The 115,343-nt window shown below is 52.0% G+C and carries 103 protein-coding genes, 3 tRNA genes and 1 pseudogene (2 of these 107 running past the window's edge); 55 read left to right on the top strand and 52 right to left on the bottom strand.

From position 1 onward, the window contains the following. The 9 genes from ACFMKP_RS20405 to ACFMKP_RS20365 form a co-directional block, all read left to right on the top strand. Positions 1-4,922 carry the 3' portion of an RHS repeat-associated core domain-containing protein gene (locus ACFMKP_RS20405; RefSeq protein ID WP_382294570.1) on the top strand. Its footprint begins 904 nt before the window's first position, so only the last 4,922 of its 5,826 coding nucleotides appear in the window; its start codon lies off the left edge, out of view; it ends in the stop codon at positions 4,920-4,922. 134 nt (positions 4,923-5,056) lie between these two features. Continuing rightward, positions 5,057-6,736 carry a leucine-rich repeat domain-containing protein gene (locus tag ACFMKP_RS20400; RefSeq protein ID WP_382294568.1) on the top strand — a complete coding sequence of 560 codons (1,680 nt, stop codon included), beginning with the start codon at positions 5,057-5,059 and terminating at the stop codon, positions 6,734-6,736. A 296-nt stretch (positions 6,737-7,032) separates the two neighbouring features. Then, a complete protein-coding gene (locus tag ACFMKP_RS20395; RefSeq protein WP_382294566.1) occupies positions 7,033-7,467 on the top strand; it encodes a hypothetical protein in 435 nt (144 codons plus the stop codon). Between the two features lie 897 nt (positions 7,468-8,364). After that, a complete protein-coding gene (locus ACFMKP_RS20390) occupies positions 8,365-8,658 on the top strand; it encodes a hypothetical protein (protein WP_382294564.1) in 294 nt (97 codons plus the stop codon). Positions 8,659-8,770: 112 nt separating this feature from the next. Beyond that, a complete protein-coding gene (locus ACFMKP_RS20385) occupies positions 8,771-9,100 on the top strand; it encodes a hypothetical protein (RefSeq protein WP_382294562.1) in 330 nt (109 codons plus the stop codon). Between the two features lie 104 nt (positions 9,101-9,204). Next, complete coding sequence (locus tag ACFMKP_RS20380; RefSeq protein ID WP_382294560.1) at positions 9,205-10,242, top strand: phosphotransferase; 1,038 nt, start codon at positions 9,205-9,207, stop codon at positions 10,240-10,242. 51 nt (positions 10,243-10,293) lie between these two features. Continuing rightward, the gene (locus ACFMKP_RS20375) at positions 10,294-11,412 is read left to right on the top strand and encodes a hypothetical protein (RefSeq protein ID WP_382294558.1); all 1,119 of its coding nucleotides are present in this window, start codon (positions 10,294-10,296) and stop codon (positions 11,410-11,412) included. A gap of 663 nt (positions 11,413-12,075) precedes the next feature. Continuing rightward, positions 12,076-13,605, top strand: coding sequence for a ribonuclease Y (gene rny, locus ACFMKP_RS20370; protein WP_382294556.1), 1,530 nt, complete (start codon positions 12,076-12,078; stop codon positions 13,603-13,605). Positions 13,606-13,733: 128 nt separating this feature from the next. Further along, positions 13,734-14,084 carry a stage V sporulation protein S gene (locus tag ACFMKP_RS20365; RefSeq protein ID WP_012192314.1) on the top strand — a complete coding sequence of 117 codons (351 nt, stop codon included), beginning with the start codon at positions 13,734-13,736 and terminating at the stop codon, positions 14,082-14,084. Between the two features lie 94 nt (positions 14,085-14,178). Here the strand turns inward: ACFMKP_RS20365 and ACFMKP_RS20360 are convergent, their stop codons facing one another. Beyond that, complete coding sequence (locus ACFMKP_RS20360) at positions 14,179-14,475, bottom strand: hypothetical protein (protein ID WP_054535539.1); 297 nt, start codon at positions 14,473-14,475, stop codon at positions 14,179-14,181. A 184-nt stretch (positions 14,476-14,659) separates the two neighbouring features. Here ACFMKP_RS20360 and ACFMKP_RS20355 point away from each other — a divergent pair, with 184 nt between their 5' ends. The 8 genes from ACFMKP_RS20355 to ACFMKP_RS20320 all read left to right on the top strand — a co-directional run bounded on the left by ACFMKP_RS20355 (position 14,660) and on the right by ACFMKP_RS20320 (position 23,872). Next, positions 14,660-16,321 (top strand): protein kinase, encoded by a 1,662-nt coding sequence (locus ACFMKP_RS20355; RefSeq protein ID WP_382294553.1) that lies wholly within the window; start codon positions 14,660-14,662, stop codon positions 16,319-16,321. Positions 16,322-16,427: 106 nt separating this feature from the next. After that, positions 16,428-17,438 (top strand): LacI family DNA-binding transcriptional regulator, encoded by a 1,011-nt coding sequence (locus tag ACFMKP_RS20350; RefSeq protein ID WP_382294551.1) that lies wholly within the window; start codon positions 16,428-16,430, stop codon positions 17,436-17,438. A gap of 11 nt (positions 17,439-17,449) precedes the next feature. Next, positions 17,450-18,400, top strand: a complete 951-nt coding sequence (locus ACFMKP_RS20345; RefSeq protein ID WP_382294549.1) for a PfkB family carbohydrate kinase — start codon at positions 17,450-17,452, stop codon at positions 18,398-18,400. 76 nt (positions 18,401-18,476) lie between these two features. Beyond that, positions 18,477-20,120, top strand: a complete 1,644-nt coding sequence (locus ACFMKP_RS20340) for a DUF4268 domain-containing protein (protein ID WP_382294547.1) — start codon at positions 18,477-18,479, stop codon at positions 20,118-20,120. A 216-nt stretch (positions 20,121-20,336) separates the two neighbouring features. Continuing rightward, entirely contained in the window at positions 20,337-21,110 is a 774-nt protein-coding gene (locus tag ACFMKP_RS20335; protein ID WP_382294545.1) for a ParA family protein, read from the top strand. Beyond that, positions 21,107-22,075, top strand: a complete 969-nt coding sequence (locus ACFMKP_RS20330) for a ParB/RepB/Spo0J family partition protein (RefSeq protein ID WP_382294543.1) — start codon at positions 21,107-21,109, stop codon at positions 22,073-22,075. Before ACFMKP_RS20335 ends, ACFMKP_RS20330 begins: the two co-directional genes overlap by 4 nt. A 10-nt stretch (positions 22,076-22,085) precedes the next feature. Further along, entirely contained in the window at positions 22,086-23,204 is a 1,119-nt protein-coding gene (locus ACFMKP_RS20325; RefSeq protein ID WP_382294541.1) for a glycosyltransferase family 4 protein, read from the top strand. Between the two features lie 17 nt (positions 23,205-23,221). Next, complete coding sequence (locus ACFMKP_RS20320) at positions 23,222-23,872, top strand: CDP-alcohol phosphatidyltransferase family protein (RefSeq protein ID WP_382294539.1); 651 nt, start codon at positions 23,222-23,224, stop codon at positions 23,870-23,872. A gap of 50 nt (positions 23,873-23,922) precedes the next feature. Here the strand turns inward: ACFMKP_RS20320 and ACFMKP_RS20315 are convergent. Continuing rightward, positions 23,923-23,998: transfer RNA gene (locus ACFMKP_RS20315), tRNA-Arg, on the bottom strand. A gap of 279 nt (positions 23,999-24,277) precedes the next feature. Here ACFMKP_RS20315 and ACFMKP_RS20310 point away from each other — a divergent pair. Next, positions 24,278-25,171, top strand: a complete 894-nt coding sequence (locus ACFMKP_RS20310) for an alpha/beta hydrolase (protein ID WP_382294537.1) — start codon at positions 24,278-24,280, stop codon at positions 25,169-25,171. Between the two features lie 572 nt (positions 25,172-25,743). Here the strand turns inward: ACFMKP_RS20310 and ACFMKP_RS20305 are convergent. Together ACFMKP_RS20305 and ACFMKP_RS20300 are read right to left on the bottom strand one after the other, a co-directional pair. Next, a complete protein-coding gene (locus ACFMKP_RS20305; RefSeq protein WP_382294535.1) occupies positions 25,744-26,967 on the bottom strand; it encodes a glucose-1-phosphate adenylyltransferase family protein in 1,224 nt (407 codons plus the stop codon). A gap of 16 nt (positions 26,968-26,983) precedes the next feature. Further along, positions 26,984-28,231: a glucose-1-phosphate adenylyltransferase gene (locus tag ACFMKP_RS20300; protein WP_382294533.1), complete on the bottom strand. Its 1,248-nt coding sequence runs from the start codon at positions 28,229-28,231 to the stop codon at positions 26,984-26,986. A 159-nt stretch (positions 28,232-28,390) separates the two neighbouring features. Between ACFMKP_RS20300 and ACFMKP_RS20295 the strand changes: the two genes are divergently transcribed. Both ACFMKP_RS20295 and ACFMKP_RS20290 read left to right on the top strand, forming a co-directional pair. Beyond that, positions 28,391-28,888 carry a DinB family protein gene (locus ACFMKP_RS20295; RefSeq protein ID WP_382294531.1) on the top strand — a complete coding sequence of 166 codons (498 nt, stop codon included), beginning with the start codon at positions 28,391-28,393 and terminating at the stop codon, positions 28,886-28,888. Positions 28,889-28,890: 2 nt separating this feature from the next. Continuing rightward, positions 28,891-29,382, top strand: a complete 492-nt coding sequence (locus ACFMKP_RS20290) for a DinB family protein (protein WP_382294530.1) — start codon at positions 28,891-28,893, stop codon at positions 29,380-29,382. A 319-nt stretch (positions 29,383-29,701) separates the two neighbouring features. Here the strand turns inward: ACFMKP_RS20290 and ACFMKP_RS20285 are convergent, their stop codons facing one another. From ACFMKP_RS20285 to murJ, 3 genes are all read right to left on the bottom strand, one after another. Beyond that, positions 29,702-30,877 carry an ArsA family ATPase gene (locus tag ACFMKP_RS20285; RefSeq protein WP_204757210.1) on the bottom strand — a complete coding sequence of 392 codons (1,176 nt, stop codon included), beginning with the start codon at positions 30,875-30,877 and terminating at the stop codon, positions 29,702-29,704. Between the two features lie 144 nt (positions 30,878-31,021). Continuing rightward, positions 31,022-31,444 (bottom strand): YqaA family protein, encoded by a 423-nt coding sequence (locus ACFMKP_RS20280; RefSeq protein ID WP_382294528.1) that lies wholly within the window; start codon positions 31,442-31,444, stop codon positions 31,022-31,024. Continuing rightward, a complete protein-coding gene (gene murJ, locus ACFMKP_RS20275; protein WP_382294526.1) occupies positions 31,441-32,940 on the bottom strand; it encodes a murein biosynthesis integral membrane protein MurJ in 1,500 nt (499 codons plus the stop codon). The genes ACFMKP_RS20280 and murJ overlap by 4 nt, the downstream gene beginning before the upstream one ends. Before the next feature lie 39 nt (positions 32,941-32,979). On the opposite strand from murJ, the gene ACFMKP_RS20270 reads away from it, so the two are divergent. From ACFMKP_RS20270 to ACFMKP_RS20245, 6 genes are all read left to right on the top strand, one after another. Further along, a complete protein-coding gene (locus tag ACFMKP_RS20270; protein ID WP_382294524.1) occupies positions 32,980-33,477 on the top strand; it encodes a pyridoxamine 5'-phosphate oxidase family protein in 498 nt (165 codons plus the stop codon). Beyond that, on the top strand, positions 33,474-33,881 hold the full coding sequence (locus tag ACFMKP_RS20265; RefSeq protein WP_382294522.1) for a pyridoxamine 5'-phosphate oxidase family protein: 408 nt from the start codon (positions 33,474-33,476) through the stop codon (positions 33,879-33,881). Before ACFMKP_RS20270 ends, ACFMKP_RS20265 begins: the two co-directional genes overlap by 4 nt. 9 nt (positions 33,882-33,890) lie before the next feature. Then, the gene (locus ACFMKP_RS20260; RefSeq protein ID WP_382294520.1) at positions 33,891-34,331 is read left to right on the top strand and encodes an SRPBCC family protein; all 441 of its coding nucleotides are present in this window, start codon (positions 33,891-33,893) and stop codon (positions 34,329-34,331) included. Between the two features lie 9 nt (positions 34,332-34,340). Continuing rightward, positions 34,341-34,958 (top strand): sugar transferase, encoded by a 618-nt coding sequence (locus tag ACFMKP_RS20255; RefSeq protein ID WP_382294518.1) that lies wholly within the window; start codon positions 34,341-34,343, stop codon positions 34,956-34,958. After that, positions 34,958-35,590, top strand: coding sequence for an acetyltransferase (locus ACFMKP_RS20250; protein ID WP_382294516.1), 633 nt, complete (start codon positions 34,958-34,960; stop codon positions 35,588-35,590). The genes ACFMKP_RS20255 and ACFMKP_RS20250 overlap by 1 nt, the downstream gene beginning before the upstream one ends. A gap of 744 nt (positions 35,591-36,334) precedes the next feature. Then, positions 36,335-37,468 (top strand): hypothetical protein, encoded by a 1,134-nt coding sequence (locus ACFMKP_RS20245; RefSeq protein WP_382294514.1) that lies wholly within the window; start codon positions 36,335-36,337, stop codon positions 37,466-37,468. 12 nt (positions 37,469-37,480) lie between these two features. On the opposite strand, the gene ACFMKP_RS20240 is transcribed toward ACFMKP_RS20245, so the two are convergent. The 3 genes from ACFMKP_RS20240 to ACFMKP_RS20230 form a co-directional block, all read right to left on the bottom strand. Then, positions 37,481-38,932 carry a PepSY-associated TM helix domain-containing protein gene (locus ACFMKP_RS20240; protein WP_382294512.1) on the bottom strand — a complete coding sequence of 484 codons (1,452 nt, stop codon included), beginning with the start codon at positions 38,930-38,932 and terminating at the stop codon, positions 37,481-37,483. Between the two features lie 111 nt (positions 38,933-39,043). After that, positions 39,044-39,511 carry a c-type cytochrome gene (locus ACFMKP_RS20235; protein ID WP_382294510.1) on the bottom strand — a complete coding sequence of 156 codons (468 nt, stop codon included), beginning with the start codon at positions 39,509-39,511 and terminating at the stop codon, positions 39,044-39,046. A gap of 82 nt (positions 39,512-39,593) precedes the next feature. Then, positions 39,594-39,983, bottom strand: coding sequence for a hypothetical protein (locus ACFMKP_RS20230; RefSeq protein WP_382294508.1), 390 nt, complete (start codon positions 39,981-39,983; stop codon positions 39,594-39,596). Between the two features lie 163 nt (positions 39,984-40,146). On the opposite strand from ACFMKP_RS20230, the gene ACFMKP_RS20225 reads away from it, so the two are divergent. Together ACFMKP_RS20225 and fmt are read left to right on the top strand one after the other, a co-directional pair. Then, positions 40,147-40,605 (top strand): GNAT family N-acetyltransferase, encoded by a 459-nt coding sequence (locus ACFMKP_RS20225; protein WP_382294506.1) that lies wholly within the window; start codon positions 40,147-40,149, stop codon positions 40,603-40,605. A gap of 71 nt (positions 40,606-40,676) precedes the next feature. Then, a complete protein-coding gene (gene fmt / locus ACFMKP_RS20220; protein ID WP_382294504.1) occupies positions 40,677-41,597 on the top strand; it encodes a methionyl-tRNA formyltransferase in 921 nt (306 codons plus the stop codon). 332 nt (positions 41,598-41,929) lie between these two features. Here the strand turns inward: fmt and hutH are convergent, their stop codons facing one another. The 5 genes from hutH to gyrA all read right to left on the bottom strand — a co-directional run bounded on the left by hutH (position 41,930) and on the right by gyrA (position 48,609). Next, complete coding sequence (gene hutH, locus ACFMKP_RS20215; RefSeq protein ID WP_382294502.1) at positions 41,930-43,516, bottom strand: histidine ammonia-lyase; 1,587 nt, start codon at positions 43,514-43,516, stop codon at positions 41,930-41,932. A gap of 128 nt (positions 43,517-43,644) precedes the next feature. Continuing rightward, entirely contained in the window at positions 43,645-44,181 is a 537-nt protein-coding gene (locus ACFMKP_RS20210; RefSeq protein ID WP_382294500.1) for a hypothetical protein, read from the bottom strand. 59 nt (positions 44,182-44,240) lie between these two features. Beyond that, a complete protein-coding gene (locus tag ACFMKP_RS20205) occupies positions 44,241-44,858 on the bottom strand; it encodes a PepSY domain-containing protein (RefSeq protein WP_382294498.1) in 618 nt (205 codons plus the stop codon). Positions 44,859-45,397: 539 nt separating this feature from the next. Beyond that, the gene (locus ACFMKP_RS20200) at positions 45,398-45,775 is read right to left on the bottom strand and encodes a hypothetical protein (RefSeq protein ID WP_204757227.1); all 378 of its coding nucleotides are present in this window, start codon (positions 45,773-45,775) and stop codon (positions 45,398-45,400) included. 350 nt (positions 45,776-46,125) lie between these two features. Beyond that, the gene (gene gyrA / locus ACFMKP_RS20195) at positions 46,126-48,609 is read right to left on the bottom strand and encodes a DNA gyrase subunit A (RefSeq protein WP_382294496.1); all 2,484 of its coding nucleotides are present in this window, start codon (positions 48,607-48,609) and stop codon (positions 46,126-46,128) included. A 191-nt stretch (positions 48,610-48,800) separates the two neighbouring features. Here gyrA and ACFMKP_RS20190 point away from each other — a divergent pair, with 191 nt between their 5' ends. Next, positions 48,801-49,625: a hypothetical protein gene (locus ACFMKP_RS20190; protein ID WP_382294494.1), complete on the top strand. Its 825-nt coding sequence runs from the start codon at positions 48,801-48,803 to the stop codon at positions 49,623-49,625. Beyond that, entirely contained in the window at positions 49,615-50,502 is an 888-nt protein-coding gene (locus ACFMKP_RS20185) for a hypothetical protein (RefSeq protein ID WP_382294492.1), read from the top strand. The genes ACFMKP_RS20190 and ACFMKP_RS20185 overlap by 11 nt, the downstream gene beginning before the upstream one ends. Position 50,503: 1 nt before the next feature. Here ACFMKP_RS20185 and ACFMKP_RS20180 read toward each other — a convergent pair whose 3' ends face one another. Together ACFMKP_RS20180 and ACFMKP_RS20175 are read right to left on the bottom strand one after the other, a co-directional pair. After that, positions 50,504-51,079 carry a metal-binding protein gene (locus tag ACFMKP_RS20180; protein ID WP_382294490.1) on the bottom strand — a complete coding sequence of 192 codons (576 nt, stop codon included), beginning with the start codon at positions 51,077-51,079 and terminating at the stop codon, positions 50,504-50,506. 80 nt (positions 51,080-51,159) lie between these two features. Further along, on the bottom strand, positions 51,160-51,579 hold the full coding sequence (locus ACFMKP_RS20175) for a DoxX family protein (RefSeq protein ID WP_382294488.1): 420 nt from the start codon (positions 51,577-51,579) through the stop codon (positions 51,160-51,162). Positions 51,580-51,802: 223 nt separating this feature from the next. On the opposite strand from ACFMKP_RS20175, the gene ffh reads away from it, so the two are divergent. From ffh to ACFMKP_RS20145, 6 genes and pseudogenes are all read left to right on the top strand, one after another. Then, entirely contained in the window at positions 51,803-53,152 is a 1,350-nt protein-coding gene (gene ffh, locus ACFMKP_RS20170) for a signal recognition particle protein (protein ID WP_382294579.1), read from the top strand. A 93-nt stretch (positions 53,153-53,245) separates the two neighbouring features. Next, positions 53,246-53,512: pseudogene (rpsP, locus tag ACFMKP_RS20165) on the top strand (30S ribosomal protein S16); the annotation flags it as partial. 376 nt (positions 53,513-53,888) lie between these two features. Next, positions 53,889-54,116, top strand: a complete 228-nt coding sequence (locus tag ACFMKP_RS20160) for a KH domain-containing protein (protein WP_054535575.1) — start codon at positions 53,889-53,891, stop codon at positions 54,114-54,116. After that, a complete protein-coding gene (rimM, locus tag ACFMKP_RS20155; RefSeq protein ID WP_382294486.1) occupies positions 54,113-54,637 on the top strand; it encodes a ribosome maturation factor RimM in 525 nt (174 codons plus the stop codon). The genes ACFMKP_RS20160 and rimM overlap by 4 nt, the downstream gene beginning before the upstream one ends. A gap of 106 nt (positions 54,638-54,743) precedes the next feature. Continuing rightward, complete coding sequence (locus ACFMKP_RS20150) at positions 54,744-55,856, top strand: L,D-transpeptidase family protein (protein WP_382294484.1); 1,113 nt, start codon at positions 54,744-54,746, stop codon at positions 55,854-55,856. A gap of 48 nt (positions 55,857-55,904) precedes the next feature. After that, positions 55,905-57,413: a Ppx/GppA family phosphatase gene (locus tag ACFMKP_RS20145; protein WP_382294482.1), complete on the top strand. Its 1,509-nt coding sequence runs from the start codon at positions 55,905-55,907 to the stop codon at positions 57,411-57,413. Between the two features lie 29 nt (positions 57,414-57,442). Here the strand turns inward: ACFMKP_RS20145 and ACFMKP_RS20140 are convergent, their stop codons facing one another. The 13 genes from ACFMKP_RS20140 to ACFMKP_RS20080 form a co-directional block, all read right to left on the bottom strand. Next, the gene (locus ACFMKP_RS20140) at positions 57,443-57,805 is read right to left on the bottom strand and encodes a DUF192 domain-containing protein (protein WP_054535579.1); all 363 of its coding nucleotides are present in this window, start codon (positions 57,803-57,805) and stop codon (positions 57,443-57,445) included. Then, entirely contained in the window at positions 57,805-58,710 is a 906-nt protein-coding gene (locus ACFMKP_RS20135; protein WP_382294480.1) for a type II secretion system F family protein, read from the bottom strand. The genes ACFMKP_RS20140 and ACFMKP_RS20135 overlap by 1 nt, the downstream gene beginning before the upstream one ends. Before the next feature lie 14 nt (positions 58,711-58,724). Next, entirely contained in the window at positions 58,725-59,714 is a 990-nt protein-coding gene (locus ACFMKP_RS20130; RefSeq protein ID WP_382294478.1) for a type II secretion system F family protein, read from the bottom strand. Positions 59,715-59,746: 32 nt separating this feature from the next. After that, on the bottom strand, positions 59,747-61,150 hold the full coding sequence (locus tag ACFMKP_RS20125; protein WP_382294476.1) for a CpaF family protein: 1,404 nt from the start codon (positions 61,148-61,150) through the stop codon (positions 59,747-59,749). An 18-nt stretch (positions 61,151-61,168) separates the two neighbouring features. Then, entirely contained in the window at positions 61,169-62,422 is a 1,254-nt protein-coding gene (locus tag ACFMKP_RS20120; protein WP_054535583.1) for a CpaE family protein, read from the bottom strand. A gap of 19 nt (positions 62,423-62,441) precedes the next feature. Continuing rightward, a complete protein-coding gene (locus ACFMKP_RS20115) occupies positions 62,442-63,524 on the bottom strand; it encodes a hypothetical protein (protein ID WP_382294474.1) in 1,083 nt (360 codons plus the stop codon). A 194-nt stretch (positions 63,525-63,718) separates the two neighbouring features. Next, entirely contained in the window at positions 63,719-64,858 is a 1,140-nt protein-coding gene (locus ACFMKP_RS20110; RefSeq protein ID WP_382294472.1) for an acyl-CoA dehydrogenase, read from the bottom strand. A gap of 35 nt (positions 64,859-64,893) precedes the next feature. Then, positions 64,894-66,288: an acyl-CoA reductase gene (locus tag ACFMKP_RS20105; RefSeq protein ID WP_382294470.1), complete on the bottom strand. Its 1,395-nt coding sequence runs from the start codon at positions 66,286-66,288 to the stop codon at positions 64,894-64,896. Further along, complete coding sequence (locus ACFMKP_RS20100; protein WP_382294468.1) at positions 66,278-66,844, bottom strand: hypothetical protein; 567 nt, start codon at positions 66,842-66,844, stop codon at positions 66,278-66,280. The genes ACFMKP_RS20105 and ACFMKP_RS20100 overlap by 11 nt, the downstream gene beginning before the upstream one ends. Beyond that, positions 66,841-67,377, bottom strand: a complete 537-nt coding sequence (locus tag ACFMKP_RS20095) for a methylated-DNA--[protein]-cysteine S-methyltransferase (protein WP_382294467.1) — start codon at positions 67,375-67,377, stop codon at positions 66,841-66,843. The genes ACFMKP_RS20100 and ACFMKP_RS20095 overlap by 4 nt, the downstream gene beginning before the upstream one ends. Before the next feature lie 5 nt (positions 67,378-67,382). Beyond that, positions 67,383-69,155 carry a hypothetical protein gene (locus ACFMKP_RS20090; RefSeq protein WP_382294465.1) on the bottom strand — a complete coding sequence of 591 codons (1,773 nt, stop codon included), beginning with the start codon at positions 69,153-69,155 and terminating at the stop codon, positions 67,383-67,385. Between the two features lie 41 nt (positions 69,156-69,196). After that, positions 69,197-69,282: transfer RNA gene (locus tag ACFMKP_RS20085), tRNA-Leu, on the bottom strand. 17 nt (positions 69,283-69,299) lie between these two features. After that, positions 69,300-69,376: transfer RNA gene (locus tag ACFMKP_RS20080), tRNA-Pro, on the bottom strand. Between the two features lie 1,069 nt (positions 69,377-70,445). Here ACFMKP_RS20080 and queD point away from each other — a divergent pair. Genes queD through ACFMKP_RS20065 form a run of 3 tightly spaced genes read left to right on the top strand, consistent with a single transcriptional unit; the run spans position 70,446 to position 73,186 of the window. Beyond that, entirely contained in the window at positions 70,446-70,847 is a 402-nt protein-coding gene (gene queD, locus ACFMKP_RS20075; RefSeq protein WP_382294463.1) for a 6-carboxytetrahydropterin synthase QueD, read from the top strand. Continuing rightward, positions 70,844-71,536 carry a 7-carboxy-7-deazaguanine synthase QueE gene (locus tag ACFMKP_RS20070; RefSeq protein ID WP_382294461.1) on the top strand — a complete coding sequence of 231 codons (693 nt, stop codon included), beginning with the start codon at positions 70,844-70,846 and terminating at the stop codon, positions 71,534-71,536. The genes queD and ACFMKP_RS20070 overlap by 4 nt, the downstream gene beginning before the upstream one ends. A gap of 21 nt (positions 71,537-71,557) precedes the next feature. Next, complete coding sequence (locus ACFMKP_RS20065) at positions 71,558-73,186, top strand: flippase (protein ID WP_382294459.1); 1,629 nt, start codon at positions 71,558-71,560, stop codon at positions 73,184-73,186. 456 nt (positions 73,187-73,642) lie between these two features. On the opposite strand, the gene ACFMKP_RS20060 is transcribed toward ACFMKP_RS20065, so the two are convergent. From ACFMKP_RS20060 to ACFMKP_RS20015, 10 genes are all read right to left on the bottom strand, one after another. Continuing rightward, positions 73,643-75,013 (bottom strand): peptidase MA family metallohydrolase, encoded by a 1,371-nt coding sequence (locus tag ACFMKP_RS20060; protein WP_382294457.1) that lies wholly within the window; start codon positions 75,011-75,013, stop codon positions 73,643-73,645. 49 nt (positions 75,014-75,062) lie between these two features. Then, positions 75,063-75,470 carry a hypothetical protein gene (locus tag ACFMKP_RS20055; RefSeq protein WP_382294455.1) on the bottom strand — a complete coding sequence of 136 codons (408 nt, stop codon included), beginning with the start codon at positions 75,468-75,470 and terminating at the stop codon, positions 75,063-75,065. A 14-nt stretch (positions 75,471-75,484) separates the two neighbouring features. Next, on the bottom strand, positions 75,485-75,934 hold the full coding sequence (locus ACFMKP_RS20050; protein ID WP_382294453.1) for a hypothetical protein: 450 nt from the start codon (positions 75,932-75,934) through the stop codon (positions 75,485-75,487). Between the two features lie 52 nt (positions 75,935-75,986). Continuing rightward, on the bottom strand, positions 75,987-76,313 hold the full coding sequence (locus ACFMKP_RS20045; protein ID WP_382294451.1) for a hypothetical protein: 327 nt from the start codon (positions 76,311-76,313) through the stop codon (positions 75,987-75,989). Positions 76,314-76,356: 43 nt separating this feature from the next. Beyond that, positions 76,357-76,644 carry a hypothetical protein gene (locus tag ACFMKP_RS20040; RefSeq protein ID WP_382294449.1) on the bottom strand — a complete coding sequence of 96 codons (288 nt, stop codon included), beginning with the start codon at positions 76,642-76,644 and terminating at the stop codon, positions 76,357-76,359. A 152-nt stretch (positions 76,645-76,796) separates the two neighbouring features. After that, positions 76,797-78,527: an arginine--tRNA ligase gene (gene argS / locus ACFMKP_RS20035; protein ID WP_382294447.1), complete on the bottom strand. Its 1,731-nt coding sequence runs from the start codon at positions 78,525-78,527 to the stop codon at positions 76,797-76,799. 316 nt (positions 78,528-78,843) lie between these two features. Beyond that, positions 78,844-79,635 (bottom strand): class I SAM-dependent methyltransferase, encoded by a 792-nt coding sequence (locus tag ACFMKP_RS20030; RefSeq protein WP_382294445.1) that lies wholly within the window; start codon positions 79,633-79,635, stop codon positions 78,844-78,846. A gap of 249 nt (positions 79,636-79,884) precedes the next feature. After that, entirely contained in the window at positions 79,885-81,660 is a 1,776-nt protein-coding gene (gene argS, locus ACFMKP_RS20025) for an arginine--tRNA ligase (protein ID WP_382294444.1), read from the bottom strand. A 122-nt stretch (positions 81,661-81,782) separates the two neighbouring features. Beyond that, positions 81,783-82,757: a dienelactone hydrolase family protein gene (locus ACFMKP_RS20020; protein WP_382294442.1), complete on the bottom strand. Its 975-nt coding sequence runs from the start codon at positions 82,755-82,757 to the stop codon at positions 81,783-81,785. Positions 82,758-83,080: 323 nt separating this feature from the next. Beyond that, positions 83,081-83,560: a hypothetical protein gene (locus ACFMKP_RS20015; RefSeq protein WP_382294440.1), complete on the bottom strand. Its 480-nt coding sequence runs from the start codon at positions 83,558-83,560 to the stop codon at positions 83,081-83,083. 94 nt (positions 83,561-83,654) lie between these two features. On the opposite strand from ACFMKP_RS20015, the gene ACFMKP_RS20010 reads away from it, so the two are divergent. From ACFMKP_RS20010 to ACFMKP_RS19965, 10 genes are all read left to right on the top strand, one after another. Further along, entirely contained in the window at positions 83,655-85,001 is a 1,347-nt protein-coding gene (locus ACFMKP_RS20010; protein WP_382294438.1) for a nickel/cobalt transporter, read from the top strand. Positions 85,002-85,021: 20 nt separating this feature from the next. After that, positions 85,022-85,876 carry a low molecular weight phosphatase family protein gene (locus tag ACFMKP_RS20005; protein WP_382294436.1) on the top strand — a complete coding sequence of 285 codons (855 nt, stop codon included), beginning with the start codon at positions 85,022-85,024 and terminating at the stop codon, positions 85,874-85,876. Next, positions 85,864-87,411 carry a DUF2357 domain-containing protein gene (locus ACFMKP_RS20000; protein ID WP_382294434.1) on the top strand — a complete coding sequence of 516 codons (1,548 nt, stop codon included), beginning with the start codon at positions 85,864-85,866 and terminating at the stop codon, positions 87,409-87,411. Before ACFMKP_RS20005 ends, ACFMKP_RS20000 begins: the two co-directional genes overlap by 13 nt. Positions 87,412-87,422: 11 nt before the next feature. Then, positions 87,423-87,800: a zinc ribbon domain-containing protein gene (locus ACFMKP_RS19995; RefSeq protein WP_382294432.1), complete on the top strand. Its 378-nt coding sequence runs from the start codon at positions 87,423-87,425 to the stop codon at positions 87,798-87,800. Between the two features lie 446 nt (positions 87,801-88,246). Continuing rightward, the gene (gene ftsY / locus ACFMKP_RS19990; protein ID WP_382294430.1) at positions 88,247-89,212 is read left to right on the top strand and encodes a signal recognition particle-docking protein FtsY; all 966 of its coding nucleotides are present in this window, start codon (positions 88,247-88,249) and stop codon (positions 89,210-89,212) included. 1 nt (position 89,213) lies between these two features. Then, positions 89,214-89,405 carry a hypothetical protein gene (locus ACFMKP_RS19985; protein WP_382294428.1) on the top strand — a complete coding sequence of 64 codons (192 nt, stop codon included), beginning with the start codon at positions 89,214-89,216 and terminating at the stop codon, positions 89,403-89,405. Beyond that, positions 89,398-89,922, top strand: a complete 525-nt coding sequence (locus ACFMKP_RS19980) for a hypothetical protein (RefSeq protein ID WP_382294426.1) — start codon at positions 89,398-89,400, stop codon at positions 89,920-89,922. Before ACFMKP_RS19985 ends, ACFMKP_RS19980 begins: the two co-directional genes overlap by 8 nt. Continuing rightward, positions 89,919-90,323, top strand: coding sequence for a hypothetical protein (locus ACFMKP_RS19975; protein ID WP_382294424.1), 405 nt, complete (start codon positions 89,919-89,921; stop codon positions 90,321-90,323). The genes ACFMKP_RS19980 and ACFMKP_RS19975 overlap by 4 nt, the downstream gene beginning before the upstream one ends. 24 nt (positions 90,324-90,347) lie before the next feature. Next, on the top strand, positions 90,348-91,415 hold the full coding sequence (locus ACFMKP_RS19970) for a glucose-1-phosphate thymidylyltransferase (protein WP_382294422.1): 1,068 nt from the start codon (positions 90,348-90,350) through the stop codon (positions 91,413-91,415). Positions 91,416-91,598: 183 nt separating this feature from the next. Next, positions 91,599-92,777, top strand: coding sequence for a tetratricopeptide repeat protein (locus ACFMKP_RS19965; RefSeq protein ID WP_382294421.1), 1,179 nt, complete (start codon positions 91,599-91,601; stop codon positions 92,775-92,777). Here ACFMKP_RS19965 and ACFMKP_RS19960 read toward each other — a convergent pair. Continuing rightward, a complete protein-coding gene (locus ACFMKP_RS19960) occupies positions 92,761-94,470 on the bottom strand; it encodes a SpoIIE family protein phosphatase (protein ID WP_382294419.1) in 1,710 nt (569 codons plus the stop codon). The two genes, ACFMKP_RS19965 and ACFMKP_RS19960, sit on opposite strands and share 17 nt — an antisense overlap. A gap of 421 nt (positions 94,471-94,891) precedes the next feature. After that, on the bottom strand, positions 94,892-96,283 hold the full coding sequence (locus tag ACFMKP_RS19955; protein WP_382294417.1) for a TolB family protein: 1,392 nt from the start codon (positions 96,281-96,283) through the stop codon (positions 94,892-94,894). Between the two features lie 140 nt (positions 96,284-96,423). Here ACFMKP_RS19955 and ACFMKP_RS19950 point away from each other — a divergent pair, with 140 nt between their 5' ends. Beyond that, the gene (locus ACFMKP_RS19950) at positions 96,424-97,221 is read left to right on the top strand and encodes an alpha/beta fold hydrolase (RefSeq protein ID WP_382294415.1); all 798 of its coding nucleotides are present in this window, start codon (positions 96,424-96,426) and stop codon (positions 97,219-97,221) included. 51 nt (positions 97,222-97,272) lie between these two features. On the opposite strand, the gene ACFMKP_RS19945 is transcribed toward ACFMKP_RS19950, so the two are convergent. Together ACFMKP_RS19945 and ACFMKP_RS19940 are read right to left on the bottom strand one after the other, a co-directional pair. After that, positions 97,273-97,788, bottom strand: coding sequence for a DinB family protein (locus ACFMKP_RS19945; RefSeq protein WP_382294413.1), 516 nt, complete (start codon positions 97,786-97,788; stop codon positions 97,273-97,275). Positions 97,789-97,914: 126 nt separating this feature from the next. Beyond that, entirely contained in the window at positions 97,915-98,430 is a 516-nt protein-coding gene (locus ACFMKP_RS19940; RefSeq protein ID WP_382294411.1) for a ClbS/DfsB family four-helix bundle protein, read from the bottom strand. Between the two features lie 521 nt (positions 98,431-98,951). Here ACFMKP_RS19940 and ACFMKP_RS19935 point away from each other — a divergent pair. Genes ACFMKP_RS19935 through ACFMKP_RS19925 form a run of 3 tightly spaced genes read left to right on the top strand, consistent with a single transcriptional unit; the run spans position 98,952 to position 102,498 of the window. Further along, complete coding sequence (locus ACFMKP_RS19935) at positions 98,952-99,467, top strand: DedA family protein (protein ID WP_382294409.1); 516 nt, start codon at positions 98,952-98,954, stop codon at positions 99,465-99,467. Positions 99,468-99,508: 41 nt separating this feature from the next. Further along, complete coding sequence (locus ACFMKP_RS19930) at positions 99,509-101,170, top strand: peptide ABC transporter substrate-binding protein (RefSeq protein WP_382294407.1); 1,662 nt, start codon at positions 99,509-99,511, stop codon at positions 101,168-101,170. Positions 101,171-101,172: 2 nt separating this feature from the next. Continuing rightward, on the top strand, positions 101,173-102,498 hold the full coding sequence (locus tag ACFMKP_RS19925) for a glycerate kinase (protein WP_382294405.1): 1,326 nt from the start codon (positions 101,173-101,175) through the stop codon (positions 102,496-102,498). Here the strand turns inward: ACFMKP_RS19925 and ACFMKP_RS19920 are convergent, their stop codons facing one another. The 4 genes from ACFMKP_RS19920 to polX are packed head-to-tail and all read right to left on the bottom strand — an operon-like array spanning position 102,499 to position 106,729. Next, on the bottom strand, positions 102,499-103,617 hold the full coding sequence (locus ACFMKP_RS19920; RefSeq protein ID WP_382294403.1) for a trans-sulfuration enzyme family protein: 1,119 nt from the start codon (positions 103,615-103,617) through the stop codon (positions 102,499-102,501). 7 nt (positions 103,618-103,624) lie between these two features. Beyond that, positions 103,625-104,551 (bottom strand): hypothetical protein, encoded by a 927-nt coding sequence (locus ACFMKP_RS19915; RefSeq protein WP_382294401.1) that lies wholly within the window; start codon positions 104,549-104,551, stop codon positions 103,625-103,627. 10 nt (positions 104,552-104,561) lie between these two features. Beyond that, positions 104,562-104,975, bottom strand: coding sequence for an HIT family protein (locus ACFMKP_RS19910; protein ID WP_382294399.1), 414 nt, complete (start codon positions 104,973-104,975; stop codon positions 104,562-104,564). A 17-nt stretch (positions 104,976-104,992) separates the two neighbouring features. Continuing rightward, a complete protein-coding gene (gene polX / locus ACFMKP_RS19905) occupies positions 104,993-106,729 on the bottom strand; it encodes a DNA polymerase/3'-5' exonuclease PolX (protein WP_382294397.1) in 1,737 nt (578 codons plus the stop codon). A gap of 521 nt (positions 106,730-107,250) precedes the next feature. On the opposite strand from polX, the gene ACFMKP_RS19900 reads away from it, so the two are divergent. Further along, positions 107,251-108,585, top strand: coding sequence for a glutamine synthetase family protein (locus ACFMKP_RS19900; RefSeq protein ID WP_054535624.1), 1,335 nt, complete (start codon positions 107,251-107,253; stop codon positions 108,583-108,585). A 492-nt stretch (positions 108,586-109,077) separates the two neighbouring features. Here ACFMKP_RS19900 and ACFMKP_RS19895 read toward each other — a convergent pair whose 3' ends face one another. The 3 genes from ACFMKP_RS19895 to pfkA all read right to left on the bottom strand — a co-directional run bounded on the left by ACFMKP_RS19895 (position 109,078) and on the right by pfkA (position 112,443). Continuing rightward, the gene (locus ACFMKP_RS19895) at positions 109,078-110,499 is read right to left on the bottom strand and encodes a dihydroorotase (protein WP_382294395.1); all 1,422 of its coding nucleotides are present in this window, start codon (positions 110,497-110,499) and stop codon (positions 109,078-109,080) included. 23 nt (positions 110,500-110,522) lie between these two features. Then, positions 110,523-111,317: a DUF2270 domain-containing protein gene (locus ACFMKP_RS19890; RefSeq protein WP_382294393.1), complete on the bottom strand. Its 795-nt coding sequence runs from the start codon at positions 111,315-111,317 to the stop codon at positions 110,523-110,525. A gap of 130 nt (positions 111,318-111,447) precedes the next feature. Beyond that, positions 111,448-112,443, bottom strand: a complete 996-nt coding sequence (pfkA, locus tag ACFMKP_RS19885; protein WP_054535627.1) for a 6-phosphofructokinase — start codon at positions 112,441-112,443, stop codon at positions 111,448-111,450. Between the two features lie 794 nt (positions 112,444-113,237). Here pfkA and ACFMKP_RS19880 point away from each other — a divergent pair. Further along, complete coding sequence (locus ACFMKP_RS19880; protein WP_382294391.1) at positions 113,238-114,275, top strand: hypothetical protein; 1,038 nt, start codon at positions 113,238-113,240, stop codon at positions 114,273-114,275. Between the two features lie 420 nt (positions 114,276-114,695). Here ACFMKP_RS19880 and priA read toward each other — a convergent pair whose 3' ends face one another. Further along, on the bottom strand, positions 114,696-115,343 hold the 3' portion of the coding sequence (gene priA, locus ACFMKP_RS19875) for a primosomal protein N' (RefSeq protein ID WP_382294389.1). The gene runs 1,842 nt beyond the window's last position; only the last 648 of its 2,490 coding nucleotides appear in the window; its start codon lies beyond the right edge, outside the window — the gene reads right to left on this strand; the stop codon is at positions 114,696-114,698.

The following is a 115,343-nucleotide window of genomic DNA, read 5'->3' as shown; positions in this document are numbered from 1 at the left end:
AAGTCACTCAGCAAGTCGAACGCGATGGCCGCACCTGGCAGTATGCCTATGAAACGGCCCCTGATGGCACGCCCCGCACCACCACCACGATCCGGCGCAATGGGGCCATTTTGGATACCCAGGTTGCCCACTATCGCGGTGATAAGACCCTGCAATGGATCGAACACAACGACACCTTTGCCCATTATCAAACCAACGATGCCAACCTTGCCCCGGCATCGCAAGCGGATGCGAATGGCACGACCCAGTACAGCCTGCGCAACGAGGTCAGCTTGCCGACCCGCCTCGAAATCGGCTCGGTTGGCGAGCTGCAGCATACGGCCAGCGGCTTGGTCACCTCCATCGAGTATGCCAGCAATAATCAACCCCAGACGATTATTGCCCCGGGCAATCTCGTGACTACCGCCCAATACAACACGTCCAACCAACCCACCAGTATTCAAGTTGGCAATCTGCCGGCCACCACCGTGACCTATATCGCGGGGACGCAGTTGCCCGATACAGTCACCAGTCCCGATGGCATTGTCACCAAGTATACCTATACCCCGGCTGGCCAAACCAGTACGGTTGAAGTCGGTTATGGCACGAGTGCGGCCCAAAAAACCGGCTATGGCTATGATGCCCTTGGTCGCTTGACCGATGTGACCACGGGTGTTGATACGATCTTGGCCACGACGACGCATACCGACTATCGGCCTGACAACCAAGTCTGGAAAGTCACGCAAAACTATACCACTGGTGGAACTCCCAGCACCGCCACCCAAAATGTGGTGACCGAATATGGCTATGATAGCTATGGCCGCCGGATTTGGACTAAAGGTCCTGATGGCCGCTATCGCAATGTCACCAGCTATGATACGGCTGGCCGCATCCGCTGGGTCGTGGATAACGCGCTCAATGGCAGTGGCACCCCCACCGTCCCAAGCCTCACCGGCACGCCACCGACCTTCAGCCCCACCTATCCGAGCGGCAATGTGGCCACCCTCTATGGCTACGACTGGCTGGGGCGCACGACGCTGGTGACCGAAACCGGTATTCTGACCGGCACCTTCAATCCGAGCACCTTACTCTGGAGTGGTAGCACCAGTCGGGTGACCCGCACCGAGTATGATGTGCTCAGCCGTCCCGTCACCACCACCTTGAACTATCGCGCCGACATCAATGGCGGCCAGTTCAACAGTACCTATCCCGATGTCAATGTCCATACCTACACCTACTACGATGGGGCGGGCAATGTCACCTGGACCGGTGATGCGCTCTTTCGCTGGACACACATCGAATATGATGCGCTGAATCGGCCCGTCACGACCACGCTCAACTACGAAAATGGTAATCCATTAACGATTGACAGCGCCAATAGCAGTTGGGCCAGTCTGGACACGACCGATATCGTGCAGGTCACTCAGTATGACAGTGCGGGTCGTGCCTATCGCAGCGTCGCGAACTATGTCGATGGAACGCAAAATACGCAGCTTGCTGCCACGGGCACGCAGCCATGGCAGATTACCGATGTGGTCACCGATCGGGCCACCTTACTCGCCTTTGATAGCCTAGGCCGGGTCACCCAGCAAACCCAAAATCCGAACGTCTCGTTCTGGTCAAATGAACCCGAATTCAATCGGGTCACCATGACCAGTTATGCCAGTAATGGTCGCGTCCAAGCAACCCGTGATGTGACGGGCCAATGGACGGTGCCGCAGTATGATGCCCTTGGACGCGTCACCAAGTCCATCCAAAACTGCCGCACCAATGCTGGGATGCCCTTAAGTGCCTTCTGTGGCACCCAAACCAGTGACCGCAATGTCCCGACCGCGGAATCGCACTATGATGCGCTGGGGCGGGTGGCATCGGTCACCGAAACCAATGGCACCACCACCCAGACGGTCTATGATGGCCTAGGGCGGGTCGTGAAGGTCACCAAAAATTATCAAGCGCCACCAGCAGGGGCATCCGCAACCGTCAATGTGGCAACCACCACCACCTATGCCGATGCGGCAGGGACGACCGTCACTACCACCGACCCGACCGGCAAGGCCACGACGACGAGTCGCAACCTGGATACCGGCGTGACCAGCGTGACGGCCCCAAGTGGCTTAATCACGCGCAATGGCCCGCGCTGGAGCAAAACGCCCGATGGGCAGGTCAGCGTCAGCATGATCGACGGTCTTGGCCGCACGATTCAAAGCGTCAGCAACTATCAGGATGGCATCGTCACCAGTGCTGATGGCACAACCCGCGACCTGATCAGTCGCACCCACTATGATGCAGCAGGCCGCACCGTCGCCAGCAGCGATCCGCTCGGCAGCGTCACGCGGTTCCGCTATGACTTACGCGATAACCTTGTGCTCGTCATCGAAAATGCCGATGGCACCTGTAGCCAAGTCGAGCAGAGCGACTGCCAATTAACCACCCAGTATCGCTATGACCGCGCGGGCAACCAACGGGCTGTGATCAATGGCCGGGGCATTACCAGTCGCGTTTCCCACTATGATACGTTGGATCAACTCCGCAAGCAGGTCGATGCGCTTGGCAATAGTACGACGACCAGCTACACCCTGCGCGGGTCTGTTGCCAGTGTCCAACCCAGTGGTGGCACCGCCATTACGACTGGCTATGATGAACTGGGGCGTGCGATCAGCAAAACCGGGGCCGGTGGGGCCAGCCAAAGCTGGACCTATGACACCGCTGGCCGCTTGGCGACCGCATTCGATGCCTTGGCCCAAAACACCGCCACGGGCAAGACCGGGATCTTAACCTACAACTATGATGCGCTCAACCGCGTCAATGGTGTCCAACAATCCCTCGCCGACGATCCCAACGCCGGGGCATGGACGCTGGGCTATAATTATGATGCGGCGGGACGGATCACCTTAATTGGCGGCAACAGCTACGGCTATGACAGCGCGGGCCGCTTGCAAACGGTTGGTCGCGGTGGCTTTACGATTGCCCAATACGGCTATAACAGCACCACGGGCCGCGTAGAAACCCTCACCCGCTCGGAAGCCGGCACCAGCCGCGCCGTCGAAACGACGCTGTATGATACCGTGGGTCGCATCAGCAGCATCACCGTCAATGGGGCGACGGGCACGGGTGCTACTCCCACGGCCCAACTGGCGCAATTCAGCTACACCTATGATCGCGCCAGCCGTCCGCTGACCTTCAGCGAAATCCAACTGAATGGCAGTGGGCTGACGGTGACCGAAAACCACAGCTATAGTTACGACAAGCTGGGGCGCTTGGCCAGTGAAACCGCCGGCAGCACGACGACGGGCTATGGCTACGACCGCGCGGGCAACCGCGTGCGGGTGGGCAGCACCACCAATATGAGTTATCAAAACAATGACCGTCGCACGGGCTGGAGCTATGATGCCGCTGGCAATGTGCTGAACAACGGCAGCCAAAGCTATACCTATGATGGCTTCAACCGCCCAACCACGGTCACCGTTGGGACAAATAGCTATACCTATCGCTACCACGACGAAAGTTTGGTGAGTAAGCGTACCAATGGCACCCTAAGCAATACCTTTGTGACCGATCGCGTTGGCACACCGTACAGCAGCCTCTTGCGGATCAGCAGCTTTGCGGCCAGCGACCAGTACGACAATACCTATGTCACCGGCTTAGGCGGCACCGTTCTGCATAGCGACCAAGTAAAAAATGGCACGCCGGTGGTCAATGGCAAGAGCTTCTTGATTGGTGATAGCCAACGCACCGTCCGCTTGACGATCAACAGTGCCAATGGTGCTCGTGGCAAGCAAGATAGCGATGCGTGGGGGACATTCGTCCCAGCGGCAGGACAAACCGTTCCGGTATCCTCAATTCGCTATACCGGCGAGTTCTCCGATGCCCAAACCGGCTTAGTCTTCCTGCGCGCTCGCTGGTACAATCCGGCCAGTGGCACCTTGCTGGGGGTTGACCCGTTTGCAGGGAATTCTCAGCAACCCCTCTCGCTCCACGCCTATCAATATGGCTATAACAGCCCACTCGTCAATGCTGATCCGAGTGGCAAGATTGCCTGTGCCATGACGGGAGCCGTTCCGATTGATATTGGCTGTCTGGTTGCCGAATTGGTAGCGGGGATGTCGGGAGGTTTCGCAGGCTTTGGTTATGGGGGAGCAGCACTTGTTGGTGGCGCTGCATCGCTAGCCATGTTTGGTGGGATTTACTATACCGCCTTTGAGTGTGCAAACGCTCTCAATACGTTGATGCTTGATAAAATGATCAGCTATCGGATGAGCCATATATCGATACCAGGCATCCAAGTAACTGGCGGATACGAAACCTTCCAAGTGCCGCTCTCAACGGGTGATGTAAGTGTTTCGACACAATATGGACCGGTTGTCTTAAAAGGATGGGATGTCACAGCGAATTTTAACATTCCCGTTCCACCGCAGATTATTGTACCACCATGGGTGTATCGTCTGCCGGGGACGAGTACGAACGTAGCAGCTGCACCGAATGTGTATGCATCAAATGAGGAAAGAGCAAAGACTTGGGCAATTAATGCCTTAAGAGCCAATCCCACGAAAGAAGTTGGGGCAGCTATAATTCTAGCAAATGGCAACGTCTACTCTGGAGTAAATGGAGTTGTCGAAAACGTAGACAAAGTTTTAAGAGACTTTTTTCCAAATCACCGACGGAACTATAGATGTGCAGAGGTAGATTGTCTGATGAAAGCAATAACAGATAATAGCATTGCAACAGAAGAACAATTGAAGGCTCTGTTCGCGGGAGCAATAATGACTTCAGTGAGTGAATCAACACGAGATAAATATAAATATAGACCACCGTGTGGAGGTTATGAGGAACAGGGCTGCACACTACTTATGGACAAGTTAGGAATTGAGATTCATCGATGGCCCGGTGAAATTATTTCTGCAGCACAATTCATGGAACGATTAAAACAGGTGTTTGAAGAGTAAAGACGGTGCTTAAGTAGAAAACGAGATTTGAGTGCTATGTCGTAGCGTAATGCAGAGGGTGTTCTATAATACCCTCTGCATTGGGATTTGTATTGACTATGGAGTCATTAATCCCTCTAAAAAGGATAGCTATCATGCATTATTCGTTTGATCCGTTCGTTGGCCGCCTGTATCCACGCCCTACCCCGTCCCAGACGATGCTGGATTATAGCCATTTAGACCTTGGGGTTGTCCCGTCTCCGCTGCAATCCCACCGTCCTATTACTTATCTTAATCTCTCGCATAATACGCTTAGTTCCTTGCCGAGCGATAACACTACATTGGCACTATTGACCCGCTTAAACCTCGCACATACCGCCATCACCCAGCTTCCCGAAAGTATCCGGGCTTATACCCAGCTTGAAGAACTCTATCTGTCAGGATGTCCGTTAGAAAGCCTGCCTTCTTGGCTCAGCGAACTCACCCACCTACGTGTCCTTGATCTCTCGAATACAAATCTGACCAGTGTTCCTGATGTGCTTCGGTCGCTGCCATCCCTCCGTGTGCTGAGTCTTTCACATCTCCAACTTCAAGAAATACCCACCTGGTTAGAAGCGTGCTCACTTCACATATTGCTGCTTCGATCCGTATTGAACTGTGACTTAAGCAGTGTACGCTCATGTTCGACGCTCGAACATCTCGACCTCTCAAACCTGAGATTAACTCAAGTTCCCGGTTGGATTCAGGAACTTCCCCGATTACAGCACCTTGATCTTTCCGAAAATCCGATCAGTACCCTTCCAAGCTGGATTGTCGATCTGCCACTCACCACGCTCTCTGTAGCCCAGACACCGCTTCAGTACCGTCCGGATTGGGAGTCTTGGACAACGCTTCGTGACCTGAACCTCAGTGGAACGACCCATACTGCTGCCGTCTTTGCGGGCGCATTTCCTGCATCCTTGACGAAATTGTCATTGTGTGACACCACATTAACTGCAATCCCCCCCCTGGTTCGCCAGCTCCATCAACTTGAAACGCTCCGTTTTGACAACAATGGCTTCCTGGCGCTCCCAGCATGGCTTCTGGAGGAGTGCCCATTAAGAACGCTCGAGCTAATCAATACCCACATCACCGAGGTTGCCCCAGTCGCGGAGCCCATCGGCTTAGAACATCTGATCATCACGGCATGCCGTCTTCCCACATGGCCGTTATTTCTTGACTATACCCCACACCTGCGAACGCTTGATTTGTCAGAAACGCGGATTGTGGATGTAACCGTTCCCGTACCATGTGTCCTCCCCTGTTTAGAGAAGCTCGATCTTCAGGGAGATGCGATCGCGCAGTTGCTGCCGCAGATCGTCGTTCCCATGCTGCAACGGTGTTCCATCGCCAATTGTTGGGAACCAGACTTAACCGCATTGCTTCAACAACTCCCGTATCTGACGCATCTTTCCGTCATCAATTGTTCAAGAACGATACCGAAGGCTCTGCGCTCATGTACCTACCTTCAAATGCTGAATCTGGGTCATAATGGGTTGCGTGAGCTGCCACCTTGGATCAGGGAGCTAAAGGACCTTGAATCAATCAATCTCGCCTATAATGATCTTGAAATGCTCCCACAAGCCGTGCAGGAACTTTCGCAACTACAAAAGCTCGATATCACGGCAAATCCACTACGCAGCCTTCCCGCATGGCTCCATACTATGCCACAACTGCGCGCGATTGAGTTTCAATTCCCACCGGATGACCTTGCACTCCATGATCAGCAACAAGAATTTTTGGCAGCCGGGGTTCGCTGTAATGTCCGTTCACCGAGACCACGGGATAAATTTTAAGGCATTAATCAATTATTGATGATGTGATATGGATAGAATGCTCAACAATGACCCTTAAAAAGGGGCAGCAATAAGATATTATCGAACTGCCGATCAGTATGCTGATCACTCATACTTTTCCAGTCAAGTGCATTGTCAGGATAGAGTCTAAGCCTGTTACGAAGAAGTGACAAGAAAGGGCAAAGGAACCCTATTCTGACGCTGAATTAGAGGAAAGCTGACATCAGGATAGGGTATACTTTAATCTGACAGATATGCGATGAAGCAGCTCATCGTCGATATATGGATAAGGAAGGATGATGTCAATCAAGCCTATTAAAGTAAATCGCTATTGGGTCTATCGTGACCTGTGGTCAAGGACATGGACGAGCGATATTTCTCAGCGTTCGGCATTAAACGATCGGAACACCCAAGACCGCTTTATTGATCGCTACCTTGTCCCACACGTTCAACCATCACGGTATCCTGAGCATGAGCGCTATCGTCACAAGCTCAAGGAATCACTCCGCTATTATCTCAATATCATGAATTCGGAGACAACCGAAGAATTAACCGAAGAATGGAATGATCGTTTTATCCCCTTTCAACTTCCATACGATGTGCATGCCTTTCTGTATCACATCTGGGAGCGACTCTTTCCTACGGAATCATGGGAGATCGCTCTGCTCGATTGGTATGTGGATCTGAACGATCCGTTGATCCCAATACTCATGCCATCACCACGTTCGTAGCACGGGTATCGATGGCGCTGAAACAATGCCCTGATCGATTCCTCACAGAGAACGGATCAACCGCACAGAATGTCGCCAATCATCGATGCACGGTCACCTGCCAGAACCGCCGCTGGCCGCCATGCGCTCGTCATACCCTTTTTCGTCGGCTCGTAAAAAATCATTCCACTATCTTGCAAGACTTAAGACATATTTTACAGCAATCATTCAGCACGCCCGTTCATTGCACCATTTCGGGGCGAGCTGGATTCGTGCGCTCAACTCCCCGCATGGCCAATGACCTTATTGATTCCTTGCTATTCAAGCATCCACGCGCTAAGAACTGATCGCCCGCGCAAAACAGCCTGACATCCATTTATGGTAGCACAATGGGTCGGCGGCGGTATTCCTGTCCCTGATGCAGACGCGCCCATGGACGGATCAGCCCGAACCGAACGCATGTCCATTGCAGGATCATCATTGCTGGTATTCCGCTATCGCGGCAATGGTTCTCTTTTTTATCAACAAACACCCGCTGTACCTGCTTGAGGATACGCGCTTTGGCCCAATCAGTCACGAAATACCGCTCTGAACCCTCCTTCCCTACGCACATTTCTTTTTCGCGATGATCGTTAAATCACATAATGTCATGAAAATCCAAGTTCGCGAAAAGGGGTCTATGAACGTTATCATGGGGCTAGCGCAATCCATGCGAATCGCTAAATAAGTTTGATCCACTAAGGACACGAAGAGCCCGAAGCACGGAAACCGCAAAGATCGCGAAGAGCGCGAAGGCTGATTTTGCCAAAGATTATTGCTTCCCAAAGCCAATAGCCCATAGCCCATAGCCATCCTTCGACTGAACCAATCCTCGCTGGAGCGAGTATAGCAATCTGAAGCTAATCCACAGGAGCGCGTATGACTACCAGCCTTGATGCAGCATTAGAGTACATATTGAGCCGCCTATCGCCGCATACGCCGCCAGTCTTTTTTGCCGAAATCATCGACCAGTTGAGCTGGCTCGTTGATGATCAGAGCGTGAATATGTATCGGATTATGCGCGACTGGCTCCATTCCGATAATAAGGAGAAAGTGAAAATTGCCCTCTCGACAGCCGAGGCGTTCTTCATTGGATCAGATGCGGACGATCAGGCAGCTGTCGCTCGAATTGTCGATCGTTGGCCCGACCTCGCACCGCTGTGCAATAAATAGCAGGCAGGGAACAGTATAAACGCTAGCAGTTATCCTAGCGCAATTCCCTAATTATGCAAAAAAATAATGTCTAGGAGCAAGCACGTTGGTAAATATTCAACAAGGAGATTTGATGAGTATGACTATGGATACCGCCCTTGATTATCTAGTTGGACAACTATCCAAACAGACCCCACCAGAATTTTTTGCCGAAATTCTCGATGAGTTTATCTGGCTCATTGATGAACCAGGAAAAGACCTGTGCCGTGTCTTGCGCAGTTGGCTCACTGATGATGATAGGAAAAAAGTTCAGATTGCCTTGTCCATGCAAGAAATAGCCTTGCTCGAATCGGATGCCGAGCGCCATGCAATCTTTGAACAGATTATTGGCCGTTGGCCCGATCTTGAGCCAATGTGCCGTAGCTCGCTGCAATTACAGACAACACGTCAGGCACACGAATAACGATAACGAGCATGTTTGCACCCCTGCATTCCAATGCAACGCCGCCATCCAGCATTGTGTCATGCCTGATTTAGGATGGATTATGGGATTAGGGAGATATAGTTATGGCCACTAGCGATACGATTGTTGCTCACGCGATACAACAATTTGACCTCATCGCTCCAGTTCAGGTGGTTGCCCAGCTGACTAGTGTCAATCATCAGAATCTCCTTCTTCAAACGGCGAATGGGGATTTTGTCTTAAAGATTTACGCCGTGGATCAGGATGAAGCAGCACTGCGCTATGACCACCATTTGGTGAGATGGCTGTCATGGCGCTCTACCTCGTTTGCCGTGCCCCTACCGCTACGGGGTCGATCGATCTATTATTCGCGCAATATGGGGGATTATATCTATAGCCTGACACCCCTGATTTTAGGCGAGGCACCAGAATTTCGGCTGCTGGCCAATGGCCAACATCACCCAGCCATTAACCAATGGGCCTATGCAATGGGAACGGCGCTTGGTGAATTGCAGAAGCTGCTGCAAGCACGTCCCGTACAGCACCGTCGCCCCTCTGCGCTGTTTCAAGCATTGCTGAACTATGCCCAGCCGCGCTATGATCCGCTGCAACTCTCGGCTGCTCAGTTTGGCGGCTCGGCCAGCGACGACGAACTCTGGGCGTGGTGGCGTAGCGAAGCAGCCAGCCTTATGGAGTTTGTGGCTAATGAATATCCCGCCTTGCCTCAGCAAGTGTGCCATAACGACTTTGCTCCGCCCAACATCCTCATGCACGACGAACGGGTTGCCGCGATTCTCGATTTTGAATTTGCCTGCCCAGCGGCGCGTGCGCTCGATGTGGCCATGGCCTTGCGCATGATTATGCAACTCGATAGCAATCCGGCAAACCCGTGGGCGGTGGCTGAGCAGTTTTGCCGTGGCTATGCAGCATGGATTAAGCTCACTCCGCAGGAAATTGCCGCCATGCCCCAGTTGATTGGCTTGCGCACCGCCATCCCCTTGATTTGGGCCATCAGCAAGCCCGAACCGCCGAGCCATACGAGTTTGGAGCAGGCAATTCGGCGCATGCAAGCGAGCAAAGCATGGATGCACCAGCAGCAAGGCCAGTTGATCGCACTGTTGCAGACGATGTTTGCCTCATAAACGCTTGTCCATTAAATCGTAACCATATCTAACAGGGACTAGGGAAATACCATGAACAATGGAGACTTTGAAATATTCCATGTTGAGCAGCGTGGTTCAAACGAGTGGTATGTCTATGGACGGCCACTCACGGATATTTGTATCGGGGATATCCTCGAAATTCGCCGTCCCTACATCCCATCCATGGGTGACGAGGGCACGTTCGTGGTGATGGCGATTACCGCCTATAACCGGAGCATGCCCAAAATTGAGTATGGGATGATGGCAACGTTAACCCTTCACTATGACCAAGGTGCGCTCCTCAACGAGGGGATGCTGCTCGTGCACACCACCACCGGGTCACCGCCGAACACAGAGCAGTATCGGAGCGGCATAGACCCCAAGGTCACGATTCGGGTTGAGGGCGACGTACGAAAGGACGTTCTCGCGTTCAAGCAATCGCTGGAAGCCCACGCCGAGGATCTTCAGTTTCAGCGTATCGCGGCGGTTCGTGATCGGTTCGTGATACACGGTGCAGTGTTCCCCCGCGCCACGCCATCGAACCTTGAGCACTTTATCGATATCTTGCGGCGCTTTAATGAGAAGGTAGATACGCTGTTGGGCTTATCCTTTGTCCAGCATCTCGTGAAGCGCGAGAACGACGCCACCATGCAGGAAGATCACACCGACAACGACCAGTATCTGTTCAATGCGACCGATACAGGACCCAGCTCCGAAGCAACCGCTGCGTTTGTGCTGACCATGCGGTCTTTCATCGACGACACCGAAGAATGTTCGCAGGAAAACCTCGCTCAATACTACAAAGGTGCAGCGATTGGCACTGAGCCTGCCCGCTTTTATCTCGGAAATCAAAACGTATTCGCTATGGTATTGGATGGAATTACGGAGTTGGTTGATCGGTATCAGGTCGTCGATACCAATGGGACTGTGATCGGCAGGATCGACAAGCCGCTCACCTATCGGCAGATGTTTGATATTTGTCTCTATGGGGGTCTCTCGCACGCCAAGCGAACCAAAAAGCAGCGGTTTGACGCGCTCGTTGGTGACCCCGTGAAGCGGGCGCTGCTCTGGCAGAGCTTTGTTGATCTGCTGGATGAGTATTGCAATCATTTGGAAATACAGAGCAACATCAGCAGATCGATGATCGTGGAGTTGGAAAAGCTTGTTTGAGATATAGGAAGGATTCCCTCGAAAATTCCTGCGGGGAGAGCACAAAAAAGTCGAGGGCAGCAGCCTCAAGGGTTGGTGGCTTCCGCTGCGGACGCATCGGCCAGATAGTTGGATACACTTGGCTTCGAAATCCCCAGTATCCTGCCTCCAATCCAGCTTTTATTAAGATTTTGTAACAATTTTAGATTAAAACTGCCAGCGCTACGAACAAATGTGGCGCTGGCGAACGATCATGCTGCGGTTTGCTATGCCAAACTAGGACTAACCAATGCCCATCAACGGGCATTTACACTGATGAGTGCATAGGAATGTTAGGAAATATTTTACTTGTAGCGCTATGTTCAATTTAGCATAATGATCATAATGCTCCTCACAACTGAGCCAAGTTTAGAGAAAAATGCGCCTAAATGGAGAGAATATAGAGAAACTTGGAGAAAATATCCCCCATTAATCATCCCACATAAAGGGGATACGAAACTGCTTATGGTGTAGGATCAGAGGGATAACACCAAGGGATTAATCTGTATCACGTATCAGCTTGACACTACCTAGTAAAACGTCTATGATACGGCAGGAAACGGAATTCTTAGCAAACTCTTAACACAGCTTATCATCGTGCCATTTCGTCGGTGAACCTTAACAATTGAGCCAGGAGGAAACCCTGTGGACTTTATCCTTCCAGCTCTGGCTTTACTCATTGGCCTAGCTGCAGGCGCAGGCGGTGCCTATGTTTGGTTAACAAAAAAATCTGGTGTAGCACTCGCCCAAGCTGAAGCAGCAGCACAACTACAATTAGAACAAGCCAAGACTGAGTACAAACAATTGCAATTAAAAGCCCGCGAAGAACAACAACAACTGCGGGAAGTTGGTGAAAACGAACTCCGCGAAGCCCGCATCCGCTTGCAAAAACAAGAAGAACGGGTCAATCGCAAAGAAGAAACCCTCGAACGTAAGCTCGACCAAACCGAAAAGCGCGATCGGCAGTTAGGCCAGCGCGAGCGAGCGGTCGAAAACTTACACAGCGAAGCCGAACGCCTCCGCACAGCCCAACAAGCTGAGCTGGAGCGGGTCGCAGGTCTCACTAACGAACAAGCACGTGAAATCATTCTGACTCGTGTTGAACAAGAAACCCGTGCCGAGGCTGCTCGCCGCATCCACGAAATCGAAGCGGCAGCAAAGCTCGATGGTGACCGCATTGCACGCAAAATCGTTGGGTTGGCGATCCAACGCTGTGCATCGGATTATGTCGCCGAAATTACTGTAAGCACGGTACAACTGCCCAGCGAGGAACTCAAAGGACGGATTATCGGGCGCGAAGGGCGCAATATTCGCGCTTTCGAACAAATTACCGGTGTCGATATTATCGTCGACGATACGCCCGAGGCGGTCACGCTCTCATGTCACGACCCAGTACGTCGTGAAGTGGCACGCCTAACCCTGAACCGCCTGTTGAAAGACGGTCGGATTCACCCCGCCCGCATTGAGGAAGTCGCTGATAAAACCCGCCAAGACCTTGAGCAAATAATCCGCGAAGAAGGCGAACGCGTGGCCTACGAAGCCAACGTCCAAGGCCTTCATCCAGATCTGATGAAGATTCTGGGGCGGTTGAAATATCGTACCAGCTACGGCCAAAATGTGTTGCAACATTCGTTAGAATGTGCCTTTTTGGCAGGAGCGATGGCAGCAGAACTGGGCGCGAATGTGCAGGTTGCCAAGACCGCAGCCCTGCTCCATGATATTGGAAAAGCCATTGACCACGATGTACAAGGGCCGCACGCGTTAATCGGCGCAGATATTGCCCGACGGCTTGGCCGCAACGCGGCGGTAGTTCATGCAATTGCTGCCCATCATAACGATGAGGAACCTCAAACTGTTGAGGCCTTTCTTGTTCAAGCCGCCGATGCCATCTCTGGTGGTCGCCCAGGTGCCCGCCGCGAGACCATCGATCTCTACATCAAGCGGCTCGAAGCTCTTGAACATGTCGCCACATCGTTTCCTGGTGTTCAACGGGCATTCGCAATTCAAGCAGGTCGGGAAGTTCGGGTGATGGTGCAACCCGATGCGCTTGACGATCTCGAAAGTATCCATTTGGCCCGCGAAGTGGCCAAAAAGATCGAGAGTACCCTGCAATATCCAGGTCAAATCAAAGTTACCGTCATCCGCGAAACCCGTGCGGTTGATTATGCACGGTAAGTAGGCGAAGCTCTGTGTCTGAGGGAGAGGGCAACGCTGGCCCAAAACCAGCGCCCTTCCCCTCAACCTGAGAAGGCGCGATGCGTGCATGACAGCAATCTCTACCGTTCCTTTTCAAGGAGGCAGCAATGGCGTATCAACTTGATCGCTTTAGCAACGACGACCAACGGACCACTTCAGCCGATGCGCCCAGCAATGCTGGCGCAGTACACAACGATGCAGAAGTTTTAAAGGTCTCAACCCGTTCACGCCCATCGGCAGTAGCCGGGGCCATTGCCGGAGTTATTCGCGAAGCTGGCCATGCCGAGGTTCAATCAATCGGCGCTGGCGCAACCAATCAAGCGATTAAAGCGGTTGCAATCGCACGTTCATACCTTCAAGAAGAAGGCATCGATATTGTTTGCGTCCCCTCATTTATTGATGTTGCCATCGATGAAGAGGAACGTACGGCAATTCGCTTGTTGATCAAAAAAGGCTAAAGCAGGTTGAGGCGGTTGCATGCCGAGCAATTGCTGTTGGCACCATTAATCAAGGCGATTGGGCTGATGCTCGATCGCCTTGATGCATTTTAGGCTACATCTGAAACCCACCAGGGTTCTGAATTTTGTTGGTAAACCAGTAGCGAAAATCAGCAACATGGCGGCTGAGCTTGGCACTCAATTCTTGCCATTCGTTGCTTTGTAAAAATGAGCGTAGTTCAATCTCTTCATCCGAGGTGATCCCAAGGATCATCTCTGGAGCCTCAGGCGTTCCGCCCAGCGAAAGCCAAGCATCGCTAATTGCGCCATGCTTCATCAGGGCAGGAACAAACTCACTCGTGACATACTCAAGATGAGCTTGCTCGCGGCCTTCTGCTATATTCCAACTCATCAGTAGTTTTATCATAGTTCTATTGTAGCAGAATTCACACCCAGCGGCAGCATTTTGGCCTGCTTTAACAGCCAGATGGCTGAGGGTCGTGGGTCGCAATATAGGCCTGATTATCCATTGATCGCGCCAGCTGCTTGGTGTAGGCTAGGGCTATTCGTTCGCTTGGTTTACGACAGGTGGCTCTATGTCGATCAACTGTTATGCATGTCAAACCGTTGTGGCTGCAACGGATGTTCGTTGCCCACAATGCCATCAACCCTTGCTGCTGCGCAATCGCTATCGAGTCAAAAGCCTGCTCGGCCAAGGCGGTTTTGGCGTGGTTTACGAAGCATTCGATGTCGATTTAGCCCGCCATTATGCGATTAAACTGATCACTGCCAATTCACCAGCCATGCGCGAACAGGTCACGGTCGAGGCTCAAATTCTGGCTCAACATGCCCGTCATTTGCCCTTCATTCCCGAAGTTTATGATATTTGGAGCGAGGGCAATGTCATTGCCTTGGTAATGGAGTTTGTTAACGGCACAACGGTTGGTTCATTAATCGAGACTCACGAGCGCTTGGCGGCAAACGTGGTCGAGCATTTTTTAACCGTGATGCTTGGCCAATTAGCCCAATTGCATGCGCTCAATATTATTCATCGCGATATTAAGCCCGAAAATATCAAGCGCACCGCCGACGATCGCTTGGTACTGCTCGATTTTGGCATTGCCAAACGCAGCCAAAGCACCGAAACCGCCGCCAAAGCTTTTTCGCTCTTTTACGCCTCGCCTGAGCAATCGCGTGGCCGCGCCACCGATGCCCGTTCCGATTTGTATAGCCTTGGCGCAACCGCCTACCACATGCTAACCGGCCATTCGCCAGTGCCAGCAGAATCGCGCATTTCCGGCCATATTCGGCTGCGTCGCCCGAGCGAGTTGGCCGATAATGTGCCAGCAGGCTTAGATGCACTTATGTTGCAATTGCTGGAGCTTGATCCCAATAAACGGCCTGATACAGCCGAAAAAGCCTTGCAATTGCTCAAAAACCCAAGCAAAGCCAACCCAAACATCAACGAAAACAATACAATTCGCGGGCCACAACTGGTTTCGAGTGCAGGCAAAGCGACGATTGCGCTTAACACACCAAGCCTCGCCGAAGCGCCAGCAGCCAAAAGCAAAGCTCGCTGGTATATCGGCATTCTTGGCTTGTTGATTGTGGTTGGCTTAATTGGCACCCAAGTTATGTTGAGTATGCGCTCGGCGGGCGCAGCCGATTCGACCGCCACGGCTCAGGTTATTGCAATTATTAATTTGCCATCGACTGAACCAACTGCCAGCATAGTTCCCGCTACCAGCGAGCCAACCGTTGAACCAACTGTCGAGCCAAGCCAAGTGCCACCAACTGCTGAACCAACTGTCGAGCCAAGCCAAGTGCCGCCAACTGCTGAACCAACCGTCGAGCCAACCCAAGCCTTAGCCCCAGAAATTAGCCAATTGGCCGCTTTGATCAATCAATTTCGTAGCCAAAATGGGCTGCCACCCTTACTGCTGCAACCGCAAGTGCAAAGCGTGGCCCAAGCCCATAGCGCCGATATGGCCAACAACAACTATTTTAGCAACACCACCCCTGCTGGCCAAACAATTGGCGATTTGCTGCGCCAAGCCAATCACATTAGCAGCTTTTGGAATGTGCATATTAGCGCTGGCCATAGCAACGCCCAAGCCGCCTTCGATGCGCTGATCAACGATCCAGGCTTGCAAGCCGATTTGCTCAGCCCCAACATTAGCGAATTTGGCATTGGCCATGCCCAAAATGCCCAAGCAACCTACGGCCATTATTGGGTCGTTGTCTATAGCCAACCCTAAATTATTGCCCTTTTGCATGCCCATGGTATGATCGCTTGACAAGCCTACTACATTCAGGCTAAGATGCTCTGAAAACGTTTCCATGGCTCATTCGAGAGGACACCCCATGGCATATACGATTAAAGATGTGGCTAAACGGGCGGGGGTTGGCATCGCGACAGTTTCGCGGGTGCTCAACGAATCGCCGAACGTCCTGCCAGAAACTCGGGCCAGAGTTTTGGCGGTCATTGACGAGCTTGGCTATCGGCCAAATCATGCTGCGCGGCAATTAGTAACTGCCAAAACCAACGCGATTGCAATTATTCTGCCCTTCCTCACACGGCCATTTTTTATTGAAGTTCTGCGCGGCATCGAATCGGTTGTAGCCAATTCCGAGTATCAGCTGATTATCTTCAATGTTGATTCGCCTGAGCAACGCACGCGCTACTTCAATACGCTGCCATTTTTGGGCCGCACCGACGGCTTGTTGATTGTTTCGCTGCCCTTAGCTCCACCAGAAATCAAACGCCTGCAAGCTGCCAACTTGCCCGCAGTGATGATCGATACTCAAGCTGGCAATTTGCCATCGGTGGTCGTCGATAACGTAGGCGGCGCATTCAAGGCGGTCGAACATCTGATTAGCCAAGGCCATCAACGCATTGGCTTTGTCTCTGGGCAGTTGGAGCCAGATTTGGGCTTTACGGTCAACCGTGATCGACAGCGTGGCTACGAGGCTGCCTTAACCGCCCATCATCTGCCAGTGCAGGCCGAATATCTGCGGGCTGGCTTTGATCGCCGCGATTGGGGCCATCAGGCAGCGCTTGAACTGCTCGATTTGGCCGAACCGCCAAGCGCAATCTTTGCTGCCAACGACGATCTCGCCTTTGGTGTGATTGATGCCTTGCGCGAACGTGGCTTGAAAGCTGGCGAAGACCTAGCAGTGGTTGGCTATGATGATCTTGAAATGGCCCAGCTGATTGGTTTGACCACGATTCATCAGCCAATGGAGCAGATGGGACGCAAAGGAGCAGAAGTGCTGCTGGCAGCGCTCAACGAAGGCACGCGCCGCCCAACCCTGCACACCTTACCAGTCAGCTTGATCGAACGTGCCAGCAGCGCCAAGCCAAGCAAGGCATAAGAGGAGATCACATGACACAGGCGTTATGTCTTGGTGAATTATTGGTTGATTTTGTGCCAACCGAAGCTGGCTTGGGCGTGGCAAATACACCATTATGGCAACGAGCAGCTGGTGGCGCGCCGGCCAATGTTGCCGTAGGCTTGGCTCGCTTGGGCATGAGTAGTGGTTTTTTGGGTATGGTCGGGGCCGATAGCTTTGGCGATTTTCTGGCTGAGACCTTGGCAGCGCACCAAGTTGACATCCAAGGATTACGCCGCACCGAGCAGGCTCGCACTGCTTTGGCGTTTGTGGCTTTGCAAGCAGATGGCGAGCGTGATTTTATGTTCTATCGCCATCCAAGCGCTGATATGTTGTTTGCGCCAAGTGATCTTGAGCCACGCCAATTTGCCACGGCCAAGTTGCTGCACTTTGGTTCGCTGAGCGCCAGCAACGAGTTGGGCTACCAAACCACCTTGCGGGCAATTGAATTGGCTCAAGCCAATGGCATGCTGCTTTCGTTTGATCCCAATTTGCGGGCAGCGCTGTGGCCATCGTTGGAAGCAGCGCGCAGCGTCATGCTGAAACTGCTGCCGTATGCTCACATCATCAAACTTAGCCGCGAAGAAGCCGAATTTTTGACCGCGTTGGCCGACCCGTTGGCGGCAGCGCAAAGTTTGTGGCATGAACGTAGCCAAGTGATTGTGGTAACCGATGGCAGCGCAGGCTGTTGGTATCAGACAGCAACTGGATCGGGGCGGATTGCCGCGCCCACGGTGCATGCGATTGATGCAACTGGCGCGGGCGATAGTTTTGTGGCATGTTTGCTAGCTCAATTGATTCAGCAACCAACCTTGGCCCATGATCAAGCAGATTTTGAACATGCGTTACAACGGGCATCGATTGCCGGAGCCTTAGCCACCTTGGTGCGTGGCGCGATTCCTGGCCTACCGACAGCCGAGCAAATCGAGCAATTTCGGCAATAAGCGCAAACATTATTTTAGGCTTACTATTGGAATCAGCAATGAATTAACACAATCCTTATTTTTTAAGGAGCAGATCGTGCCATTTAGTGTTGAACAACTACTCACCGACCGCCACAAGCCCCTATCTGTTCGTCCCACAGATAAACTGGTGATGGCAATTGATTTAATGAATGAATATGATTATAGCCAACTACCTGTAGTTGATGCCGATTCAAAACCTATAGGGTTAGTGTGTAGCGATACAATTGTAAATGCTTTGCGTCAATTTCAAGTTTCACCGAATCACCTTCAAGTATCCGATGCAATGATTCGGGCTGTGACTAAGCATGATAATGCAGAATTATTTGACCTGCTTGATGCTTTACAAAACACCTATGCTGTATTAATTGTCAATAATAAGGGCGAATTAGCAGGAATTGTCACGAGCTATGATACTACTGATTACTTTCGCCGCCAAACTCAAGATTTAATGTTTGTTCAAGATATTGAGTTGATGTTACGTGATTTTGTCAGCATACACTTGTCGTCATCGAATGAAAAAAACAATACCGAATCGTCTAATGGTCGTATCATTACCAACACCAAGGCCGTCGAACAAATGACATTTAATGAGATCATTCAAATTTTCTTATCCAAAGATATTTGGGCACACTATGGCAACATGTTTAGTCTTCAATCTGAAGCTATTCAACAATTATTAGATTCTGTGCGAAAAACCCGCAATAAACTGATGCATCTGCAAGAAATCTCGTATGAACAGCATGAACAATTACGATTTTGTAAAGATTGGATAACTCGCTATCATTCGCAATTAGCTACCACTACTGAACTAACAACACCTGGAATACCTGAAATAATCGTTAATCCAGAGATTGCTTTACCATTATTAGTCGATGAAATTGAGAAACACCAACTTACAACCAGCGTTGGCGAGGATGAACCACAACCAAATGCAAGTCGCTATGATCACCTTGCACGCTGGTTACGCAGTCAAAGTCGCTCAACCGATCGCGTACAACTCAGTTTTGTCAAAGTCGAAAAGATTATCGACTCTGAACTTCCCGATTCAGCCCGTAAACATCGAGCATGGTGGGCTAACGATAGCCATACCCATGTGCAATCAATGAGTTGGCTAGCAGCAGATTGGCGTGTGAGCAGTATTAATATGGATAAAGAACTGGTCACATTTAGCCGAATTCATGATCGTGAACAAGCCTATATTAACTTTTTTAGCCGCTTGATCAATGAGCTTAAACAACCAGATGACCGATTTTTAGAGATGTCACCTAATGGCTCATCATGGATTACCGTCGCCAAACTGAAAATCCAGCAACGCTCTATCGGTATGTACAATGCCTTGTTTACTCGCAACGGCCTATTTCGGCTTGAACTCTATATTGACACAGAAGATAAAGCGCTCAATAGCGCTTTGTATGAGGCCTTACAATTAATCTATGCGCCCCGGATTACTGAAATAAATGAAAAGCTGGGAACACCTCTTGAATGGGATTCGATGCCAGGGCGAAGAGGCGTGCGGATTGCAGTCTCCCATTCTGGGTCAATTACTGCTAAATCAGATGAGCTTGAGCATGTACGTAGCTGGGGTGTAAAAACAATGGTGTTGTTCTATCAAATTTTTGCTGATGCAAGTCAGTTATTGGAGAAACACTATCAGGATGGTAAAAGTCCTGCACTTGCCCCATTATTTTCTCAAGGCTAAGTTCTTCTATGCTTTGCCGTATTGGGCATAAAAGTTGCGGATACGTCGCATAAAATAGCGAGGCTTTGCTAAGCCAAATCGTAGTGCCAGCACCCAAAAAGCGGTTGCTGGCTTCCAATTAACCCCAATTTAGCCAAAATCCGCTTGTGATAGACAAGACCAAACGCTGATGGTATGGTACAATTCGGCGCGAGATATATGTTGTGAAATAAGTGTATGAAACCACGAATTATTGCAGTAGCAAATCAAAAAGGCGGCGTTGGCAAAACCACCTCGACCGTGAATATCGCTGCGGAGCTTGTAGCCCGCGGCCAACGGGTGTTGGTGATCGATCTTGATCCTCAGGGCAATGCTACGACCAGTTTGGGAATTAATAAAAAAGCGCTTAAAGCCACGGTCTACGATGTGCTTTTGGGGAATGCACCGACCGAAATTGTTGTCACCGCAACTGGGCGTGAGCAATTGCAGACGTTACCAGCAACGGTTGAACTGGCTGGCGCAGAAGTTGAATTAGTCGATGAGCATCGGCGCGAGCATCGTTTGCGTGATGCCTTGGCTCCGATTGGATCATCCTTTGATACGATTATAATCGATTGCCCGCCCTCGTTGGGCTTGCTGACCTTGAACGCCTTATGTGCAGCGCATGGGGTTATTATCCCATTGCAATGCGAATATTTGGCCTTGGAAGGCTTGGCGCAGCTCAAAAATACCATCGATTTGGTGCGCACATCGCTCAACCCCGATTTGAATATTTTAGGGGTGGTGATGACGATGTACGATGGGCGGACGAACTTGGCGCAACAGGTGGTGGCCGAAGTGCGCCAATATTTTCCACAACGCATTTTTAATACCTTAGTTCCGCGTTCGATTCGCTTGAGCGAAGCCCCCAGCCATGGCCAAACGATTCGCGAGTACGACCCAGCTAGCAAAGGCGCGCTGGCCTATAGCATGTTGGTCGATGAACTAAGTCGCAGGCTGGAGGCAGCATGAACCCCAAAAAACGCGGTTTGGGTCAAGGCTTAGGTGCGTTAATTCGCCCTGATCCAAGCACACAGGCTCCAATTGTGGGCGCATTGCAGACCGTGCCGATTGAATCAATCGAGGCCAATCCGCATCAGCCCCGCCAAATTTTCACTCCCGAAGCGCTTGAGGAATTGAGCGCTTCTATTGCGACCCATGGCATTTTACAGCCGTTGGTCGTGACCCGCACCGCCACTGGCTATGAGTTGATCGCTGGTGAACGCCGCTGGCGGGCAGCGCAACAAGCTGGGCTAAGCGAAGTTCCGGTTATTATCAAAGAGGTTACGCCCCAAGAGCGGCTTGAATTGGCCTTGGTCGAAAATATCCAACGCGCCGATTTGAACCCCTTGGAAGAAGCCCAAGCCTACCAGCTGTTGCACGATGAGTTTGGCCTGACCCAGCAAGCGATTGCCGAGCGGGTGGGCAAAAGTCGCCCTGCAATTACCAATGCCTTGCGTTTGCTCAAAATGCCTTCGGCCTTGCAACAAGCAGTGATGGAGCAGCAACTCACTGCGGGCCATCTCAAGCAGCTGATCACAATTGACGATGAGCGCACCCAAATTTTGGCGATGGAGCAAATTTTGGAGTTTCGGCTTTCGGTGCGCGAAGCTGAAAAAATGGCTCAGTTGATCAAGCACGAAGATCAAACTCCAGCTCAAGCGCGAATCGCGATTCAGCAACGTGGGGCGGCTCCGCGCGCATCGCGGCGCAATGGCGTGCCAACACCAACGCCAACCACACGCAATGTTGCGCCAGCAGAGCCAGTTGTGCCAAGTGTTGACGATACTGATGCGGTTGAACAGCTGAGGCGGCAGCTTGGAACCAAAGTTGAGGTTAAACGCCAAGGCGACGGCGGCTATGTGCGCATCGAATTCTACTCCGACGAGCAACTCATTGCCTTGGTTGACTCATTGCTCAATGGAGAAAGCTTGTGAGGAGCGACCTATGGCCAGCGATTCATTGCATATTGCCCTCGTGTGGCCATACGATGCTGCCTATGCTGGCGGCGTTACCGAGCATGTCAATCAACTAACCCACTATTTTCGGGCTTGGGGCCATCGGGTCAGCCTGATCGCCCCGTATTCCAAGGGCAAGCCCGCTGATCCCGATTTTATTCCGCTGGGCCATGTCACGCCAGTGGCAGTTAATGGCTCGGTGGCGCGGGTTAGCCTCTCGCTGACGCTTGGCCCCAAAATTCGCCAGATTCTGCAAAAGCAGCATTTTGATTTGGCGCATATTCACGAACCATTTTCGCCAACCCTCCCAACAACCTTCCTCAGCCGTTCGAGCGTACCAAATGTGGGCACGTTTCACGCGGCGGGCACGCGCTCGCTTGGCTACACCACTATTCAAGCCTTGCTGCGACGCTTGGAACCAAAATTGCATGGACGGATTGCAGTTTCGGCAGCGGCCCAAGAATTTGCCCATCGCTATTTTCCAGCAGAGTATACAATTATTCCCAATGGGGTTGATGTTGCCACCTATGGCACGCAGCAACCAAGCTATGGCCTGAGCACCACTAGCCCAACAATTTTGTTTGTTGGGCGCTTCAATGAAGAGCGCAAAGGCTTTCGCTATTTGCTTGAAGCCATGAGCTATGTGCAACGAACCAGGCCTGATGCGCGTTTAGTTGTTGCTGGCAGCGGCGATCCCACGCCATTTCTGGCCGCCATTCGCCAATGGCAAATTCGCAATGTTGAGTGGCTGGGCTATGTGAGCAAGGCTCAACTTGCTGCTCTTTACCAACAAACCACCCTCTTTTGTGCACCTTCGACTGGTGGTGAAAGCTTTGGCATCGTCTTGCTTGAAGCCATGGCCGCTGGGGCAGCAGTGGTAGCTGCTGATAATCCGGGCTATCGTGATGTTTTAGAGCATCGCGTGCAAGGGTTGCTGGTGCCAGCGCGCAATGCCCAAGCATTGGCGGTTGCGATCTTGCAACTGATCGAGGATCAATCCTTACGGGCTGCAATGGCAGAAGCGGGTACAATCAAAGCGCAACTCTATGCTTGGGAGCGAGTTGCCCAACGTGTGATTGCCTTCTACCGTGGCATTCTCTCTGGTTAGGATGTTCAGGAGGCTCTATGTACAGCACCGGCATTAAACGCTGGGCCCGTCGCTTGATGGAAGACTTTGTAGCTCCAGTGCTTGGTCGATTGGGCATCACGCCTAATATGGTGACCTTAATTGGCGTTTTGCTGACCGCAGGAGTCGCGGCTGTGTTGGCCAATGGCAATTTGCAGGTCGGCGGCGTTTTGCTCATTTTGGCCAGTATTTTTGATCTCTTTGATGGTGCACTGGCACGCGCCACCAATCAGAGTAGCCGCTTTGGCGCGTTCTTCGATTCAATTATGGATCGCTATAGCGAGGCGGTTGTTTTCTTCGGCTTATTGATGTTTATTCACACCACCATGATCGGCAACACAACTTTGGCCCTCGGCTTAGTCTATGCCTCAATTATTGGCTCGATAATGGTCAGTTATGCTCGTGCCCGCGCCGAAGGCTTAGACATTCCATGTGAAACTGGCTGGCTTGGACGGCCAGAACGGATCACAATTTTGTGCACCTGCTTAATTCTGAATTGGTTGATTGCTGGGCTATGGATTTTGGCGATTTTCACCAATGTCACCGCTATTCAACGCATTTATCATGTGTGGCGCACAGAACAAGCAGCCAACCCGCAACCCAAGCCAGTCAAAACCAGCCGCTGGAATATTAGCCGCAAACAGCCCTAAATTCTAAAAACGTAGAAGCCGTGATCAGGAATGCTGATCACGGCTTTTTTTGGCGACTCCGGCGCGACTCGAACGCGCGACCTTTTGCTCCGGAGGCAAACGCTCTATCCACTGAGCTACGGAGTCGAATCTATCGCTGTGTAGAATACGGCCAAGCCAGCTAATTGTCAAGTTAGTTGGCTTTCAAGAGGAGGTTTTAAGATCCCCTCACCCCAACCCCTCTCCCGTGGCGCGGGCGAGGGGCTTTCATGCTGTGGTTTTTGCACAATGCGTGGTAAAAACGGGTTCTCCTCCTCGCCCGCGTTTTCGTGGGAGCGGGGGTTGGGGGTGAGGGAACAACAAAACTCATGTTCCAGTGCTAAAATAGCGCCAAATTAAGCAATTTAGCTGGAAGGTGGGCCTGCAATGGCAACTGAACCAACCCGCGCACAACAGATCAAAAAAGCGCAACGCCTTGCTAATCTCCAACGCTTTGCAAGCAACATCCAAGGCTTTTTCTATCGATTTAAGCGCTCAGTTGGCCGCCAAGAGTTGATGATTGAGACGGAATTTGGCACAGTGCGCGTGTTGGGCTATGGCTTGGATAATCCCAAAACTACGCCAATTCTGTTCGATTTACATGGCGGTGGGTTTATTCTGGGCAGCGCCGATATGGACGAAGCTATGAATGTGCAGTTTCAACAGCAACTTGGCTGCAAAGTTATCAGCATCGATTATGCCAAAGCACCCAAATATCCCTATCCCACGGCAGTTAATCAGGTTTATGCAGTGGTCAAGCATTTCTATGCCAATGCAGAGCGGTATGCAATTGATCGCACTAAAATGGCGATTGGTGGGCATAGCGCTGGCGGCAATTTAAGCGCCGTAACCTGCCTCAAAGCCAAGCATATAGGCCAATTTCAATTCGTCTGCCAAGTGCTCGATTATCCACCGCTGGATCTTGCGACCAGTCCGTTTGCCAAGCCGAATCCAAAAGGGGCAATTCCACCGCAGATGGCGGCGATGTTTGATGCGAGCTATCGCGAGGAGCATCAAGCCAAAGATCCCTATGTTTCGCCAGTGTATGCGGAGCCTGCTGATTTGGTGGGCTTACCACCAGCTTTGTTTATTCTGGCAGGGCGCGATTCGCTGCACGACGAGGGTTTGCGCTATGAGGCGCTGCTCAAACAAGCGGGGGTTACAACTGAATGTTACACGTACCCTGAGGCTCCCCATGGCTTTACCTACAAAGCTTCAGCTGATACCAGCGCTGCAATGGCCAACATGGTGGCTTTTTTGCAAAAATATTTACAAGCGTAAATTTGCTTATTGCGCGATCTTCGTGGTTTCGATCTTCTATTGCTATGAACTAAGTCATCATCATGCTACGTTTTGGGCCAGCAATTAACTATTATTTCATGTAATTCGTGCAATTCGTGGCTAAAAATCTCATGTGCTTTATGATTCCGATCCCCAACCACCAGTAACCGATCCTCAAAGCTAGTTTCGCCACCCTTCCGTCCCGCCCCGGCGGGAGACGCAGGGGGGGTTCATCCCCCTGCACCCCCTAATATTCGTTTTGTTGATTGTTTTGACGTAGCTATTCCCCCCACCTTCCCAACTTCGTGCTCTTCGTGGTTAAGCTACTGGTCAATGTTGATTTGTTTGGTTCCTGATCCCTCATCCCTGACCGCTGGCCCCTCGTTCGCCACCCTTCCGTCCCGCCGCCGGCGGGAGATACAGGGGGTTTTCATCCCCCTGCACCCCCTAATATTCGTTTTGTTGATTGTTTTGACGTAGCTATTCCCCCCACCTTCCCAACTTCGTGGTCTTCGTGGTCTTCGTGGTTCCGTTCCCCTTCGCGGTCTTCGTGGTTTCAGCGTAACGTAGACTTAGAAAGTTTGGCCGCTGGCTAGATCTTGGTCGACGAAGCTGCGGGCGTTTACCACAACATTGCGGCCAATCGTATGGCCGGCGCTAACTCGCGCTGCTTTACCAATCACGGTTAAGCCGGTATTCAACAATTGCGGTTGGGCAGCATTGGGCGTGCCAATTGGGCCTTCACCCACTTTGCAATCACGGCCAATTACCACCTGTTTATCAACGACACAGTTATCGAGCACCACGCCTGGCTCAATCACGCTATCGGGCATAATCACCGAATCACGGATAATTGCACCAGCGCCAACCACAACTCCGGTGCCAATCACGGAGCCAGAAACATGGCCATCGACCCGACAACCATCGCAAAGCAAGCTGCGTTCGATCCGCGCTGAAGGACCAAGCTGGGCGGCTGGGCGCTCAAACGAGCGCGTGCGCACAACCCACTCAGGATCATACAAATCGAGCGCTGGAGTTTCGGCAAGCAAGGCAATATTCGATTCGTAATAGGCTTGCACCGTGCCAACATCAGCCCAATAGCCATTGAAGGTATAGGCGCTAACATTGGCCTCGCTAACGATTCGTGGCAACATTTCGCTGCCAAAATCAACCGATTGATCACGATACAGCAGATCGACTAAGTATTCTTTGCGGAAGGCATACACGCCCATCGAAGCTAAGGCGCTGCTGGTACGGCGCGGCTTTTCTTCGAAGTTGGTCACGCGGCCTTCGCCATCAACCGTGACCATGCCATAGCGATAGGCTTCGTGTGGCGGCACACTATGTACAGCCAAGGTAACATCAGCGCCGCGCTGCATATGCAAATCGAGCAAAGGCCGATAATCCATCTTGTAGACGTGATCGCCAGCCAAAACCATCACATAATCAACGGGCCGTTCTTCGATCACATCGAGATGATAGCGAATTGCATCGGCAGTACCGCGTTGCCAGCCGCCGCCATCAGGGGTTGGGAAGGGGTGCAAGACCCGCACGCCGCCTTGTAAGCGGTCGAGATCCCATGGCTTGCCCACGCCGATATGCTCGTGCAACGAACGCGGCTGATGCTGCGAAAGCACGCCAACATCGTAAATGCCCGAATTAACACAATTCGAAAGCGTAAAATCGATAATTCGATATTTGCCAGCAAACGGCGTTGCCGCTGCTGCTCGGCCAGCGGTCAGCACGCTTAACGAAGGGCTTGCACCACCAGCCATAATCAAAGCTAAAACACGCATACTACACTCCCCAGCACTAGATCGATTCGCCGCTGGCGACATCGCCGTTGAAGCGGTCTTCATCGCAATCGGATGGAATCACAACATTGCGGCCAATGCTAATGCCTGCGGGAATATGCGCACCCTTGCCAACAATGCTAATGCCCGTGGTTAGTTTATCGGGCTGCAAACGATTGGGAACGTTCTCAGTGCCAACCCCAAGTTGCACATTGGCCCCAATCACCACATCTTTATCGACAATCACCCGATCAAGGACCGCGCCGGGGCCAATCCAGGTGTCGGTCATGACGATTGAATCGCGCACCACCGCGCCGGGTGAAACATAGACCCCAGGCGAAAGCACCGAATGCTCAACCGTGCCGCGTACCACACAGCCATTGCAAATCATCGAGCCTTCGACTTTGCTTTGCGGGCCGAATTTGGCGGGCGGGCGTTCCTCGGAGCGAGTGTGAATCCGCCACTCTGCATCAAACAAATCGAGCGTGCAATCGGGATCAAGCAATTCCATGCTGGTTTCCCAATACGATTGCACTGTGCCCACATCGACCCAATAGCCTGAGAAGGGGTGAGCGTACACATTGTCGTTGGCGATCATGGTGGGGATGACATGCTTGCCAAAATCAAGATTTGGATATTGGCTGCTGGTTTCGCGCAGGCGTTCGACCAAGCGTTTAGCATCAAATACATAAATGCCCATCGAGGCCAACGTGCCTTTATCGCGAGCTTTGGGCTTTTCGGTAAACTCGACAACCTGATCGCTATCGTTGACCGTCATAATCCCAAAACGATCAGTTTCTTCGAGCGAAACGTGCATCACCGCCACCGTCAGATCGGCGTTTTTGGCCAAGTGGGTGGCGATCAACTCACGGTAATCCATCTTATAAATATGGTCGCCTGAGAGAATCAGCACCAGGTCTGCACGTTGTTCACGGATGTAATTGATATTTTGCAGAATGGCATCGGCAGTGCCGCTATACCAACTCTGATCATCGCGACCTTGATAGGGCTGGAGCAAGCGAACCCCGCCGCGATTACGGTCGAGATCCCAAGGCTTGCCAATGCCTATATGGTCGTTGAGCGAATGAGGCCGATATTGAGTGAGCACCGCAACATCGAAAATATTGGAGTTAACACAGTTGGAAAGCGTAAAATCGATAATGCGATACTTGCCAGCAAATGGAACCGAGGGCTTGGCGCGTTTTTCGGATAGCACGCTTAAGCGTGTCCCCTCACCGCCAGCCATAATCATCGCGACTACGCGCATAGAACCTCCTTTGGTACCGGGGATTCGCGCACCATTATACTCAATTTCGCCCGTCCTCACGCCAGCTTCTAGCAACGCATTTCAGCCAAATTGAGTAGACTCAAAACTGCTAGAGTTTGCTATGCTTAGCAGGTATTGGTGTGTTACGAGGAAATCCCTATGAGCAACCATGATCAATTGGCCTTAGTCCGTCAAAAGCATATCGAACTGATGCGATTGACCCTCGATACGCTGGGCCATGTGCTCAGCAACGTCAGCCAAGCCCAAGCCACCAGCTTGCGCGATGGCCCCGATGGCTGGACTGTGGTCGAAGTGCTGTGCCATTTACGCGATTACGACCAGATTTTTCTCGAACGAGCGCTGATGATGCGCGATCAGGATTTTCCGTTGCTGCCAGGCTACGACCACGAAGCCATGGTGATCGAGCGCAACTACAACAGCAACGATCTCGGTACCGTCTACGCAGCCTTGCAGGAATCACGCCCCCGCTTTATTGCTTTTTTCCAAGCGCTCACGCCTGAACAATGGGAAAAAGCTGGCACGCACCCAGAACGCGGCTACTTTTCGCTCACCGATGCAGCCATGCAAGTCGGCATTCACGATGTGATTCACCTTGAGCAAATCAGCCGCATTTTGTTGCAAGCAAAGGGGCAATAGCCATGCCTGATTCCAGTTTAATTAATTCGATGTTGCGCTGGCATGTGCCCCTGATGAGCCGCACGCTCGAAACTTTGGGCCATATTTTGGCCCGCGTCAGCCAGCAACAAGCCACAACCCTGCGCGATGGCGCTGATGGCTGGACAGTGCTCGAAGTTGTCTGCCACTTGCGCGATTACGACCAGATTTTTCAAGATCGCGCCACGAGCATTGTTGAGCAGGATAATCCGCTGTTTCAAAGCTACAGCCCCGATCAATTAGCCAGCGAACGCAACTATAACGCCAGCGATTTGCACGCCGTCTATGCTGAATTATGTGTTTCGCGCACCCGCTATGTGGAGTTTTTCCAGAGCCTCAGCCCTGAGCAATGGCAACGCCAAGGAACCCACGCCAAGCTGGGCGCATTCTCGTTGGCCGATGCCTTGATGCAGGTAACAGGTCACGATCTGATTCATATGGAGCAGATTACGCGGATTTTGTTGCAAGCTGAATAGCAAATGAGGGGTCAGGGATCAGTAGTTAGGGTTCAGGTTACGGCAACCGCGAAGAACGCGAAGGATCTGTTTAGAATTCCCTCACCCCAACCCCTCGCCCACTGAACGCGGGCGAGGGGCTTTAATCTCGTGGTTTTTGCATGATTGGTGGTGAAAACAATTGCTCCCCCTCGCCCGCGTTTTCGTGGGCGAGGGGGCTGGGGGGGTGAGGGAACAACAATTTACGCAGTTTCAATACGCAATTCTTAGTAAAAAACGCGTGCTCCCCCTCGCCCGCGTTTTCGTGGGCGAGGGGGCTGGGGGGTGAGGGAACAACAATTTACGCAGTTTCAAGTGGCGCTGGCGCACCAAATTGCACCACCAACTCACCATTGCGAAACACCGCGCGCAAAGCTGGCCGATCAGCCAACATCGTCGGCAAAATCATCTCGCGGCGGAAGTTGCCAATTTCAATAAACAGCTGATCGCCACGTTTGGTCATATTAACTTTGTTGACTTCGACGTGTGGCAAGGGCAAGCGTAATTCATATTGATCGCCTTGCTTGGTGATGTCCATGGTTTTGCCCACGTAAAACACATCAAGCGGATTACGATCGCCAAACAACGCCGCGCCTACATCGGCCAAATCATCGAGGCCTTTAATTTCGCGCGAGTACATTGGCGCTTCCCAAATTGGCAGCGGCGTGAAAATATCGTGCACTTGAGCGCGATAGCTGGCCTGCACTTCTTGCATTTGCTCAATAAAGCTATGGCCACGCACATCGCTTGGCATCACCCGATTGAGCACCACGCCATCGACCGGATAGCCATATAAGGCCAAGTAGGTTGCTGCCCGCTGCGCCTCTTTAATGACCATGCGTTCAGGGTTGACCACCAAGCGATAGGAGCTAATCTTGGGATCGGCCAAGGTTGCGCGGAGTGCTTCGACCTGCTCAACAAAGCGTGGCAAGGTATCGAACATATCTGAGGCTGGCACCAAAGCCCGAATCAAGGGCTTGGCCACTTTCATGGTGCTGGTTTCCCATTGCATTACCCGCGAAGCATACCAAGTGAAGGTTTCGGGCATGGTCAGCAAGCGCACAGTTTCGCCAGTTGGCGCTGCATCAACAATCACCGCATCGTAGTTGCCCTCTTTGGCCTGCTTGCGAATATGCAACAAGCTGACAACTTCTTCCATGCCTGGAATCACCGCTAATTCTTCGGCGGCAACTTCGTTTACACCCTTGCGCTTGAGCAAATTGGAAACAAAGCCTTGCAACTCGCCCCAGTGTTGGCGCACTTCTTCCAGAACATTAATTTCTTGCGCCCAGAGGTTATCGCTCAGTTGGGTTGGGCTAGCCCCAACTTGGCAATCAAGTGCATCGGCCAAGGAGTGAGCCACATCGGTGCTGACGACCAAGGTTCGATAGCCCATGCGCGCCGCTCGCACGGCGGTTGCCGCTGCGGTTGTGGTTTTGCCAACGCCACCCTTGCCAAGATATAAAATCAAACGCATTGTATGTTCCTTTCGCTGCATTGCGAGAATACACGAATCGCTCGCTGCACTGCTGCTTTGGACGTTATGGTCAACTGGGTAGTTGCAGCCTGTATTTATTATCGCATATCGTTACTACGCAAAGAGGCTAGCTTGGGTTTTGGATTAAACCCACAGCACTGCCGCGCCAATTGCTGCATAACGCAACGCCTTGCCAAGCGTAATCCACGCCATACTTGGCAACCACGGCAGATCCAAGGCTCCTGCCACTGCCACCAAGACATCGCCAATCACTGGCAACCAGGCCAAAATCAGGGCTGGCGTGCCCCAACGCCCAAGCCAACGCTCTGCTCGTTGCATGCGTTCAGCCATTTTGCGATTGCGCTGATCGATAACGTGACGCGCGCGCTGCCCAAGCCAAAACGTCGTAGCCGAGCCAAGCACATTGCCCAGTGTGGCAACCAACAACGGCAACCACAACGATTCAGCATGCACGACCATTGCGGCCAAGGCTGCCTCTGAACCAAGAGGCAAGACTGTTGCCGCCAAAAAACTAACCCCAAATAAACTCAAATAGAGCCAAATCATTGAATTTTTCCTTGTTGCCACCGCTGCCAGAGCAAGCCAATTTCCGCATTTCGACCTAATGCCAAAATCAGCATAAAGCCGATCAAGCCCACCAGCGAGGCACTCGATAAACTCAGTAATAAGCTAGCAGTGCTGCTTGGCTGCCAAGTCTGCATCACCAGCCACGCCGCCACGCCAGCCACGCCGCTGGCAAAACCAACCTGCCAAGTAAAACGCCAATTCAGGCCCATTGGTTGCTGCACAGTTTTTTGGGCCAGCCATGCCAAGGCCAAGGTTTCGGCCCATAACGAAACAGTTGTGGCCCAACCAAGCCCAGTCAAGCCCCAACGCCGCCACCACAAGGCCAAGCCAATTTGCAGCAACGCGCCCAGCACCCGCATCACGCTGGGCCAGCGCGTATCGCCCATCGCATAGCTGAAGCGAATTAACAAGGTACTGAGGGCCAAGGCTGGCAAGCCGGGCAAAGCCGCCCACAGTGCTGTGCTGGTCATCTGCACCGATTGTTGGTCGAATGCGCCGCGTTGCAGTAACAAGGCCACAATCTGCTGACACAAAACCATACCCAAGACCATCAGCGGTAGAGTTAGCAGCAACGACCAACGCCAACAGCGCGCCAACCAATGTTGCAAGGCCTGATAATTGCGCTCCAATACCAAGCCCGTCAAAATGGGAAACAGCACCCGCCCAAGCACTTGCGGCAACAAAATAATCGGCACTTCGACAATTCGCCGCGCATAGGTTTGGGCCGCAACCGCGCCTGCGCCAACCGTCGAAGCAATGGCATTCTCAATCACGCTAATCAAATGCACCGACACCAGCGAGGTTAATAATAATGGATACGCATGCTGCAAAACCGTTGTTAGTTGCGCTCCCCGCCAGCGCCAGCTTGGCAACCACGGCACATCTGCTTGCAACAAAGGAATTAATCGCAACACTGCGCCCACCACCAAGCCCCATGCCAAGCCATAGACGCTGCCGGTTGCCAACAAGGCAATTACTGGCACCAATTTCAACATCAAATCGGCCAAAGCTGGGCGCGTAAATTGCTCAAAGGCTTGATACCAAGCGCCTAGCACCGCCGAAAAACACATCACCGGAAAGGCCAACAAGCCAATTCGAATAATTTTGGCGGTCATCAGCAAGGTTGGTTGGTCGAAGCCAGGCCCAAATAAGCGCGCCAATTGCACGGCGTAAAGCCAGCCCAAGCAGGTTAATGGCACTGCCGCCAAACCAACCAAGCCCAAACTGGCACGCAGCGTGCGTGGGCTAGCCGCTCGATCGTGCAAAATCATCGGCACTAAGGTTGGGCCAGCAATATCGCCCAACAAAAAGCCCATTAGCAAAACAACCGCCGCGCCCGCCAAATAGGCATCAGCGGTGGTGCTGGTGCCAAAAAAGTGGGCTAAAGCAAGCTTTTCAGCAAAACCCAGCACTTTATAAGCAGCTGTGGCGGCGATCAGAATCAGTGAGGTTCGAACGATGGTTGCAGGCTTCATAGATACTCATTTAATCAAATTGCTCGTATAATTGACATTATGCAACACCAAACCGAACAATTAAGCGATGGGCAGCGCCTCAATGCGGCCCAGATTTGGGCATTTTTAGCCAAAGCCTCGGTCGGACGCTTGGCGACGCACGATCATGCCCGCAATCAAAGCAACCTTGCGCCGCTATTTTTCGTCTGCGAAGCGCCGCATATTTATTTTGCAACCCAACCAGGCCATAAGCTTAATTTGTTGCGCCGCTATCCGCAAGGCGTTGGCTTGCAAGCAGATGCCTTTGAGCCAACTGGCTCAACCAGCGTTTTTGTGTGGGGCCGTTACCGCGATGTGCCGCTTGGCGCAGAATACGCCCATGCCACCCGCTTGCTGGCCTTCAAATATGGTACTGGCTTTTGGCAACAAATTCTCGATCAAGCAAGCAAAGCCTTGAAAGCTGGGCCACGCGCTGTCATCAATACGATTAGCCAAGCCACCACGGGCTGCATTCAGATCGAACGCATCGGCGGACGACACTGGGAGCATGGCCTATGATGCGTATTTTAGCGCCAGCAGAAGCCTTATCCTTGCTCGATGAGCTGCAAGTGCTGCGCATCGCTGGCTTTGATCAAGCACGCGAGGCCAGTTATGCAGTGCCTTTGGCCTTTGTACGCCGCGATCAAACCCTACTAATCGCCTTGCGGGCAGCAGGCCGTTTGGCGCAACTGTTGCAACACCAACCCACTGGCTGGTGCATCGAAGCTGATCAAATCAACCCTAATTGGACGTTTCGCTCAGTCGTGGCCGAAGCCAGCGCCCAGCCCTTGGCCGATAGCAGCATTGCGCTGGTGGCCTTGGCCGCACGCTATGGCCGCAATTGGCCACAATGGCGACCAAACGCCCCAATTCAAGCCTTTTCATTAGAGCTAGCGGCGATCCAAGGCCGCCATAAAAGCTAAGGAGCGCCGATGATCACCGTGACCCGCGAACGCCAGCTACGCCGCCCAATCAGCGAATTATGGCAACTCTTGGCCAATCCGCACAATTTGCCGCGCATTTTGCCGCAAATTGCCCGCGTTGAAGTCAGCGAGCCAACCAGCGCTGCGCAGCCATTAACTGCCTATTTCGATTTTGGCGCGCACCTTGGCACGCAGGCGGCCCAAGGAACATTTAGCACGATCGAGCAACAATCGATTCGTTTTGAAGCCGAACAACCCTTGCCGATTGTGGCCCATTGGCAACTTCATCCCCAAGCCAATAGCACCAAAGTTCATGCCAGCCTAAGCTTCGATCTCAAGCCAATTTTAGGCCCAGCCGCCAAAGTTGTGCCGATCAGCATGGTCAAAAACGAAATTACCCGCGAGCTTGAGCAAGCCTTGCGCCGCATCGAACGCTTGGCATTAAGCTAAAGGATAGCTATGCAACCATCGCCGCTCGCTTCAAGTAAACGCTGGTTTGATTTGATTGTGGCTGGATTGGCACTCGTGCTGCTTAGCCCATTGTTGCTGCTGATTGCTGGCGCAATTAAATTGACTTCGCGTGGCCCGATTTTCTACAATCGCCCACGGGTTGGGCTGGCTGGGCATGAATTTCCCTTCTATAAATTTCGCACCATGGTTGTTAATGCAGAACGCCAAGGCTTAGGCCTCGAAATCGCCCACAACGATCAGCGCATTACTCGCGTTGGCCAATGGCTGCGCCGTTGGAGCTTCGACGAATTACCGCAATTAGTGAATGTGCTGCGTGGTGAGATGAGCTTAATCGGCCCGCGCCCTAGCTTGCCCGAACAAGTAGCGCGCTATACGCCTGCAGAGCGCCAACGCTTGGCGGTTCGACCAGGTATCACTGGTTGGGCGCAAGTCAATGGCCGCAACGACATCGCTTGGGAAGCCCGCATTGAGCTTGATTGTTGGTATATTGAGCATTGGAGTTGGCGGCTCGATCTGCTAATTCTGTGGCGTACAATCGGTGCAATCGTGCGGCCCGTTGGCATTTATGGCCGCGATGGTGTGGCCAAAGATTTGCGAGGCAAATAGTGCGCCCAGTGATTATTGTGGGCACTGGTGGCCATGCCCGCGAAGTTGGCGAAATTGTGCAGGCCCAACATGCGGCGGGCCAAGGCGGCCCACTGCACGGCATGCTCACCGATGATCACAGCCAACATGGCACAACCAGCCTTGGCATTCAAATTTTAGGCCCCATTGCTTGGCTGGCAACTCGTTTGGCCCAATTTAGCGTCATTATCGCGATTGGTGATAATGCCACCCGCCAGCGAATTGCCCACCAATTTGGCTCAGAGTTGCACGCTGCTAGCGCGATCTCGCCGTATGCAATCATCTCACCGCATGCCACAATTGGAGCAGGTGCAATGCTTTTTCCCAACGTGGTTGTTGGCCCGTTAGCCAGCATTGGCCCACATAGCATCGTCAATGTTGGATCCAGCGTCAGCCACGATAGCACTGTTGGCGCATTTTCCAACCTCAACCCAGGCGCGCGGGTAGCGGGCAATTGCCAGCTTGGCGAAGGCGTGGCGCTCGGCATGGGCGCGAATGTTATTCAAGGTCGCAGCATTGGCGCATGGACGGTGATAGGAGCAGGAGCTGTGGTTATTCGCGATCTGCCAAGCCATGCCAAGGCAGTTGGCGTACCAACGCGCTTGTTAATCTGATCCACGAAGGACACGAAGGGCACGAAGGACGGAAACCGCGAAGAGCACGAAGAGCGCGAAGGAAAATGGCTATTGGCTTTGGGCGTTAGGCTTCAAATTTCATCCCTCATAATTCATCCTTCATCCTTTTCGTTGGCCACAGATCATCCCTAAAGCCAATAGCCTATATGTAATGGTTTATTGCGTTAACCATGGCCTGATCCCCTCACCCCCTAGCCCCCTCTCCCGTCGAACGGGCGAGGGGGAACCAACCAGTCAGTGCTCCCCTCGCCCGCGTGCAGTGGGAGAGGGGCTAGGGGTGAGGGCATGTCCGTTTTTGCCACAGATTAGCTCAGATGATTGTTCCCATAGCCATCAGCCCATAGCCACACATCCTCTGCTGCGATGTGTTTAATGTTTAACCACTGAACCTCCGACCCCTGGCCCCTAGACCCCGACCCCATTTTGCCTTTTGCATTCTGCCTTTTGATTTTAGCCCCTCATCCCTCATCCCTCATCCTTCATTCTTTCTGTTAGCCAATAGCCAATAGCTTCAAAGATAGGAGCATTGGCGCTTGCTAAATTTCACGAATAGTACGATTATGTGTAGAATAGAGCATGGCCCCCAGCCTGTGGGTTGACCAGAGAAGCGAAGGCTGCGATCAATCATTGACGATTTTGCCTGTGGGGGTTGCGATGGCAACTCAGAAAAAATTGCTCGCTTCACGGGCTCAAATAGCCTTAGTTAAAATGAGCGAACAATCTGTGCAACAACGAATTACCGGCACGCTCGCCGACGAAATTGGCGAGCGGCCAGCAACTTCAACTGCCGAGGCGCGCGCCGCAGCGGTGATTGCGGCCCAAATGCGCCAAGTTGGCCTCGAAGTTGGAGTCCAAACTTTCTCGGCTGCGGCTGCGCCCAGCGCAGGCTTAGGCTTGCTGGCTGGCATTGGTTTGGTGGCGCTTGGCTTGGGCTGGTGGTTGCCCTATCCTTCAATCGCCTTGCTGGTGCTGGTGCTATTATTGGCTGTGCGCGAATTACATGGCCCGCCAGTTTTGGCTAGTTTATTGCGCCAACGCCCCAGCCAAAATGTAATTGGCACTCGGGCTGCTAGCCGCACCCCACGCGCACGCATCGTGTTGTTATGTCATCTTGATTCGCCACGCATGCTCACGCCACGGCGGGCTAGTTGGCTGCGGGTCTGGCTAATCAGCATTCCATTTGGCTTTAGTTTGGGCTTAGTCGCGCTTGGGATTGCTATTTTTCTGCCTGCTTGGCATAGTGTGCTATTAATTCCTGCTTTGTTGCTCTTGGTGTGTTTATTGGTTGTGCTACGGCGCGAATCGCGGGCAGAATGGACGGTTGGCGCGGTTGATGCCGCCGCTGTTGGAACCGCAATTGCCCTCGCCGCCGATTGGCCGCAACGCGATGATGTTGAGTTGTGGGTCGTGGCCCTCGGCGCAGGAGCCGCCGCAGGCTCGGGTGTTCAAGCCCTGCTCAACAGCTATCCCTTCCCCAAAGACGAAACGTGGTTTATCAATTTGCCATGGCTTGGGCGCGGCAATTTGACGATTGTGGCTGGCGAAGGGTTGTGGCGCGAGCGCAAGCCCGATCAGCAACTGGCCAAAATGTTCCACGAACTGCAATCTGCCAGCGCGCCGCTGATTCGCTCGGCCTATCGTGGTGAACGGCTTGATAGCGCCCGCCTTTTGGCCTTGGGCTATCACGCCATCAGCGTCGTTGGGCTTAAATCTGATGGCACGGCAGCGGGCTTCCGCCAGCCAGATGACGAAACCCGCTTGCTTTCTGTGCCGCAAATGGAATTGGCTTTGCGCGTGTTGCGGCGCGTACTCGATCGCTTTGCCCGCAACCAAAGTAACGAGCCACAACTGCCCTAACCATGCGTGCAATTAGGCAAAGCGCTGCTTCAAGCGGGGCGCAAAGCGAAACAGCGTCAGATCCAACACCAGCATAAACAATAGCGATGCGCCAACCAAGGGGAAGGCCAAACTCGCCAACGCCACCAGCAACAGCACAGGCTTCCAATGCGGAAAGTTGGCTGGTAGATTTGGCGCACCCAAGCGCCCAGCAGGGCGGCGTTTCCACCACAACACCACGCCCGAAACTGAAAGCAGCAACACCGTCAGCGCGCCAAATAAGGCCAAAAGTTGGTTGGGCAAGCCAAAATATTTGCCTTCGTGCAGCGAAATTCCCATACTGACTGCTTTGGGAACCAAGGCATAATCGCGCCAACGAATATCGGCCAAAATTGCGCCGCTATATTGATCGACGTGAATTGTCGCTTCATCAGCAGGATCGTTGGCGACCGCTGCGATGGTGTACACGCCTTTTGCGTTGCTTGGCGGCGTAACCGTAAAGCTGGCAATCACGCCGCGCGCTTTGGCCACCGCAATCACCGAATCGAGCGTAACTGGCGTGGCAGCTTGCGGGCCTTCGGTGGCGCTACTTGGCACTGGCGCACCAGCCCCATTACCCTGATGCCCCGCGTGATCGCTATTCGATTGCGGTAATGGCGCTTGCTCAACCGCCCATGGCACAACTTTATCGGTCGTGGTGTTGAGGCTGCCAGTTAAGGCCGTTGATTCGGGAATATTGCTCCAGAGCTGGTTGGGATATTTGCTCGAAATATTGGCAAAGTTTTCGCCCCAATAGCCAGTCCAAGGCAAGCCCGTAATCAGCAAAAACAGCACAATCAACGAAGCATACATGCCTGGCACAGCGTGCAAATCGCGCCAGAAAATGCGTTTGTTTTTGCTACGCAAACGTGGCAACCATGTGCCCCAGATGCCGCTTTTCGAGCGCGGCCACCACAGGTAAATTCCCGAAAGCGTGAGCAAAATCGCCCAGCAGGCAGCCAATTCAATAATTCGATCGCCAACGGTGCCAATTAGCAACTCGCCGTGCAATTTCAAAGCAACCGTTTGCAAGTTGCAATCTTCGTCGCGCTCCCCAAGCACTTGGTTGGTATAGGGATTGACAAAAACCGTCAAGTTGCGCCCATCGCTGGTGCTCATGCTAATTTCAGTACTGCGATCATGGGCATCGCTTGGGCGAATTTTGCCAACGCTGGCCGCAGGATAGGCAGTTTGGGCGGCAGCAACTTGGCTCGTGTAGCTCTGGGCCGAGCCGCTAGTATGCACCACATTCATCAAATCGCCATACATCAAACGATCAAGTTGCGGCTTGAACAGATAAATGCTGCCAGATACCGCCAGCACAATCATCAAGGGCACAACAAACAGGCCTGCGTAAAAGTGCCAGCGCCAAATTGCCCGATAAAAAACCGATTGCGCCCGCCGGTCGTCACTGGTTGTTTCAGCGTTGGTGGTTGTCGTCGTCATTTTAAAAAACCTCGTTTTGGTAGAAGAATTTGGCTGCTGCGCTCGCCCACGTTCCTGCTTGGCCAAAGCCGTGGCGAGCAACGTGAGATAACCGCAGCAACCAGCTCGGATTTACTGCAAACTTAATAAATAGGCCACAACATCATCGACCTGTTGGGGAGTGAGCGCATCGCCATAGCCCGCAAACATCAAGCCTTGGGCAAAGCCATCGACCACATAACTATTGGGATCGACAATTGAGCTGTGTAAATAGGCGTTGGCGCTTTGGCCTGCAACCCGCGTCGCAGCATGCGCACCAATTCCAGCCAGATTTGGCCCGACGGTTTGCGGTTTAGCGGCATCGACCACATGGCAACTCAGGCAGGGCGGCGCACCAGCAAGCGCGGTTGTGCCATCAAAAATTGCCTTGCCAGCAGCAGCGTCGCCACTGCTCGAAGCAGTATTGCCAGCCACAGGAACCGTCGTTGAAACCCCAGTAAAGCGCCCAACATTGCTATCGGTTGTGGCTGAACCACAGGCGGCCAAGCCCACCAGCGCTAGGCCAGCAACGGCAGAGCGCAAACGTAAAACGATTGGCATTGGAGAAAACTCCCAAACTCAAATATCCTCAGCGTGCAGCCACGCTAAGATCACAAACCATTGATTGTGGATTGAGTTGGGTTTAACGAGGAGGGGGAGTCGTTAATCGCTGTTGAAACGAAATTAAGGGGTGTTGAATCAGCCAATTCACACGGCGCAGGCTGCGCAAACCAAACCCAAAGCTTGGCCAAAACCCAAGCAGCGCAAACATTGCCACCAAACCACTGCCCATGCTGGTTGAAGTTATGCCGCTGGGCGAGCCATTTGGCATTGAATCGGCTTGGGTCATCAGCGCACAGACAAACATGCTGGCTGGCTGCGCTTCTGCTTGCATCAGCATTGGTTGGTGTTGCAGCAAACAATGAATCACACAGCCCAATGGACACACCAAAGCCAGCTGAACAACCATTGCCCAACCAAAAAGTGTGCGCCATGTAAGCATTTTGGATTGTTGCTGGAGCCATCCAAGCATACTGAGTTGTTTCCGCCTGCTGTTGCCGCTGAACTGCGCGTTATCTTAACACAATTTCAGTTTGCTGCGATCAGGCATTAACTTGATTTCCCTCTCAGGGCGGATGTGGATTGAGCCACAAGTTGGTATGCTCGGCATCTTTACCATTGCAGGAGTTTCAATCATGCACGATACAACCCTTGGGCAGATTCGCCCTTATACCGCAGCCGATTGGGCTGTGGTTAGCCAAATTCACGATGCAGCCCGCCCCGACGAACTGCGCGGCGCGTGCGATCCACGAGCATTTATCCCGCTTGCAGACGATCAAGCATCGCTCAGCGATTTTGAGCAATCGCAAAAATTCGTCATCAGCATTGATGATCACGTGGTGGGCTTTGTTGGGATTAATGGTAAATATCTTGGCTGGTTGTATATCGCGCCAAGCCATTATGGTCGTGGCTTGGGCCGCCAATTGCTCAATTTTGCCCTCGAGCAGATTGGGGCTGGCGCTTGGACGATTGCCCTTGCTGAAAACCGCCGAGCCGTTGAACTCTATCAACGGGCTGGCTTCGCGATCAGCAAAACCTTCGAGAGCGATAACGCTGGCTATCCTTGCACCTGTGCCCGTTTAGAGCGCGCCTAGCTGCTTTCGATTTTCCAGCAAGCACGGTATCATGCGTGCTGGAAAACGCTCCTATTCGGAGGTATCGTCAAATGCGAATTTTATATTTGGGCACTCCTGAAATTGCGGTTGCGCCGCTTGAGTTGTTGCACGCCAACGGTCATGAGATTGTCGGTGTCGTGACCCAACCAGATCGACCTGCTGGCCGCAAAAATGTGCTCACCGCGCCGCCAGTCAAACTTGCAGCCGAACGGCTTGGGATTCCGGTGTTTCAACCAGAAACCCTCAAAGATCCGGCGGCGGTCGAGCGATTGCGGGCTTTTGCGCCAGAAGTTGGGGTTGTCGCCGCCTATGGTGAGATTTTACGCAAAAATGTGTTGCAAATTCCAGCCTTGGGCTATTTGAATATTCACCCATCGATTTTGCCACTCTACCGTGGGCCAGCACCAATTACGGGGGCAATTTTGGCAGGCGATGATTTAGTCGGCGTGTCGATCATCAAGCTAACGGCCAAAATGGATGCTGGACCAATCTTGGGTCAAGTGGTCATGCCCTTGGCAAAGGATGCGCGGGCTGGTGAATGGACGGCCCAACTGATGCGCCAAGGTGGCGAGTTGCTCGCTCAGCTCTTGACAGCCTATGCTACGGGGCAAATTCAAGCCCAAATTCAGGATGATAGCCAAGCAACCTACACCCAAATGATTAGCAAAAACGATGGCCTGATCGATTGGAGTTTGCCAGCAATTGTGATCGAACGTATGACCCGCGCCTACGATCCATGGCCTGGAACTGCGGTAAAACTCAACGATCAGCCGTTTAAAATTCTACGCTCCAAAGCGCATAGCAGTTGGAGCGGCAATGCTCAGCCAGGCACGCTAATCGAACAACAAGGCCAAATTTTGGTCGCCACTGGCAGTGGAGCACTCGAATTGCTCGAAGTACAGCCAGCAGGCAAACGCCCAATGGCTGCCAGCGATTGGCGACGCGGAGCCAAAGAGCTAGAGCGCTTGTAATACTTGAAGATTAGGGCTGGTAGCGTTCCCTCACCCCCCAGCCCCCGCTCACACGAAAACGCGGGCGAGGGGGAGCTTCCGTGGTTCACCAACGAATTGCGCAAGAACCACGAAGTTAAAGCCCCTCGCCCATCCACTGGGCGAGGGGTTGGGGTGAGGGGATCTTAACAACCTTCCCTCACCCCCCAACCCCCTCTCACACGAAAACGCGGGCGAGGGGGAGCTTCCGTGGATTTCCGACGAATCATGCTAAATCCACCATGTTAAGCCCCTCGCCCGCCGCGTGGGAGAGGGGTTGGGGTGAGGGGATACTTCTCAACCAATATTTGAGCTTACTCCGCCAAGGCCAAGCTGCCAGCAACAATCAACTGCTTCAAGCGCTCGATATGCGGATACATCACGGTATCTTCGGCCAAAAATGGCACAACCTGCCGAATTGCCTGTTGCGCCGAGGCCGTGCCTTGGCCAAGCTGCAAGTGTTGGTGCTTTTGCCAGCGTAAATCAATCGCTTGGGCAGCACACAAGGCTTCGCAGGCCAAAATCCCCACCACGTTATCGTGCATTTCAACTGCTTGGCGGGCGGCGGTCGGCCCCATGCTCACGTGGTCTTCCTGATTGCCCGAGGTTGGAATCGTATCGGCAGCAGCGGGATGCACCAGCACTTTATTTTCACTCGCCAATGCCACAGCCGTATATTGAATCAACATCATGCCCGAGTGCAAGCCGCCTTGCTCGGTTAAGAATGGCGGCAGCAAATTGCCATTTAAACCAGCATCAACCAAGCGCGCCGTGCGGCGCTCGCTGATGTTGCCCAGCTCGCTCAAGGCCACTTTAAGAAAATCCATCGCCAAGGCCAATGGCTCGCCATGGAAGTTACCGCCCGAAATCGCCTCGTATTCGCCAGCAAGTTGCTCAGGATCAACTGGTACAATCAAGGGATTATCAGTGGCGCTGTTGAGTTCAATTTCGGTTGCCCAGCGTCCATAACAGGCTGCATCGCGAATTGCGCCATGCACTTGTGGCACACAACGCAGCGAGTAGGCATCTTGCACTTTATGCGGCCCATACAACGCCGGATCAGCTTCGCCATTGGGATAGACAAAGCTGCTGCCTTGCAACAGTTGGCGAATACTGCGCGCGCTATCGATTTGGCGCGGATGCGGACGAATCGCATGCAGCCGTTTATCAAAGGCTGAGGGCAACGCCGCTAAAGCTTCCATCGACAAGGCCGCCACCGTTTCGGCAGTGCGGCACAATTGCTCAGCATCATAAATTGCCAAGGCTGCCAGCCCGCTCAACAACGCGGTGCCATTGGTCAAGGCGAGGCCTTCTTTGGCCTCTAAAATCAAAGGTTCTTGCCCCAAACGCGCCAAAACTTCGGCTCCGCTGATCCGTTGACCATGGACTGGCGATTGGCCAGGCTCAACCGCCTCGCCCAGACCAAGCAAAATCAAGCTGGCATGCGCAAGTGGCGCAAGATCACCGCTCGCCCCAAGCGAGCCTTGGCAGGGAATAATTGGCAAAATATCGGCGTTGAGCAGATCGAGCAGGGCTTGGGCAACCAATGGACGAATGCCCGAAAAGCCCTTGGCCAAGGTATTGACCCGCACAATCAACATTGCCCGCACTTGGTCGCGGCGCAATGGCGTGCCTGTGCCAGTGGCATGGCTCATAATAATATTGCGTTGCAATTCGCGCACATGGTCGCTATCAATCGTGCGATTCTGAAAATGGCCAAAGCCCGTGGTGATGCCATAGACCACCCGACCTTCGGCCACAAAGCGCTCGACAGCGGCCCGTGAATAGTGCATTCGTTCAATTGCTTCGGGAGCTAATTCAACCTTAATTGCTGGATTCCGAGCGGCAGCCACCAAACCATCGACTGTTAACTGCTCGCCATTGAGCACTAAACGTTCCACAATGCTACCTCGCTAGCTTAATTCGCTTTCGGCGTTAGTATACCAGTCGCCAGCAATTGTGAGCACTTACGCTAAATTGATTCGGCAAATTACAGCTACTCGGTTTGGTTCCAATTTCAAGCAACTGGTTACTCACAATGTGGGTTATCGGTAGCGGCTTTCGGTTCGATGGTTGCCAATAAATCAAGCAACGCCTGTGGATTGCCAAGCTGATATTGACCCTGCAAATCGATTGGCCAATTGGGCGTTGATAGATTGTTAAACGCAGCGGTGGCTTGGGCAGGGTCAAGGTTAAGCGAAATCAGCCGGGTATCTGCTGGCTGATCAAGGCTGTTGGTTTCGAATATCAGCAAGGTTGCTTCGCTGGCACTGATCGGAGTTGTGCTTTGGGGCATAAGCATCGTATCAACAAACTGCTGAATAAAGGCTTGATCACGAATCGTAATACAACTTTTCGTGGTAGGGTTGTGCCATTCAATTTCGAGCGCTTCGCGCAAGTTGCTCACGCGCAGAAATTCTTCCAAAGTTGCTGGTTCAACGACTTGGCCTGGCGCAAATGGGCTTGCTTCGGGTGTGCTGGTAGGTAGCTGGGTTGAACCACAGCCAAAAAAGAGCAAACTGAATAACAAGCATCCCAATCCACGTTGATAGAACAAACGAAACATAGCTATTCCTTATTAAAAAAGGAGGTATTGCAATAAAGCAATACCTCTCTAAACAAAAGCTAGCGTAATACTTCGATAATATCGCCGCTATAGGCATTAATAACATATTGAGCAACTTCAGTTATGCCATGTTTTGCTGGATTCTTGGCCTCAATATTAATGACCCAGCGCAAGATATAATCCTTGCTGCGATCATTATGCTCCCACCAAATATCTAAGCGCTGTGAACGCTCAACAAAAGCAAAAGAATTTTGTTTTGCAACAATTTCTAAGGCTTCTTGATAGCTAATCTTTGGCTCGGGATCAATATCAATCGCGCGAGCAACAATTCGTGAATAACTTACGACCGTTCCGGTGACAGGATCGATCGTCAGCATAACCCGATTCGGTGTGATAGCGTTGGCTGAGCCACGTGTTTCAACCCATTCAAAACGCTGAAGGGTTCCTGCAGCAGCATGATCTTCGCTTGCTTGATAGTGTAAGTTTAATCCATTGGTTGAGCCAAGCTGTTGTTGTACAACGGTTTCAGCTAATGCTTGGCCTTGGTCAAGGCTCAACGGAGTTGCTAAACGAGCATGCGCATCAGGCTGCACAATCGCGGTTGTAACAATTTTGTTCACTTCATCAAGCGTAAATATTGCCGAACCATCAGGAGTAACAAATGTACGTTCATGCACTCCCAACGCATGTTCTGCATTTGGTACATCTTTTAGTTCAAGGGTGGGATTATTCGTAAATTGACGAATAATTTTTGTCGCTGATTCGAGATCTAGCTCAGCTGAAAAAGCGTTATTGTGTGAATTTAGCAGAGTAAATACACATATTAAGCTAACAATGGCAAGAAACCATAGCTTTTTCATCACTTCTCCTTATTTATAGCCAGCTGAAATAAGCATTAACTCAATTGTAGATATAAATACTGCATAGCATATTTCTAGAAATTAAATAGTTGATTGCCAAACAGTATATGCTTTATAGAACTAAGAAAGAGGATGCGGAATGGAGTATGGTGGAAGTGAAGTGTGGTAATTGATGATCTTTCTCGAAAACGAGCATAGCAAAAAAAACTATACCTGTCAAGCAACATCTACATCGCAGATCTGCTTGAATTGGTATAATCAGTAAATATTAACCCACTGAATAAATAAGCCTAGGAGAAATAAAATTCCAAACCTGCGTCGCTCTCTCTTCTCAGGAGCTACGAGCCAGCGCAAATTTAGATTGTGAGCATGGTATAAAATTGGGCGCGATAGGGTGCATAGCTGGCTAGCTCACGCACATAATCGCATACTTCGCTGCGCAAAATCGGGTCGTTGTAGGTCTGAATTAACAACTCTAAGGCATTAACCACATATGCTTTTGGTTGATAGTGATAACACGATGACTTGCCTTCACCGGCGATGGAAAGAATCCCTGCTTCACTGAGCTCTTTGAGCGCGCGCTCAATGCTCCAAATATCGCGCCCAAGCTGGCGGGCGATGTGAGCAGCCGTGCCTTGATTGACTGTTCGTTGTGCAAATAGTATGACACAATGCAGCTTTTCGGGAGTATCGATCGCTTGCTCAAGCAACATATAAACGCTTGAAGAGATCATGCTCGCCTCCTTGCAATCCTCTTTGACTGCGCGGAAAAGAGACCCCGCTATCATGGCGGTTCACAGGCTCCTCGGCCTGTTGGTGTATCTTCCGTTCCTTCGCTTTCTGGGTCAATAGGTCAGCCGACAGCGGACAGTGGTGGTGGTAAGTAGATGGGATATAGAGGTGGAAAATTGCTGTTATTATGTTATGTCTCCCCGATTATATCACAGTTTCCATGAATAGCTAGATTAAAACAGGGTAAAAAAAGTGTGATCTAGATATATAGCTGAAATTGAGTTTAACACGCAAAAACCCGTTGCACATCAGGTATGCAACGGGTTTTTCGCAAGTGAATTGCTTAAAAAGCTTAAGCAGTGAGGGTTACTGTGCCGGGGCTATCGTTGGCATCCGAATCGTCGCTCTTGTCGTCAACTGGAGTTTCAGCCGAGACTGCGGCAACTGTATCTTTCTTATCAAGATTGATTACGTTAACGCCTTGGGTTGATCGCCCATACTTGGAGATCTTATCAGCACGCGTGCGCATCACTACGCCATTGCGAGTAATTGTGGTAACAATGTCGCTATCAGTCAGCACCAATGCGGCGGCAATTTCATCGCCTGGCTTAAGCCGCATCGTAATTACCCCTTGGGTTGCCCGCCCCTTGACTGGATATTCTTCAAGGTCGGTACGCTTGCCCATACCATGTGAGGTAATCACCAGAAGTTGTGAATTTGGCCGAACCAAATCCATCCCAACCACTTGATCTTTGGCCGACATTTTGATGCCAATTACCCCACTTGCTGGTCGACCCATCGGGCGTACTTCGTCTTGGCCGAAGCGGATGGTTTGACCATGTTGGGTTGTCATCAAAATATCTTCATCGCCATTGCTCGTCTTGACCCAGCGCAGTTCGTCGCCAGCATCAAGCCCGATTGCAATGAGACCATTCGAACGCACCGAGCTATATTCGCTCAATTTGGTGCGCTTGATTCGGCCTTTGACGGTGGTCATTACCAAATATTCGCCATCATCGAAATCGGGAACGGCAATCAATGATGTGACCAATTCGCCTGGCTCGAGCGAGATCAAGTTGACCAACGGCAGGCCTTTGGCCGTGCGGCTGGCATCGGGAACTTCATGTACTTTGAGTTGATAGACTTTACCACGGTTGGTAAAGAACAGTAAGTCGTTCAACGTGTTACACATCAAGAGGTGTGCCACCACATCGTCTTCTTTGGTGGTCATGCCTTTAATGCCCCGCCCACCGCGATTTTGCACCCGATAGGTATCGCCAGGCAGTTTCTTGATGTAGCCGCGATCAGTCACCGTTACCAACACATTCATGTCGGGAATCAGGTCTTCGGTGCTGATATCGCCAGTTGCATCAGCAATAATCCGCGAGCGGCGCACATCGCCATATTTTTCTTTAAGCTCAGCCACATCATCTTTGATGATGCTGAAAACCCGTTCTGGCTTGGACAAAATATCTTCGAAGTCGGCGATTGAGCGCAGCACTTCTTTGTATTCGTCCTCGATCTTTTTGCGTTCGAGGCCAGCCAAACGGCGCAATTGCATTTCCAAAATTGCTTGCGATTGCAATTCGCTGAGTTTGAAGTTTTTCATCAAGTTGCTGCGGGCGGTTTCAGCAGTGCGGCTGGCGCGAATCGTCGCAATCACTTCATCAAGCTGATCAAGCGCAATCTTCAAGCCTTCGAGAATGTGCGCCCGCGCTTTGGCTTTGGCCAGATCAAACTCGGTGCGTCGGCGAATAACGACTTGGCGATGCTCGATGTATTCTTGCAACGCTTTTTTGAGCGAAAGCGTGCGTGGCTGCTTGCCATCTTCGACCAAGGCCAACATATTGGCCCCGAAGGTCGTTTGCATGCTGGTGTATTTGAAGAGATGATTGAGCACCTTTTTGGGCTGAGCATCTTGTTTCAAAATAATCACCATGCGAATCCCAGAGCGGTCGGATTCGTCGCGCACGTCGCGAATGCCTTCGATGCGTTTATCCTTGACCAACTCGGCAATCCGTTCGATCAAGCGTGATTTATTGACCTGATAGGGTAATTCGGTCACGACGATATGATACGCTCCGCGAGCTGCTTCTTCGATATGGGCTTTAGCACGAATCAGAATTCGGCCACGGCCACTGGTGTAGGCACTAACAATTCCTTCAGTACCCAAAATCGAGCCGCCGGTTGGGAAGTCGGGGCCAGGGATGAACTTAATCAAATCTTCAACCGTCGCATCGGGATTATCGACCAAGTAGCTAATGCCATCGCAAATCTCGCCGAGGTTATGTGGCGGAATATTGGTGGCCATGCCGACGGCAATCCCCGAGGAGCCATTGAGCAGCAAATTGGGCAAGCGCGCAGGCAACACCAGTGGTTCTTGATAGCCACCATCAAAGTTGGGGCCGAAATTCACCGTGTCGCGGTCGATGTCGCGCAACAATTCTTCGGCAATTTCCTTGAGCCGCGCCTCAGTATAACGATAAGCGGCTGCAGCGTCGCCGTCGACACTGCCGAAGTTGCCTTGGCCATCGACCAGCGGATAGCGCATATTCCATGGTTGGGCGAGCCGCACGAGCGCATCGTACACTGAAGAATCGCCGTGGGGGTGATACTTCTTGAGCACTTCGCCGACAACACCTGCACATTTGGAATAGCGAACGTTGTGCAACAGCCCTTCGCGGAACATTGCATATAAAATCCGCCGTTGCACTGGTTTGAGGCCATCGCGAGCATCAGGTAACGCCCGCGAGACAATCACACTCATTGCATAATCGAGATAGGCAGTACGCATCTCATCGACAATTGCAACTGGCTTAACAATCCCTATTTCCATGAATTTTATCCCTTACGTAAGCGCTAAATCCCTAAATTTAATCTGCTTGTATTATACCGTGAAATAGCCATAATGTCGAATATTTTTAGCACAAATATGCTATATTTCATCAATCTGCTCAGCGATCTGTAGATCGTTGCTATACTAGGCTGAACAAGCAAACAATGGTTGAGGCCAAGAAATTGAGCGCGATGCTAGCACTGTTTTTATTCGAACAACACGATAGCGTTTTGCGGCGGGCTGAGCTTGCGCAAGTGCTGGAACAAGCAGACCACATGCGCCAAGCTTTGCGCTTACAAGGCTATACGGCGCTCGGCCCAGCGCTGCAAACCTGGAATCCAGCAGCCCAGCGCATGCTCTATCAGCCGATTGCCCATGTGTTTGACCCGAAGTTAAGCGCCGAATATAGCGTGCAGCAAATCGAGGCCCGCTTGGTAGCTGAAATCTGGTTGACGCTTGATGCTCAGCAGCGCTACAACCTGGCTGGCATCTACGATCAATTGGCTGAACAAGGGCTGGAGCCACTGAGCGCGCCATTGATTCCAGTCTTGCCCTTGGTTGGCGTTGAGCCACGGGTGCAGGCCTATATTCCGGTGGTGCCGCTGGGAACGCGGGCGTTGTGGCCACGCCATAGCTGGTGGGTGCGCAAACTTGGCTGGCAACGGCCTGTGCCTGAGCTTGGGCAACAATTGACATGGCGCGATCAATGGCAGCATACATGGCCGCCATTTCTACGCTTGCAATTGGCGGCAAGCATCAGCATTTTGCTCTTGAGCATGCCGTGGGCCTTGCTTCAATGGTGGCTAGGGGCTGAGCCACAGGTGCTCTTTTTGCAAAGCTTTGCGATCTTCACAGCGCTGCGCTGGTTTGGTATCATTGGAAGCATGCTATTGGGAGTGGTAATTTGGAGCCAGCGCCGCAGTGCAATTCAGGCATGGAACCGTTTTTGGGCAACGACCCCAACACCACCCCTTTTGATCATTGAGCTAGAGTCGGAGAAACAACGTGAGCAATGACTTTCCCATCGAACAAATAATTGCCCAACATCTGCCTGAGGCGATGGCGCTCCAATTGCATGTTTTGCCAGCCCACCAAGAGCTGATTGCCCCGTTGCCGACAGGCTATGTTGGACCAGTTATGGCCGCAGCAGAACAGTGGCTCAAAGTGCATGGCTATCGCACCTTGGGGCCGTGGATGATTGCCTGGGGGCCAACCGGCCAGCCTCAATTACGCCGCCCAGTCAGTGGTGCACTCAAGGCCATTCGCGAAAAAGATTTTCAAACGGTTGAAGTGCCAGAACAATTGCTGTTGGCAGTGCCATTCGTTGGCTGGCCTGTGTTGCCGCATAATTTTACCCAACCAGTTAATAGTGTTGGGCTGAATATTATGGGGTCGCCCATGTTGCTCGCCTTGACCGATTCGCCGCCAACAATGGCGTGGGTTCCGGTCGTTCCGCGCGGCACAAATACGCTTTTTTCGATTGAGCGCAGCAAAATTGGCCTCTTGCCAACGCCACCCAAAGCAGGCCAGCAAGTGCCGATGCTTGATGCATGGCTACGAGCAAGCTATACCCTAGGCCGTTTTTTGACAATTCTCGTGGGTGGCTTTGGCTTTTTGATGTCGATTAGTGTGATTTTTTCGGTGCTTATCGGCGACATCAATCTTGCCTCAATCCAATCGCTTTCTTTTATTATCTTGTTTCAATCTGGCATCGGCGCGGTTTTGAGCAGCCAATTTATTATCATCCCATCGATCATTATCTTTGCGATCATTGGGGCGTATAAAATGAATGCGATTGCCAATTGGAACCGTTTTTGGCAGCAACGCCCAACGCCACCAGAGCTGCTGCTTGGCAGTCGCGGCGATGGCAAAATTGGCACGTGGTTGGGCTAAATTACCAGCCCCAATCATCGCGGCGGCGTTTGCGTCGCCGCTTGCGCCACGGCATTAACAACGATCGGTGGTATGGCTCCCGGCCCTCAATCAGCCAATCGGCAATCGAATGCACCGCGCCGCCAGTGATAAAGCCAATCAAGCCATAGATAATTAATTGACGATCGCTATACCAAAGCTGTTTGAGATCGGCAATAAAAGCGGCGCTAATGGTGGCGGTATCGACGGGCGTGAAGCTATTGATTAATGTCATGCCCAGATAAAACGAGAGCCAGACCATAACCAAGAAATAGGCCAGCCGAAAGAGCGGGCCAAACACGAGGCTATGCGAAATTCCGGCGCGATGCGGCACCAGCTCGCGATAGGGCCACCAAATAAAGCGCAGTGGCCCCCAGCGATTATAAGGTTCGGAGGCCAAATCGAGGTCGGGCGAGAAGGCCATCCCGGAAACCATATGGGTTCCGGCCCAAACAAACGCCGCCAATAAATCGCTGTTTGGCACCAACCGCCAAATCACTGGAATCCCAATAATGCCTGTAAAGACGGTGAGCATATCGTGGGTTTTACCATCAGGCATTGGGCAACGCTCCTAGAAATAGCAGAATGGATAGTTCAGATGTGCTATTATCTTTGATCGTTGGTTGCATTGCAAGCAGTTTAGGCTGGTTTTTTGGCTGGGGGCTTGTTCAAAACCAATTCATCAACTGAATACGGGCCGCCGCCATTTAAGCCAATGACGATACAAATCGTGAGCAAGACTAAATCGTATTCCATGCCTTCTGCATAATAAAAAAATTTGCCCCAATGGACTTTAATTGCCCCAAGCATCACACAACCAAGCAATAAAGCCGCCCAACGGCTATACACCCCGACAGTTAATGCCAAGCCACCCAAAAATTCAACTGTTGCAACCAACCATGCCAGCACCGCTGGAATTGGTAACTGATATTGGGTGCCAAAGGTTGCAGCAATATCACCAATCATCGTTACCTTCGACCAGCCATGAATCACGAACACAACGCCGACAACGACTCGTAATAGCGTCCAAGCGATAGCACTCAGCTGTGCGCTTTTCATCGCGAACTCCTTGCGACAAATCGTAGTAAATGCCGCTATGATACACGCTAATAGGCTTTTTGTGTGCTACACTAGAGGCAGCGAGTACAAAAATATCCCCAAAGAAAGCAGTTTGACAGGCCGTGTGTAATCAACTACAATGCGACAAAATGCTGACAGGAAACTTTCCGCGCTAGGGCGTGCCGAGTTTCTGCCAGTTTTTTCTGTTGCGGTGAGGTGTATGATGTTTGAGAATCTATCCGACCGCTTAACCGATGTTTTCAACCGGTTGGGCAGCAAAGGCCGCCTAACTGAATCTGATGTTGATGCGGGCTTGCGCGAAGTGCGCTTGGCCTTGTTGGAAGCAGACGTTAACTTCAAAGTCGTCAAAGATTTTGTGGCGCGGGTGCGCGAACAAGCGATTGGCGAAGAAGTCACCAAGAGTTTGACTCCTGGTCAACAAGTGATCAAAATCGTTCACGACGAATTGGTGCACTTGCTTGGTGATGCCAATGTGCCAATCAATGAATCGAAAAACCGCGAGCAGCCGACGATTGTGATGTTGGTCGGGTTACAAGGTGCTGGTAAAACAACCATGGCCGCCAAGTTGGCGCTGTATATGCGCAAAAAAGGCAAAACGCCATTGTTGGTTGCCGCCGACATCTACCGACCAGCCGCAATTAAGCAGTTGGAAACCCTCGGCAAGCAATTGAATATTCCGGTTTTTAGCGAAGGCACCGATGTTTCGCCACCTGATATTGCTGAGCACGCCTTGCGCCAAGCTCGGATCAATGGCAACAACTTTGTGATTATCGATACCGCCGGACGCTTGCAAATCGACGAACGCTTGATGGGCGAGTTACAACAAGTCGTCGAGCGGGTCGGGCCAACCGAAATTATGTTGGTCGTCGATGCCATGATTGGGCAAGAATCGGTCAAAGTTGCTGAGGCCTTCCACGCCAAAGTGCCATTGACTGGTTTGATTATGACCAAAATCGATGGCGATGCCCGTGGTGGGGCCGCGCTCTCGATGCGCGAAGTCACGGGAGTACCAATTAAGTTCCTTGGGACGGGCGAAAAAACCGATGCCATCGAACCATTCCACCCCGATCGCTTAGCCCAACGGATTTTGGGCATGGGCGACGTGATGACCTTGATCGAGCGCGCCGAGCAAGTGTACGACAAAGATGAAGCCAAGAAAATGCAAAAGAAGATGCGCAAAGGCACCTTCGACTTTGAAGATTTCCTTGGCGCAATGAATTCGATGCGTAAACTTGGCCCATTACAACAAATCTTGGGCATGATTCCTGGGATTGGCAAACAACTGCGCCAAATGAAAGACCTTGACGAAGCGCTTGATGATCGCGAGATGAAACGCATCGAAGCGATTATTCAATCGATGACAATCAAAGAACGTCGTAACCCCGACTTGCTGAAAGATCCTAGCCGCAAACGCCGGATATCAGCGGGTAGCGGTACGCGGATCGAAGATGTCAACGCCTTGGTCAAACAGTTCCGTGAAATGCAACGCATGATGAAACGCTTCGGCAAGGGCGGTCAAAACCCGCGCGACCTGATGCGCATGTTCAAATAATTATTCAGAGAACATAGAGCATAGAACAGCATATGTTTATGCACTATAAAGTATGTTCTCGCTTTACTTTTCACTTTTGGAGGAAACACTCGAATGGTTCGTATTCGTCTTCGCCGGATGGGCATGAAGCACAAGCCCGCATATCGTGTTGTTATTGCAGATTCGCATGCGCCACGCGATGGCAAGTTTATTGAAACGATTGGCCACTACAATCCCCAAGCACAACCAAAAGTTGTGTTTATCAAGGAAGATCGCGCTCGCTACTGGCTGAGCGTTGGTGCCCAACCATCAGATACCGTAGTGCGCTTGTTGAAAAACTTGGGTGTGGTTGATGCTGAAGGCAAATTGATCGGCGAAGCTCCAGCTAAGGTTGAAGCTCCAGTCAAGAAAGCTAAAAAAGCCGTGACCAAAGCCGCCGCTGCTGCACCAGCCGCCGCCGTTGTTGCTCCAGTCAAGGCCGCAGCCGAAGCTGGCGAATTTGCTGGCAGCGTGCGCCCATTGGCCGATGGTAGCGCCCCAGAAGGCTACGCCATCAAAGGCAACCAAAACTCAATGTTGTACCACGTTCCTGGTAGCCGCTACTACAATTCAACCGTGGCTGAATTGTGGTTCGACACCGTGGAAAGTGCCGAAGCCGCTGGCTTCCGCGCTCCTGGTCAAAAAAGCGCTGAGTAAGCTCGCAAATCGGGTGTGAGGCACTGGCTTCACACCCATTTCTATGCGCAAGGATGCAGCTATGGAAGATTTATTGAACTATATCGTCGAAGGCTTGATCGACACCGACGACATTAAAATTAGCAAACGCACTGGTCACCACAGCATTACCCTCGATCTGCGCATTCCCCAAAGCGAAGCAGGGAAAGTCATCGGGCGCAATGGGCGCGTGGTCAAAGCCATTCGCGACGTATTGGGCATCGTTGGCGCTCGCCAAAACAAACGGGTCCACCTAGAGGTTAATTCGTGACAGCTCCAAATATTGATGATTTCTTGTTAGTTGGCCGCATTTCTGCGGCGTTTGGTGTGCGCGGCGAGTTAAAAATCTCGATGATCTCATCGCACCCAGAACATATTCAAAAGCTTAAGCACTTGTTTGTTGGCGACTTATCAAAGCCGTTCACGATTGGCCGCTTGCACCAACACAAAGGCAGCCTCTATTTGTTGCGGCTCAACGAAGTTGATACCCGCGAAGCTGCCGAAGCAATGCAAGGCCTCGAAGTTTATATTCATCGCAGCGATGCAGCGCCGTTGGCTAATGATGAATATTTCTTGCACGATTTGGTTGGCCTGCAAGTGCAAACCGAAGCTGGCGAGGTCATTGGCCAAGCAGCCGAAATTATTGAAACTGGCGCAAATGATGTTTTAGTGGTGCGCAAATTGGGCCAAGCAGATATTTTGGTGCCAATGGTGCGTGCGGTCGTGCGCTCAATTGATATTGCTGGCGGCACGATTACCGTAACATCGCTGGCCGATATTGTGCCCGAATAACTACCCCAACTATTCCACTAATCTGAATTGACAGCGGCTCATTGCACTGCTACGATGAAGCCGCAACGTACTTTTAAGCCTCAGGCAGCACGCGGAGAATACAGCTATGCGGCGGATCATTTGGTTGAGCCTCGTTCTTGGTTTATGTTTTTGGGCCTTTCGTACTTCCCAAGCAGTGACCCCTGCCCTCACCGACACCTATGGGTTTGCTTCGTTTTGGCAAATCAACGGCGGCGAGCAAATTTTTGGTCAACCAATTACCGATCCCATCGAGCAAGATACGCTGATTGTGCAGTATTTTGAAAACGCGCGCTTTGAGTACAATCCGCAAACTGATAGTATTGGATTGGGCTTGGTTGGTCGCGAACGGACCCAATGGCGCGATTTCGGCCCGCAACCACGACTCGCTGGTGCAAGCTTGCGCCCAGAAGGCTCTAACTACGATCTCGCTGGCAGTTTCCGCAGGTTTTGGGAAACCAACGGCGGGGTCGAAATTTTTGGCCTACCAATTAGCCCAGCTCAATTCGAAGCTCGCCCAACTGGCCGCTTCAAGGTGCAATATTTTGAACGCGCCTTGATGATTGAACATCCGTTGTTGGCAGGCACGCCCGACGAAATGGAGCTAGCGCCGCTTGGCCAAGAAGTTGCTGCCGCTCGGGGCTTGATCGAAGGCATGAGCTACGAACTGCCTTATTTATTTGAATTTGATCCCGTTGCGCCAGCCCCAGTCCAAACTGCTGCCCCACAACCAGTTGCCGAGCCAACCCAAGTGCCACCAACCGCTGCGCCTGCTCAACCAACCAATGAGCCAGTGCCAACCGCCACGCCCAAGCCCGCCAATCCTAACCTTGGTAAGCGTATCGAAGTCGATATTAGCAAGCAATGGCTGTATGCCTACGAAAATGGCACAATCGTGTTTGATGCGCCAGTCGCCACCGGCAAAGACGGCTTTAACACGCCAACTGGCAGCTATGAAATTTATGCCAAAGTGCCATTGCAAACCATGCGCGGCTCGCTTGGCGGCGAAAGCTGGGTTGTGCCGAATGTGCCACACGCCATGTATTTCAATGGGAGCGTTGCGCTGCACGGCACCTATTGGCACGATTTGTTTGGAACTGGCACTCGCATTAGCCATGGCTGTGTCAACTTACCACTCGATGCCGCCGCTTGGCTCTACGATTGGGCAAGCGTTGGCACAACCGTCCAAGTTTATTATTAAACAGCAAAACCTAAAATAGCATGCTAGGCGTTGTCGAGGAGAACTATAATGACCCAACACGTCGGGATTATTGACCTTGGCTCCAACACCGCTCGCATGATTGTGGTGCAATATCAGCCGCATCATTCCTTCAAATTGGTTGAAGAAGTGAAGGAAAATGTGCGGCTAGCGCATAATGTTGGCCCCGATAATCAACTGCAAGCCCAACCTATTGCCAAAGCGCTTGAAACTTTGCGCATGTTTGGCAATTTCTGCCGCGCCATGGGCGTGAGTGACGTTGTGGCAGTGGCAACCAGCGCCGTCCGCGATGCTGCCAATCAAACTAGCTTTTTAGCCCAAGTTAAAGAAGAAACCGGCCTCGATTTACGCGTGCTCAGCGGCGATGAAGAAGCCTACTACAGCTACCTTGGTATGATCAATACGCTTGGTGTAAGCAATGGCTTTATGTTTGACATCGGCGGCGGCAGCGTCGAATTGGCCTTAGTGCGCGGGCGTGGGCTAGCCAACACCACATCGTTGCCACTTGGTACAGTGCGCCTCACCGAGCAAATTTTGCGCAGCGACACTCCCAGCAAAGCAGAACTCAAAGCCCTCGACCGCCACGTCGACGAAGCCTTGGCAGGGCTGGATTGGTTTCGCCCGCAAGGCAGCAAGTTGCCTTTAATCGGCGTTGGCGGCACGGTGCGCAACCTCGCCAAGCTTGAACAACGGGCGCAACGCTATCCACTTGATATTGTCCATGGCTATACGATGTCGCTGCAACGGGTCGACGAATGGGCCACCCGTTTGAGCAAGCTCAATCGTAACGAGCGCGAACAGCTCGAAGGCTTAAATAATGATCGCGCCGATGTAATTACCGCTGGCGTACTGTTAATTCGGGCTTTGATGCAGCGTTGTGGCGCTGATAGCCTCTGGATTTGCGGCCATGGCCTGCGTGATGGCATTTTCTACGAGCACTTTTTGCGTGGCTCACAGCCACCTTTGCTGAGCGATGTACGCCAGTTTTCGGTGGCAAATTTAGCCCGGATCTATGGCTACAACGTACTGCATGTGGCCAAAGTACGCGAATTAAGCCTATCGTTGTTCGACCAGCTGCAAAGTTTGCATGGCTATGGTGCGTGGGAGCGCGAATTGCTCGAAGCAACAACCATGGTCCATGATATTGGCGTAGCGGTCAATTTCTACGATCATCATAAACATGGCCTGTATTTGATTCTAAACTCGATGTTGAATGGCTATACCCATCGTGAGATGGCGCTAATTGGCCTCTTAACGAGGCACCATCGCAAAGGGAGTGTAACTGACGCTGGTTTGGCTGGCGTATTGGCTGAGGGTGATCTTGAACGGCTGGGCAAATTAAGTGCGCTCTTACGAATTGCCGAATATCTTGAGCGCTCCAAGAGCCAAGTCGTGCAGGGCGTGGTTTGCAAAATCGAGAAGCAGCAGGTGCGAATCAGTGTGCAAGCGGTTGGCGATGCCTCAATTGAAATTTGGGATGCAAACCGCAAGACCAATTTATTTCGCAAAGCCTATGGGGTTGAGGTCGTGATTGAATAGCCCTAGCATGCTATTGCTAGGGCTATGCGCTAGAAAATAGCAGGAATAACTGCTAATTGATCGCCAAGTTGGGTCTGCGATTGTTGAATAACCCCAACTGGCAATTCGAGGGTATAGCGGGCTTTGGCAGCGCCAGCAAATGGTCGCCAAGGCTTGAAGTTCTCGCGCAGTCCAACCACCTGATGTTGGCGATCAACAAAAATCACATCGATGGCAAAGCGCATAAAGAACATATGAATATTGTTGTTGGGATACAGAATTAAGCCAGTGTTGGCTGGCAAATTCTTGCGCCCCATCAAGCCCATGCCACGGCTCAAAAAGCTATTCGCAAACTCAGCGTATTCCACCAAGTTGCTATTGCGCGTTAGATTGCGAATGGCGTGTTGCGACACTAGAGACCACCACCAAGCAAGCGTGGCACTGCTGGCCCCAAGATAACCACAAACATCGAAGGAAAGATCAAGAACACCAATGGAAAGAGCATTTTAATTGGTGCTTTTTGAGCTTCTTCTTCGGCGCGTTGGCGACGGCGCAAGCGCAATTGGTCGGATTGAATTTTGAGCATTTTACCCATGCTCACCCCAAGTTGGTCTGCTTGAATCACCGCCGAAACAAACGAGGTCAAGTCATCAACCCCCGTCCGAACCGTCATGGCGCGGAAGGCTTCGTGGCGTTGGGTGCCTAAGCGAATGTCAGAAAGCGCGCGGCGGAATTCGCGACACAGCTCATTATCCCATTTTTCAGCCACCCGCTGAAGTGCAGCATCGAAGCCCAAACCAGCGGTAACGCTAATTGAAAGCAAATCGAGCGCATCGGGCAAGGCTTTGAGAATAGTTTTTTGGCGCTTTTTGATTTGGCGACCAAGCCATGAGGCTGGCAGCAAAAAGCCTAATGCGCCGCCGATTCCCGACCATTGAAGTGTGCTGAGCGTATCAGCCTTGGCCAACATACAGACCAAGAAGATAATCCCAAACAAGGCGAGAGCTAGAAAAATCCGCATCCCGGTAAACATTGCTGGGGTCAGATTGCCAGGGTTGCCTGCGAGCATTAAGTTTGTTCGCAGCTTATCGTTACCCTTGCCAGATTGGCCAAGCTTCACAAAAACACTGTTCAGTATTGGCGTGACAATCCGTTGCATAAAGGGCAATTGCAACTCCAGATCTTCAAGATTCATGGAGCGTTCAGTAAATTGAGCAAGTCGGCTTGAGACAGTATCAGTTTGGCGGCGCTGGTTGAGCACCATAAACCCAACTGCAAAGACAATGACCAGAATAACTAAGCCAATAAGTAAGGCCATAGCAAGCTCCCGCTTTAGACTTCAATATTAACAATGCTTTTGATTGCAAAGAAGCCTGCAATCATCATCATTGCACTACAGACGGGCATACAACACCATGCATCGGGTGGCATCCCAATTGTCATCAATGGGGCCATATAATCAGGGTTGAGCATGGTAATAATAATTGCAATCGAAATTGGCAACAACGTAACCACATAGCCTGAATAGCGAGCCTGTGAGGTAAGCACCCGAATTTGGCCTTTGATCCGGACTCGTTCACGAATTGTGTGGGCAATCGTATCGAGGATCTCAGCCAAGTTGCCCCCAACTTCAGCTTGAATATTAATTGCCGAAACCATCAAATCAAGGTCTTCGCTGGGAACCCGACGCAAGAGGTTATTCATGCCATCCTCAAGCGAAAGGCCTAAACCGACCTCTTGAACCACCCGTCGAAACTCAACTGAGATTGGTGGTGGTGCTTCACGCGAGACCAAATCCATTGACTGGAGCAGACTATAGCCAGAGCGCAGCGAGTTGGCCAGCAAACCAACCGTATCACCTAATTGATTATTAAAGGCTTTGAGCCGTGAAGCCTGCTTAAAGCTCACAACTTTATCGGGGACGATAAAGCCGATAATTGCCCCAACTACCCCACATGCCACAACGGCCAAGAAGTTGGCGCGGCCAAGGAACACCCCAAACAACGCAAATAAAATTACCGAGGCGAATTTCATCATAATGAATTCGGTCACGGTTAGTTTAAGGTCGGCTTGAGCTAAATCGCGGGCCAAATCGGAGCCTTTTTGGCCGCGGTTGACCATCGAATCAACTCTGCTTGCCAAAGCACTCATGCCGCGTTCATTGGTATCGTTTTGGTTGCGGCTGCGCTCGGCAAAGGTTGCGAGCCGGCCATCAACAGAATTGGCTTTGGTTTCCCTGAGTTTGCGATAGATAACGGCCCCAGCCACAAAGAGGACTATCGCAATTAGGGCGGGAATGCTCCATGGTGGTAAATTTTCCATGGCCCTAGTTCCTTTCTAGCGAGTAATGCCGGTTAGTAAAAGCGCTCTGAACTATTGCCAAAGACGTTGGGTGGTAGGTAAATATTCAAGGCTTCAAAGCGATCAAGGAAGCGTGGTCGAACGCCAGTTGGCCGCAACGACCCTACAATCTTACCACGTTCATCGAGACCGGTTTGCTCAAAAACAAAAATATCTTGCAACACCACCAGATCGCCTTCCATGCCGGTTACTTCCGAAATGGCCATAACCCGCCGCGAGCCATCTTTAAGCCGCGCTTGTTGCACAATCAACTCAATCGCCGAAGCAACCTGTTCGCGAATAGCTTTCAGTGGCAAGTCCATCCCCGACATCAAACACATGGTTTCGATCCGTGCAATCGCGTCACGGGGCGTATTGGCGTGCAAGGTGGTCATGGAACCTTCGTGGCCAGTGTTCATGGCTTGCAACATTGCCAAGGTCTCACCGCCACGACATTCGCCGACGATAATCCGCTCAGGCCGCATCCGCAAGCAGTTGATAATCAAATCGTTGATTGAGATTTCGCCCTTGCCTTCAATATTGGCAGTGCGCGATTCGAGCGAGATAACATGATCTTGCTGAAGTTGCAATTCGGCAGCGTTTTCAACCGTAATCAAGCGCTCGTCTTCAGGGATAAACGAAGAAAGCACATTTAACAAGGTTGTTTTGCCCGAACCAGTACCGCCAGAGACCACGACGTTAATCCGAGCGCGCACGCTTGCCGAAAGAAAATCCATCATCTCACGGCTAATCGCACCAAACCGCACAAGGTCGTCAGGCCCAAGCGGTTTTTTGGAGAATTTACGAATGGTAATAACCGGCCCAATCAAGGAAATTGGCCGAATAACGGCGTTAACCCGCGAGCCATCTTTGAGCCGAGCATCGACCATGGGCGAGCTTTCGTCGACCCGCCGACCAAGCGGCGCAACAATCCGATACAAGACCCGCATCGCATGTTCATCATCGATGAAGGTTGTGCCCGAAAGTGTCAACTTGCCGCGTTGTTCGATGTAAATCTTATTTGGCCCGTTGACCATAATTTCCGAGATACTATCGTCCTTGAGCAGTGAATCGAGCGGCCCCAACCCAACGATATCTGACATCAGCGATTCGACTAATTGGAGGCGTTCAACCCGACTGAGCACGATATTTTCACTATCGAGAACGGTGCTCAAGAGATCTTCGACTGTTTGGCGGATTTTGGTTTCATTCGTGCTGTTGACATCACGAACTTCTTCGGTCAAGCGGCGCTGGACTCGATGGCGAACGTCAAGCAGACGATCGTGAGAAGAAACTGCAGCAGAGCGCGGAATAGCTCCATCAGGGCGTGTGGCAGCAGCACTTGGTTGTGCTGCTGCTGTAGGTTCGGAAGCCGAGGATGGGGACGTATTTCCTGCAATACGCTTTAGGAGCGACATAAGCCACCCTCCATGCGTCTAACGTTTGGTTAATCGAGCGAAGAGACCCTTGGGTTCTTCTTTTTTCGGTTGCTGTGGACGGGCACCTTCGCGACTTGTGCGGGTTGTGCCTGAGATCAGATAGGCTAGGTTGGCAACATCAATTGAAATCTGATGGCGTGGCTGATCGATAATTAATGGTACGCCGCGGTTAATTGCGTTGACCATTTCAAAGGGTGCATTGCCAATTTGGGCCGCAACCTTATGTTGAATATTGGCCTCGACTTGATCAACCCGAATGCCAAATTTAGCGTCGGCTTTGTTCAAGACCAAAACCAGTTTTTCGTCGTTGTAGCCAAGCAACTCGGCAACTTCTAGAAACTGGCGAATATTCTTAATCGACGAGAGTTCCATCGTCATCAGCAAGACAATCCGATGGGCTGCATCAAGCACCGCCATAGTTTGGTCTTGAAATGAGGATTGAGTGTCGACGACCACATAATCGTATTCGCGGCGCAAGGCCTCAAGCACGGTTCGCACATGATCAGCGGTCACCAACTCGCCCATTTGTGGGTTGGCAGGAGCCAACAGAATCTTAATTTGCGAAGCGTGAGTGGTCATAACATCATTCATCAAATCTTTATCAAGATCATCAATCCGTGAGGTGAGATCGTTGATCGTTTTGTTGCTATTGATGTTGAACATCACCGCAATATCGCCAAACAGCAAACTTGCGTCAACCAAACAAATTTTACGGTTACCAGGCAACAGCTTGAGCGCAACCGCTAAGTTGGCAGCGATTGCACTCTTGCCGGTGCCACCTTTGGGGCTATAGACAGCAATAATTTGGCCGGTTGATTGATCAGATTCTTCGACCTGTTGCGCCGCAACGACAAAACGACGTTGGGTTTGTTGTAAACGATACACTTCACGGATGCTACCGGCAAGTTCATCGCCGCCAACAGGCTTGGTAAGAAACTGACGAGCCCCAGCCAACATTGCACGGCGCAGGTAATCGGTTTCGCCTTGCACGCTCATCATAATAACTTGCGTGTTGGGCACCTGCGCCATGATGGCCTCAGTTGCTGCAATGCCATCCATATCGGGCATGTTAATGTCCATCAAGACAACATCGGGTTGAATTTGCTTGGCCTGCGTCACGGCCTCGCGCCCTGTTGCCGCTTTGCCAACAACTTGCATATCCTTCTCAAAAAACAATAATTTTTCGAGGTTATCACGAGTATCTGCAATATCGTCAACAATTAGTACGCGAATTTTATCGGACTCAGCCATGCAATTCTCCTTGGTTGTATTAAGGCGTTTGAGTTGGCACTGCTGTTGGCAATGGTTGTTGTTGTGGTGCGTTGGGCAATGGGAATGGAATGACAACTGGTGGTTGTTGTGGTGGCTGTGGTGGTGAAGGAGCATCCAACAGTTTCACAATCATGTTTGGTTGTGCATAGACTTGTGGTACACCATATAAGCGCATCAACAGGTCCATCGTTACCCCAGTTGTTACAATTTGATCATCTTGATCATCAGCGCGCCGCACGACTACATTTAGTGTACTACCAGTTTTGGCTTTTGTATATTCCAAAATCTCAACTTGTTGCGAGGTTAAAGCAACCACAATTTGCCATTGTGAGCCTTGGTTGAAGACCGGTTCTGGGGTTGGTTGTGGCTGAACCGGAGCACCATCAACCACAACCTCAATTGTTGGTTGGGCCGCGGGTGGGGCCGCACCAGTTGGTTGGCCATCAGGCGAAACCAGTGGCGGGGCAACAACTTTTAATACTCGGACGTTTTGAGCAAGCACATGGGTGCTGATGTCGAGATATTTTTCATCAACGAGGGTGACAACCCCATCGGCCGCTGCCCCGAAGCGCAAGTAGGGTTGCTCAAGGCTATAGCTGCCAACAATATCAATGCTGTTGCCTTCAGCAACAATCCCACCAATATCGCTCACAAATAAGTTATAGGCTTTGGGCGATTCAGCACCTGGCTCTGGGGTTGGCAATTTTTCGGCAATCCCTGCATTACGGAAGGCCGATTTTTTGATCCGCTCGCCACCAAGAATGCTGGAGGTCGTTACTTTGCCTTGAACTGCGCTGAAAAATTCTGCTTCAAGCACATCATCGGGGGTAACTTCGGTGGGCTGAACTTCAACAACATTAAAATATTGCTCAAGATCGCTGCCAATTAACTTGTTAGCGTCAATATCCGTCGCCGCTTCTAAAACCCTAACGTTGGGAATAGGCAAAGCGGTTGGCTCGACTAATGAAGGATCACCTGGTTGGTTGGCCCGCTCCTTGCTGAAATACACATAACCACCAGCAAGCACTGCTATCAAAACAACGACGGCAATAATCATGCCCAGAGCTGAGTTTTGGCGCATAAAAATACGTCCTCCGAAACAATATTGGGAGCTCGTGAGGCAAGCGTGCCCCCGTTTTATGGTGAGGTTCGCGGCTATTATACACGATCGATCAACTGTTCATCACAGCTTTGCAATCAGATCACCTAGCCAACTGGTTAAAGATCGGTTAAATAATGAACCAGCATTGGCAATGCTGGTTCATCATCAGAAGCTTATTTGGCAATCTCACGCGAAATTACCAAGCGCTGAATTTCGCTCGTGCCTTCGTAGATTTCGGTAATCTTGGCATCGCGGAAGTAGCGCTCAACGGGATATTCTTTCGAGTAGCCATTCGAGCCAAAGATTTGCACGGCTTTGGTGGCTGTCCACATGGCAGTTTCCGAGGCATTGACTTTGGCCATCGCCGCCGCCGCAATGTAGTTTTCACCCTGATCTTTGAGCCACGCAGCATGATAGGTCAACATGCGCGCTGCTTTGATTCGCGTCGCCATATCGGCCAAGGTAAAGCCCACTGCTTGGAAGTTGATAATCGATTGGCCAAATTGCTCGCGGACTTTGGCATAATCCAAGGCTGCTTCATAAGCTCCTTGGGCAATCCCCAAAGCCTGCGAGGCAATCCCAATCCGCCCACCATTCAAGATGGTCATAGCGATTTTGAAGCCTTCGCCTGGTTGGCCAAGCATGCGGCTTTTGGGAACCCTCAGCTCATCATAGGACATTTGGGCCGATTGTGCTGAACGAATGCCCAATTTATCTTCAACCTTGAGCACCGAAACCCCAGGCTCGCTGGTATCGACTAAAAAGGCGCTAATGCCTTTTACACCTTTTTCTGGCGCAGTCATGGCCATCAACAAAATGGTGTTGGCTTTCGAGCCATTGGTAACCCAGTTTTTGGTGCCAGTAATCACATAATGATCGCCATCTTCAACCGCGCGGGTTTTCTGGGCTGCCGCATCCGAGCCAGCGCCAGGCTCCGAGAGCGAGAACGCACCAAGCTGTTGGCCGCTGGCCAATGGGGTCAGAATGTCGCGCTTTTGTTCTTCCGTGCCAAATTTTTCAATCCCAGCACACACCAGCGAATTATTGACCGAGGCAATGACCCCAACCGAGGCATCGACCCGCGAAAGCTCCTCGATCATAATTGCATAGGAGATGTAATCGAGGCCAGCTCCGCCATAGGCTTCATCGATTGCCACGCCCATAAAGCCCAACTTGCCCATCTTCTGCACAATGTCGGTCGGCCAAATTTTATGCTCATCACGCTCGGCAACTGTTGGCCGAATTTCACCTTCGGCAAATTCGCGAGCTGCCTTGCGCATAAATTCCTGATCGTCCGAGAGCTTGAAATCCACGTTGATTCCTCCAAATGTGTCGAATTACTGCTTAATTATAGGTGAAGATTGCTTGATCGTTCTACATCGACCCAGCGGACTAAACTGCGTAATGGGTCGCGCCCATCGTGATGCCACGCTGCCTGCGGAAACGCTTGTTGCCCAGCATGGCAAATTCGCACTACGCCGATTGTCGCCAGCGCTTCAGCCAATTCGGCCCGCTGCTCAGAACTACATACCAGCGTAGCACTTTGCAGATGCTGACGCAATGGGCTTAATCGCTGCTCAAGCTCAGCAAGATTAGCCACTGGCACAAGCTTAATCAGCCGCCCTGTCGTTGTTGGCAAGTTTTCGCCTTGATCAACCACCATCAGCCATGGCTGATCGGGCTGGCTCAAAAGCTGAATTGGTTGGCCGCTCAACGCTTGCCACTCATATTCATCAGCACTCCGCCGCGTCGCAGCGAGAATCGCGCTACTCGCCGGATAACGCTGGCTCATAGTAGCCAAGGCTTGGTTCAATTCAGTTGCAAGTTGGCTTAATTGAGCAGCGCTCGGCGCTTCAATAAACAATGCTTGCGGCGAGACACAGCCTTGTTGCTCAAGCATCACACTATCTGTCGCCAAATTAGCGGCAATTTCAGCCAAATTTGGCGCAGCAAGCATGCTTTGGCTGAGATAGCCAAATGAGTAGCGCGAGCCATAATCAAGCCAACGAATGTGAGCTGGGCTGCGCTGCCGCACCGTCGCAATCGCTTGATCGCTGGCGTTGGCAATAATTGCCTCAGTTGTGGCCAAAATTGGTGCTTCGAGCGCTTGCTCGCCGCCGCTCCACCAAAGCACCGCGATACTGTCAGCAAGCTCTGGGAGTTGTTCGATTAGGCTGCTGGCGAATGCCGCGGCCCACAATGGCTCGCCCCGCGCTACTTTCAGCAAACTTGGCGACTTAACCAAAAGCGCATCGATTAAGCTTTGAATTGCGACTCCAGGCACGTTGCCAGCGCAAATATGCCAGGTTAGGCGTGGCCCAAGCACGCGACTTTCGCCAACCACGCTTGGTCGCCAGCCATCGAGCAGCAACGGATCGCCGAATTGCTCATTGAGCCGTTGCCAAAGCTGCGGCGCACGCCAATCGGCCAGCATCCGGTCAAGCACAACGCTCAGCATGGCTTGGTTGTAGCCATTAATTTGGGGCAGTTGATTGAGTAATTGCATTCGTAGCGCATAATCTGGCGCAAGCCATTGCACTGCTGCCCGATCAATTGCCGCGACAATTTTGTTAATTGGTAGGCCTTGCAGGGTTGTGGCACTGGCGCGCAAATGTTCGACAAGTTGCAGCATTTGGCTGGGGCTTGGCTGAAGAATTGGCAAACTCAGCGCACCAAATTGCTGGCTGGATTGGGGCCAAGCAAGTGCTGGCGGCAAGCACCAGGTTGGCAATTCAACGCTCATTGGTTAACGCAGCCATACATGCCTCGCGAATTGCCCATGCTTTGGTGAGGCTCAGGCCTTGGCTGGTGGCCCATTTTAAGAGAAAATTGCGATGCACAGTGCGTTTGTAATCACCAATTTGATCAGGCGTAATTTGTTGTTCTTCAAAAAATTGCAAAATTGGCTCGGCATTCGCAGAACGGGTTACATCGATATTCCAGCGGCCATAGCGCAAAAAACAATGCGCTTCGGGAATCGCGCTGAGTTTATTTGATTCCAAGGTTGGGCCAACCCCAGGCGTATTCTTGCCATCCATCAAATAAATGCCAAAATACAAATTAATTGGCAGCGCCAATTCGCGGGCCAACTCGGCCAAGAAGGCATGTTTGGTGCTGCTCGTGCCCCGTTTTTCGCTGACAACCAAGCGCCAATCGAGCGGGTTGGTGTTGCGGCCAAAGGGCAGGGTCGCAATCCAGCGGGCAACTGCTTGATAATGTTCTAATCCTTGGGAGATTAGGCTCGCGCTTATTGGCAAATCGGCATCGAGCGGTACATCAGGCAAGCGTCCAACAATCATGACATCATCTCCATAGAATATTTGGCAGTAACCGGAATTGCTTCACGCGCAAGCAGTTGTTGTTGGCGGCTGCGGCCCCAGCGATAGTAGCCAAGCCCATGCGGCGAGCTCGTTAAACGATGACAAGGAATAATCAAGGCCAAAGGATTGCTGCGCAACGCTTGATTGATCGCATACGCTGCGTGGTAAGGCCGTGGCAATTGCTCAGCCAATTGTTGATACGACCATTGTTGGCCATAGGGAATTTGAATTAACTGTTGCCAAATTGCGTGCTGTTGCGCCGAACCCTGCCATGCAATTGGCACACTAAATTGGCTGCGTTGGCCAGCACAATAGGCTTGATATTGATCAATGGCCTGTTCAAGCATGGCATTTGCACGATAGATCAGCAACCGATTGGGGTGGGTTTCGGTTAATTCAGCCAACAATTCACTATCGTCGTCGCCAAAACTGGCCAACAACAAGCCTTCGGGCGCTGCTGCAAGCAACAAACGCCCAAATGGAGTAGTTTGAATACAGTAATCGATCGCCATAGTTGCTATTTTCTAACCAGCGGCAAATAGACTGGATCAAGTTGATTCACGACCCGCAGCGTTACTTGAACCGTGCGGGGAGCCAAACCATTGCCATTAACCCGAAACTGATAGGTATAGGTTCCAGTGCTTAGGCTACCAACTTGTGCCCTGATCGTCAAATTGGTTGTGCCAACCAAACTGCCGCTGCTGGGCGTGACGCTCAGGCCAGCAGAGACGTTGCTAATTGTCCAATTGAGCGCGGTTTCGCTATCGCCGTTGCTGAGCGGAATAATGGCCGCTGCCTCGCCGCCAACTTCAGCCAACAAATTCACCGAAGTCTGAATATTGATGCTGGCAGGCGTTTTTTGCACAATAAAAATCGGATCGTTGGTCAATACAATGCTAGCGGTTGTGCCATTAATTGTTGGCGTAAATGTTTGGTTATTGCGGGTGCGGAAAATCCACTGTTTCCCCGCAGTCAGCGGAACCTGAATTGTGGTATTGGCTCCGGGAGTCCACAGCACATCAATCTCGGTGCTGCCACGGCTATAGCGATAGGCATATACGCCGCCTGTGTTATTGCCATTGCCAACATAGTTGTGGGTATGCACGCCAGCGCGCGGCCCCAACGGCGTGGCGGTGGTCAAAAGATAGGCCATTGTCTGGAAGGCAGTGTACGCAGGTTTTGCTTGATAATTATTATTCGCAAAATTGCCAAGCAACTCTGAGCCGCTGAAGGGATGGCCGCCATTGAAAGCATCTTCAAGCTGCAACCAATTAATATGTTGCACGCCCAATTGTTGAGCAATCACAAAGCTACGAATCAGATAGCGGGCCTGATTTTCGGCACTCACCACGGGGCAACTTGCCGAGCCTGGGCTGGTGCACCAGCCAATCTCAGTGATCCAAATTGGGGCATTGGGGCGGCCAAGATCGTTGCTCAGCCAATTGCGCGAGTTGAGCAAACGGCCTTCTAAAGTGACGGTTGCAAACGTGCCGATTGCATCGGGGGCGATGGTTGGCATGTAGGGGTGAATCCCCAGCACATCGAAGCTATTTTTGGCCGCAGGAACTTGGCGAAACGCGCCATTATTGCCATTCAGAAACTCAAGGCCATCGCTAAAACCATCGAACACATAGACCCCACCAGCCACCACAATCGCCGTTGGGTCGGCTTGCTTAATTGCGTTATACGAAGCGACCAAAATTTCGCCATAGCGGCGACGGCGCAAAGCTTCGTTATTATTGATTGAACTCCAGGTTTCGTGAAAATTCGGCTCGTTCCAAATTTGCCATGCAGCGATGCGCGGCGAGCCTGGGGCATCGTTAAATCCATCGCCATCGTAGCGCTCGACCATCCAGGCCGCAAACTCTGCATACTGGGCTGGATCGCTCGGGGGACACCAATAGTTATTGTTGCCAGCGCACGAAGGCTCACGCGCCCAAGCTGGCGTGGTCAGGAGCATGCCAATAATGCCAAGGTTGGCATCGGCAACAGTTTTGATGCGGATATCGTAGCTGGTGCGAAAATTACCATTGCTTGGCTCGATTTCGGCCCATGGCAATTCTTCGAGCGACCAATGAGCGCCCGCTTGGGCCATTTTTTGGGCCAGCAGCGGCACATTATCGCCGCTAGCAATCCGCTCGTTTTTAGTGAGGTAGCCGTTAATGCCCCACGGCGTGATCGCGCTTGGCTGCGCGGTCGGAGCATCGGGAGTAGCAGGCGCAGGGGTAACAAACCCAAACAAAAATACAAGCAATAAACCTAATTTACGCAAATTAACAACCTCGTGCACAAAAAAAATCAACTGTGTATATTATACACAGTTGATCGAGTTGGTGCCGAAGGTGGGAGTCGAACCCACATGAGGTCGCCCTCAATGGTTTTTGAGACCATCGCGTCTGCCATTCCGCCACTTCGGCTTCTTGATGTTGTTAACTGGTCGGGGCGCCGCGATTCGAACGCGGGACCTCTTGAACCCCATTCAAGTGCGCTACCGGGCTGCGCCACGCCCCGTCAAGTTCTTTGGCTCTCAGTCACGACAGCCGCATTAGATTACCACGAAAGCTGATCCTTGTCAAATTGGAGGATTGGGGACTAGAAGAATACACTTTTGATCCACGAAGAGCACAAAGCGCACGAAGGACGAAACCGCGAAGATCACGAAGATCGCGAAGAACATAGAACATAGAACAGAGAGCATAGGAATTTAACCACGAAGCTGATGTGGCTATGGGCTTTTGGCTATCGGAATTTCATCCCTCATAATTCATTCCTCATTCTTTTGTTTTAGCCACAGATTGACACAGATAAGCAGGATTATTCTGCTATGCTATTGGTTAACCATACATATTCAAGCTTAGCGTTTTCTATGCGCTCATTTAGAGGTATGGATGAGCTATCACGTGCCCAATAATCCCCGAGGTAATAGCCGAATCAGAAAGATTATTCTGGTTGTTTACCTATGTTTATGTTTAATCTCAATGCCCGTAGTTTTCTTTAGTTATCAAACATCCAAGATTATTAATGATTTTTATGTTGGGGCAAACTCAAATGCTGTTGATATTGGCTGGCAGATTTTCAGCCTAGGTGGGCTGGTTGGTTTAGCCTTGGCAGCGTTTTTCTGGTCAGACTCAATTAAGCGCACGTGGTTAGAATCGAAACGTAAGTATAATCTGATGCTATTTTTACAACTAGTAAGTATAAGTTGTCTAACCCTGAGTATCTGGAATTTGCTCTATCTTAGTATCTTTTTTTAGCCACGACGAGCGCGAAGATTTTAACCGCGAAGAACGCGAAGATGGGGTGTAATGGTTCATTAGCTTGGCAACAGAAGCATGCCCTCACCCCCAGCCCCTCTCCCACTGAACGCGGGCGAGGGGAGCACGGGTTGAGTGGTTCCCCCTCGCCCATCGGATGGGAGAGGGGGCGAGGGGATCAAGCCGTAGTTAACCTGATGAACCATTACACCTCTGTTCTATGCTCTCTGTTCTATGTTCTACTTGCCCCATCCCCATGGTACAATAGCCATGTGCGTCAATCGTTGGCGCTTTTTTTGCCATTTAAACACCTAGTAGATCTGTATATGCACGCCATTCTTACCAAACAATTTCGCTTTGAAGCAGCCCATCAACTTCCCAACCATCGCGGCAAATGTGCGCGGCTCCATGGCCATTCCTATTTGCTTGAGGTCAGCGTGCGTGGGCCGATTCAGCCTGCCCGTGGTCAAAGCGACGATGGCATGGTCATCGATTTAGAACAGATTAAAGAGGTGGTCAACGAAATTCTGATTGCCCGCGTTGATCACTATAATCTCAATGATTTGTTAAGCGTGCCAAGCACCGCCGAAAATATCATTCATTGGATGTGGGATGAGCTTGAGCAACAAGCACCAGAATTTGGCGCGCTGCTGTGGCGCATGCGCCTGTGGGAAACCGCCAGCGGCTACATCGAAATTAGCCGCGCCGAACGCGAGGCCCAGCCATGAATGTGATGGAAGTCTATCGTTCGGTACAAGGCGAAGGCACCTTGATGGGCGTGCCCACCACCTTTGTGCGCTTTTTTGCCTGCAATTTGCGCTGTAGCTGGTGCGATACCAAATATTCGTGGAGCGTTAAAGAGGGCGGCAAATGGGAAAATTTGCCAATTGCCACGCTGGCCCAACGCATCGCCGAACAAGGCGCACGCCATGTTGTGCTAACTGGCGGCGAGCCAATGTTGCAACGTGAATTACCAGCGCTCGCCCAAACCTTGCGCGCAGCAGGCCATCACCTAACTGTCGAAACCAATAGCACCATTTTTCGCCCCGAACTGGTCGAGCAGATCAATCTCTGGAGCTTATCGCCAAAATTGGCTGGGGCCAACACCGGCATGCTGCGGCTCGAACCGTTGCGCCAATTTATGCAATTGGCAGCCGAACGCCAACAATGGAAATTTGTCATCACTGGCGAGAGCGATTTAGCCCAACTGCATCAATTTGTCAGCGAACATCAAGCGTTTGCTGAAGCCCAATTGCCAATTATTTGGCAGCCAGAAGGCCGTTGGGCCGAGCGCGATTATAGCCACGCCCTCGAATGGCTGGCCGAACGCGCCCAATTACCAGAATGGCGCGCCTTCAACGTGCGTGTGCTGCCTCAAATGCATGTGCTGATCTGGGGCCAAAAACGGCTTGTCTAAGTTCTTCCAAGGGAGTTGTCTGTGGCAATACGATTGCTAAGCCAGCCAACAGTTTCAGTTAACGGTTGGATTCTGGTAGGCTTATTTAGTCTGGGTCTGATTGGCTTATTGGGCTTGACCTTGGTAGCAATTCGCCGTTGGAGCAAGCCCCGCCAAGCGACTGAAGATCATTTAAGCACCATTAGCCGCAATGCCAGCATTCCCTTTGCCCTGCAACTGACCAGCCGTATGATCGATTTGGTCTTTGCGATGATTCTGTATCGCTTTTTGGCGATCGAAACCGTTGGAGCCTACGACTTCGCGGCGATAATCGTGGTGAGCTATTTTGGCACGATTGCCGATTGGGGCTTAACTGTCCTCGCAACCCACGAGATTGTGCGCCAACCAAGCCAAGCCCCCCAAACCTTTCGCACAACCCTTTGGCTACGCCTGCGCTTTGCAGTTTTAGCGCTGCCCATCGCCGTCATCTTCGTGCTGATCTATAACGGCTTAGCCGAAGCCAAAATCACAGCAGTTGGCCTGACGCGCGAGCAAATTATGGTTGTGGCAGTTTTGATGCTGACCTTGTTTCCAGCGGCAATTTCGGCGAGTGTTACGGCATGGCTGCAAGGCCACGAGCGCTTGGTCGCTGCTGCGGTTGTTAATTTGCTGACCAATATTGGCAGCGCTGCTTTTCGATTAATTGCCTTGGTTTTGGGCTTTGGAATTATCGGGATTGCCAGTGGAGCCTTGGCGGGGGCAATGCTCAGCGCCCTGTTATTTTGGCTGGTAATGCGCCGTTTCTTTCCCGATGTGGCTTGGCGTGGCCCAACCTTGCCAGCCAAACCGCTGCTCAAAGAAGGTTATCCGCTGTTGCTCAACAGTTTGTTGATGACGATTTTCTTTCGTTTCGATACGATTTTGTTGAGTGCCTTTCATGGTTTTGTCGTTACGGCAACCTATGGCGTGGCCTACAAACTGATTAATTTTACCCAAATTGTGCCGCCAATCGTGGTCAATGCAATTTTCCCCACCTTAATTCGGCGTTCTGGCGATGATCGAGCTGGCATGAGCCGCGCCTATGCTGGCACCTTGCGAATGTTGCTCAATTTGGCTTTTGGCATTGCCATCATTGCAACAATTGTGGCCGTGCCGCTCACCACATGGCTCGCCGATAAACCTGAATATTTGCCAGGCAGCGTCTATGCCTTGATGATTACGATTTGGTATTTGCCAGGCAGCTATCTGAATGGCCTGACGCAATATGTGATCATTGCCTTGGGCAAGAAGCAGGCAATTACCAAGGCCTTTGGCTTGACAGCGCTGGTCAATTTGGGCTTGAATATTTGGCTCATTCCACGTTATAGCTATTTTGCTGCTGCCACAATCACCATTATTTCCGAGCTGGTGTTGTTTATACCGCTATGGTTGGTATTGCGCCGCGAGAAGATTACCTTTAATTTGGCTGGGCTGCTGTGGCGGCCTGCGCTCTCGGCCTTGATTGCTGGTGGATTTGGCTGGTTGTTGCTGGCAATTAATGTGTATTTAGCTGGCCTCGTTACAGCATTAATCTATGCTGCTGGCTTATGGTTTAGTGGCAGCATTGGCCAAACCGAACGCGAGCTAGCTGCCCGCATGCTCAAAAAATTACGGCCCCAAGCCTCAAATTAATCCACAGAACAAATTTTAGGCAGCACAGGGAAAGTAAAGCCCTGCAAGGGTAGGTTTCTTAATGCAATGCTATGGGTAAACGTCCCCTCACCCCCCAACCCCTACAAGGATAGGTTTTTAGGCCTTTGGTAGTAGCGTGGGGCATCCCCTCACCCCCAGCCCCCTCTCCCACTGAACGTGGGCGAAGGGGAGCCGACCAGTTTTCGCCAAGGAATTGCGGGAGAACCAGCGCGTTAAAGCCCCTCGCCCGCGCCACGGGAGAGGGGTTGGGGTGAGGGGATCTTAACTACCTACCCTTGTAAGCCAACCCCCTCTCCCACTGAACGCGGGCGAGGGGGAGCATCCGTTTTACTACCGCATTGCCGAAGAACCATGGCGTTAAAGCCCCTCGCCCATCGGATGGGAGAGGGGTTGGGGTGAGGGCATCTTAGTAACGCATCATACTATTTATTATTCCTACAACGGCAACATACGTTTGCGCATTGCCCGCCGCCGATCAATATTCCAAGCCAATCCCAGCCCCACCAAGATAATCAGCCCAATTCCAACAATTTTGAGTCGCAGATTAAGCGATTCAAGCAATTCTGCTGCTTGGTTGCGGCCATTGCTATCGCCAAGTTGGCTAAATAAATTGGCGGCTTGCTCAATATTTTTGCGCGCCGCAACAATCCGAATGCCGTTCAAATCGCGGCGGGCGGTTTCGAGCAATTGCTGAGCTTTTAAGCCTTGTTCTGCCCGTTGCAAATAATCGTTGAGCACTTTTTGGCGCTCAATTTGGGCCAAATCGGCAAACAGCGGCAAGGCTTGCTCAATCGAAGTTTTGGCTTCGGCATAGCGACCTTCCAACAGCGCTACCCGCGCGGCGGCAGCTGCATCTTCAGCTTGCACACCTTTGCGCGCCTGCTCACGCAAGGCCGCAATCGCCGGATCATCCTTGATTGTCAGGGCAGTTTCGGCAGCAGCCAAGGCTTCGCTATACTGGCCAGCAGCGATCGCCGTTTCAATGCTTGCTTGATCAAAAGCTACACTCGGAGCCTGTTTCCAGCCACCATCGATCCAGGTTGGCAATTGGGCTAGCCATTCGCTTTCGAGGCTTTCGGCACTGAGGCTATAGGCTTGGCTAAGCGCTGAACGATAGCCGCTGGCAGTGCGCAAGGCCTCTAAAAAGGCCAAAAAGCGTGCCATGCCATAGCGCTGAATCAAAAACGAGACCATCGACCAACTTTGGGGATAGCCCAAGGCCGGATTATCGTAGACTGCACCAGCGCTATCTAAAGTTCGCCATGGCGCTAGTTGGTTATTTTCGACGGCTTGTTTGAGCAAGGCAATTTTGTAGCCACTTTGGCTGGTAGGCACTTCCACATATTGAGCGATACCCTCTTGCCACATCGTGCTCAAACGGCCATCGGAAAGCTCAGCGGCAATAATATGCATCAATTCATGGCGCACATTGTTGCGCAATTCCTCATCGCTCATGCCAAGGGTTTGTTGCACTGCAATGCTAATTTCGCGCCGCCCAGTGTGGGCGTGAGCCACAATGCCTTCGAGGTAGCGCGCCGCCGGATTAACCTGTTGATAGAGTTCTTTGGTGGGGTAGATTCGCAGGGTCAGTGGTGGCGCAGGCCGATAGCCAATGATCGCCGTCACTTCCTCGTAAATCGGGTCGCTATAGCCAGCGTAGCGCTGGGCCTCAGCTTCGCTGCCTTGAGGATACAAAATTGAAATATAGGTGGTTTTGCGTTCGAGCCATTGGGGAAGTTCGGCTTGGGCAAGCACAGGCCGTGGCCAAACCAGCAGGATTAAGAGTAAACACAACAATCGGCGCATCGGTAGATCCCTTTCCTATGCGCCAATTGTACCATGGCTCAACTTGGCATTACCACGAACCGCTTGAATCGCCGCTCTTGCTCGCCCACGAACCGCCTGAATCAGCACCACTTGAAGTCAATGGCTCAAGTTCAAAAAAATCTGGATCAATCGGGGTGTGCAAGACGTTTGGCAAATGAACAGCTGGATCTTGATAGGTATTGTAGCGCCAACGCGGCTTTTTACGCGCAATTGTTGGGTCGTGCGCGCGTCGCGGCTCTAAGCGCGCTTGTAACGAGCGCGGAGGAAAAAATATGATCCAGAGCGCATAACTCGACAAAAGCAACGTTGGAACCGTCACAATTGCCAAAAGCAGATTCAGCATGCCAAACGGCAAAAGCAGTTGCAGAATGATCAAGCTTAACGAGCCAAGCCACACGATTACGGTTGGTTTATGCGGAGCAAGTTTTTCCACCATCACAATCATTCCTTTTACCACGAGCCGCTTGAATCGCCGCTAGAGCTATCGGATGAACTGCTGCTGGAATCGCTCGACCACGAGCCACCAGAATCGCCACTTGACCACGAGCCACCAGAATCGCCACTCGACCATGAACCGCTATCAAAGCTCGCAGAACTGCCCGAATCGTTATTCGACCACGACCCACTATCAAAGTTTGAGCTACTGTCGTTCGACCAACCAGAATTCTGGTTGGAATCCAGCGACTGGCCGATATACATCCCTGTTGCTAGATCAGCGCCTGTATGCGAATGATCAGAATGGTGGTGATTGTGATGAAACGATGAGTTATGATGCTGCTGATAGCGGCGTTGCCCATTTGAGCGATAGTGTGAATTGCCACCTTTGAGCAAGTTACTCACAATCATCACAAACGCAAAAATAAACAACCCGATTACCAGAATTGGTACAATACTAAACATAATTGAAGGCTCCTGATACATCCAACTTCCCCCTTAACTCACTAGCGTATTGTTACCACGAGCCGCTTGAATCGCCGCTGCTGCTATCGGATGAACTGCTGCTCGAATCGCTCGACCACGAGCCGCCCGAATCGCCGCTATAACTATCGGAACTCCAGTTTGAATCGCTACTGGAACTAGAACCCCAATAGCTAGAGTTATCCGAATCGTTGCTAGAGCCGTAGATATAGCCAGTGCTGCCATAGCTATTGTTATGCGAATTGGGTTGATTAGGCAGGCCATAGCGCTTTTTGATTGCAACGAAAAACAAGAAGCCGATGAATAAGAGAGGAATACAGCAGCAAAATCCTCCCCTATCAAGTTGAAACGAAAAATTCATTGCGTGTTCCTCTCATGAAGTTTTCAACATCATTGGCTAGGTTCTAATCGTCGTCATCGTCATCATAATCATCATCGTGATCATGGCGGCGGCCATAGTAGTGCTTTTTCTTATATTTTGGCCGATAATGGTTGTAATCGTGGGATTGATAATAGTGATCGTTTGAGCGATAGGAATGCTTCGAGCCTTTGAAGCGATAGGCAAATTGGTTATATAAGCCTTTGAAATTGCGGGTATGGACGAATTTTTTGGCAACCAAGGCCACAATGACCAAGCCAACGATCAGCACAACAGCACAAAGTACCAATCCAATGAGCAGAACTTTAATCATGAATCACACTCCTTTATTGGTGTGGCTCTCGTGGATATGTACGCGGGTTTGGCGTAAACGTTGCAAACGGGGCGCGGCGCTAAGTTGAAGGGTTGGAGCAGCGGCAATGGCCAATTATTGCAATTAATGAGCCATTGCCAACCATGGGGAAATTACATGCGTTCAGGAGCGGCAATCGAGAGTAAACCCAAACCGTTGCGCAAGGCTTGAGCTGTGGCTGCAACCAATTGGCCACGGGCAGCCCGCAGCGCCAAGGTTTCGGCCTTCAAAACTGGGCAAGCATCATAGAAAATTGCAAAGGCTTTGGCGGTGGCATACAGCCAATCGGCCACCACTGACGGCGCATAGCGCTCAGCAGCATCAACAACGACTTGCGGCAAGCGTGCTAGCTCTTTCAACAAGGCTTGCTCGGCTGGGTAGGTTAGCTCGCGGCCATTGTAATTTTGCGGCAACCGCCCAAAATCGCGCAAAATTGAGCAGCAGCGGGCATGCATATATTGAATGTAGGCCGCGCTATTGCCATCAAACGCCAACATCCGATCCCAATCGACGACCACATCGTGGGCAGGGTCGTGCTGCAAATTGTGATAGATGACCGCACCAACCCCAACTTGTTCAGCAACCTCGTTGAGCCATTCGCTGGTAAAGGCAGTTTTGGCTTCGATCGCTTTTTGTTTGAGCAGGGTTTTGGCCCGCGCACAGGCTTCATCCAACAATGGCTCCAAGTAGATTGTGGTGCTAAAGCGTGGGTGCGGATTCGCGCGACCTTCCGGCCCCAAAATCATGCCACAAGCCACGTGAGCCAAATCGGCTTTGGTGTAGCCTAGGGTTTTGCTAATCGTAAAGGCTTGGCGAAAATGCAATTCTTGGGCCTGCTTGACCACATAAATAATCTTGCTTGGTTGATAGAGCGCTTCGCGATATTTGATTGCGGCAATATCGCGGGTAATGTAGAGCGTACTACCATCAGAGCGATTGAGCAACAAGGTTGGCAAGGCCTTGCCCTGTTCGTCGAGCAAATCTTTGACGATTGCCACATGGCTATCGAGCTGGGCAATCTGGTAGTGCAAAGCTTCTTTGATCACAACTTGGGCTTCGCGGGCATAGAAACTTTCGCAATGTTGCACATCGAAGGCCACGCCCAAGCGCCGATAATTGGCTTGATTGGCGTTCAAGCTCAAATCGACCAATTGTTGCAACAAGCTGATTGCTTGTGGCTCGCCGCTGGCCAGTTTGCTCGCCCATGCTTGGGCCAAATCGTGCACTTGATCATCGGCTTGATATTGCTGAGCTTGTTGCTCCAACGAGGCCAACATGCTTTCGCCATTACCATTGCGATGCTGAAAATGCTGCATTGCAGCCAGCGAAATGCCCAATTGCGGATCATAATCGCCCCAGTGGTTCATCCGAATCACTTGATAGCCCAGCGAACGATAGATATTCACAATCGCTTGGCCAATCATGGTCGAGCGCATATGGTCGACGCGCATGCGTTTGGCAATGTTTGGCGACGAATAATCAACCACCACTGCTTGTTGTTGGCCGCGATTGCTACGGCCATAGGCGGCTTTCCCTTGGCCAATATCGTTCAGTACCGATTGAGCAAAGGTTATTGGGTTGAGCGAAAAGTTGACATACGCGCCCAAGGCTGTGGCTTTTAGGACGAGGCTCTCGTGGCTAAATTTAAGCGCATTTGCTAGGGTCTGAGCAAATTGGGCTGGATTACTTGCGCGCATTTTGGCAGCCCGAAAACATGGCAAGGCCAAATCAGCCTGCACGCCCGTGGCTTTGGGAGCGACTAAATCGATCAAATCGGCAGTTATTAACGTGGTGTCAAGCAATGCATCACGAATGGCTTGCTCAAAACGAGCAAAAGTGTCCATCTCAGGCTCCAAATCAGGCTAGCAAATGTTGGTCGTATCGACGTTATATCCTAACATAATGTCAGCAATTCGTAAGTCCTAAATTGGTCGGGCGTAAGACGGATTTATAGAAAGTCAAAAGTCAGAAGTCAAAAGTCAAAATAGAGGTTGGGAGGGTGATTTTTAACCACGAAGAGCACGAAGCGCACGAAGAGCGAGTAACGTTGAACTTGAGCAATTTCCCGCCAAGCACAATAGCCAATAGCCTAACGCCAAAAGCCAAGAGCTTCAGCCTTCGTGATCTTCGCGGTTCCAATTCTTCGTGGTTTTAGCCTATTTAGTGAATGCCAATGCACACTTGATAGCTGAAATACCAGGCAATTGGCTGGGGGCCAATCAGATCGTGGGCTGCTTGTTTAAGCTGATCAAAGCCAAGCTCTTGCTCAGTTAGAGTGCCATTTTTGAGATGATAGTGATAGCCGCTGCTCAGAATTAGGTCGATAAAGCGCTGCGCAGCGCCATATTCGCAATGATGCAGCGTCAGTTCTAGTGTATGTTGAAAAAGGCCACTTGCCTGCATCCGCTGGCGATGCTGCTTATCCCAGCCTGGATGGTCTGTTGGGGTGGCGCGACGTTCAATCAGTTGCTCAAAACGCTGATCGACCTGCTGAAAAATCTGATCGAGTTCCCAATGAATCGTTGGTGGCCAATGATAGTCGTAGGCAGCAAAAACACCGCCGGGCCGCAGAATACGGGCAATTTCGGCTAGCGTTGAGCTTGGTTCCATCCAATGTAAGGCTTGGGCACAGGTCACAATATCGGCACTACTTGAATCGATGCCTGTTTGATGGCCAACTCCAGCCTGATAGCTGATACAGGAATCGGCTGCGAGCTTGCTGATAGCCACATTGCGCATATCAGCACTCGGCTCGATCCCAATCACCCGCTCAGCACGATCAGCCCAGATTATCGTTGAGCGCCCAGTACCACAGCCCAAATCCACGACCAACGCTGGGCGAGGCGTATGGCTGAGCTGCATCAAAAGATCGACAAGGACAACTGGTGCTGTCGGACGAGCTTGATCATAACGGCTCGCTTCATCAACCCAGACTATGCTTGAATCAGTCATTGAAAGCCCTCTTTGAACATTGATCCACGAATTGCGATTGGCCTTGGGCTATTTCGCCAAGTTCCCATGGCATCAGGCCCGATTTTTAACGTAGAGTTTTTTAACCACGAAGCGCACGAAGAGCACAAAGGGCGATTAACTTTGAACTTGGGCTATTTCACCCAATCTCCGATAGCCAATAGCATCACACCTTCGCGTTCTTCGTGGTTTCAATTCTTCGTGTCCTTCGTGCGCTTCGTGGATCGGTTTTTACATCCGTTCGGGAGCGGCGATTGAGAGCAAACTTAGGCCGTTGCGTAAGGCTTGGGCCGTTGCCGCTACCAAATGGCCGCGCGCAACCCGCAATTCGGGTGTTTCGGCTTTGAGTACCGAGCATGCATCGTAGAAAGCCGAGAAGGCGCGGGCCGTGGCATACAGCCAATCGGCCACCACAAATGGCGCATAGCGTGCAGCTGCTTCTTCAATAATTTGTGGCAAACGGGCCAACTCTTTGAGCAAGCCAGTTTCGGCAGGGTGGCTCAACAAGCTGCCATCGTAGTTGGCGGGCAATTCGCCAAAATCGCGCAAAATCGAGCAGCAGCGGGCATGCATATATTGCAAATAGGGCGAACTATTGCCCTCAAAGGCCAACATGCGATCCCAATCCACGGTGATATTACGCTTGGTATCTTGGTACAAATCGTTGTACATCACCGCGCCAACCCCAACTTGCTCGGCCACCTGATCGATCAAATCGGTGGTAAGTTGGGTTTTGCCTTCGCTCATTTTTTGCTCAATCAGCGCCTTGGCCCGATTGCGGGCTTCATCGAGCAAGGTTTCGAGATAAATCATATTGCCCTTGCGGGTGGAAAGTGGCTGGCCCTGCGCATCAAAGACCGTGCCAAACGAAATATGAATTAATTCGGCATCGGTGTAGCCCAAGGCTTTGCTAATCGCGAAGGTTTGGCGAAAATGCAATTCTTGGGGCTGGCCCACGATATAAATCATTGCATCGGGATTATAGGTTTGCTCGCGATATTTGATCGTAGCAATATCGCGGGTAATGTAGAGCGTGCCACCATCAGAGCGCTGAATCAAAAAGGTTGGTAATTTTTTGCCGCGATGGTCGGGCAAATCTTTGACAATAATTGCTTTGCCATCACGCTCAGCAAGCTCGCTCTCGCCTGCATCGTTGATGATTTCGCCCAGCATATCTTTGTAAAAACTTTCGCCATGCTGCACATCAAATTGCACGCCCAAGCGATCATAATTGGGCTGATTGGCGGTTTTGGTCAGATCAACCATCCATTGCCACAGCTCAAGCGCTTGGGGATCGCCTTGCTCTAATTTGAGCGACCAAGCCCGCGCTTCATCGTCTAAATCAACTTCAGCATCGGGATCGTAATCGGCATCATCGGGATTTGCACCCTTCATCAGCAAATTGTAGCGTTTGTATTGCTCTTCGATTGCAGCCAAAACGGCTTCGCCTTCGCCTTCGGGTTTACCAAAGCGAATCGTGGCGGCAATATTAACTCCAAATTGCTTGCCGTAATCGCCCAAGTGATTATCGCGAATCACTTCGTAGCCAAGCCGTTGGTAAAGATTGGCAATTGCTTGGCCGATGATGGTTGAGCGAATATGGCCAACGTGCATGCGCTTGGCGATATTGGGCGATGAATATTCGACAATCACTTTGCGCTGATTGCCTTTGCTGCTGCTGCCGTAGGTTGCGCCGCCAGCCTGAACATCGGCCAAGACGGCTTTGGCAAAGGCTTGAGGATTGAGATTGAAATTAACATAGGGGCCAGAAACCGTTGCGCTAGCCACCAAACTATCGGACGCAAATTGCAGCGCGGCGACTAATTCTTGGGCAACTTGGGCTGGATTGCTGCCACGGCTTTTGGCAGATCGAAAACATGGCAACGCTAAATCAGCCTGTACGCCAGCAGCTTTGGGAGCGCCTAAATCAATATCGGCAGCGTTAATTAAATTGGTGGCAAGCAAGGCCTCGCGAATGGCTTGCTCGAAGCGAGCAAAGGTATACATTTTTAAAACTCCAATTGGTTAATTGCTAGCGGCAGTATAGCCGAAAAGACCTATTTTAGCCGATCAAAAAGCACCCATCGTCGTCGATGAGTGCGTGCAGAAAAGCTGCTGGATGCTATCGACTAGACCAAATATTGCTTAAACCAAGCCAACGTTTCAGCCCACGCTGCTTGGGCAGCCTCTGCATTATACCGCTGACCAGTATCATTATGAAAAGCGTGATTCACCCCAGGATAAATTTCTTTGCGATAGACTTTATTATTTTGCTGCATCGCTGCTTCAACATCAGCCACAGTGCTGGTAATGCGATCATCATCTTCGGCATAAATTGCCAAGACTGGCGCATTGATTTTGGGAATTTCGCTGCTCGGCACTGGTGGGCCATAGAATGGCACCGCAGCTTTTAATTCGGGCATGCCTGCTGCGACCAGCCAGGTAACCCCGCCACCAAAGCAAAAACCAACCATACCAACCTTGCTGGTATCGGCAAAAGCTTGGGTTTTGAGATAGTCGACCCCAGCCTTGAAATCGGCCACATGGCGCTCTGGTGGCGCGCCGCTCAGCAAACCAGGCACGCTGTCGGCATCGGTAATGCTAGCCGTGCCACCTTCACGCGAAAGCAAATCGAGCGCCAAGCCAACATAGCCAGCCTTCGCGACGCGGCGAGCTACATCTTGAATATGGGGCGTAAGCCCACGGTTTTCGTGGCAAACCAAGACGACCGGAAATGGGCCATCACCAACTGGCTGGGCCAAATAGGCCATTAATTGGGCATCGCCGCCAGCAAAATCGACCATTGCTGCTTTGACTGCTGGATCATTTTCGGCAACGCTGTTAGGCACGCTGCCAGTGGTGCTAGCAGTAGTTGGAGTAGCTTCAAGCGCGGCAGCGGTGGTTGCAGTTGGGGCAGTGGTGGGGTTGGGAGCGCTGGTCGCAGTGGCAGGCGTGGCAGGATCACCACAGGCGGCCAATAATTGGGTTGCGACCACAAGCCCGGTAATGCCTGCGATCTTCTTCAAGGCCTGTCGCCGCGTCAGCAATCCTTCCTGATAATCTTCGACGAACTCATCAACCAAATACTGTTGTAAATGATTCATCGGGCATCCTCATACACTAAATGCTTGCCATATCTCAGTCTACGCTTGTTTTGGCCCAAACGGATGGCTGCAAAGATGAGGATTTATTAATTTTATTTACTATTTCAGCATTTAGAAGTTCCCTCACCCCCCAACCCCCTCTCCCACGAAGACGCGGGCGAGGGGGAGCACCTGTAGCCCCTCACCCCCCAACCCCCTCTCCCACTGAGCGCGGGCGAGGGGGAGCCGACCGTTTTTCACCATACATTTTGGTAAAACCACCATGAAAAAACCCCTCGCCCATCCGATGGGCGAGGGGGTTGGGGTGAGGGGCTTTTTGCCATTTAAATCTGAAAGGTGTTGACAAGCTCGATATTGCGTTCGCGTAGCAGCGTTTCGACTTCGCCTGCTTGGTCAGCATTATCATTATCGATTGCCAAAATTGTTTCGCCATCTTTGAGTGCTTGCTCATAGGAAGCAGCTAAATCGTTGCCAAGGCCAATTTGACTGAACGCGCCAAGCACACCGCCAGCGGCTGCGCCAGCAACGGTCGAGCCAAGAATCCCCGCGCCCAAGGCTGGCCCGATGCCAGGAATTGCAAATGACATTAAGCCAGCCACGACCCCCACAACGCTACCAGCCGTTACGCCCGCAGCCGCTCCAGCAGCTACATCAGTGCGATCTTTTTCGGCTTCGACAGTTTTTTCCGAGGCATACAACACCCCAATATCATCGGGCTTAACTTGGGCTTGTTGCAATTCGGCCATCAGACCGTCAAGCGCGGTGCGATCTGTCAAAATACCCATAACGCGATAGCGGGCCATGATTCAACTCCTTGTATTTAAAAGCTACGCTCGTTGTTGGCAAGGGCTATGCCATGGCTCAAATGAGCCGCATTAAATTTGTTATCATGGGTGTATGAAACGTTGTTTATGCGCATGCTGGCTGCTTGTATTGCTTGCCAGCCAACCACAATCGGCTCAGGCTCACGCCCTTGATCAGCTTTTTCAAGATATGCGGGTGCAGGTTCAGCCAACCCAAATTGTGCTGACTGTTCACTTAATCGCTGGCCCATTAATTACGCCACGCTTGTGGGAAGAGCTCGACGCTGATAATTCGCATACGCTTGATCAAACAGAAATTGAGCGCTGGTGTACTGAATTTAATCGCAATTTGGAGCTGGGTTTTGATCAACAGCCACTGCAATTAAGCCTTTACGAAATAAGCGAATTTCCGATTAATAAAGCCGATTTTATTGGCTCGAATGCGACGAACCTGACTTGGACTGCGCAGGCAAAGCTTGGCTCAATTGCTCCAGGCGCGCATCAACTCAGCCTCGAATCCAACAGTTACCACGATATTAGCGTGGTTGATTGGAGCAAAACGCGGGGGCGGGCGGGAATTGTGGCCCAAGAAGCCAGCAGCATGGATTTGCACAGCGCGCAGTTTCCAATCAAATGGCCGAGCGCTTTTCGGAGCGATGGCGCAATTGCTTTGCCAAGCGCCGAACCAACAGCCGCCCAAACCCAACCAAGCTCAGGCCTTGTGGCCCGTTTGCAAACTGGCGATAGCTCGTTTGGCTTGATTGCGGCGACGCTTGGACTAGCCTTTAGCTTTGGGGCGGCCCACGCCTTGCAACCAGGCCATGGCAAAACCTTGGTTGCAGCCTATTTGGTCGGCAGTCGCGGCACAATTCGCCAAGCAACCATGCTCGGGGCAATCGTTACGCTGACCCATACTGCGAGCGTTTTTGCGCTGGGCGGCTTGATGTTGCTGTTCAGTGCCTGGGTTACACCGGAACGCTTTGTGCCAATTCTCACCTTGATCTCTGGAATTTTAGTCGCAGGCTTGGGCGTGCGCATGCTCTGGGAGCGGGTGCAAGCCCTTCGTTCTGGCAACCAAGGCCATGCTCATGGTGGGCTTTTTCACAGCCATACAGATGGCGCAGCAGGCCATAGCCATGTGAGCAACCGCAAATTGCTGGGCTTGGGCATTTCGGGTGGTTTGGTGCCCTGCCCCGAAGCCTTGGTAATTATGATTGTGGCAGCGACGCTTGGGCGAATTGGCCTTGGCTTTGCCATGATTATTTCGTTTAGCGCAGGCTTGGCAGCAGTATTAATTGGGATTGGGATTGTGTTGGTGACGCTTGGCTCACGGCTGATCAAACTTAGCCAGCCAGAAGCGCGCTGGGTACGTTGGCTGCCAATCGCTAGCGCTGGCGTGGTGACATTGCTTGGGATTGGGCTTATGCTACAAACATTCTAAATTTTTAGCAGGAGCATTGTATGGCGTTGATTGTTGTGGTTGGGGGAGCCGACACTGGGCGCGCTCCGATGGGTGCTGTTTTGTTGCGCCGTTTGTTGCTGGAAACGCAGCCAACATGGCAAATTGAATCAGCAGGCGTTTTAGGTCACGATGGCGATACGTGGCAACCAGAGGCGCGCATGGCCTTGGAGCACCTCAATGCCACGCCACCAGCCCACACCGCCCGCTCGCTCAGCCCAACACTGGCAATGCAGGCCGATTTGTTGTTGGCAGTTGATCGCGGGGTTGGGCGGGCCTTGGAGTTGCAATATCCCGATGGACGTTGGCAAGTGTTGCCCGATTTGGCCGAATCAGCCCGCGAGGTGCTTGATCCATTTCGCATGACCCTTGATGCATGGCTGATTTATGGCCGTGAGCTTGAGCATCAATTGAAAGTTTCGTTGCCAAAAATTATTGCCTATTGCCAAGGCGAAACGCTTACGCCAACCATCGTTGCGAGCAAGGTTGAAGCAGCAACCCAGCCAATTGCCAGCCCTGTCGAGCTTGGCGCAGAAGTGCATCCGGCCTATCGGCGCTTGCATATTTTGGCCTTTGGCATCGCAGGTATTCCCGAAGTTGTCGATTGGGCCAAGGCGCGGAATAGTTTACGCGAGGCCATGCAAAGCTTTGCCAACCACCTCGCTGCGAGTGCTGGCCCAAGCGATTTGCGGCCTGCGGCGTTGGCGATGCTGGGCGGGGTACTGGGTGCTGGCAGCGATCCACTCAGCAGCAATCAATTGGTCATTTTGCGCGAAATCGTTGGGCGAGTGGCCCAAACCCTCGATCCGCAAGATTTGGCTGGCTTAGCAGGAGCAATCGGGCGGTGGCAGAGCTAATTCCGCTAACAATTAATGGCATCGATAGCCAAGCCAGCGTGCAGCTAAGTGCCACCAATTGGAACGAATGGGCAGTGGTCAATTTGGCGTGTCCACCTCAAACCAATGTGCGCCATGCTGCGCTAGCGATTGGCAACGAGAATTTGGGCGTACCCAATGCTAGCCCATTCGACCCAACCTGGCGCTGGGCATGGCAGCCGCGCGGGCAGGCAGGCACAGTGCATGGCAGCTTGCAGATTGAGTGGGCTGATGGCTCGGTTCAACAGCAAACATTTCAATTTGAGTTGCAACCGCATTTACTTGATATTGAATTGTGGCAAGCCTTATTGCACGATCTCAGCCAACTAGCCCGCTCGTTGGCGCTGCGAATTGGCAGCCCCAGTTTTGCCCAAGCGGTGATTGTGCCGCTGCTACCAAATGATCCTAGCCCATTTTTGGAAGCGCTGAATTTAATTAACCAAAGCAGCCAGCAAGCAAGCCAGATTGTGCGCCAGTTGCAACGCCACGCCAAATCGACGCTTGAGCAGCAGCAGCAAGCTACCGATTTAGGTGCGGCTCAGCAATTTAAGCTTGATCAATTGGCCCAGCCCAGCGCGAATTATCACGTGCTCGAACCTTATGGGCCATTGCCAGCCCAAGTGCAGGCCGAGCATGCCCGCAGCTCATTCGATTTACCAGAGCATCGCTGGTTGGTTGGCTTGATCGAACAAATTGAGCGCCGTTTGCGCCAGTTGCGCCGCCTCGCCGCCGAGCAACGCCAAATTGATTTGAGTGCGCTGCAAACCACAATCGAACAGCGGCTTACCAGCTTACGTCAATTACGTCAAGCAGCGCCGTTGGCAGGCTTGCAAGCACGCCAGCAACCAGTCCAAAGCCAATTAATCAATCGCGATCAGCGTTATCGGCCAATTCGCCAATTGGCCCACAGCTTGCACGAACAACCCTTGCTGACCTTGGAAGTTGGCAGTTTGGCGCTGCCTTTGGCCGATGTGCCAAGTTTATATGAACAATGGTGTGCCTTGCAGGTCGCGCAATTGCTGGCCCAATTTGGCAGCGTTGAAGCCCAACAATTGCTCAACGAAGATTCACAACGCGAGCGCTGGGTGCTGGGGCTGAATTCGACTACGCCATTGTTGAGCGTGCGGATTGGCCCGCAACTTTGGCATTTGCGCTATCAAGCCCGCTTCGGTGCCCAGCCTGATCGTGATGGGTTGTATAGCCTTGATCGGTATCTGCGGATTCCCGATTTGGTGCTGCAAACCACGACCGCGCGCGGCAAACAGCTGTTGGTCCTTGATGCCAAATATCGGCGTGCGCCCGACCAGCGCGTGCCGCAAAGTGCGCTCGATGATGTGTATGCCTATCGTGGCAGCCTTGGCTATGCTGGGCAGCCATGTGTGCTCGCCGCTGCGGTGCTCTATCCGCAACAAACGAGCGAAGAATTTGGCCCAATTTCGGCGCTTGGCCTTACGCCAAACAATAACGCTGCTTTATCACGCTGGTTGGAGCATTGGCTCAATCTGCTGCATCAATAAAGGAATTAATCATGCCTGTTTATGAATATGTATGTTCGCAATGTCAAGGTCGTTTTGCCCGGCTCGTGCGTGGGTTTAGCGATCCCAGCGATTTACAATGCCCGCGTTGTTCGAGCAAAGCGGTCAGTCGGGCGATTTCGCAGGTTGCAGTGGTGCGCAGCGAAGATGCCCGTTTGGATGCAATGGCCGACTCTTCGATGTTCAACGATCTTGATGAAAACGACCCGCGCTCAGTTGCCCGTTGGGCCAAAAAAATGGGTCGCGAGCTTGGCGACGACCTCGGTGGCGATTGGAACGAAATGGTCGATCAGATGATCGACGAAGAAATGGGCGGCGAAGGCGAGGGCAAATCTGGCGGCGCTGCCAGCAACGATTTGGGTTGGGGCTAGGATTAATATTCCCTCACCCCCAGCCCTCTCTCCCACTGAACGCGGGCGAGGGGGAGCACCCGTTTTTACAAGGATTTTTGCACGAACCACGGCGTTAAAGCCCCTCGCCCGTTGAACGGGAGAGGGGTTGGGGTGAGGGGAGCTTCATAACCGACCCTCACCCCCCAGCCCCCGCTCCCACTGAACGCGGGCAAGGGGGAGCAGCACGTTTTCATCACGATTTCGGCGAAAACCACCAAACCAAAAAGCCCCTCGCCCAGTGGATGGGCGAGGGGTTGGGGTGAGGGGAACTTCCTCAACTTATTGGCGTTTGATAACGTCTAAATCGCCATGGCAAGCTGTGTAGATTCCCCCATCTGGGCTAAGCATGGTATTATTGCCTGAGGATTGGCGGCAGTGCATTGGGCAGTGTTTCGCCTACAATTACATGACAAGTTAGGTGCTATATGTTTCGACGACTCTTCGGTGGTGAAGAACGCTCCGAACAAGAAATTAAACAAGAAGAAAAAAAGATTGAACAAAGTGTTCAAAAGACCAAAAGTGGCTTTTTTGGTCGTATTACAGCTATGTTCCGCAGCGAAGATCCCATTACCAATGAGCTGTGGGATGAGCTAGAAGAACTGTTGATTGCTGGCGATGTCGGGGCCGAAAATGCCTTGAAAATCGTCGAGCGCGTGCGCGAACGCTGCGAAAAGAAGGGCTTGAAGTTTGCCAGCGAAGCCCGTTCGTTGCTCAAAAGCGAGTTGGTCAACCGCCTCGATGTTGATACGCCGCAATACTCCGAGCGCTCAACCAAGCCGTATGTGATTTTGGTGGTTGGGGTCAATGGGGTTGGCAAAACCACCTTGATTGCTAAGCTGTCGAATCGTTATAAGGCGATGGGCAAAAATGTCATTCTGGCTGCTGCCGATACCTTCCGCGCCGCCGCAATCGACCAATTGCAACATTGGGCCGATCGGGTTGGCGTGCCAGTGATTAGCCAACAGCCAGGCGCAGACCCAGGTGCAGTTGCCTACGATGCCACCCAAGCAACCTACAATCAACAAGCAGATGTCTTGATTATCGATACTGCTGGGCGCTTGCAAAGCAAGCATAATTTGATGAAAGAGCTTGAAAAAATCTCGAACGTGGTTAAAAAGCGCTGGCAATATGCGCCCCACGAGGTGCTATTGGTGCTCGATGCCACGACCGGCCAAAACGGCTTGATTCAGGCCCGCGCCTTTACCCAAGCAGCCCAAGTGACCCACTTGGCCTTGACCAAACTTGATGGCACGGCCAAAGGCGGCATCGCCTTCGCGATTGTCCAAGAAATCGAGCGCCCAATTAAATATATTGGCACTGGCGAAACGATCAACGATTTAGCCTTGTTCGATGGTGAATCATTCGTTAATGCGCTCTTCGAGGAGGAATAACATGGCAAAATTGTTATGCCCCGCGTGTAAAAAAGCTCTCAAACTTAGCCCTGTAATGCGCGTTGGCGCACAAGTTGGCTGCGTCAACTGCGATAACGTGCTCAAGATCGTCAGTCGTAATCCCGATAAGGTTGAGGTGCTTGCCGAATCAGCAACCCACAATCCTGATAGCAAACCAGAATCTTATGCCTAAGTGGACATTGACTCACATTCGGCAAATGCTCCTAATCGGCCTGTTAGCGCCATTGCTAACAGGCTGTTTGCTGATGGCTGGGCGCAATGAGCAAGCGACGATCACCGCCGATCTCGGCTCGCAAAATGTTGAGTTTGTGAGCAGCGATACCAACGGCGAAGCGGTGCTGCAAGCGCTCGATATTGGTACGCAGCCAATGACTCTCGACGTGACGTTTAACGCCAAAGTCGATAGCGGCGAATTGGTGATTGAGGTCTTGAGCGGCGAGCAGGCCAACGTGGCCTTTAGCTTGGTGGCTTCAGCAGAGGGCAGCAGCCAGCGCGGCATTGTTCAGAGCAATGATGTTGGCGATTTGCAATATCGTGTGAAGTCGACCAACGCGCGCAATGGCAGCTATCGAATCAGCTATCAGCCGCCACCAACGCCGACCTTTACGCCAACGCCATCGCCAACTTGGACACCCACGCCAAGCGAAACGCCCGTGCCGCCAACTGTGGAGGTAACAGCCACGCCATGATTGCCAATTCACGGATTAAATTAATTGGGTTGGTGGCCTTGGGCACGTTGCTCGGTGCAATTGGGGCCTTTATGGCCTATCAAGCGCGAGCGCTTGCGCCCAGCCCTGAGCAACTTAAGCCCTATGTTTGGGCGGTGGTGGCCGTGCCGTTTGGCAGCTTTCTTGGCAGTTTGCTTGGTCAATGGCGCTTGTATCGGCCTTTTGCTGGCTGGTTGGTGCTGACCTATGTGCTCAGTTTGTTTGCTGCCGCGCGCCTCGAACGCATTTTTGTTGGCCAAGAGGCTGCTGTAGCCAATGGCCATGCGAGCTATTTAATTTTAGCGATTATCTTGCAAAGTTTCGGTGCATTACTGGTAGCATGGCGGTTAAGCGCTGTTGCTCCTGCTGCACCAACTGCTTAGCGCCCTAAGGAGGCGATGAATTTCATGAAAGGTTTAGTTCTGAGTGGTGGTAAAGGCACACGCCTCCGCCCAATCACCTATACCAGCGCCAAGCAATTAGTGCCGGTTGCCAACAAGCCTGTGCTTTTTCGGGTTATCGAAGCCTTACGCGATGCCAATATCGACGAAATTGGGATTGTGATTGGCGATACTGGCAATGAAGTGCGCAACGCTGTGGGCGATGGCTCACGCTGGGGCGTAAAGATCGAATATATTCCCCAAGAAGCGCCGCTCGGTTTGGCCCACGCGGTCAAAATTAGCCGCCCATTTATTGGCGACGATAAATTTGCGCTCTTTTTGGGCGATAACTGTATCGAGGGCGGAGTCAGTTCGTTGGTTTCTGGCTTTGCAACCGCCGATTACAATTCGCAAATTGTGCTCAAGCAAGTGGCCAACCCACAGCAATATGGCGTGGCTGAATTGCGCCACGATGGCTCGATTGAGCGCTTGACTGAAAAACCCCGCCAACCACGCTCAGACCTTGCCTTGGTCGGCATTTATATGTTCGACCAGCATATTTGGGAAGCGGTCGAGGCGATTAAGCCTTCGTGGCGCGGCGAGCTTGAAATTACCGATGCGATTCAATGGCTGATCGAGCATGATTATCATGTTCATGCCCACATTCATCAAGGCTGGTGGATCGATACTGGCAAGCGCGCTGATATGCTCGATGCAAATCGCTTGATCCTTGAAGAAATCACGCCGCATGTTTCGGGCTTTGTCGATCGCGATTCGCAATTGGTTGGCAAGGTGACGATTGAAAAAGGCGCGCAAATTATCAATAGCGTCATTCGCGGGCCAGCGATTATTGGCGAAGATACGCGGATTGTAAACTCATACGTTGGACCGTTTACCTCAATCTATCATCATTGTACGATTGAGGAAAGCGAAATTGAGCACTCGATTGTGTTGGAAAATAGCGAAATTATTCGCTTGCCCAACCGCATCGAAGATAGCTTGATTGGGCGCAACGTCAAGCTGCATACCTCGCCAATGAAGCCCAAAGCCTACCGCCTCATGCTCGGCGATAACTCCGACGTGGGACTTTTGTAAAAGGATGAAGGATGAATTATGAGGGATGAAACGCTGCAATCACTATTTCATAATTCATAATTCTCATGCTCGGCGATAACTCCGACGTGGAACATTTGTAAAGGATGAAGGATGAATTATGAGGGATGAAAATCTGCAATTACTATTTCATAATTCATCCTTCATCCCTCATAATTAAACATTATGGCTGATAAATTCCGACAAGCAGAATTACATTATCGACGTGGATTATCACTGGAACATGCGGGACGCATTGCTGAGGCTGTTGAGGAATATCGACAGGCTTTGCAAGAAAATCCGCAGCTTCGGGCTGCCCATGTGGCTTTGGCAAAATATTATTTACGCAATGGATTAATGGCCAAAGCTGCCGATGCTTGGCATGCAGTCGTGGCTATCGAGCCAGATTACGAAGGATTAACTAATTATGCGACTGTTTTAATTGAATTAAAGCAGTATCACGAAGCACGGCGCATTTTGCGCCTGTGCGTCGATCTGTTTCCGCTTGATACCTTTGTAACCTATGAATTGGCCTATATTGATTTTGCTGAGGGTTTATATCAACAAGCGCTTGATCAATTGCTCGATGTGCGGCCAATTTATAACGATGAATGGGAATTTCACGAACTGATCGGGCGTTGCCAAATTAAGTTGCAGCTATATGATGCAGCCTTGGCCAGCTTTGGCCGCGCCATTCTCTTGGTCGAGGATGATGAGCAGATCGAACAGTTGCAAGATTTGGGCAGCGTTGCCCGCCGCCATCAAGAATTTGCCATGGTCAGCAACGAAAAAGATGCTTGGTATGCCACCCATGGCCTAATTTGCCTGGGCAGCAACATTGATGATGGCCTGAATATCAAGCCGCAAGCTGCATTTGCTTGGTCGTTCGAGGCAATTGCCACAACCTTGCAACGCGCAGCAGTCTTGGCCGAAGGCCATATTTGGCGCTGCGACCAAGTGCTGGCGCTTGATAGCCAAAGCAAGCCGCTGGCCCAAGCCTTGGCTCAGCTTTTACAACGCCCATATATTCAAAAAATTAGCGACCCCGAAAAAAACACCTTGGTGGTGATGGCTGAATTTAACCAAAGCGCCATGCTTGAGGCAATCGCCGAGCAAATCGATGGGCCGCATAGCATTTTTGCCCTGAGCATGAGCAGCACCCCCGAATTGCTCGATGACGTGCCCGATTTGATTGGCTTGCCGATTCAAAAGCCAAGCTTGCCATGGCTCAGCCAAGCAGCAGCAATTGCAAATGCCAGCCAAGAACTGCTCGCGGCTCTCGCCCAAACCAAGCCAGAGCCAAATCGCGAACAGCAAGTTGAGTATTATCGCGAGCATCACCGCCTAATTAGCCTGAACGACTAACCGTCAGCAAGGTTATGTCGTCTGCTTGCTCGGCTTCGCCCACAAATGCTTCAATTGATTGCCAAACGCAGGTCAGCAAGGATTGAGCATCGTGGAAATCGCCAGTTTTGAGCACTTTGGTCAAGGCTGCATCATCAAAAACCTCGCCCGCCAGATTAAAGGCCTCAGTCGCGCCATCGGTAAAGCCCAAGAAAAATTCATCGGCAGCAAGGATGGTGCTTTTGGCTTTATACGGCAGATCTTCCATAATCCCCAAGGGCAAGCCAGTGCCTTCCAAATAGCGCAAGGTGCGGCTGGTACGATTGATGATAATCGGCGGATTGTGGCCAGCGTTGACATAGGCCAATTCGCCAGTATGTGGGTCGAACGAGGCAAAAAACAGCGTCGTGAACATATTGCTTGCGCCGTGTTCGCGCGAAATGTAGTTGTTGGTCACGTTGATTGCGGCAATCAACAAAGCCAATGAATCGGGAGCAATCTCAGGCCGGGCCGCCAAGGCTTGGGCATTCGAGTGCAACAACGAGCGGGTGAGCGCCACAAAGAGCGCTGCAGGCACGCCCTTACCACAAGCATCAGCAACCACCAAGCCAATTTTATCGCCGCCAAGCTTGATCACATCGTAAAAATCGCCGCCAACCTCTAAGGCTCCTTGATTGAAGGCCACAATTTGCCAATTTTCTGGTTGGGGAATGCTTGGCGGCAAGAAAAAGCGCTGAATATCGCGGGCAATCGCCAACTCGCGCTCAATCCGTTCGAGCCGCAAAAGCTCTTGCTGGGCCGATTTGAGTTCTTCGTAGGCACTGGCTAGCTCGATATTTTTCTTTTCTAGCCCACCGAGCATTTGGGCGTTGGCTTGGCGCAGGCGGCTAGTGCCACCGCGCAGCAAGGCCATGGCCGTGGTTGGGTTGGCGTGCATCAAGGTCACAAATTCGGCCTCGGTGATGCGCAGCAGGGTTGCGGCAGTGCGTGCGCGCACGCTGGCAGCACGTGGGCTATTATCGATCAAAGCCATCTCGCCCAAAATTGCGCCAGGCCGACAGCGTTCGAGCAAAATGGTTTCGGTCGCCAGCGCCTTGATCACATCCACATCGCCAGCCATCACAATATAGCAATCATCGCCGCTATCGCCTTCGCTAAACAAGGTTTCGCCTGGCGCTAAACGCACATGTTCGGCGCTTTGAACTAAATTGTGAATTGTGGCTTGATTGACCTCGTGAAATAAAGGCAGTTGCTCCAAAAACTCAACCAATGGTGCAATACTCGCTTCGGTTGAAGCTTTTTTGGTTACGATCAGGGTGTTCCAACCAGTCGCAAGATCGTGCTGGTATGTGATTGAATCGGCCATTTCGCGCACCAAAAACACGCCCAAGCCACCAACTTGGCGATCGTGAATGTTGGCAAACAAATCAGGCGGATCAGCATCATCAGGATCGAAAGGCTGGCCGCGATCAAGAATTCGAATCGCCAGCTCGCCATTTTCGAGGGTACTGTGCAATTGCAAGGGGCCGCCTTGCTCGGCATAACTATATTTGATGATATTGGTGACAATTTCTTCAATCACTAAGCCGAGCACAAAGGCTTGTTCGCTCGTGAGGGCAAAGTCAGTTTCGATCGCGGTGGTGTAATCGGTGAGGGCTGCGAGGTTTTCCCAACGGGCATCAATCTCAATGCTGCGCGCTTCAGATATAGCCATAGACACACCTTCGATAGCTATCAGCAATAGGCTATCATAAAAAACAGGCCCATACCTGCTGGTTTCAACAGGTATGGCGATTATCGCCCGATGTAGGGCTTTTAGCAAGCAGGATTTTGCGCAGCAAAGCGTGGTGATGAAACGTCCCCTCACCCCCCAACCCCCGATCCTTTCAAAGGTAAGCTTTAAAAAAGCGTGGTGATGAAACGTCCCCTCACCCCCCAGCCCCCTCTCCCACGAAAACGCGGGCGAGGGGGAGCCGACCATTGTTCGCCAAGGAATTGCGGGAGAACCAGCGCGTTAAAGCTCCTCGCCCAGCGGATGGGAGCGGGGTTGGGGTGAGGGGATCTTCACAACCGACCCTTGGAAGCCAGCCCCTCGCCCAGCGGATGCGCGAGGGGTTGGGGTGAAGGAAATTCTCTTATGGTGCCAAAACGAGGCGCGGGTTGCTTGGCTTGCTGCTGATTGGTTGGCCGATTGGTTGCAATTGGCTGCTGGCGCGTTGGGCCTGAAACAATTGCCAGCCATCAGCTTGCGGTGCAAAAAAGTAGAGCACTTGCTCGTTCCAACCAGCCATCAGCGCTTGGTGGGGCAACACTTGGCTTTGGCCTTCTGGGTTGATGATTAGGGCATTTGACTGTTCAGTGCCGTTGAGCGCCAGCCAATCATCTGCCGCCCAAACACTCTGTTCACAACTATTGACTGAGAGCGCACTCAACACGCCGTTGCGCCAATAACTTGGTTGATCGAGGTTGCACAAAAGCATGGCTTGGCCAGTTGGGCTTAATGAAACGTGACTAGCATTGATGCCTTCAACTTGCTGCACTTCGCCGTTGCCTTGCCAACGATAAACTGTTGGCACACCATCGCGCGGCTGATCGGCATAGACTAATGTGTTTGCATGAAGCTCTGCAGCGATCGTCATGGCCTGCGCCAGCGGCGTAAGCGTGCCAGTGCTGGCATCAAACACGATGAAACTGGCACGTCCTTCTGGCTGGCTATTGAATTGGGTAATTAATTGTTGATCAAGCCAGCCGACTACTTGTGCACCCATCGCCAACGGATCGGCAGTAATCGGCGTGACGCTCGCATCTGCAAAATTATAGACCTGAACGCTTGGGTTGCCCCAGCCGCCGCCAGTGCCAAAGCTGCTGGCCGAAGCAAAGGCCAAATAGTCGCTATTGGGCGATAGCACCAGATCGACTTCTAAATCAGGGGTGTTGGTCAAGCGTTGGGCTGCGCCAGTTGCCACATCAACCGCATACAGATCAACCTGATCTTCGTGGGCCGAAGCCAAGAACAGGGTTTTGCCATCGCGCGACCAAACTGGAGCGTTATCAGTCAAGGCACTTTGGCGGCCCAAGATTGGCGTTTGATCAGCTGCTACTGCGGGCAGCAAATTAAGCAAACGGCGCGGGTTTTGCTCATCAACCCCAACAAGCCACAACTCTGCCAACTCAAGTTGCTCGGTTTTGGGCTGGCTGTCGTTGACGATAATAATCGCCAATTGCTTGCCATCGGGCGAAGCCGACCATGGCAAATAGGTATTGGGTTGGGTTGGATTAGCTAATTGATAGGTCGTGCCCGCCAAACTGATGGCACCAATACTGCCATCAGCAGGCAGGTCAAAAATAACTGAGCCAGTGCTAATTGCTGGCTCGGCAGTATAATCGGCAATCGTTGCAGTTGGACGTTCGGGCAATGAACTAGCAGGTAGGGCTTGGCTCGGCATTGGGCTTGGTTGAGTCGCAGGTTGGGTGGCACAAGCAGCCATACATAGCCCCAACCCAAGGATTTGGGCGAGTCGTCGCATCGGTTTTTCCTCCTCAATTGGTTGGGTAATACGCCTATTGTAGCCAAAATCGCCCAAATTACCCTGATGATCGATTGAAAATTGGCTGATACTTCGCCTACAATACCAAGAGCAATCGATGTAACGAGCAAGGAGTGTGTATGGCTTCGCATTTGGTCAATGGGGTTCATTACTACTACGAAGAGCGTGGCACTGGCGATCAAGTGATTTTCTTCGGCCATGGCTTGATGTATCACTGGCGGATTTTCGAGCCACAAATGGAATATTTCGCCGCCAAAGGCTATCGCAGTATTGCGATCGATTGGCGCGGCCAAGGCCAAACTGAGGGCGGCGGCACGCCCGATGATTATTCAATGTATCGCTTAGGCGATGATGCCTATCAATTGTTGAGCGATTTGGGCATCAAGCAGGTGCATTGGGTCGGGGTTTCGATGGGCGGCATGATTGGCCTGCGGCTCTATCCCAAACATCCCGAACTCTTCCTCTCGTTGAGCCTGATCGATTCATCAGCTGGCGATGCGCCCGAATTGCTCGATGCCTATCGCCAAATGGCCGATGGCTATATCGCCTATGGCTTGATTGAACCCTTGAAAGAGGGCTTGGATGCAGTGTTTTATACCAGCAAAATGGCCGAGCGTCACCCCCAAGTGCAGAGCTATTGGCATGCCTATTGGACAAACGCCGACCGCGAATCGCTCTATAAAGCAATTATTCCGGTGATCGAGCGCGACGACGTGACCAACACAATCAGCCACATTAGCGTACCAACCCTGATTGTGGTTGGCGTTGAAGATATGTCTACACCGCCAGCCAAAAGCGAAATCATGCAGCAATTGATTCCGAATGCCCAATTGCGCTATATCGACGATGCCAGCCATATGTCGGTCTTGGAACGCCCAGAAGCTATCACCGCAGCACTCGCTGAATTTATTGGCTAAAAAACTCAACGAAGGCCACAAATCGTAGAGGTTGGTGGCCTTCGTTTTAATTTAAGCGTTTACAATCGCCTGCATCCATGGCAGATGCTCTGCATAATGGTCACAGGTATCACCAACAATCCAACCAATAATTGGCTCATCGTTGGTTGAGCCAACTTGAAACTCACGATGGGGGCGCAACAAATCCTGATCGCTCAACTGAGCAATCCGCGCGACAAGGGCTTCATGGTTGGCTGCGAGGGTGGCATAAACCTCGGCAAGCGGTAAATCGTGGTGGCGTTGATACAGAACCTGATTAACTGTCTCGAAGCCTTGTTGCCACACTGCTTCGTCAATATCGATGCTACCCCAGCGCGATTCTGCATTCATCAAACCTAGAATGCTTTTTTCCCAGAGCGCAATATGAATTGCATGATCTTTGATCGTCCAGCCTTGGGCATCGCTCGGGCCGGTCATTTGTTCGGGGCTTAAATTAGCCAAAAATGTTTGCAGTTCTTGCCAATTAGCAGCGATGCGAGCTTGTAATTGTTTCGCCGTCAGCGGAGCTTGAACCTCAGATTGGCTCATCGTTCATTCCTTCCAATAAAGCATTGATGATTAATTGGAATCGTTACTCATGCCTAACGCTTGTTTGAGCGAATCAGAGCGAAACTGATGAGCAGCGGCTCCAAACAAATTCGCCCTGCGCTTAAACTAACGGGCTAAAATATCGCGCATCCATGCTTCATGTTCAGGGTAGTGCTCGAAGGTGTTGCCAACCATCCAGCCAATAATTGGGTCATCGTTGGTTGAGCCAGCTTGAAACTCACGATGGGGGCGCAGCAGATCACGATCGCTGAATTCAGCAATCCGCGCCACGACTGCTTGGTGGTTTGTTTCGAGGGTTTTGTACACTTCATCAAGCGGCAAATCTTTGTAGCGTTGTTGCAGAATGCGGTTAATCGCATCAGAGCCTTGTTGCCAAACCGCTTCGTCGATGCCGAAGCTAGCAGCGCGCGACTCTGCATTGAGCAAGGCCAACAGGCTGTTTTCCCACAGCGCAATATGAATTGCATGATCTTTGATCGTCCAGCCTTGGGCATCGGTCGGGCCGATCAACTGTTCGGGGGTTAATTCGCGCAGAAATACCTGGAATGCTTGCCAAGCGGCGGCAATCCGTGCTTGGAGGTTGGCCACCGTGATCTCAGATTGATCGTCAATTTGGCTCATGATCCATTCCTTCCAAATAAACACCACTCTTAAGCTTAAATTAAGCATACCAGCATTTGGCATAATTGCCTCGTTCTCTAGCACGAATAAGCTAAACGAGAAGGAAGAATTATGAAGTATGAGGGATGAAGGCTATGGGCTATGGGAACAAGAATCACAATAATCTTTGGCTAATATGAATTATCAAGTCAAAAGCCAATAGCCAATAGTTGTATTGCTACATCAGGTTAACCATCGCCTGATCCCCTCACCCCCTAGCCCCCTCTCCCGTTGAACGGGCGAGGGGGAACCACGGAGTCGGTGCTCCCCTCGCCCGCGTTGAGTGAGAGAGGGGCTGGGGGTGAGGGAATAATGCTTATAGCCCATAGCCCATAGCCCATAGCCCCATCTTCGTGCTCTTTGTGCTCTTCGCGGTTCCGATCCTTCGTGCTCTTTGTGCTCTTCGTGGATCAAAACGTGATCTTCGAGCCAGCCAAATCAGTGTATGATAGATTACCTAGTATCAAGGTGGAGTAGCGAGCATGTGGGATTCGATCGTTCAGGCATTCAATAGTGCAGTTACCCAGCTTGAGGCCAATGTGTATTGGCTAACCTTGAGCTATTTATTCTTAAGCGAGTTTGGCGCGCCGCTGCCGATTCCGGGCAATTTTGTGTTGGTTGCAAGTGGCTACTTGCTTGGTCGCCAAAACGAGATTCCGATTTTGCTCATGGCGCTGGCAATTTTGGCCTTAGTGCCAGGTGCAACCACCATGTTTTGGATTGGGCGACGCGGTGGTTTGCCCTTGCTCAATCGCATTGGCCCAAAAATCGGCTTATCGCAACGCCGCCGCGATCGGATTGTTGGTTGGCTTGAGCGCAGAGCAGTGCTTGGGCTGATTATAATTCGGGTCTTGCCAACCTTTCGCTTAGGCACAACCATCATTCCTGGAGCGCTCGGCATGCCATGGCCACGCTATGCGCTTGGCATGGGCAGCGGCTTAGTCGCATGGGTCATAACCTATATGGGTTTGGGCTATGCAATCGGGCTATTAAGTTAATTTGTGGGCGTTCCGGCGCTCTTGTGGAGTACGACACTGCTATGAAGAGACTATTGACCCTAGGATTATTGGCTGTTTTGCTCACAGCATGTAGCCTCGGCTCCACACCAGCTCCAACCAGCGAGCCAACCACGCCACCAATTCAAGTTCCCCAAGGTGGAACCCTAACGATTCGCACGGCCCAAGATATTGCAACGTTGCACCCGTGGAAGCCAACAACCCACGCCGAGGCTCAAATGCTTGGCTTGCTCTATCGCGGCCTCACCAAGCTCGATCAAGATTTGGCTCCGCAACCAGATGTTGCCAGCAGTTGGCAAAGCGATAGCATCGGTCAAACGCTGACCATGACCTTGCGCAGCGATATTCGTTGGCACGACGATACGCCATTAACTGCCGCCGATGCAGCGTGGACGATTAGCACAATGCAAAGCATTAGCCCAACCACGCCATTGTTGGTTGATATTCAAGGCTTGGTGAGCGATGTAAGCGCGCCCGATGCAACAACCTTAGTTATTACGTTGCGCGAGCCATATGCGCCGTTACTCTCGGCTTTGAGCATGCCGATTTTGCCCAAGCACCTGTTTGGCCAATTAAGCCCAGTTGAGCTTGATCAACTTAATCTTTTAACTGAGCCAATTGGCAGTGGCCCGTTTATGTTCGAGGAACGCACAGCAGGCTCGGCAATTAGCCTGATTCGCAATAATCAGTATGTAGATGGCGTGCCCTATCTCGATCGGGTGGCTTTTGTGGTCGCGCCCGATGCCGAAGTTGCCCGCGATGCTGTACGCGATGGCGATTTGCTGGCGGCGGAATTGCCGTGGGAGCAAAGTCAGGGCTTGGGTTCGGCAGTCAACGCAGGCAATTATCCTGAAAACGGCTTTTATTATTTGGCCTTCAATATGCGCGAAGGTCGCATTTTTAGTGACATGCGGGTGCGCCAAGCCTTGGCATTAAGCCTTGATCTGAACACAATTGTCGAAACAGCTGGCCCTTCAGCCCAAGCAATATTGAGCGATCATTTGCCTGGCACATGGGTTGCACCAACTGGCGAATTGCCCAGCCGCAACCTCGATAAAGCCCGCGAATTGCTCGACCAAGCTGGCTGGGTGCTGCCCGAAGGCGCAACAATTCGGGCCTCGAATGGGATTACGCTTTCGATGGCGTTATATGTGCGCGGCGATGATCAACGCCGGATTGAGGTTGCCGAACGGATTGCCGCCGCCGCCAGCCCAATTGGCTTTAATTTGGTGGTTACGCCAGCAGATTTCGAGAGCGTGATTCGCTCGAAATTGGTTACGCCCTTCGATTTTGATTTGGCCTTGATGAGTTGGGGCAATAGTCGGGTTGGGGGCGCGCCATCGTACACCGCCTATGATCCTGATAATTTTTCGCTGTTTCATTCAAGCCAAATTTATCAAGGTGTTGCCGACGGACGGCCAGGCTTGCGCAATTATGGCGCGTTTCGCAACCCCAGTTTTGATAGTTTATCAACTGCCGCGCGCGCAATCTACGATCCTGAGCGCCGCCGCGAACTCTATCAACAAACAAATGCAATCATTCAAAGCGAATATCCCTATGTGTTTCTGTGGGCCGATCGCATGCCCGTTGCTTTGGCCAAAAACGTGCGTTCAACCCAAGGCGAAATTCGCCTAAACACGGCCAATTGGCTCTACAACGTGCAACATTGGTATCTTGAGCAATAATAATGGATGCTGCACTCGCCATTTTTAGCAACCAATTGATCGCCAGCGCGCTGGCTGCGGTCGAGCCACGGCAAGCAGTTTTAAAGGCTTTGGATTGGGATGGCACGCAACTGCGCTGTGGCGCTTGGCAGTGGTCTGGCTCAGGCCGAATCATTGTGCTGGGCGCTGGCAAGGCTGGTGCGCCAATGGCCGCCGCTGTGGAGCAATTACTTGGTGATCGCGTCGCCGCTGGTTTGGTAGTGGTCAAAGATGCACATCGTGGTGATGTTGAACTTAATCACATTCAACTGCTTGAAGCCAGCCACCCAACACCTGATCAACGCGGGCTGCATGCGGCGCAACAGGTCGAACATTTGCTCAAGCAAGCCCAAGCAGATGATTTGGTGCTGGCGCTAATTTCGGGCGGTGCTTCGGCGCTTTTGCCAGCACCAGCAGGCAACATTAGCCTAGCCGATTTACAACAGCTAACCAAGCTATTGCTCGCTTGCGGCGCACCAATCGAGCACATCAATTTGGTGCGCAAGCATTGCGATCGCTTGAAGGGCGGGCAATTTGCGGCCTCGGCCCAACCTGCGAGCCTGTTGAGCTTGGTTATTTCCGATGTGGTTGGCTCGCCGTTGAGTAGCATTGCCTCAGGCCTGAGCGTGCCCGATTCCAGCAGTTTTGCCGAGGCGTGGGCCATGCTTGCACACTATCAATTGCAACATCATGTGGCGGCGAGCATTTGCGACTATCTGCAAGCTGGCATGCGCGGGGTGGTTCCAGCTCATCCCAATGGCAGCGAGCCATGGTGGCCGAGGGTGCAAACCTCAATTATTGCCCGCAACGAAACAGCTCAAGCGGCGGTCAAGCAATTGGCACTGGCTGAAGGCTGGCAAGTCATTCACGAGCAACAGCCGATTATTGGCGAAGCCCAAGAGGTTGGGACTGCCTTGGGCCAACGCTTGCGCCACCTAGCTGCATCGGTGCAACAACCAACACTCTACCTTGCTGGCGGCGAAACTACGGTTAATTTGGTGGGCATTCAAGCCCACTCACGGGGCGGGCGCAACGCCGAACTAGCGCTTGCAGCAGCTTTGGCGCTTGATGGCTGCCCAAATTGCCAGCTGATTGCCTTGGCGACCGATGGCGGCGATGGCTCAAGCCCAGCCGCAGGAGCGATTGCCAATGGCCAAAGCATTGCCCAAGCTCGCAAATTGGGGCTTGAGCCACAAACGTTTTTGGCCAACCACGATAGCTATGGCTTTTGGCAAGCCTTGGGCAGCGCAATCGAAATTGGCCCAACCCTGACCAACGTCAACGATCTGGTTATTGGTTTGGTCTGGTAGCTACAAAACCGCCAAGGCCTGCGCCAAATCGGCAATCAAATCATCGCGGTGTTCCAAGCCGACCGAGAGCCGCAACAAGGCTGGCGAGGTTGGCGAATCGGGGCCTTCAAGCGTAGCACGATGTTCGATTAAGCTTTCGGGGCCGCCAAGGCTGGTTGCGCGCGTCCATAATTGTACTTGAGCCGCCACCGCAATCGCTTCGGCAGCACCCCCAACGACCTCGAACGAAACCATGCCACCCATCAACAACATTTGGCGTTGAGCTAATTCAAATTGGGGATGGCTTCTCAAGCCAGGATAATGCACAACCTGCACCTTCGGATGCAGCTCCAGCCATTCGGCCACGGCCAAAGCATTGGCACAATGGCCTTGCAACCGATAGGCCAAGCTTTGCATGCCGCGCAAAATCAGCCAGCACTCAAATGGCGAGGGCACGGCTCCGGCCAGCACATGAATTTGCTTAATTTTTTGCCACCATGGCGTGGCAATTTTGGTAATTAATGCCCCGCCCAGCACATCGCTATGGCCGCCAAGATATTTGGTGGTTGAATGCAGCACCAAATCCACGCCCAAATCGAAAGGCCGCTGGCCAAGTGGCGTTGCCCAAGTATTATCGCAAACCACCAAGGCTCCAGCAGCATGGGCCAAGCTGCTAACCGCCGCCAAATCGGTGAGCCGCAAGCTTGGGTTGGATGGCGTTTCGAGCCAAACCAAGGCCGGAGCTGGCTGCAGCGCTGCTTGCACCGCCGCCAAGTCGGTCATATCGACAAACTGAGTATCGAGGTGGGCAAAAACTTGACGCGCCAAGTTGGCAGTGCCGTTGTAGCAATCGCGAGGCAGCAACAGCCTCTGGCCAGGAGCCAAATGTTGCAATACTGCCGCTGTGGCTGCCGAGCCAGAGGCAAAGGCCGCTGCTTCAACGCCACCTTCAAGCGCCGTCAAAGCTTGCTCCAAGGCTTGGCGGGTAGGGTTGCCAAAACGGGTATATAAAAAACCATGCGGCAAACTGCCATCAGCAGCGCGTTCGAAGGTGCTGGCCAGATGAATTGGCGGCGTTACAGCACTGGTCGCAGCATCAACGCTACGACCAGCATGAATCAACAGAGTTTCAGGTTTCATAATGTTCTCAGCGCAAAGGAATAACCGGAACAGCGGTCGGCGCAACTGGCTCGATATAGTTTGGCTCGCTATCTTGGAAGTAGAGGGCACGGCCTAACAAGCCAATTTTGACCGTTTGATTGGGATCGTTGGGGTGTAACTCAAGCCGCCCGCGCTCGAAATATTGCACCGTGTGAACCGTGCGATCTTCGGGCAACACTTCTTGCAATTCCTCGCTAATTGGCCAGCCAAGCAAATCAATGCCGCCGTTGCCTTCCCAAAATTCGAGGAACAAGCCGCGCAAGCCTTGTTGCGTTGCTTCGCTATAACGTAAGCCAGGCCGGTTGGCAAAAAATTGCTGGTTAGGAAAATCGCGATTTTTGGTAAACTCAACCCCAACTCGCCCAGGCTGCACCTCGTATTTGGTACCTTGATGTTCAGGCCACCATTCAAGCCGCGTGCGCTCAAACCATTGGAACTGACGGCCATTCTCTTCAAGCAAGCCACTAATTGGCCGCCCAAAGATTGGCTCGCCGCCGTTTTTAACCCAATATGGTAAAAAGAGCGGGTCGATCTCAGCAGCATAACTGGGCAAGGAATTTAATCCATCAACGCCATAAAAACGTTGGCCTTCAAGCGCCGCCGCTTCATTATCCAACGAACGATTGGATTGCAATTGCACGCTGTTGAGCAAGGGTTGCAAAGTTGGTTGGGCGTTATTATTGTCGCCAAAAAGATTAAACAGATTGATGTTATTGCCGCTTGCCAGCAATAAAACCAAGAAAATAATTAAGATAATTGCCACCCCAAAGCCCAAGGCTTGGGCCGTCATGCCTTGGGGAGCAACCGCCTCGTCCTCTTGAATAATCGCCGAAGGCACCTCTTCGGGTTCGGGATCTGGCTCAAGATCGTTCTCAAATTCCAGCACATCGGTTGGGGGAGTGCGGTCGCTCATGGGCAATTCCTCATGCTTGGTGTTTAGCCCGCAAACGCTCGGCTAAATCGGCAAATGCTGCGTGATCGGTTGGGTTTGGTCGCCATAATTTCACAATTCCATCGCCTTCCCAGCGTGGAATCACATGGACATGATAGTAAAAAACTTCTTGCCCAGAGGCTGGACGCGAATTTTGCAACACATTGATGCCAGCAGGATTGAGCGTTTGCAACAATAATTGAGCAACAGTTTGCACCATTCGCGCCACGGCTGCCACATCTTCTGGCGCAGTATCGAAAATATCGGTGCCAAAGCGCTTGGGAATAACCAAGGTATGGCCTTGAGAGGCAGGATTAATATCTAAAAAGGCCAGCGTGCGATCATCTTCGGCAACTTTATGGCAGGGCAACTCGCCACGCACGATTTTGCTAAATACGTCATCCATCCAATCAGCCTCCAAAACTACGCTTCGTTCTTGATTCCTAGTTTCGCTAATTTTTGTTGGCGCAAGCCGAGCACTGCTTCAACCTCCCAGGTGTTGATGACCTGCTGGTTGCTGACCCCGCCACGGCGTGCGGTTACAACTCCATAAAAAAGATTGTTGAAGCCAGCCGTCGCGTGGGCATCGGTATTAATGCTGATGTTACAGCCTGCTGCCAGCGCTGCCCGCACATGCACCGCATCGAGATCAAGCCGCTCTGGGCCTGCATTCACTTCCAAGACCGTGCCGGTTGCTGCTGCCGCCGCAATAATTTGCGCCATATCGTAATCGGCTCCAGCGCGGCCATTCAAAATGCGGCCAGTTGGGTGGCCAATGATCGTCACATAAGGATTATTGATTGCGCGCAGCATACGTGCGGTCGATTCAGCGCGGGCTTGGCGCAAGGCCACATGCGGCGAAGCCACCACTAAATCTAATTTGGCAAGCACCTCGTCGGGCAAGGCCAAGCTACCATCGGGCAAAATATCGACTTCGCAGCTTTGCAACAAGCGAAAATCATGGCCTTCGGCGGCTAATTGTTGGTTCAGCTCATCGATTTCGGCGCGTTGGGACAGCAAGCGCTCGCCATCAAGCCCGCCAGTTACGCCCAAGTAGGCGCTATGATCAGCGACCGCCATATAGCGATAGCCCTTGGCAATGCCCGCCAACACCATTTCACGCAGGCTTGCGCCACCATCGCTCCAAGTTGTGTGCCAATGCACATCGCTGATAATCGCGCTTTGTTCCAGCAGCGTTGGCAATTGTTTGGCTTGAGCAAGCGCAATTTCGCCCCAACCTTCGCGCAATTCAGGCGTGATCCAATCCAAGCCTAATGCTTGATAGAGCGCTGCTTCATCGGCAAAATCGGGTAAATTGCTTGGGTCAAGTTGCCAATTCTGCGCCTCAGCCAATTGATTCAGGTCGGCGACATGATTGGCTGAGCCAGTCCAATAGACCAAGGCACTGCCCCATTGGTTTGGCTCAACTGCCACAACCCACGCATTCATGGCGTTGTGCAGCAAGAGTTGGATGCCATGGGCGCTGGGCGTGGCTTGGGCAACTTGGGCCAATGCGCCAATTGCGGCATAGGTTGCAGCCGCATCAAGCGTCGCCACCACAAAATTCAAATCGCCAACGCTGGCCTGATAGCGCCGAGTTGAGCCAACGACTTGGGCAGCGCTAACACTCGGCAATTCGGCCAAGGCTGCGCTCAATTCTTCGGCAACAGGCAAGGCATCGACCAAACGTAAGCGCAGCACTTGGTTTTGCAGCGCTTCGAGGGCACTTAGCACCTTGGCCGCGCTTTTGGCCCCAAAGCCCTTGATTTTGGCCAAACGCCCATCTTGGGCCGCCGCAAACAAAGCCTCAAGATCCTGAATCCCTTCATCACGAAACAGGCGGGCAGCGGTTTTGGGGCCAATTTCGGGCACGCGCAAAATCTGCAACAAGCCAGGTGGCACTTTCTCCAAGAGCTGATCGGCCAAGGCCGAATGGCCATGATCGAGCAATTCGCCAATGATTGCGGCGCTGGCCTCGCCAATATTCGGCAGGCTGGTTAACGAACCTTGTTCGCGCAGGCTGGCAAGGCTGGTAGTTTGAGCGGCAAGCGTATCGCTGGCACGGCGATAGGCCGCCAAACGAAAACGATTTTCGCCGATCACTTCCAACGCATCGGCAATATCGGCAAAGACTTGGGCAATTGCTTGGTTGCTAAGCATAGTTTGGCTGTGCTCACGCTGAAAAAAGAAAAAGAGCAGGAGTAGATCAAAACGTTGTTTGATTATAGCATGGTCGCCTCAGGCTGAGACGTAGGTTTTTAACACGTGGTCGGCTGTGGAGCGTTCCCTCACCCCAACTCCTCTCCCGTGGCGAGGGCGAGGGGCTTTTTACCCCGATCACAGGGAAACCATCGTTGGCTCCCCCTCGCCCGCGTTCAGTGGGCGAGGAGGTTCTTACAAGGGTAGGTTGGTAAGCTCCCCTCACCCCAACTCCTCTCCCGTCCAACGGGCGAGGGGCTTTAACGCCATGGTTCTTGCGTAATGCGTTGGTAAAACGGGTACTCCCCCTCGCCCGCGTTCAGTGGGAGAGGGGGTTGGGGGGTGAGGGGAGCTTAATCCCAATTTCAGGCAACTTGCCCAATTGAGCAACGCGAATTTTTGGCCATTTTGCCCTATAATGAACAAACTCAACTGGGCTATCATGCACAGTGGCTAGGTGTCAGTGAAGGAGCATTCAGGCTATGCCAGTCACAAAAGAAGAAATTTTAGAAAAAATTGCTGAACAACGAGTCCAGTTTATTAATCTCCAATTTACTGACATTGTTGGGATTATTAAAAATGTGACGATTCCTGTTTCGCAAATTCACCAAGCCCTCGACCACGGCGTGTGGTTCGATGGTTCGTCGATTGAAGGCTTTGCCCGCATTGCCGAAAGCGATATGTATTTGGTGCCCGACCTCAACACCTACGCGGTGATTCCGTGGGAAAGCACCGGCGATTATATTACGGCGCGCTTTATTTGCGATGTGTTTACGCCCGATGACCAACCATTTGCTGGCGACCCGCGCCATGTGCTCAAACGCACCTTAGCTCAAGCAGCAGAATTGGGCTTTATCTACAACACTGGGCCAGAATTAGAGTTTTTCTTGTTTAAGCCTGGGCCAAACGGCGAGTTGGTGCCAATTCCGCACGATGCTGCTGGTTATTTTGATGTTTCAACTGATTATGCAACCCACATTCGCCGCCAGATGGTTGCTTCGTTGCAAACCTTTGGGATTAAAGTCGAGGCCAGCCATCACGAGGTGGCAATTGGCCAGCATGAAATTGATTTCGAGTATGGCGACGCGCTGACCATGGCCGATCATACGGTGACCTTTCGCACGGTGTTGAAGGCAATTGCCCAATTGAATGGCCTGCACGCCACCTTTATGCCCAAACCAATTGCTGGGATCAACGGGTCGGGCATGCACGTCCACCAGAGTTTGTCATCGATCGTGACGGGCCGCAACGAGTTCCATGATCACGAAACCAACAATTTATCGTTGTTGGCACAGCATTTTACCGCTGGCTTGCTCGACCATGCGTTGGGCATGACCGCTGTGCTTGCGCCGTTGGTCAATTCGTACAAGCGGCTGGTGCCAGGCTACGAAGCGCCAATTTATGTCAGCTGGGGCCGCACCAATCGCTCGGCCCTTGTGCGCATTCCACGCATCAGCGCAGGCCGCTCGAACCAAGCAACCCGCATCGAATTGCGCTGCCCTGATCCATCGGCCAACCCCTATTTGGCCTTCTCGGTGATGTTGGCAGCAGGTTTAGATGGGATTAAGCGCAAGCTCATGCCACCACCCTCAGCCGAAGAAGATTTGTATCATGTTGACCCGATAGCGCGGGGCTTGAAAACCTTGCCCGTCTCGCTGGGCGAAGCCTTGGAAGAATTAAAGCGCGATAGTGTGATTCAAGAAGCCTTGGGCGAGCACATTTACGAGCGCTATATCGAGGCCAAAACCCAAGAATGGGATGCCTACCGCCGCCACGTCTCGCAATGGGAGCTTGACCGCTACCTGCCAATTTATTAGCGTTTGGGGGTCGGTTGTTGGGGGTTGGGGATTGGTTTATTGTTAACCGCGAAGAGCGCGAAGAACGCGAATGAGGTACATTCCCTCACCCCCCAGCCCCCTCGCCCACGAAAACGCGGGCGAGGGGGAGCACCCGTTTTCACCACAAATCATGCAAAAACCACGGAGTTAAAGCCCCTCGCCCGTTGGACGGGAGAGGGGTTGGGGTGAGGGGATCAGGCCGTCGTTAACCTCATGAACCATTACATCTATGCTCTATGTGTAATGGTTCATGAGGTTAGCAACCATGGTTCATTCCCTCACCCCCAGCCCCGCTCCCACTGAACGCGGGCGAGGGGAGCACTGGTTTTTACCGACGCATTGTGCAAGAACCACGGGATTAAAGCCCCTCGCCCGCCACGTGGGAGCGGGGTTGGGGTGAGAGGATCAGACCGCGGTTAACCCAATATACCAGTATATCTCTGTTCTATGTTCTATGTTCTATGCTCTTGGTTACTCTTCCTCATCGAATACGCCGCTGAGTTTGCCGACGGCCCCGCCATGTTCGCGGCGGCTTGACTCACCAAATTGCTCGCGCCGAAAGACGATTTGGCCTTCGAGCATCGTCAACATCACTTGGCCACGCATTTCTTGGCCCATCAAGGGAGTATTTTTGCCTTTTGAAGCCAACGACTCTGGCGTGACCGTCCAAAGCGCCGCAGGGTCAAAAATTGTCAGCGTTGCTGGATCGTCTGGCCCCAACGAAATTGGCAGCACATCGATAATCGCCGCTGGCCCAATCGTCATGCGTGCAATCAACTCGACAATATCGATCTGCATGGTTTGCACCAAGGTCAACACCATCGGCAAGGCCAATTCCAAGCCTGTGTAGCCTGGGGCAGCAAAGCCATATTCGCATTCTTTATCAACGTGAGTATGCGGGGCGTGGTCGGTTGCCACGGCATCGATTGTGCCATCGCGCAAGCCTGCGATCAAGGCGGCCACATCTTCGCTGGCACGCAACGGTGGGCTAACGCGGGTGCGCGTATCGTAGGGCGCTAATTGCGACGGATCATAGGGGCCTTTGCCATCCCATGGCTCCATATTGCCCAGCACCCAGCGATCGGTCATAGTCAGGTGGTGCGGGGTAACTTCGGCGGTTACGCGCACGCCGCGCGCCTTGGCAGCCCGAATCAATTCTACGCCGCCAGCGGTGCTCACGTGGCAAATGTGCAAGCGTCCGCCAGTTTCCTCGGCCAAGGCAATATCACGGGCGATCATCACTTCTTCGCCAGCAGCAGGCCAACCGCTCAAGCCCAAACGGGTTGCGACCGCGCCCTCGTTCATCGGCGCGCCACGCACAATGCTCAAATCTTCGCAGTGGTTCATCACAGGGCGGCCAGTCATTTTGCTATATAGCAATGCTTGGCGCATGATGTGAGCATCCCAAACTGGCGAGCCATCATCACTAAAGCCATGAGCACCAGCTTCGGCCAATTCGATCAGTGGTGCAAGCACCTTGCCTTCGCGGCCAAGGGTTACCGCGCCGATTGGCAGCACATGAATTGGCCCATGGCGGGCGGCAATATCAAATTGTTGGCGAATCAGCGGAGCCGAATCGAGCGCAGGATTGGTGTTGGGCATTGGGCAAATCGTTGTATAGCCGCCACGCACCGCCGCATCCATACCCGTGGCAATCGTTTCTTTGCCCTCGAAGCCTGGTTCGCGCAAGTGGGTGTGAATATCGATAAAGCCAGGGGTCACAAAACAGCCAGAGGCATCGATAAACTCAACATCATCGCCATACGAATCGGGAGCCATGGCCAACTCGATGACCTCGCGCACCCGATTGTTTTCCAGCACCAAATCCCCGACGGTCGCAGTTTTGCGGGCTGGATCGATGATACAGCCGTTTTTGATCACAATCCGTGACATGTAGAACTCCACTGATTGGGCGCTTATTCGTTTGGCGTACCGCTGCCCATTTTATCGCGGGCCTCGTTGCGACTCAGAATTTCGCCACTTGATTCTTGCGATTTTTCGCCTAGCCAGCCAAGCCAGACCAAACCACCATTGAAGGCCAGCCCAAACAAGAGCATAAACCAACTTGGCAACGGCCCGACGGCAGCCCGATCATACACCTCAGCAAACGATCGGGCAATTGTTGGATGAATGCCCACTTTGGTGACCCAACTCAAGGCCAAGAGGGCAAAAATCCACACATAATTGCGCCGCAAGCGCCGACTCATGGCTTCGATGACGCTGATGTTAAAGTGCGGCTCCATTAAATCTTGGGCCAACAGTTCGCGCCAATGCGGCCCGCTGGTATCGCTATCCGGCTCGGGTGCAAGCATATCGGCGAAGAATTCGGTTTCCATCACCCGCACCCGCGTGCGCCACAAATCGTAAAAGCGATAGCGCCGCGCCTCGATAAACAGAAAAAACATAATCAACAACGAATTGAGCAGAATCATGACTGGGGTATTGCTGGCGCTGCTGAAGGCAAACGAAAGCGTTGCCCCCGTCGTCAGCACTGCCCAATTGGTCGTGCCATCGAGTCGTACCCGCCAAGTGTTGGCGCGGGTCAACTCGCCACGATACAAGTGCACCAAGGCGGTATTAAATTCGTTTGGCGTGAGTGGTCGGGTAATCGGCAGCGGCGCACGGGGCATTGGTGCGGCTGTGGTAACCCGTGGGCCACGCATGGTTGGTGGCTCCGTCGGGCTGGGCGGAATAAAGGTTGGGCGTTGCATAGCCAGTACCTTTTTGCATAAGAACATAGAACAAAGAGCATAGAACAACGTTCGGCTATGCTCTTTTCGCTCGGCGGATCAACAATAAATCCTCTGATCGCTCTGTTCTATGTTCTATGCTCTTTGTTCTTTAATAACGATCAAGAATTTTTGAAAGTTCGTAGAGCTTGGCATCAAGCACTTTGGGATTTGCCAACACTTCATCGTAGGGCGTGACGGTTAATTTGCGTGATTGCACGCCAACCAAACCGCCGTTCTTACCAGATAGCAAAAACTCGACCGCGCCCGAACCAAGCCGCGTCGCCAACGTGCGATCAAAGGCCGATGGCGAGCCACCGCGCTGAATGTGGCCCAAAATTGTGGCCCGCGTGCGGAAGCTAAAGCTAAAGCCGCTTTCCTCAGCATCGATCTGGTTAATTTGGTCTTGGATGGTTTGGGCGTTCAAGTGCGCGCCTTCAGCAGCCACAATCACGCAGTTAGTTTTGCCTTTGCGAAACGAACGCTTGATCACTTCGACCACATCTTCAATCGTTGTATCGGGAATTTCGGGAATCAAGATCGCCTCAGCACCGCCAGCTAAGCCGCCCATCAAGGCCAAATAGCCGGAGTGACGACCCATGGTTTCGATAATAAAGGCCCGTTGGTGCGATGAAGCTGTATCTTTAATTTTATCGATCGCTTCCAGCACCGTGTTGAGCGCCGTATCTGCGCCGATGCTCATATCGGTGCCATACATATCGTTATCGATCGTGCCTGGCAGACAGATGGTTGGCAAGCCATGTTCGGCGGTCAGGGCAGCGGCCCCGCGCAACGAACCATCGCCGCCAATCACCACCAAGCCTTCGATCCCATGCCAGCGTAAATTCTCAATTGCTTTTTCGCGGCCTGCGGGAGTCATAAATTCTGGCGAGCGGGCGGTGAGCAGCATCGTGCCGCCACGTTGAATAATCCCGCCTACATCTTTATATTCAAGTCGCCGCATATCATTTTGAATCAGGCCAGCATAGCCTCGATACACGCCAAACACTTCACAGCCTGCATGGAGCGCAGTCCGCGTTACAGCACGGATTGCGGGATTCATTCCTGGGGAGTCGCCACCACTGGTTAAAACGGCAATGCGATGCATGATCAAACCTCATTGAAGTTATTATGCTTGAAGCGGCGACATTGCCGTCGATGGCAGCCTTGCCATGCAGTTCAAAACACTTTTCGTAAAATCCACCAGACCAAGATCACACTCGCCACCAGAAACCCCAGAAAACCTAGCCCACTTACTGGAACGACAATGACGATTGAAGTTCGCCGGATTACAACCCACAAAACAATTGCGATTGCTACCCACAGGAGTAGCCGATTGGTTGACGATTTTCGCATATGTGCCTCGGCCTTGGTGCGCCCCATTATACCAAGAAGCGACTATTTCCATTTCAGGGGTATCATGGCATTGTTCAATCCAAATAGCAAGCAGTTTCGTAGGGATGGGTTAGAACAAAGAACATAGAACATAGAGCATAAACGAGCTACGTTTTTTAACGCAGAGGCGCAGAGCATGGGAAGCTATAGGCTGATGGCTATATGTAATGGTACACAGCCACCGTCTGATCCCCTCACCCCAACCCCCTCTCCCACGTGGCGGGCGAGGGGCTTTAATCCCGTGGTTCTGCCGCACGGCGTGGTGAAAACGGGTGCTCCCCCTCGCCCGCGTTTTCGTGGGAGAGGGGGCTGGGGGGTGAGGGAACGCGGTTGCCAATCCAATCAACCATTACAGCTATTGACTAACGGAACGATTTTTAGGATTTTTATGATCTATAGCCCAAAGCCCATAGCCATCTTTCCCTCTGCGCCTCTGCGCTAAAGTTCGTCGCCCAATCCTTTTTGCCTTTTGCCTTTTGCCTTCTGACTTTATAAAGGGGTTTTCGCATGGAATCGTCGCTTGATCGTTCGCAGCCGCGCTCGGCCCAAACCGCGCTCTGGCTTGGGATTGTGTTTAGTTTTGCTTTTACCGCGCTGATTTGGTGGGCGGGCCAGCGCTTGCACGCCATCGAAAAGCTGCCCGATCAAGGCGCAAGCTGGTATTATTGGCAATTGCCCAATCCAACGCTATGGTCGCGGGTTACCGCATGGGGCGGCTATTTACTGCATCAAGTGACGATTTGGGCCGCGATTTATTATGCCCAAACCCGGGTAAAAAAATATACCAAAGGCTTGCAAGCAATCAATTGGTTTGCCCTTGGTGCCAATGCGCTGTTTATTGTGTTGCACTTTATCCAAACCCATTTTTGGTATGACGGCCTCGCCCAAGATGTGTCGATCTTCAGCTCACAAGGCTCAGTAATTGTCATGCTGGTCTGGATTTTGTTGATGGAAAATAGCCGCCGTGGCTTGTTTATGGGCAAACGTGCGCCAATTAGCAAGGAAATTGGCCGCGCAGCCCGTCAATACCATGGCTATGTTTTCTCGTGGGCAGCTATTTACACCTTCTGGTATCATCCGATGGAAACCAGCAGCGGCCACTTGGTAGGCTTTGTGTATATGTTCTTCCTGTTGCTCCAAGGCAGCTTATTTCTGACTCGCATGCACGTTAATCGCTGGTGGATGTTGACCCAAGAGGTGATGGTGCTGTTTCACGGCGCGATGGTGGCCTTCGTGCAAGCTGGCCCAACTGGCTTCTGGCCGATGTTCTTCTTTGGCTTCTTCGGCATTTTTGTCATCACCCAAATGCATGGCTTGGGCCTAAGCAAAGCTTGGCGCTGGCTGCTTGGCGGCGCTTATCTGGCGTTGGTGATCGGCATTTACACCTGGCGCGGCTGGAACAAAATCGATGAAATTGTGCGCATTCCAGTGATTGAATATGCCTTGGTCGCTGTGTTGGCGTTGTTGATTTGGCTCGTGCTGCAAGCTGCCAAGCTGTTTACCCGCCGCAAAGCCGTTTTGGTGAGCGATGAACAAGGAGCATAAAGCATAGGGCGAAATTTAACGCAGCGGCGCAGAGCAATTATGGCTATTGGCTTTGGGCTATGTGTACTGGTACATCAGGTTAACCACGGCATGATTCCCTCACCCCAACCCCTCGCCCACGTGGTGGGCGAGGGGCTTTAATCCCGTGGTTCTGCCGCCATTGGTTGATACATACGGGGCGCTCCCCCTCGCCCACGTTCAGTGGGCGAGGGGGCTAGGGGGTGAGGGGAGAATCGTCGGTAACGCAATGAACCAGTACACATAGAGCATAGGGAGAAATTTAACGCAGCGGCGCAGAGCCACGAACTTATGAAGGATGAGGGATGAAGGATGAACTTGATCCATGGATGGCTAAAACAGCTTCACGATCTTCGTGCTCTTCGTGGTTTCATTCTGCGTACTCTGCGTGCTCTTCGTGGATCACAATAAACTGACTGGATCGACATCGATCGTCCAGCCGGCGGGAATTTTCAAAGCGTGCAATAAATCGGTTGGGTCAGGCAAGCGCACCAAAATATGCCAGCGATACAAATCGCGCACTTTTTGCAAAAAGGCTGGCGACGGCCCAATAATCGCCCAATCGCGGATGCGCCGTCGCTCTAGCTCCTCGCGTAGCTGAGTATCGAATTCGCGTACAACGCGCTCAACAGTTTTGCTCGATGGCGATTGGGTCATAAATCGAATCAGGCGGCTAAATGGCGGGTAGTGGGCCGTGCGGCGAAAGGCAATTTCTTCGCGATAAAATTGGCGATAATCGTGCTGGGCCGCTGCCTGAATTGCATAATGTTCAGGATTATAGCTTTGGATAATCACCTGCCCACCGCCTGCCCGCCGCCCAGCCCGCCCCGCCACTTGAGCCAACAATTGAAAAGTGCGCTCGCCCGAACGAAAATCGGGCAAATTCAAGGCCGTATCGGCGGTAATCACCCCAACCAACGTTACCAACGGCAAATCAAAGCCCTTGGCAACCATCTGCGTGCCCACCAAAATATCGGCTTCGTGCTGAGTAAATTGGTTGAGCAAGGCTTCGTGTGAACCTTTGCGCCCAGTCACATCACGATCCCAGCG

It is taken from the genome of Herpetosiphon sp. NSE202, assembly GCF_042688385.1.
GTDB lineage: Bacteria > Chloroflexota > Chloroflexia > Chloroflexales > Herpetosiphonaceae > Herpetosiphon.
The sequence above is the reverse complement of the archived record's forward strand: the minus strand, read 5'-3'. Positions and strand labels throughout refer to the sequence as shown.

Bases quoted from the DNA above. Each gene is read 5' to 3' on its own strand.
- ACFMKP_RS20200 (WP_204757227.1), bottom strand. From the start codon at position 45,775: ATGATCTCTTCAAGCGTTTATATGTTGCTTGAGCAAGCGATCGATACT.
- ACFMKP_RS19970 (WP_382294422.1), top strand. From the start codon at position 90,348: ATGAAAGGTTTAGTTCTGAGTGGTGGTAAAGGCACACGCCTCCGCCCA.
- ACFMKP_RS20395 (WP_382294566.1), top strand. From the start codon at position 7,033: ATGATGTCAATCAAGCCTATTAAAGTAAATCGCTATTGGGTCTATCGT.
- ACFMKP_RS20300 (WP_382294533.1), bottom strand. From the start codon at position 28,231: ATGCGCGTAGTCGCGATGATTATGGCTGGCGGTGAGGGGACACGCTTA.
- ACFMKP_RS20005 (WP_382294436.1), top strand. From the start codon at position 85,022: ATGGCGTTGATTGTTGTGGTTGGGGGAGCCGACACTGGGCGCGCTCCG.
- ACFMKP_RS20270 (WP_382294524.1), top strand. From the start codon at position 32,980: ATGCAACACCAAACCGAACAATTAAGCGATGGGCAGCGCCTCAATGCG.
- ACFMKP_RS20115 (WP_382294474.1), bottom strand. From the start codon at position 63,524: ATGCGCCAAAACTCAGCTCTGGGCATGATTATTGCCGTCGTTGTTTTG.
- murJ (WP_382294526.1), bottom strand. From the start codon at position 32,940: ATGAAGCCTGCAACCATCGTTCGAACCTCACTGATTCTGATCGCCGCC.
- polX (WP_382294397.1), bottom strand. From the start codon at position 106,729: ATGCTTAGCAACCAAGCAATTGCCCAAGTCTTTGCCGATATTGCCGAT.
- ACFMKP_RS20040 (WP_382294449.1), bottom strand. From the start codon at position 76,644: ATGATTAAAGTTCTGCTCATTGGATTGGTACTTTGTGCTGTTGTGCTG.
- ACFMKP_RS20210 (WP_382294500.1), bottom strand. From the start codon at position 44,181: ATGTTTCGTTTGTTCTATCAACGTGGATTGGGATGCTTGTTATTCAGT.
- queD (WP_382294463.1), top strand. From the start codon at position 70,446: ATGCACGCCATTCTTACCAAACAATTTCGCTTTGAAGCAGCCCATCAA.
- pfkA (WP_054535627.1), bottom strand. From the start codon at position 112,443: ATGCATCGCATTGCCGTTTTAACCAGTGGTGGCGACTCCCCAGGAATG.
- ACFMKP_RS20160 (WP_054535575.1), top strand. From the start codon at position 53,889: ATGGAAGATTTATTGAACTATATCGTCGAAGGCTTGATCGACACCGAC.
- ACFMKP_RS20285 (WP_204757210.1), bottom strand. From the start codon at position 30,877: ATGCGTTTGATTTTATATCTTGGCAAGGGTGGCGTTGGCAAAACCACA.
- ACFMKP_RS19900 (WP_054535624.1), top strand. From the start codon at position 107,251: ATGCCAGTCACAAAAGAAGAAATTTTAGAAAAAATTGCTGAACAACGA.
- ffh (WP_382294579.1), top strand. From the start codon at position 51,803: ATGTTTGAGAATCTATCCGACCGCTTAACCGATGTTTTCAACCGGTTG.
- ACFMKP_RS20095 (WP_382294467.1), bottom strand. From the start codon at position 67,377: ATGGCGATCGATTACTGTATTCAAACTACTCCATTTGGGCGTTTGTTG.
- ACFMKP_RS20020 (WP_382294442.1), bottom strand. From the start codon at position 82,757: ATGAATCATTTACAACAGTATTTGGTTGATGAGTTCGTCGAAGATTAT.
- ACFMKP_RS20100 (WP_382294468.1), bottom strand. From the start codon at position 66,844: ATGATTGTTGGACGCTTGCCTGATGTACCGCTCGATGCCGATTTGCCA.
- ACFMKP_RS20060 (WP_382294457.1), bottom strand. From the start codon at position 75,013: ATGCGCCGATTGTTGTGTTTACTCTTAATCCTGCTGGTTTGGCCACGG.
- ACFMKP_RS20330 (WP_382294543.1), top strand. From the start codon at position 21,107: ATGAACCCCAAAAAACGCGGTTTGGGTCAAGGCTTAGGTGCGTTAATT.
- ACFMKP_RS20375 (WP_382294558.1), top strand. From the start codon at position 10,294: ATGAACAATGGAGACTTTGAAATATTCCATGTTGAGCAGCGTGGTTCA.
- ACFMKP_RS19975 (WP_382294424.1), top strand. From the start codon at position 89,919: ATGATTGCCAATTCACGGATTAAATTAATTGGGTTGGTGGCCTTGGGC.
- ACFMKP_RS20400 (WP_382294568.1), top strand. From the start codon at position 5,057: ATGCATTATTCGTTTGATCCGTTCGTTGGCCGCCTGTATCCACGCCCT.
- ACFMKP_RS20175 (WP_382294488.1), bottom strand. From the start codon at position 51,579: ATGAAAAGCGCACAGCTGAGTGCTATCGCTTGGACGCTATTACGAGTC.
- ACFMKP_RS19955 (WP_382294417.1), bottom strand. From the start codon at position 96,283: ATGCGACGACTCGCCCAAATCCTTGGGTTGGGGCTATGTATGGCTGCT.
- ACFMKP_RS20225 (WP_382294506.1), top strand. From the start codon at position 40,147: ATGCACGATACAACCCTTGGGCAGATTCGCCCTTATACCGCAGCCGAT.
- ACFMKP_RS20070 (WP_382294461.1), top strand. From the start codon at position 70,844: ATGAATGTGATGGAAGTCTATCGTTCGGTACAAGGCGAAGGCACCTTG.
- ACFMKP_RS19930 (WP_382294407.1), top strand. From the start codon at position 99,509: ATGAAGAGACTATTGACCCTAGGATTATTGGCTGTTTTGCTCACAGCA.
- ACFMKP_RS20010 (WP_382294438.1), top strand. From the start codon at position 83,655: ATGAAACGTTGTTTATGCGCATGCTGGCTGCTTGTATTGCTTGCCAGC.
- ACFMKP_RS20290 (WP_382294530.1), top strand. From the start codon at position 28,891: ATGCCTGATTCCAGTTTAATTAATTCGATGTTGCGCTGGCATGTGCCC.
- ACFMKP_RS20260 (WP_382294520.1), top strand. From the start codon at position 33,891: ATGATCACCGTGACCCGCGAACGCCAGCTACGCCGCCCAATCAGCGAA.
- ACFMKP_RS20295 (WP_382294531.1), top strand. From the start codon at position 28,391: ATGAGCAACCATGATCAATTGGCCTTAGTCCGTCAAAAGCATATCGAA.
- ACFMKP_RS20235 (WP_382294510.1), bottom strand. From the start codon at position 39,511: ATGCCAATCGTTTTACGTTTGCGCTCTGCCGTTGCTGGCCTAGCGCTG.
- ACFMKP_RS20015 (WP_382294440.1), bottom strand. From the start codon at position 83,560: ATGGCCCGCTATCGCGTTATGGGTATTTTGACAGATCGCACCGCGCTT.
- ACFMKP_RS20030 (WP_382294445.1), bottom strand. From the start codon at position 79,635: ATGACTGATTCAAGCATAGTCTGGGTTGATGAAGCGAGCCGTTATGAT.
- ACFMKP_RS19950 (WP_382294415.1), top strand. From the start codon at position 96,424: ATGGCTTCGCATTTGGTCAATGGGGTTCATTACTACTACGAAGAGCGT.
- ACFMKP_RS20345 (WP_382294549.1), top strand. From the start codon at position 17,450: ATGACACAGGCGTTATGTCTTGGTGAATTATTGGTTGATTTTGTGCCA.
- ACFMKP_RS19880 (WP_382294391.1), top strand. From the start codon at position 113,238: ATGGAATCGTCGCTTGATCGTTCGCAGCCGCGCTCGGCCCAAACCGCG.
- ACFMKP_RS19945 (WP_382294413.1), bottom strand. From the start codon at position 97,788: ATGAGCCAATCTGAGGTTCAAGCTCCGCTGACGGCGAAACAATTACAA.
- ACFMKP_RS19940 (WP_382294411.1), bottom strand. From the start codon at position 98,430: ATGAGCCAAATTGACGATCAATCTGAGATCACGGTGGCCAACCTCCAA.
- fmt (WP_382294504.1), top strand. From the start codon at position 40,677: ATGCGAATTTTATATTTGGGCACTCCTGAAATTGCGGTTGCGCCGCTT.
- ACFMKP_RS20105 (WP_382294470.1), bottom strand. From the start codon at position 66,288: ATGAGCGTTGAATTGCCAACCTGGTGCTTGCCGCCAGCACTTGCTTGG.
- ACFMKP_RS19980 (WP_382294426.1), top strand. From the start codon at position 89,398: ATGCCTAAGTGGACATTGACTCACATTCGGCAAATGCTCCTAATCGGC.
- ACFMKP_RS20120 (WP_054535583.1), bottom strand. From the start codon at position 62,422: ATGGCTGAGTCCGATAAAATTCGCGTACTAATTGTTGACGATATTGCA.
- ACFMKP_RS20050 (WP_382294453.1), bottom strand. From the start codon at position 75,934: ATGTTTAGTATTGTACCAATTCTGGTAATCGGGTTGTTTATTTTTGCG.
- argS (WP_382294444.1), bottom strand. From the start codon at position 81,660: ATGTATACCTTTGCTCGCTTCGAGCAAGCCATTCGCGAGGCCTTGCTT.
- ACFMKP_RS20310 (WP_382294537.1), top strand. From the start codon at position 24,278: ATGGCAACTGAACCAACCCGCGCACAACAGATCAAAAAAGCGCAACGC.
- ACFMKP_RS20350 (WP_382294551.1), top strand. From the start codon at position 16,428: ATGGCATATACGATTAAAGATGTGGCTAAACGGGCGGGGGTTGGCATC.
- ACFMKP_RS19965 (WP_382294421.1), top strand. From the start codon at position 91,599: ATGGCTGATAAATTCCGACAAGCAGAATTACATTATCGACGTGGATTA.
- ACFMKP_RS20390 (WP_382294564.1), top strand. From the start codon at position 8,365: ATGACTACCAGCCTTGATGCAGCATTAGAGTACATATTGAGCCGCCTA.
- ACFMKP_RS20385 (WP_382294562.1), top strand. From the start codon at position 8,771: ATGAGTATGACTATGGATACCGCCCTTGATTATCTAGTTGGACAACTA.
- ACFMKP_RS19935 (WP_382294409.1), top strand. From the start codon at position 98,952: ATGTGGGATTCGATCGTTCAGGCATTCAATAGTGCAGTTACCCAGCTT.
- ACFMKP_RS20365 (WP_012192314.1), top strand. From the start codon at position 13,734: ATGGCGTATCAACTTGATCGCTTTAGCAACGACGACCAACGGACCACT.
- ACFMKP_RS19920 (WP_382294403.1), bottom strand. From the start codon at position 103,617: ATGAAACCTGAAACTCTGTTGATTCATGCTGGTCGTAGCGTTGATGCT.
- ACFMKP_RS20240 (WP_382294512.1), bottom strand. From the start codon at position 38,932: ATGACGACGACAACCACCAACGCTGAAACAACCAGTGACGACCGGCGG.
- ACFMKP_RS19995 (WP_382294432.1), top strand. From the start codon at position 87,423: ATGCCTGTTTATGAATATGTATGTTCGCAATGTCAAGGTCGTTTTGCC.
- ACFMKP_RS20255 (WP_382294518.1), top strand. From the start codon at position 34,341: ATGCAACCATCGCCGCTCGCTTCAAGTAAACGCTGGTTTGATTTGATT.
- ACFMKP_RS20305 (WP_382294535.1), bottom strand. From the start codon at position 26,967: ATGCGTGTTTTAGCTTTGATTATGGCTGGTGGTGCAAGCCCTTCGTTA.
- ACFMKP_RS20325 (WP_382294541.1), top strand. From the start codon at position 22,086: ATGGCCAGCGATTCATTGCATATTGCCCTCGTGTGGCCATACGATGCT.
- ACFMKP_RS20045 (WP_382294451.1), bottom strand. From the start codon at position 76,313: ATGAATTTTTCGTTTCAACTTGATAGGGGAGGATTTTGCTGCTGTATT.
- ACFMKP_RS20150 (WP_382294484.1), top strand. From the start codon at position 54,744: ATGCGGCGGATCATTTGGTTGAGCCTCGTTCTTGGTTTATGTTTTTGG.
- gyrA (WP_382294496.1), bottom strand. From the start codon at position 48,609: ATGGAAATAGGGATTGTTAAGCCAGTTGCAATTGTCGATGAGATGCGT.
- ACFMKP_RS20360 (WP_054535539.1), bottom strand. From the start codon at position 14,475: ATGAGTTGGAATATAGCAGAAGGCCGCGAGCAAGCTCATCTTGAGTAT.
- ACFMKP_RS20135 (WP_382294480.1), bottom strand. From the start codon at position 58,710: ATGGCCTTACTTATTGGCTTAGTTATTCTGGTCATTGTCTTTGCAGTT.
- ACFMKP_RS20265 (WP_382294522.1), top strand. From the start codon at position 33,474: ATGATGCGTATTTTAGCGCCAGCAGAAGCCTTATCCTTGCTCGATGAG.
- ACFMKP_RS20130 (WP_382294478.1), bottom strand. From the start codon at position 59,714: ATGGAAAATTTACCACCATGGAGCATTCCCGCCCTAATTGCGATAGTC.
- ACFMKP_RS20230 (WP_382294508.1), bottom strand. From the start codon at position 39,983: ATGCTTGGATGGCTCCAGCAACAATCCAAAATGCTTACATGGCGCACA.
- ACFMKP_RS20190 (WP_382294494.1), top strand. From the start codon at position 48,801: ATGCTAGCACTGTTTTTATTCGAACAACACGATAGCGTTTTGCGGCGG.
- ACFMKP_RS20180 (WP_382294490.1), bottom strand. From the start codon at position 51,079: ATGCCTGATGGTAAAACCCACGATATGCTCACCGTCTTTACAGGCATT.
- ACFMKP_RS19890 (WP_382294393.1), bottom strand. From the start codon at position 111,317: ATGCAACGCCCAACCTTTATTCCGCCCAGCCCGACGGAGCCACCAACC.
- ACFMKP_RS20125 (WP_382294476.1), bottom strand. From the start codon at position 61,150: ATGTCGCTCCTAAAGCGTATTGCAGGAAATACGTCCCCATCCTCGGCT.
- argS (WP_382294447.1), bottom strand. From the start codon at position 78,527: ATGGACACTTTTGCTCGTTTTGAGCAAGCCATTCGTGATGCATTGCTT.
- ACFMKP_RS19915 (WP_382294401.1), bottom strand. From the start codon at position 104,551: ATGAGCGACCGCACTCCCCCAACCGATGTGCTGGAATTTGAGAACGAT.
- ACFMKP_RS19925 (WP_382294405.1), top strand. From the start codon at position 101,173: ATGGATGCTGCACTCGCCATTTTTAGCAACCAATTGATCGCCAGCGCG.
- ACFMKP_RS20355 (WP_382294553.1), top strand. From the start codon at position 14,660: ATGTCGATCAACTGTTATGCATGTCAAACCGTTGTGGCTGCAACGGAT.
- ACFMKP_RS19960 (WP_382294419.1), bottom strand. From the start codon at position 94,470: ATGGCTATATCTGAAGCGCGCAGCATTGAGATTGATGCCCGTTGGGAA.
- ACFMKP_RS20055 (WP_382294455.1), bottom strand. From the start codon at position 75,470: ATGGTGGAAAAACTTGCTCCGCATAAACCAACCGTAATCGTGTGGCTT.
- ACFMKP_RS20145 (WP_382294482.1), top strand. From the start codon at position 55,905: ATGACCCAACACGTCGGGATTATTGACCTTGGCTCCAACACCGCTCGC.
- ACFMKP_RS20280 (WP_382294528.1), bottom strand. From the start codon at position 31,444: ATGATTTGGCTCTATTTGAGTTTATTTGGGGTTAGTTTTTTGGCGGCA.
- ACFMKP_RS19910 (WP_382294399.1), bottom strand. From the start codon at position 104,975: ATGGATGACGTATTTAGCAAAATCGTGCGTGGCGAGTTGCCCTGCCAT.
- ACFMKP_RS19985 (WP_382294428.1), top strand. From the start codon at position 89,214: ATGGCAAAATTGTTATGCCCCGCGTGTAAAAAAGCTCTCAAACTTAGC.
- ACFMKP_RS20380 (WP_382294560.1), top strand. From the start codon at position 9,205: ATGGCCACTAGCGATACGATTGTTGCTCACGCGATACAACAATTTGAC.
- ACFMKP_RS19895 (WP_382294395.1), bottom strand. From the start codon at position 110,499: ATGTCACGGATTGTGATCAAAAACGGCTGTATCATCGATCCAGCCCGC.
- ftsY (WP_382294430.1), top strand. From the start codon at position 88,247: ATGTTTCGACGACTCTTCGGTGGTGAAGAACGCTCCGAACAAGAAATT.
- ACFMKP_RS20320 (WP_382294539.1), top strand. From the start codon at position 23,222: ATGTACAGCACCGGCATTAAACGCTGGGCCCGTCGCTTGATGGAAGAC.
- ACFMKP_RS20335 (WP_382294545.1), top strand. From the start codon at position 20,337: ATGAAACCACGAATTATTGCAGTAGCAAATCAAAAAGGCGGCGTTGGC.